Source organism: Paraglaciecola sp. QJM3NY_14 (assembly GCF_056173245.1).
Window position 1 is genome coordinate 634384 of record NZ_CM149664.1, and the last position, 115343, is coordinate 749726.

105 protein-coding genes and 1 tRNA gene (2 of these 106 only partly in view) are annotated in these 115343 nt (G+C 43.8%); 65 read left to right on the forward strand and 41 right to left on the reverse strand.

Annotated elements, in window-relative coordinates; translation table 11 throughout:
• The 5 genes from AC0VYA_RS02745 to AC0VYA_RS02765 form a co-directional block, all read left to right on the forward strand.
• Positions 1–989, forward strand: the 3' portion of a protein-coding gene (locus AC0VYA_RS02745) for a chloride channel protein (protein ID WP_473478003.1). 691 nt of this gene lie to the left of the window's left edge; the window shows 989 of its 1680 coding nt (coding positions 692–1680); its start codon lies off the left edge, out of view; its stop codon occupies positions 987–989.
• A gap of 39 nt (positions 990–1028) precedes the next feature.
• Complete coding sequence (locus AC0VYA_RS02750; protein WP_011573456.1) at positions 1029–1457, forward strand: CopD family protein; 429 nt, start codon at positions 1029–1031, stop codon at positions 1455–1457.
• A gap of 263 nt (positions 1458–1720) precedes the next feature.
• A complete protein-coding gene (locus tag AC0VYA_RS02755) occupies positions 1721–1864 on the forward strand; it encodes a hypothetical protein (RefSeq protein WP_198136305.1) in 144 nt (47 codons plus the stop codon).
• 196 nt (positions 1865–2060) lie between these two features.
• Positions 2061–2615 carry a GTP cyclohydrolase I FolE gene (folE, locus tag AC0VYA_RS02760; protein ID WP_011573457.1) on the forward strand — a complete coding sequence of 185 codons (555 nt, stop codon included), beginning with the start codon at positions 2061–2063 and terminating at the stop codon, positions 2613–2615.
• Between the two features lie 230 nt (positions 2616–2845).
• The gene (locus tag AC0VYA_RS02765) at positions 2846–3835 is read left to right on the forward strand and encodes a 5'-methylthioadenosine/S-adenosylhomocysteine nucleosidase family protein (RefSeq protein WP_011573458.1); all 990 of its coding nucleotides are present in this window, start codon (positions 2846–2848) and stop codon (positions 3833–3835) included.
• Between the two features lie 225 nt (positions 3836–4060).
• Here AC0VYA_RS02765 and AC0VYA_RS02770 read toward each other — a convergent pair whose 3' ends face one another.
• Positions 4061–5971: a hypothetical protein gene (locus AC0VYA_RS02770; protein WP_475489975.1), complete on the reverse strand. Its 1911-nt coding sequence runs from the start codon at positions 5969–5971 to the stop codon at positions 4061–4063.
• A 217-nt stretch (positions 5972–6188) separates the two neighbouring features.
• Between AC0VYA_RS02770 and AC0VYA_RS02775 the strand changes: the two genes are divergently transcribed.
• A complete protein-coding gene (locus tag AC0VYA_RS02775) occupies positions 6189–6275 on the forward strand; it encodes an ATP-binding protein (protein ID WP_475491023.1) in 87 nt (28 codons plus the stop codon).
• 83 nt (positions 6276–6358) lie between these two features.
• Here AC0VYA_RS02775 and AC0VYA_RS02780 read toward each other — a convergent pair whose 3' ends face one another.
• The 6 genes from AC0VYA_RS02780 to AC0VYA_RS02805 form a co-directional block, all read right to left on the reverse strand.
• Positions 6359–6652, reverse strand: a complete 294-nt coding sequence (locus AC0VYA_RS02780; RefSeq protein WP_475489976.1) for a hypothetical protein — start codon at positions 6650–6652, stop codon at positions 6359–6361.
• Positions 6653–7159: 507 nt separating this feature from the next.
• Entirely contained in the window at positions 7160–8770 is a 1611-nt protein-coding gene (locus AC0VYA_RS02785; RefSeq protein ID WP_475489977.1) for a TnsD family Tn7-like transposition protein, read from the reverse strand.
• On the reverse strand, positions 8767–9681 hold the full coding sequence (locus tag AC0VYA_RS02790) for a hypothetical protein (protein ID WP_475489978.1): 915 nt from the start codon (positions 9679–9681) through the stop codon (positions 8767–8769). The genes AC0VYA_RS02785 and AC0VYA_RS02790 overlap by 4 nt, the downstream gene beginning before the upstream one ends.
• 4 nt (positions 9682–9685) lie before the next feature.
• A complete protein-coding gene (locus AC0VYA_RS02795) occupies positions 9686–10981 on the reverse strand; it encodes an AAA family ATPase (RefSeq protein WP_475489979.1) in 1296 nt (431 codons plus the stop codon).
• Positions 10974–13181, reverse strand: coding sequence for an integrase catalytic domain-containing protein (locus tag AC0VYA_RS02800; protein WP_475489980.1), 2208 nt, complete (start codon positions 13179–13181; stop codon positions 10974–10976). The genes AC0VYA_RS02795 and AC0VYA_RS02800 overlap by 8 nt, the downstream gene beginning before the upstream one ends.
• The gene (locus AC0VYA_RS02805) at positions 13169–14071 is read right to left on the reverse strand and encodes a TnsA endonuclease N-terminal domain-containing protein (RefSeq protein ID WP_475489981.1); all 903 of its coding nucleotides are present in this window, start codon (positions 14069–14071) and stop codon (positions 13169–13171) included. The genes AC0VYA_RS02800 and AC0VYA_RS02805 overlap by 13 nt, the downstream gene beginning before the upstream one ends.
• 1468 nt (positions 14072–15539) lie before the next feature.
• Between AC0VYA_RS02805 and AC0VYA_RS02810 the strand changes: the two genes are divergently transcribed.
• Genes AC0VYA_RS02810 through AC0VYA_RS02820 form a run of 3 tightly spaced genes read left to right on the forward strand, consistent with a single transcriptional unit; the run spans position 15540 to position 17980 of the window.
• Positions 15540–16433, forward strand: a complete 894-nt coding sequence (locus AC0VYA_RS02810) for a type IV toxin-antitoxin system AbiEi family antitoxin domain-containing protein (RefSeq protein WP_475489982.1) — start codon at positions 15540–15542, stop codon at positions 16431–16433.
• A 13-nt stretch (positions 16434–16446) separates the two neighbouring features.
• Complete coding sequence (locus AC0VYA_RS02815; RefSeq protein WP_159528851.1) at positions 16447–17322, forward strand: nucleotidyl transferase AbiEii/AbiGii toxin family protein; 876 nt, start codon at positions 16447–16449, stop codon at positions 17320–17322.
• On the forward strand, positions 17309–17980 hold the full coding sequence (locus tag AC0VYA_RS02820; RefSeq protein ID WP_475489983.1) for a PP2C family protein-serine/threonine phosphatase: 672 nt from the start codon (positions 17309–17311) through the stop codon (positions 17978–17980). Before AC0VYA_RS02815 ends, AC0VYA_RS02820 begins: the two co-directional genes overlap by 14 nt.
• 201 nt (positions 17981–18181) lie before the next feature.
• Here the strand turns inward: AC0VYA_RS02820 and AC0VYA_RS02825 are convergent, their stop codons facing one another.
• Together AC0VYA_RS02825 and zapE are read right to left on the reverse strand one after the other, a co-directional pair.
• The gene (locus tag AC0VYA_RS02825; RefSeq protein WP_475489984.1) at positions 18182–18913 is read right to left on the reverse strand and encodes a YebC/PmpR family DNA-binding transcriptional regulator; all 732 of its coding nucleotides are present in this window, start codon (positions 18911–18913) and stop codon (positions 18182–18184) included.
• A 107-nt stretch (positions 18914–19020) separates the two neighbouring features.
• Positions 19021–20127, reverse strand: coding sequence for a cell division protein ZapE (zapE, locus tag AC0VYA_RS02830; RefSeq protein ID WP_475489985.1), 1107 nt, complete (start codon positions 20125–20127; stop codon positions 19021–19023).
• 243 nt (positions 20128–20370) lie between these two features.
• Here zapE and AC0VYA_RS02835 point away from each other — a divergent pair, with 243 nt between their 5' ends.
• From AC0VYA_RS02835 to AC0VYA_RS02845, 3 genes are all read left to right on the forward strand, one after another.
• Complete coding sequence (locus AC0VYA_RS02835; protein WP_473478011.1) at positions 20371–20811, forward strand: ZapG family protein; 441 nt, start codon at positions 20371–20373, stop codon at positions 20809–20811.
• 93 nt (positions 20812–20904) lie between these two features.
• Complete coding sequence (locus AC0VYA_RS02840) at positions 20905–22275, forward strand: DegQ family serine endoprotease (RefSeq protein WP_011573462.1); 1371 nt, start codon at positions 20905–20907, stop codon at positions 22273–22275.
• A 102-nt stretch (positions 22276–22377) separates the two neighbouring features.
• The gene (locus AC0VYA_RS02845) at positions 22378–23439 is read left to right on the forward strand and encodes a trypsin-like peptidase domain-containing protein (RefSeq protein WP_041713236.1); all 1062 of its coding nucleotides are present in this window, start codon (positions 22378–22380) and stop codon (positions 23437–23439) included.
• Positions 23440–23547: 108 nt separating this feature from the next.
• Here AC0VYA_RS02845 and murA read toward each other — a convergent pair whose 3' ends face one another.
• From murA to AC0VYA_RS02880, 7 genes are all read right to left on the reverse strand, one after another.
• Positions 23548–24807, reverse strand: coding sequence for a UDP-N-acetylglucosamine 1-carboxyvinyltransferase (murA, locus tag AC0VYA_RS02850; protein WP_011573464.1), 1260 nt, complete (start codon positions 24805–24807; stop codon positions 23548–23550).
• A 69-nt stretch (positions 24808–24876) separates the two neighbouring features.
• The gene (locus tag AC0VYA_RS02855; RefSeq protein ID WP_011573465.1) at positions 24877–25134 is read right to left on the reverse strand and encodes a BolA family protein; all 258 of its coding nucleotides are present in this window, start codon (positions 25132–25134) and stop codon (positions 24877–24879) included.
• 27 nt (positions 25135–25161) lie between these two features.
• A complete protein-coding gene (locus AC0VYA_RS02860; RefSeq protein ID WP_011573466.1) occupies positions 25162–25494 on the reverse strand; it encodes an STAS domain-containing protein in 333 nt (110 codons plus the stop codon).
• Positions 25495–26136: an MlaC/ttg2D family ABC transporter substrate-binding protein gene (locus tag AC0VYA_RS02865; protein WP_011573467.1), complete on the reverse strand. Its 642-nt coding sequence runs from the start codon at positions 26134–26136 to the stop codon at positions 25495–25497. It abuts the gene before it with no gap.
• Positions 26137–26167: 31 nt separating this feature from the next.
• Complete coding sequence (mlaD, locus tag AC0VYA_RS02870; protein ID WP_006992764.1) at positions 26168–26632, reverse strand: outer membrane lipid asymmetry maintenance protein MlaD; 465 nt, start codon at positions 26630–26632, stop codon at positions 26168–26170.
• 13 nt (positions 26633–26645) lie between these two features.
• Positions 26646–27425, reverse strand: a complete 780-nt coding sequence (gene mlaE, locus AC0VYA_RS02875) for a lipid asymmetry maintenance ABC transporter permease subunit MlaE (RefSeq protein ID WP_011573469.1) — start codon at positions 27423–27425, stop codon at positions 26646–26648.
• A complete protein-coding gene (locus AC0VYA_RS02880; protein WP_011573470.1) occupies positions 27426–28223 on the reverse strand; it encodes an ATP-binding cassette domain-containing protein in 798 nt (265 codons plus the stop codon).
• 331 nt (positions 28224–28554) lie between these two features.
• Here AC0VYA_RS02880 and AC0VYA_RS02885 point away from each other — a divergent pair, with 331 nt between their 5' ends.
• The 11 genes from AC0VYA_RS02885 to AC0VYA_RS02935 all read left to right on the forward strand — a co-directional run bounded on the left by AC0VYA_RS02885 (position 28555) and on the right by AC0VYA_RS02935 (position 36407).
• Positions 28555–29517 carry a calcium/sodium antiporter gene (locus tag AC0VYA_RS02885; protein WP_033186546.1) on the forward strand — a complete coding sequence of 321 codons (963 nt, stop codon included), beginning with the start codon at positions 28555–28557 and terminating at the stop codon, positions 29515–29517.
• Between the two features lie 6 nt (positions 29518–29523).
• Positions 29524–30495, forward strand: coding sequence for a KpsF/GutQ family sugar-phosphate isomerase (locus AC0VYA_RS02890; RefSeq protein ID WP_475489986.1), 972 nt, complete (start codon positions 29524–29526; stop codon positions 30493–30495).
• Complete coding sequence (kdsC, locus tag AC0VYA_RS02895; RefSeq protein ID WP_475489987.1) at positions 30495–31049, forward strand: 3-deoxy-manno-octulosonate-8-phosphatase KdsC; 555 nt, start codon at positions 30495–30497, stop codon at positions 31047–31049. The genes AC0VYA_RS02890 and kdsC overlap by 1 nt, the downstream gene beginning before the upstream one ends.
• Positions 31046–31609 (forward strand): LPS export ABC transporter periplasmic protein LptC, encoded by a 564-nt coding sequence (lptC, locus tag AC0VYA_RS02900; protein WP_473478022.1) that lies wholly within the window; start codon positions 31046–31048, stop codon positions 31607–31609. The genes kdsC and lptC overlap by 4 nt, the downstream gene beginning before the upstream one ends.
• A 40-nt stretch (positions 31610–31649) precedes the next feature.
• Positions 31650–32171, forward strand: coding sequence for a lipopolysaccharide transport periplasmic protein LptA (lptA, locus tag AC0VYA_RS02905; RefSeq protein WP_475491024.1), 522 nt, complete (start codon positions 31650–31652; stop codon positions 32169–32171).
• Entirely contained in the window at positions 32171–32896 is a 726-nt protein-coding gene (gene lptB / locus AC0VYA_RS02910) for an LPS export ABC transporter ATP-binding protein (RefSeq protein WP_006992773.1), read from the forward strand. The genes lptA and lptB overlap by 1 nt, the downstream gene beginning before the upstream one ends.
• A 122-nt stretch (positions 32897–33018) precedes the next feature.
• Positions 33019–34512 carry an RNA polymerase factor sigma-54 gene (locus tag AC0VYA_RS02915; RefSeq protein ID WP_011573477.1) on the forward strand — a complete coding sequence of 498 codons (1494 nt, stop codon included), beginning with the start codon at positions 33019–33021 and terminating at the stop codon, positions 34510–34512.
• 25 nt (positions 34513–34537) lie between these two features.
• A complete protein-coding gene (gene hpf, locus AC0VYA_RS02920) occupies positions 34538–34825 on the forward strand; it encodes a ribosome hibernation promoting factor (protein ID WP_006992775.1) in 288 nt (95 codons plus the stop codon).
• A 15-nt stretch (positions 34826–34840) separates the two neighbouring features.
• A complete protein-coding gene (gene ptsN, locus AC0VYA_RS02925; protein WP_006992776.1) occupies positions 34841–35284 on the forward strand; it encodes a PTS IIA-like nitrogen regulatory protein PtsN in 444 nt (147 codons plus the stop codon).
• A gap of 2 nt (positions 35285–35286) precedes the next feature.
• Positions 35287–36132: an RNase adapter RapZ gene (rapZ, locus tag AC0VYA_RS02930; protein WP_006992777.1), complete on the forward strand. Its 846-nt coding sequence runs from the start codon at positions 35287–35289 to the stop codon at positions 36130–36132.
• Positions 36129–36407, forward strand: coding sequence for an HPr family phosphocarrier protein (locus AC0VYA_RS02935; RefSeq protein ID WP_011573478.1), 279 nt, complete (start codon positions 36129–36131; stop codon positions 36405–36407). Before rapZ ends, AC0VYA_RS02935 begins: the two co-directional genes overlap by 4 nt.
• Positions 36408–36507: 100 nt before the next feature.
• Here the strand turns inward: AC0VYA_RS02935 and AC0VYA_RS02940 are convergent, their stop codons facing one another.
• The 5 genes from AC0VYA_RS02940 to AC0VYA_RS02960 form a co-directional block, all read right to left on the reverse strand.
• On the reverse strand, positions 36508–37278 hold the full coding sequence (locus AC0VYA_RS02940) for a DNA/RNA non-specific endonuclease (RefSeq protein WP_475489988.1): 771 nt from the start codon (positions 37276–37278) through the stop codon (positions 36508–36510).
• Positions 37279–37413: 135 nt separating this feature from the next.
• Complete coding sequence (locus AC0VYA_RS02945; RefSeq protein ID WP_475491025.1) at positions 37414–38253, reverse strand: FAD:protein FMN transferase; 840 nt, start codon at positions 38251–38253, stop codon at positions 37414–37416.
• 145 nt (positions 38254–38398) lie between these two features.
• On the reverse strand, positions 38399–39697 hold the full coding sequence (locus tag AC0VYA_RS02950) for a DUF3570 domain-containing protein (RefSeq protein WP_475489989.1): 1299 nt from the start codon (positions 39695–39697) through the stop codon (positions 38399–38401).
• Positions 39688–39927 carry a DUF4266 domain-containing protein gene (locus AC0VYA_RS02955; protein WP_475489990.1) on the reverse strand — a complete coding sequence of 80 codons (240 nt, stop codon included), beginning with the start codon at positions 39925–39927 and terminating at the stop codon, positions 39688–39690. Before AC0VYA_RS02955 ends, AC0VYA_RS02950 begins: the two co-directional genes overlap by 10 nt.
• Positions 39928–39931: 4 nt before the next feature.
• The gene (locus AC0VYA_RS02960) at positions 39932–40414 is read right to left on the reverse strand and encodes a TlpA disulfide reductase family protein (RefSeq protein WP_475489991.1); all 483 of its coding nucleotides are present in this window, start codon (positions 40412–40414) and stop codon (positions 39932–39934) included.
• Positions 40415–40638: 224 nt separating this feature from the next.
• Here AC0VYA_RS02960 and AC0VYA_RS02965 point away from each other — a divergent pair, with 224 nt between their 5' ends.
• On the forward strand, positions 40639–41760 hold the full coding sequence (locus AC0VYA_RS02965) for a M28 family metallopeptidase (protein WP_475489992.1): 1122 nt from the start codon (positions 40639–40641) through the stop codon (positions 41758–41760).
• Between the two features lie 90 nt (positions 41761–41850).
• Here AC0VYA_RS02965 and AC0VYA_RS02970 read toward each other — a convergent pair whose 3' ends face one another.
• The gene (locus tag AC0VYA_RS02970; protein WP_011573484.1) at positions 41851–42426 is read right to left on the reverse strand and encodes a GbsR/MarR family transcriptional regulator; all 576 of its coding nucleotides are present in this window, start codon (positions 42424–42426) and stop codon (positions 41851–41853) included.
• 502 nt (positions 42427–42928) lie between these two features.
• Between AC0VYA_RS02970 and AC0VYA_RS02975 the strand changes: the two genes are divergently transcribed.
• The 3 genes from AC0VYA_RS02975 to AC0VYA_RS02985 all read left to right on the forward strand — a co-directional run bounded on the left by AC0VYA_RS02975 (position 42929) and on the right by AC0VYA_RS02985 (position 44568).
• Positions 42929–43492, forward strand: coding sequence for a lipocalin family protein (locus AC0VYA_RS02975; RefSeq protein ID WP_011573485.1), 564 nt, complete (start codon positions 42929–42931; stop codon positions 43490–43492).
• A gap of 90 nt (positions 43493–43582) precedes the next feature.
• Entirely contained in the window at positions 43583–44104 is a 522-nt protein-coding gene (locus AC0VYA_RS02980) for a hypothetical protein (protein WP_475489993.1), read from the forward strand.
• Positions 44105–44229: 125 nt separating this feature from the next.
• Complete coding sequence (locus tag AC0VYA_RS02985; protein WP_475489994.1) at positions 44230–44568, forward strand: zinc ribbon domain-containing protein YjdM; 339 nt, start codon at positions 44230–44232, stop codon at positions 44566–44568.
• Between the two features lie 96 nt (positions 44569–44664).
• Here the strand turns inward: AC0VYA_RS02985 and AC0VYA_RS02990 are convergent, their stop codons facing one another.
• Positions 44665–46419: a lysophospholipid acyltransferase family protein gene (locus AC0VYA_RS02990; protein ID WP_475489995.1), complete on the reverse strand. Its 1755-nt coding sequence runs from the start codon at positions 46417–46419 to the stop codon at positions 44665–44667.
• A gap of 188 nt (positions 46420–46607) precedes the next feature.
• Between AC0VYA_RS02990 and pyrC the strand changes: the two genes are divergently transcribed.
• From pyrC to dbpA, 5 genes are all read left to right on the forward strand, one after another.
• Positions 46608–47642 (forward strand): dihydroorotase, encoded by a 1035-nt coding sequence (gene pyrC / locus AC0VYA_RS02995; protein WP_011573488.1) that lies wholly within the window; start codon positions 46608–46610, stop codon positions 47640–47642.
• 41 nt (positions 47643–47683) lie between these two features.
• Positions 47684–48466 (forward strand): substrate-binding periplasmic protein, encoded by a 783-nt coding sequence (locus AC0VYA_RS03000; RefSeq protein ID WP_475489996.1) that lies wholly within the window; start codon positions 47684–47686, stop codon positions 48464–48466.
• A gap of 147 nt (positions 48467–48613) precedes the next feature.
• On the forward strand, positions 48614–49369 hold the full coding sequence (locus tag AC0VYA_RS03005) for a substrate-binding periplasmic protein (protein WP_475489997.1): 756 nt from the start codon (positions 48614–48616) through the stop codon (positions 49367–49369).
• A gap of 76 nt (positions 49370–49445) precedes the next feature.
• The gene (locus tag AC0VYA_RS03010) at positions 49446–50135 is read left to right on the forward strand and encodes a crotonase/enoyl-CoA hydratase family protein (RefSeq protein WP_473478048.1); all 690 of its coding nucleotides are present in this window, start codon (positions 49446–49448) and stop codon (positions 50133–50135) included.
• Between the two features lie 28 nt (positions 50136–50163).
• Positions 50164–51543, forward strand: a complete 1380-nt coding sequence (dbpA, locus tag AC0VYA_RS03015; protein WP_011573492.1) for an ATP-dependent RNA helicase DbpA — start codon at positions 50164–50166, stop codon at positions 51541–51543.
• An 82-nt stretch (positions 51544–51625) separates the two neighbouring features.
• On the opposite strand, the gene AC0VYA_RS03020 is transcribed toward dbpA, so the two are convergent.
• Complete coding sequence (locus AC0VYA_RS03020) at positions 51626–51964, reverse strand: PilZ domain-containing protein (RefSeq protein ID WP_475489998.1); 339 nt, start codon at positions 51962–51964, stop codon at positions 51626–51628.
• Between the two features lie 482 nt (positions 51965–52446).
• Between AC0VYA_RS03020 and AC0VYA_RS03025 the strand changes: the two genes are divergently transcribed.
• The 16 genes from AC0VYA_RS03025 (at position 52447) to AC0VYA_RS03100 (ending at position 75146) form a co-directional block, all read left to right on the forward strand.
• Positions 52447–53067, forward strand: coding sequence for an RraA family protein (locus AC0VYA_RS03025; protein ID WP_011573494.1), 621 nt, complete (start codon positions 52447–52449; stop codon positions 53065–53067).
• Between the two features lie 22 nt (positions 53068–53089).
• Positions 53090–54931: an ATP-binding cassette domain-containing protein gene (locus AC0VYA_RS03030; protein ID WP_473478051.1), complete on the forward strand. Its 1842-nt coding sequence runs from the start codon at positions 53090–53092 to the stop codon at positions 54929–54931.
• Positions 54932–55131: 200 nt separating this feature from the next.
• Positions 55132–55208 (forward strand) — tRNA-Trp (locus AC0VYA_RS03035).
• A gap of 255 nt (positions 55209–55463) precedes the next feature.
• Entirely contained in the window at positions 55464–55841 is a 378-nt protein-coding gene (gene secE, locus AC0VYA_RS03040; RefSeq protein WP_006992801.1) for a preprotein translocase subunit SecE, read from the forward strand.
• Positions 55842–55843: 2 nt separating this feature from the next.
• Positions 55844–56416, forward strand: coding sequence for a transcription termination/antitermination protein NusG (gene nusG / locus AC0VYA_RS03045; RefSeq protein WP_006992802.1), 573 nt, complete (start codon positions 55844–55846; stop codon positions 56414–56416).
• Between the two features lie 402 nt (positions 56417–56818).
• Entirely contained in the window at positions 56819–57247 is a 429-nt protein-coding gene (gene rplK / locus AC0VYA_RS03050) for a 50S ribosomal protein L11 (protein WP_006992803.1), read from the forward strand.
• Between the two features lie 3 nt (positions 57248–57250).
• Positions 57251–57952 carry a 50S ribosomal protein L1 gene (gene rplA, locus AC0VYA_RS03055; RefSeq protein WP_006992804.1) on the forward strand — a complete coding sequence of 234 codons (702 nt, stop codon included), beginning with the start codon at positions 57251–57253 and terminating at the stop codon, positions 57950–57952.
• A 364-nt stretch (positions 57953–58316) separates the two neighbouring features.
• Positions 58317–58835 (forward strand): 50S ribosomal protein L10, encoded by a 519-nt coding sequence (rplJ, locus tag AC0VYA_RS03060; RefSeq protein ID WP_011573496.1) that lies wholly within the window; start codon positions 58317–58319, stop codon positions 58833–58835.
• Between the two features lie 55 nt (positions 58836–58890).
• Complete coding sequence (rplL, locus tag AC0VYA_RS03065) at positions 58891–59262, forward strand: 50S ribosomal protein L7/L12 (RefSeq protein ID WP_006992806.1); 372 nt, start codon at positions 58891–58893, stop codon at positions 59260–59262.
• A gap of 277 nt (positions 59263–59539) precedes the next feature.
• Positions 59540–63568, forward strand: a complete 4029-nt coding sequence (rpoB, locus tag AC0VYA_RS03070; protein WP_473478056.1) for a DNA-directed RNA polymerase subunit beta — start codon at positions 59540–59542, stop codon at positions 63566–63568.
• A 90-nt stretch (positions 63569–63658) separates the two neighbouring features.
• Positions 63659–67846 carry a DNA-directed RNA polymerase subunit beta' gene (rpoC, locus tag AC0VYA_RS03075; protein ID WP_011573498.1) on the forward strand — a complete coding sequence of 1396 codons (4188 nt, stop codon included), beginning with the start codon at positions 63659–63661 and terminating at the stop codon, positions 67844–67846.
• A gap of 209 nt (positions 67847–68055) precedes the next feature.
• A complete protein-coding gene (rpsL, locus tag AC0VYA_RS03080; protein ID WP_006992809.1) occupies positions 68056–68430 on the forward strand; it encodes a 30S ribosomal protein S12 in 375 nt (124 codons plus the stop codon).
• A 76-nt stretch (positions 68431–68506) separates the two neighbouring features.
• The gene (rpsG, locus tag AC0VYA_RS03085; protein ID WP_011573499.1) at positions 68507–68977 is read left to right on the forward strand and encodes a 30S ribosomal protein S7; all 471 of its coding nucleotides are present in this window, start codon (positions 68507–68509) and stop codon (positions 68975–68977) included.
• Positions 68978–68989: 12 nt separating this feature from the next.
• Positions 68990–71095, forward strand: a complete 2106-nt coding sequence (gene fusA, locus AC0VYA_RS03090; RefSeq protein ID WP_475489999.1) for an elongation factor G — start codon at positions 68990–68992, stop codon at positions 71093–71095.
• A gap of 63 nt (positions 71096–71158) precedes the next feature.
• On the forward strand, positions 71159–72343 hold the full coding sequence (gene tuf / locus AC0VYA_RS03095) for an elongation factor Tu (protein WP_011573501.1): 1185 nt from the start codon (positions 71159–71161) through the stop codon (positions 72341–72343).
• A gap of 877 nt (positions 72344–73220) precedes the next feature.
• Entirely contained in the window at positions 73221–75146 is a 1926-nt protein-coding gene (locus tag AC0VYA_RS03100; RefSeq protein ID WP_475490000.1) for a methyl-accepting chemotaxis protein, read from the forward strand.
• Positions 75147–75167: 21 nt separating this feature from the next.
• On the opposite strand, the gene AC0VYA_RS03105 is transcribed toward AC0VYA_RS03100, so the two are convergent.
• A complete protein-coding gene (locus AC0VYA_RS03105; protein ID WP_475490001.1) occupies positions 75168–75797 on the reverse strand; it encodes a YigZ family protein in 630 nt (209 codons plus the stop codon).
• 187 nt (positions 75798–75984) lie between these two features.
• Positions 75985–78603 (reverse strand): phosphoenolpyruvate carboxylase, encoded by a 2619-nt coding sequence (gene ppc / locus AC0VYA_RS03110; RefSeq protein WP_011573504.1) that lies wholly within the window; start codon positions 78601–78603, stop codon positions 75985–75987.
• Between the two features lie 303 nt (positions 78604–78906).
• On the opposite strand from ppc, the gene AC0VYA_RS03115 reads away from it, so the two are divergent.
• Both AC0VYA_RS03115 and AC0VYA_RS03120 read left to right on the forward strand, forming a co-directional pair.
• Complete coding sequence (locus tag AC0VYA_RS03115; RefSeq protein WP_006994029.1) at positions 78907–79527, forward strand: FKBP-type peptidyl-prolyl cis-trans isomerase; 621 nt, start codon at positions 78907–78909, stop codon at positions 79525–79527.
• A gap of 197 nt (positions 79528–79724) precedes the next feature.
• On the forward strand, positions 79725–81290 hold the full coding sequence (locus AC0VYA_RS03120; protein ID WP_475490002.1) for a SulP family inorganic anion transporter: 1566 nt from the start codon (positions 79725–79727) through the stop codon (positions 81288–81290).
• Positions 81291–81364: 74 nt separating this feature from the next.
• Here the strand turns inward: AC0VYA_RS03120 and AC0VYA_RS03125 are convergent, their stop codons facing one another.
• Complete coding sequence (locus tag AC0VYA_RS03125; protein WP_006994027.1) at positions 81365–81535, reverse strand: DUF3545 family protein; 171 nt, start codon at positions 81533–81535, stop codon at positions 81365–81367.
• Positions 81536–81949: 414 nt separating this feature from the next.
• On the opposite strand from AC0VYA_RS03125, the gene AC0VYA_RS03130 reads away from it, so the two are divergent.
• A complete protein-coding gene (locus tag AC0VYA_RS03130) occupies positions 81950–83542 on the forward strand; it encodes a cation:proton antiporter domain-containing protein (RefSeq protein ID WP_475490003.1) in 1593 nt (530 codons plus the stop codon).
• Between the two features lie 157 nt (positions 83543–83699).
• On the forward strand, positions 83700–84740 hold the full coding sequence (locus AC0VYA_RS03135; protein WP_475490004.1) for an alpha/beta fold hydrolase: 1041 nt from the start codon (positions 83700–83702) through the stop codon (positions 84738–84740).
• A 57-nt stretch (positions 84741–84797) separates the two neighbouring features.
• On the opposite strand, the gene AC0VYA_RS03140 is transcribed toward AC0VYA_RS03135, so the two are convergent.
• A complete protein-coding gene (locus AC0VYA_RS03140) occupies positions 84798–85424 on the reverse strand; it encodes a MarC family protein (protein ID WP_475490005.1) in 627 nt (208 codons plus the stop codon).
• Positions 85425–85639: 215 nt separating this feature from the next.
• Here AC0VYA_RS03140 and AC0VYA_RS03145 point away from each other — a divergent pair, with 215 nt between their 5' ends.
• Positions 85640–86305, forward strand: coding sequence for a UPF0149 family protein (locus AC0VYA_RS03145; RefSeq protein ID WP_475490006.1), 666 nt, complete (start codon positions 85640–85642; stop codon positions 86303–86305).
• A gap of 10 nt (positions 86306–86315) precedes the next feature.
• On the opposite strand, the gene AC0VYA_RS03150 is transcribed toward AC0VYA_RS03145, so the two are convergent.
• Positions 86316–86702 carry a DUF2750 domain-containing protein gene (locus AC0VYA_RS03150; RefSeq protein ID WP_473478077.1) on the reverse strand — a complete coding sequence of 129 codons (387 nt, stop codon included), beginning with the start codon at positions 86700–86702 and terminating at the stop codon, positions 86316–86318.
• Between the two features lie 102 nt (positions 86703–86804).
• Positions 86805–87782: a GGDEF domain-containing protein gene (locus AC0VYA_RS03155; protein WP_011573510.1), complete on the reverse strand. Its 978-nt coding sequence runs from the start codon at positions 87780–87782 to the stop codon at positions 86805–86807.
• Positions 87783–88053: 271 nt separating this feature from the next.
• On the opposite strand from AC0VYA_RS03155, the gene AC0VYA_RS03160 reads away from it, so the two are divergent.
• From AC0VYA_RS03160 to ilvN, 10 genes are all read left to right on the forward strand, one after another.
• Positions 88054–89841 (forward strand): trans-sulfuration enzyme family protein, encoded by a 1788-nt coding sequence (locus tag AC0VYA_RS03160; RefSeq protein ID WP_475490007.1) that lies wholly within the window; start codon positions 88054–88056, stop codon positions 89839–89841.
• A gap of 206 nt (positions 89842–90047) precedes the next feature.
• The gene (locus tag AC0VYA_RS03165) at positions 90048–92093 is read left to right on the forward strand and encodes a RecQ family ATP-dependent DNA helicase (protein WP_475490008.1); all 2046 of its coding nucleotides are present in this window, start codon (positions 90048–90050) and stop codon (positions 92091–92093) included.
• A gap of 411 nt (positions 92094–92504) precedes the next feature.
• Entirely contained in the window at positions 92505–93668 is a 1164-nt protein-coding gene (locus AC0VYA_RS03170; protein ID WP_475490009.1) for an efflux RND transporter periplasmic adaptor subunit, read from the forward strand.
• Positions 93668–96805 (forward strand): efflux RND transporter permease subunit, encoded by a 3138-nt coding sequence (locus AC0VYA_RS03175; RefSeq protein ID WP_475490010.1) that lies wholly within the window; start codon positions 93668–93670, stop codon positions 96803–96805. The genes AC0VYA_RS03170 and AC0VYA_RS03175 overlap by 1 nt, the downstream gene beginning before the upstream one ends.
• 149 nt (positions 96806–96954) lie before the next feature.
• The gene (locus AC0VYA_RS03180) at positions 96955–97542 is read left to right on the forward strand and encodes a glutathione S-transferase family protein (protein ID WP_011573515.1); all 588 of its coding nucleotides are present in this window, start codon (positions 96955–96957) and stop codon (positions 97540–97542) included.
• 32 nt (positions 97543–97574) lie between these two features.
• Positions 97575–97874 carry a DUF1244 domain-containing protein gene (locus AC0VYA_RS03185; RefSeq protein ID WP_006994014.1) on the forward strand — a complete coding sequence of 100 codons (300 nt, stop codon included), beginning with the start codon at positions 97575–97577 and terminating at the stop codon, positions 97872–97874.
• Between the two features lie 358 nt (positions 97875–98232).
• Positions 98233–98721 (forward strand): DUF4442 domain-containing protein, encoded by a 489-nt coding sequence (locus AC0VYA_RS03190; RefSeq protein WP_475490011.1) that lies wholly within the window; start codon positions 98233–98235, stop codon positions 98719–98721.
• A 203-nt stretch (positions 98722–98924) separates the two neighbouring features.
• Positions 98925–99293, forward strand: a complete 369-nt coding sequence (locus AC0VYA_RS03195; RefSeq protein ID WP_006994011.1) for a MaoP family protein — start codon at positions 98925–98927, stop codon at positions 99291–99293.
• 220 nt (positions 99294–99513) lie between these two features.
• On the forward strand, positions 99514–101232 hold the full coding sequence (locus tag AC0VYA_RS03200; protein ID WP_011573517.1) for an acetolactate synthase 3 large subunit: 1719 nt from the start codon (positions 99514–99516) through the stop codon (positions 101230–101232).
• Positions 101232–101729, forward strand: a complete 498-nt coding sequence (ilvN, locus tag AC0VYA_RS03205) for an acetolactate synthase small subunit (RefSeq protein ID WP_006994009.1) — start codon at positions 101232–101234, stop codon at positions 101727–101729. Before AC0VYA_RS03200 ends, ilvN begins: the two co-directional genes overlap by 1 nt.
• A 95-nt stretch (positions 101730–101824) precedes the next feature.
• Here ilvN and AC0VYA_RS03210 read toward each other — a convergent pair whose 3' ends face one another.
• The 10 genes from AC0VYA_RS03210 to AC0VYA_RS03255 form a co-directional block, all read right to left on the reverse strand.
• A complete protein-coding gene (locus tag AC0VYA_RS03210) occupies positions 101825–102409 on the reverse strand; it encodes a thymidine kinase (protein WP_473478090.1) in 585 nt (194 codons plus the stop codon).
• A 110-nt stretch (positions 102410–102519) separates the two neighbouring features.
• Positions 102520–104550: a putative bifunctional diguanylate cyclase/phosphodiesterase gene (locus AC0VYA_RS03215; protein ID WP_475490012.1), complete on the reverse strand. Its 2031-nt coding sequence runs from the start codon at positions 104548–104550 to the stop codon at positions 102520–102522.
• Positions 104551–104683: 133 nt separating this feature from the next.
• Positions 104684–105325, reverse strand: coding sequence for a GntR family transcriptional regulator (locus AC0VYA_RS03220; RefSeq protein WP_011573520.1), 642 nt, complete (start codon positions 105323–105325; stop codon positions 104684–104686).
• A gap of 9 nt (positions 105326–105334) precedes the next feature.
• Positions 105335–106531 (reverse strand): benzoate/H(+) symporter BenE family transporter, encoded by a 1197-nt coding sequence (locus AC0VYA_RS03225; RefSeq protein ID WP_475490013.1) that lies wholly within the window; start codon positions 106529–106531, stop codon positions 105335–105337.
• A gap of 105 nt (positions 106532–106636) precedes the next feature.
• On the reverse strand, positions 106637–107491 hold the full coding sequence (locus AC0VYA_RS03230; protein WP_473478099.1) for a bile acid:sodium symporter: 855 nt from the start codon (positions 107489–107491) through the stop codon (positions 106637–106639).
• Positions 107492–107615: 124 nt separating this feature from the next.
• Positions 107616–108359, reverse strand: coding sequence for a hypothetical protein (locus AC0VYA_RS03235; RefSeq protein WP_475490014.1), 744 nt, complete (start codon positions 108357–108359; stop codon positions 107616–107618).
• A gap of 99 nt (positions 108360–108458) precedes the next feature.
• Positions 108459–109208 carry an SDR family oxidoreductase gene (locus AC0VYA_RS03240; protein ID WP_473478101.1) on the reverse strand — a complete coding sequence of 250 codons (750 nt, stop codon included), beginning with the start codon at positions 109206–109208 and terminating at the stop codon, positions 108459–108461.
• A 77-nt stretch (positions 109209–109285) separates the two neighbouring features.
• Complete coding sequence (locus AC0VYA_RS03245) at positions 109286–109990, reverse strand: histidine phosphatase family protein (RefSeq protein ID WP_475490015.1); 705 nt, start codon at positions 109988–109990, stop codon at positions 109286–109288.
• Positions 109991–111103, reverse strand: a complete 1113-nt coding sequence (locus AC0VYA_RS03250; protein WP_475490016.1) for a phosphotransferase family protein — start codon at positions 111101–111103, stop codon at positions 109991–109993. It lies immediately after the preceding gene.
• A gap of 1 nt (position 111104) precedes the next feature.
• Positions 111105–112325: an acyl-CoA dehydrogenase family protein gene (locus tag AC0VYA_RS03255; protein WP_475490017.1), complete on the reverse strand. Its 1221-nt coding sequence runs from the start codon at positions 112323–112325 to the stop codon at positions 111105–111107.
• 128 nt (positions 112326–112453) lie between these two features.
• Here AC0VYA_RS03255 and AC0VYA_RS03260 point away from each other — a divergent pair, with 128 nt between their 5' ends.
• Complete coding sequence (locus tag AC0VYA_RS03260; RefSeq protein WP_475490018.1) at positions 112454–113362, forward strand: LysR family transcriptional regulator; 909 nt, start codon at positions 112454–112456, stop codon at positions 113360–113362.
• 58 nt (positions 113363–113420) lie between these two features.
• On the opposite strand, the gene AC0VYA_RS03265 is transcribed toward AC0VYA_RS03260, so the two are convergent.
• Complete coding sequence (locus AC0VYA_RS03265; protein ID WP_475490019.1) at positions 113421–114629, reverse strand: ammonium transporter; 1209 nt, start codon at positions 114627–114629, stop codon at positions 113421–113423.
• A 399-nt stretch (positions 114630–115028) separates the two neighbouring features.
• On the opposite strand from AC0VYA_RS03265, the gene AC0VYA_RS03270 reads away from it, so the two are divergent.
• A protein-coding gene (locus AC0VYA_RS03270) for a S8 family serine peptidase (protein WP_475490020.1) crosses the window boundary here: on the forward strand, positions 115029–115343 show its start. It continues 2322 nt past the right edge of the window; the window shows 315 of its 2637 coding nt (coding positions 1–315); the start codon lies at positions 115029–115031; its stop codon lies beyond the right edge, outside the window.

Genomic DNA, 115343 nt, shown 5'->3' on the forward strand with positions numbered 1-115343 from the left:
TGTATTTGATTTTGTTTGGAATATTGCTCGGTGCGTTAGCGACTCTGTTCAACAATGCCTTGATGAAAGTTATGCATATTTTTCAGCGTTTTAACATGATAAAGCGCTTGCTTATTGCCGCCTTGATTACCGGCGCAGTGGGTTACATACTGCCCCAAGCGTTAGGCGCGCATTTCTTTTCTGTACATGACATGGTGCTACAGCAGCAAGATGTTGTTTTACTGGTAGCGGTGCTTTGCGCTAAGTTTTTTATCACTATTATTGCCATTGGGCTAGGGGTTCCAGGTGGGATCATGGGGCCGGTATTCGTACTGGGTATGTTAAGTGGAGCCTTATTGGCTGCCCCGTTGGGACTGGCTGTAGATAATATGGAACAACTCAGCGGTAGCTTTGCTCTGCTTGGCATGGCCGGTTTGATGACGTCTGTAGTGCATGCTCCGCTAGCCGCTCTGTCAGCCGTGATGGAGTTATCCTATAGCCCTGAACTTATCTTGCCCGCTATCTTAGTTATTGTGCCTGCCTATGTAACTTCGACTCAGTTTCTTGGAAACAGCTCTATCTTCATCCGCCAGTTGGATTATCAAAAGTTGCCTTACAGTACGTCATCTGTATTGGAAGCTCTGCAAAGAACTGGCGTGCTAGCGGTGATGGACAAAGAATTTAAGTTGTTCAATAACGCCCAACAACACCATATTTTACAATTTTTAGAGACATCACCAACACACCCAGTGGTGCAGCGAAACAGTGTTGAAATTGACGTGCAGTATTCGTTAGTTCAATACGATATTAGTCTTAGCAGAGAAGAATCATCCTTGGCTTTTTATGCCATGCAAGGGGTGTCGTTTCAGTCAACCCTGGGCGAAGTCTATGAATTGCTGCAAAGCAGTCGTGAGGGCGCGGTGTATGTTTATGAAAATGAACCAAGTAATATCACAGGTGTGATTACTTGGAACATGTTGCGTAGCTATTTACACAAAGCACAATATTAATATGATGTGCTTTGCCCTCAGTATTTGGAGAGTTATCCCATGAGCATTTTATGGCTCAAAGCGTTACACATTTTCTTCATGATCGCTTGGATGGCGGGGATCTTTTATCTGCCTAGAATATTTGTTTACCATGCCCAGACAGATAATCAAGCGGTGCGTGACCAATTCAAGACAATGGAGCGAAAATTGTGGTTTTTTATCACGCCTTTTGCATTATTGACTTTGATTTTCGGTTTAAGCTTAATTTATCAATATGGCGCGTCGTGGCTGGCTCATTCAGGTTGGCTGCATGCGAAATTATTATTGGTGGCGCTTTTGTACGGGTATCACTTTTATCTTTATCATCTGGTCAAAGTGTTCGCCCGAGATGAAAATAAGCATTCCTCACGCTTTTATCGATTTTTAAACGAAGCGCCAGTGCTGATATTGCTAGCCATAGTGTGCTTAGCTGTGGTGAAGTTTATCTAGGGGGGGGAGCAAAACCATTACGAGTGCGGGACTTTTTTGAAAATAAAATGCTTCCAAGGTTAAGATGTTTTCAAACAACCCGGCGCTCCAAACCAAAAGAAGCTGCGCTCATTGGTCACGTCAGAATTGATTTAATGTAAAGATTTGTAATTAGACATATATCTAGTTTGCGTTAGTCAACTGATTTGCTAATCTGAAGAAGGAAAATTTGAATCAGAGAATGTCATAATATGGATGTTGTGCAGGTAAAATTACGAACCCTTTTGCGCCAGTCTGATCTCGCCTTTGAAGAGTACAAAAAGCACCCCAATTCTGCCGATAGCGCAAAAGCATATGAAACGGCAAAAATGGCGTTAGATATGTACATCGCGAATATGCGAGTATCAGTCGAACAACGCTTAAAGTAACGCCTTTCAAAAACCATTATTGCACATCGATATATTCGGCATAAGGAATATGACATTGATGTGACATCAAGCATTTAACCCCCCGCTAAGAAAATGCTATCATCTGGCGATTATATGGCGCCCAAGTATAGCCCTAACCTCAAGTTAACTGCTCTTCAACGTCGCCCGTCTATTTTTAATTACAGAGTCAGATTTAATGTCAGATGATTTAACCCAGCATTACTCGCAAATTCTTTCGATCTTAGGTGAAGATACTCAGCGAGGTGGTTTAGTAGATACGCCTAAACGTGCCGCCAAAGCGATGCAGTTCTTGACCGATGGTTACGAGAAAAACCTTAATGACGTAGTGAATGGCGCTATTTTTGAAGCCGACACTGACGAAATGGTCGTTATTCAAAATATTGAATACTATTCACTGTGCGAGCATCATATTTTGCCGTTTATTGGACAGTGCCATATTGCTTATCTACCTCAGGGGAAAGTGCTAGGACTATCTAAGTTTGCTCGCATCGTTGACATGTACGCGCGTCGCCTGCAGATCCAAGAGGGTTTAACCAAGCAAATAGCGGATGCCATTCAAGAAGTCACTGGGGCGGCTGGTGTTGGCGTGATCATGGAAGGCAAACATATGTGCATGATGATGCGTGGCGTTCAAAAGCAAAACTCGTCTATGGTGACATCAGTAATGCTAGGTGCGATGCGTAAGTCAGATGCAACACGTAATGAATTTCTTCGTTTAATTGGTAAGTAACGCGTTAACAACCTCAAAAAAGCACGCCAACCGTTAAATCATTAAGTGTTGGCATGCTTTTGTCATACTCACCTCCTTAGCGCATATAAAGCTGCGTAAAATCGTTAAATGCACAGACCGTGTGCTCCAATATGGTGCGTCTGCATCTTTTTTGTATGGAAAATGAAATGACATTGAAAACTCTCTCCTCCTTTTACCGGCTAATGGGCAATATCAAAGCCGTGAAAGTGATGTGTATTATGCTTATCTCCTTCACTGCTGCTGCAAAGAGCACAGATCCTTCTAGCGAATATGGCCCTCGAACATTTGACGTTGATAACAAATGGACCGCTATCGTTGCTGCATATGAGCCTGAAATTAAAGCGATTGATGCTGCGATAGCCAAGTTACCTGACGCTAACATCACCAAAACCGTCACTTTTCAGGGCGTAAAGTATCAGCTAGGAACGTATAAGGGTGAGCCGATAGTTATCTTTACCACTGGCATAAGCGTGCCGAATGCGGCAATGACTATGCAAATGGCGCTCGACTATTTCCCCATCGACAGAGTCATAATGATGGGCATTGCTGGTGCTATTAGCAGTGAGTTTACCCCTGGGGATATTGCTGTACCGGCCAGGTGGTATTTTCATGATGAGTCTGTGTACATCAACCCCGACAAGGAACATGAAGGGGAGTTCGTTTTACCTGATTATTATGAGAAGTCATTGGCATCATTTTTAGAGCGCCGTAAACAAGACCCTCATTCGCCTGCCTACGAAAATTTTGGCTTTATACACCCTGAAGAAATGGCGGTTATAAAAGAGGGCTGGGATAGTCCTCGACAAATGCCATATTTTACCGCCTCAAGTGAACTACTTGACTTAACCAAGAAGGCGCTTAAGAAGGTCAGCCCTATTGCTATGCCATCGGGTAAAGCAATAAAGGTTAAGGTCGGCGGCAACGGTGTGACCGGCTCAGTATTCTTGGATAATGCAGATTACCGAAACTGGATACGCCGAGTGTTTAACGCTGACGTGTCTGAAATGGAATCCGCTGCTGTTGCACAAGTTTGCTTTGTGAACGACGTTGACTGGGTGGTTATTCGCTCAATTAGCGATTTAGCCGGTGGTCAGCAAGGCAAAAATGTTGAGAACGTATTTGACGGTATCGCATCAGGTACTGGGGCTAAATTGCTGCTAGGCGTCTTGGATGAAGTGGTTGCTTTGCCTGTTCAGTAACTGAAATAAACGTATTCATGTAGATATAAAAACACCGTCGTTTCGACGGTGTTTTTATATAATATTTTAGATCAGCTGCGAGTTATTATTCGCCTTCGTGTTTACAGTAAATAAGTTGTTTAATGCTTCCCTGATTTAAAGGGGCTTTGGGGCCTCTTTCATTGTAAGTAAAATGTTTAAAATTACATCCAATTTCTAAGAAGCTTAACAACTGTTATGTCAGGCTTAATTTAAGGCTGCCAGTATATTTTTAATAGTATCATCAATTTTACTTGGTGCTAAAGAAGCTGCCAGAGTTACATCAGATGTAGTGTCCAATATATTACCATTTAACCCGAGTCTACTACCATATCGGTTGAAAACAGTAGCCACCTCCATCGCATCAGTTGACATCAAGTATAGATAACATGATTTGTCAGTTACGCTTGTGCATGAAAGTTGAGTTCTAAGCGCATTACTAGAGGCAAACTTGTTTAAAAAACTTCTAACTTGTGACGAAAGCAATTCTTTACGCTGTTCAATATATTCGGTATGTGAATTTGATGATATCAACTTGACGATATTATCACTAAGATTATTAATAGTTATTAATTCAGCACCGTACTGTTCAAGTATCGTTTTATTAAAAAACTGCTTATATCCGTTTTCAAACTCTGTGATAGTTTCATCAAATGAAGCCAATTTTGAAACTCCAGTAGGGATCATTGTACCGATTGTTTTAGGTGGATTTGGATTTATACTTTTAAGAAGAGAACGCACCTCCATTTGCAAGCTAGTTAACTGTTCTTTCGTTAATAGATTTTTACATACAGCAGTTGCGGTATTTGTAAAGCACTTTTCATCAACAAGTCTTTGTACCTCAGTGTCATACAAGTCAAGCAATTCAAAAACTTGAATGGCAAATAAATCAAACTGGTCATTCGGCACTTTGCTCAGCGTATTTCTTAAGTTATCTAGCTTTTCCAATAATTTATTGTCGATAGCTTTACTACTGATTTTTGACTTCAGAGAAGAGATTGCATCTATTGCTTCTAATGCACTTTCATCTGAAGCTTCATTAATATCCTTCATCAACATCTCGAACGTCTGGATATTATCCAACGTCTTTGCCACGAACCCAGACTTAATTTGAAAAGTTAAATATGTGTTCGTTCTATAATCTTTGTACATTTCACCAGTGTTAAGATCTAATGTACAAGGGCCAAAATCAAATTCCTTTGGATTACCATCTTTGTCATATTTGATAATCGGCTTATTCTCTTTATCTGTACACTTTTCCACTAACCTTCCAGACGGGTTATCAAACATCAGATGGTCAAAAATTTCTTTTTCTAACGGGCCTTTCTCTGTCCTTTTACGCACAAAAGCATAATTTCCTTCCGCGATAATAGGACTGTGATAATTTTCTGAATTTGACTCCGGAACCAAAGTCATTGAATACCTGAATAATATGTCGTCTGACGAATTCGATAGTATTGCAGAGCCTATAGAGTCCAAAACTGATAAAGCATCACTCGCGGGCGGATACATTTGCTGCCCAGCTGTAGCTAAAGTTTTTAGCATAGCTTTCTGCTGCTCAGAAGGGTCATCTAATTCAACTATAGAAATTTGCATTATCAGCGGCCCACCTTCATATTTTATTGGCCCATAAACAGGCAAGTATGAGAAGTTTAAATACTGCTTCGCCTTCACTCCATTCGAATAAAAAATAACCCTTCCACTCTTATCACTTTTAGGGCCAAAGGCCATAGAGCACCCACCCTTTCCTTGCTCACAAACATTAGCGATAATAACCATTTCCGCATTAGCTCCTCTCGAACCAAAAGTTTCACTAATATTTCGGCTTTCGATAGCGAACCCATTGAAAGCTTGCATCAGGTGTACAGATATTGTGTCTCCAGAATTGATTTGCGGAACTGTTGTGTATTTACGATACAAGGTTTCGTAACATTCGCGGGTTACACCAGCTCGGTTAAATTCTGAATGGTCGTACAGCTCTTTGTTACATTGTGCTAAGTTTTTAGCACTTAAACCTTGGTTCGATATTGTTCTAACATAATCCACCTCACCTTCTTCAATAACTTGGCAGCCATATAAAAATAAAAGTGAAATAAATATATAAAATACTCTAGCCATATCCCTTGCCTCGTTTTCTTATTTTCAGTTACTTTGATTTTAGATTTTAACGATAGCACAAAATTTAAACAGCTATTGTGGGCTTATGACTAAAAGTAATTCTAGAGGTAAACGTTATCAAGAACTAAGTTTAGTCATCTACTTCACTTTTCATTTGCCGTATTAACTAAAGTTATTTCAAACTCACCAGATAGCAACTGCAATTGCAATTGCAGCTATAGACCGGCTCGTTCATCACTCACATATCATTCAATTACAGGGAGAAAGCTATCGAAGAAAAACAGCAATAAAACAGGAAGAATAACTCAGCGACAACCGGTCAAGATAATTGACGCCGGGCCGGTCAAGACAGTTGACGTTCTATATTCGCAAAATTTCAGTAGAAAACTAACAGCGATCTGAGTTCAAACCAAACTTTTCGTCAGGGAGGTTATTTTCATCATCATCAAACATGAATAAAGATCTTTTGTGGTCTTTTAGAGCGAGAAGGGCAACTTTGAAACATCTTTCGCACAAATCGAGATGATATGTGTTTCCGTCTTCTTTCGATTTCGACCCGTAGCCCCATTTTGCTTTCAACTCACCAAATTCTTCAACTCGGCCTTCACCAACGTCTGTCATCACGCTTTCTTTGCAAACGTCACAGACACGATCAACTATTCTTTCTTCGAAAATTTTCATTCGTACACCTTACATTCTCATTGATACCGCAATAAATGACTCATGGGTTCCTCAACGGGCTGTGTTGACCATATGTTCCATTTTGGAACCCATGAGTCATTTGTGAAGACGTGTTTGCTCAACGTCTCTTGCTCGCTCGTTGCTGATTATCAGATTTGGGCCAACCCTTCGAGAAAATATGTCAGATAGGATATGACCCACTATATATCAGGATTCGGAAAGTTCTAGGCGCTAGTGACATGGACTGGTTAACGGTTTCAGTCTCTGACTCTTTCCTTTTCATTTTCCTTATCAACTAAAGTTATTTCAAACTCACCGGACATCAATTGCAGTTGCTCTAGCCCTGTTAATTTTTTTTCAGCTGCACTGCCAAGGTATGCCCATTGCTCAATCTGCTCGGTAACAGTTTTAGGGTATCTTTCTAAAGCTGCTTCAGCTTGCGTAATTAGAAAGTTGTCGATATGTATATCAACAGTACCTTCATCAGTTGACGCCTCTGCTTTTTCATTATTTTTTGAAATTATCTATTCTCCTAGCATTGTGATTAATTTTAAATTTAAGCTTGTCGTACATACGCTTACATTTGGTCAATTTGTCGAATTTGCATGTAAACCAACGATGATTACCAAATGCTTTGTCTAACGCATATTTACTAGGCAATTTATTGGTTGTTTCTAGTTGTTGTTTAAGGAAATATTTGAATTTTGGAAAAAGGGATGTGTCTCGCTTCTCCCAAATTTTTGTACTGTGATTAGCATGGTTGCCTTGGATGGGAAACGTAGCATCAAGCCACGTTCTGTCGTATTGATATGCCCAGTTCAAAGCATTTCCTTGATGCTCTTTTAACTCTGCTCGATTAAGTAGGCCACTGCGTTTTCTCTCCTCGATTAAAGTCGCTCTTACGGCATCCCGCTTTTCATACATTCTTAAATATTGACGCCATAGGCTTAGCCCATCAACAGACTGAACTACTCCAGTAATCGATGGTTCTGACACACCAAGTTTGGCTGCAATATCTTTACAACTCATATTTTCGATTGCCATTTTAGTTGCTTGTCGCTCTATATCAGCGGTGACAACTTGTTTTCGCTCAGTTGTTTTGACTCCAGTTCGGTTGGCTAATTGTTTTACATAGCCATGACTTACCTTAAGTCGTCTGCTTATCTCCGCAACGTTAAATTGATAACTTTGTAATAGCGCTATTGCTTGTGACTCAATGGTCTCAGAAATTTTCAGGGGTTTAGGAGCAGGTATTGGGGGAGGCGCTGATTCTTCGCGCAGTCCTTTTACTGCAAATTCGAGCAAAATAGGTTTCAATGGATGGATACTTAAATCTTGGTCGAAAACTATTCGGCGAATAATTCTGGTATTCAACACATTGGAAACACAAAGCGCTTCAGCTACCTCATTACAGCGTTCTAACACTACAGACTTCCGAATATGCATTTGCGATGTCAGCAGCCCACGGGCGTGAAATAGACTTTTGAAGTGTTGCTGGCCAGCATTTTCAATAGTGTTGCTACGTAGCAATTGCACAATATGCTTTGCAAACTCTATCTGGAGGGTATTAGCGCCTGAAGGAACAACAGATTGTATTGACTCAAAATAAAGCGGGAGGCGGTATTTTCTGGGGTTAAAAGGCACACTGGTTAATTCACTGCCATGTTTGTAGCATGCCCTAACACCCCACAATTGGTGTGAAAAATGCCAAAACGCGATACCTATTTTAGACACGTCTTCTTTAGCACACTCAGGACAGTAATTACTTTTCGTTAATGAACCAAATGCCAACTGTGGTGAGCATGAAAGGTTTGCTATATTCATATCACCAGCGCCACACATTGACGCCTTCAGTGCGTCATGGCGGGCGTTATAAAGAATATGCAAAGGGTAAGCTGTATGGTTATGTAGAAGATGGTCTATGCCGTATTCTGAATGACGAGAGATATCCTGAATATGGCTAGGCAAAAGCTGATTTAAACACACCCCTTCATAGCCAAACCAATCCAACGAAGTATTTGTGTATGAAACATCCCCCCATAGCCAGTGACACCGAGCAACATACGAAAACAAAGTTTCATCAGGTTGAATTCGAGGTGTGTACAAGATTCTACTCATGGTTGATATTCATGCATGTAGAAAAACTTAAATAACAAAAACATTAAAGGATGAATACTGCCATTTTCAGACATCATAGCGCTGGCTTTGAATGCAATATTGTTAGCAGTGGTTTCAGCAGAACTTTGTAAATTTGGAAACAAAATAGTGAAGTACCGTTGGAGCGCACTTTGCCATTGCTTATTAAGAGCAACGCTCACTTTACTTGGAGAATGGGAATAGAAGCTACTCTCCATAAACACACGCTTGTGAAGTTCGACTTGCTCCCGCTGATAATCAACACCTCCTCTCATCAGCAGCTTAGTTTCCCAATCAAGCCAACGGTGAAAAAGTGTAATATGAGGGGTGCTAAAAGAAGATTTATCAAAAAAATCGCCTGAGCATTCAAACCCATTAAACTCGCTCACTAAACGTTGACTCAGCGCTGTATTATGCTGATGACAAATAAAAGCTGACATTGCTTGATGATCTGCTTTCCAGATAACAAAGCCCTTGGCTCTTACATCTTCATCATGGCACTTTGAGCAGTATTTAAGAGAGTGGTAAGGCATTAGTAGCTTTTCAGCATTAAACAGTACGCGTCCTGTTGCCTTGTCATTCAATTGATTTTTCACATATACATTTAATACATCACGAGAGACGAATCCTTGCCAATATTTGCCCACCATATTATCAGTCAATACATCCTCGAATCTTTTTCTTCCATAGGCTTGTACGGCAAACTTCACTGCCCACCTTGGCATGGTCTCTCCTATCAAACGAGGACTTGATATTTGAAAAAGACTTAAAAATTCCTTTGGAGCAAAAAAGTCTGCATACTCCATGAGTCGATAGAAATAGGTTGGAAAATACTCACCGGGTTTGATGTTAATATTCTCTAGCAGTATGGATGAAAGACTGGTGTTCAACATGAGATCACTCGTCCCCCATATCTAGGGCTTGAAGTCGTTTTATCCGCTCAATGCGTTCTTGGTTTTTTGAGTCCTTCTTCTGCGTATTTTTATCATCTATTTGTGCTGTTTTTTCCGCAGAAACGACTGGCGTGATATCAACTGTAGGTAACTTTGGTTTCATCGATTCTTTGCGTATGTGAGTGGCCACATGCGCTGTATACAAAGAATTAAATCGATTACTATTGGTCATACTCAAATTCGCAATTAGTATATGATTTACTAGACGCTTCAACTTGCTTATGTTCCCCTCGCAATAATAAAAAATTGCATGTTCAAACTCCTTATCAACTAACTTCTCGCTCATACCTAAAAAGTTCATGCTTAAGGCTTTAACCATTGTATTCCATGTTATGTGTTCAATAGAGTGGTCACTTAGAACAAACTTGCCATCACTGATTAAACGCCGTTCAGACTGCTCGCTCTGTTCAGGAGCACTGAAAAGGTCTCCAGCTTCAGGTGTACCAATGAATATCATTGGCACGCCTAAGTCGTTGAAAAATTCTTCTAAAAAAACATTAGTAACAACCTTGTTATCCTTCGTCGTTTTAGAGTTTAAAACCCATTGGACATCATCTATTACAAGTAAACCAAGGCCAACCATTCGACATATTTTAATGACATAAATAACCTGCTCACCAACAGTGTCTCTGCTTGGAAGCTTTGCAGTGAAATGACTATTGAGCTTTTTATCGATGGCATTAAGAATCGAAACTAAGAAAGCTTTTTTACTGGTCGCACTTTTAATATAAGTTTTTACGAACATGACTTGCGGTAGTCGTCTAAATCCAGTGCTTTCAGAAGGAGGATGAAAGTTATCAAAAGGATTAAGGGTTTCTAATATTTTATCATGAACGGTAGTTTTGCCATGCCCAGAGCGCCCCATACAAAGCATGGCAGTTCCTGCGTCTAGTAGAGTATTTGGTGCAGGCAAGTCTTTTACCGAAACCTCGCCGTTTTCAACTAAATTGAGATACTTATCGTAATCGTCTGTCTTAGGGTGGCGATTGAGATAACCAATAAGGATCATGTGATGAATTTGATTATACAAATCAAATGCATACTCTGGCGGAACATAAAATCGTTTAGCCAAACCAATACGTTTGGTACTGTTTGGTAATGTAGAATAATTGGGAGTAATATCGTCCCTTGCCGATAGTCGAGATATCAATTCAGATTCAGTCAGTTTTAGCATCTGAAGCGATGTAATAAATGGATTATCATCAATCCATTGTTCAAGCAGAAGGGTCGCTTCAGTCATTACTGCCTCCTTCGCCTTTTGACGATGGAGAATCAAGGTCATCTGCGGATGAATCAATTGCACTAGAGCCAAATACACGGCGAGTTTCGATAACATCTCTGGCGTTTTCTGATTTCTGTGCTTGTTTGAAGTTGTCCTGTATTCCGGCGACTATGCCTTTACGATCTGGAGGTCTGGTAGAAGTGTTTTCGTTTGATAACTCACGTTCTTCAGCGATCGATGCTTGCAAGGCAACGTTTGACATTCTTCGGTCTTTGCGATTGATAGACATCCTTTTCTTTTCGATTTGTTTTTGCTGCTTAATTTCTTCAGCAGTTAAGTCTTCAAACCTCTCATCATGTGACGCCAATGTAAATTCGATGACTTCCGTACCAAACTGCTTTGATAAGTACCATGCGTAACGCGGGTCATTCTTGTTTACACGCACTTTTATTGAAGGCTTCGCCTGACCACGAAAGCCGATCTCTTGTTGCCATTCTTGGAAGCCTTTATGAGATGTTCTATATAAAAGCTCACTTGATAAAATGAATATACCGTCGAGGGATACTTTTGCTTCCTCTTGTTCCAACATCGCGTACATCACTAGTTTTTTTGGTCGGCGATTCCCACCTGCCATTCTTTTAGAAATGTGCTTATTCCATAGCGCTAAAGGCGTCGGCTTAACTCCTTCAAACACATCAAAAGATTGTAACCGTGTGTGATTCATTCTTTGACGATTAAAGGACAAAATCGATTCAATAATTAGTCGATTTAGCGAGTCAATATCATGTATAGCGAAGTTTGAAGGGTGAACGGCATCTTTTGCTGGATTCGGCTTTACACTCCCGTCCAGTCGCTGAAACAGAATTTTGTCTTGAGAATCAAAGTTCACCTCTACAGTTCCCTTTCTCTTACTCAAGTAGGAAGTCGCAAAGGTAATGGTTTCTAATTTTAAGTCTGCTGCCAGCATGTCATCATAAAGAGTAGTGGTATATTCTCCCCCTCTATCGCAGAACAACCGTACGCAAACGTGTTGGCAAGGCCAATCTTCTTCATCGATTTGAATTCCGTACCTTGCACAAAAATCCACTTTATTTGTAAAAGCATTGTAAAGTGCTTTTTTAACCGCAGAAACGCCGCGCTGAAACGTAATGCAATAGCCTACGATAACCCCCGAAAAGGTATCAACTACAAAGTACAAGTACGGGCGACCAATCACCTCTTTATCTGTATATTCTCCCCTGCTGTAGATTCTCGATACCACGTAAATATTTAGTGTCGTGGCGTCAATTTCATATGTGTCACTTGGCCCAATAGAGTTTTCTTGTGCTTTACCGCGTGTAATGTCTTGGTTATTTTGAACTGCCTTTGCACTCGTCTTAAGCTCTTCCCACTTCTTCCAATCAACATGTTTTTCAAAATGATGAATAAATTGATCAATAGAAATATACTTACGAAAGTCAAGATAGCGCTCTTTATGTCCATATACGACAGACCATGAATAACAAAGGCGTTGGCAAAACTCGCTATGTAACGAAGTATATTTGTGGTCAGAAACTTTAGATAAGTATTTTTTTATAAATTCTTTAATTCGCTTTATGTCTTCTTGCGTAGCATCTCGTCTTAAATATTCGTCTGAATCGCCTTTTGCGCCAATAAAATTTCCACCTCGTTTAGCTCTTTTCGCCTCAGCCTCTTCAATATTTAAAGGTAACTTTCGATTAGTTCCACAAAGATACTTTAGTGGTAATAGCGCTAAAGGATGAGAACCAAATGCTAAGTATTGATTGAGGTAGTTATATAACGACTGAGGAGCTATATTGGCTTGCTTTGCGTGAGCATCGAAAGATTTTCTGGATAAATCGCCTTTTATATATAATTCTATGTCGTTAGATTCAATTAGTGGTCTTATTTTTGAATATCTCTCATACGCCGTGGCTACACGACTTTCTGTGGCAGACAAATAATGTTTAGACGAACTAAACGTATTAGGCGTTCTTTCAAACAAGTCCCATGCACGCCCTTCGATATCATCGCCAACTTTAACCAGAATAGGCTTAATAGGTTTTTTACGTTGTAGAGATAGCGCAACTACATTTGATTCAGGAAAAGTATACGTAACGGTATATTCGAGTTCTTTCTCATCTGTATTTTTAGCTTTTATGATTTCGTTAATTGAATAATCAAATGCCTTTTCTGTCGGAAGACCTACCATTCCCATGCGTAGTCCTCCTTAGCATTAAAGACAAAACTTGCATCAGCAAGCGGACGAAATAGATCTACCTGTAAGACTTTATGCCAGATGAGATACCAAAATACGCCGTATGTTTTTTCAAACGAGATAGTCATTTTTTTGGATACCAGAAAAACCAAATCTGCCAATCGATGACGCTTTCTACCAGTAAGGAGTTCTAAAAAATGAACTTGAAAAGACTTAAGAATAATATGGGGAATATCAAGGTCACGATGCCTTCTAGCTATTACAATATTTTTTACTAAATTCGGACTTAATGTCCAATGTGAAGATGTGATTAACCTATACTCTTGCTGCTTTTTATATTCCCAATAAACTTGTTCGATTTTTAACTTATCTATTGTTCGGCCAATAACCCTATCACCACCATCTACAATTAATATTTCATCATTGTATTTTAACGAGACAGCAATCTTTTTTATTTCACCTGTCATAATATCGACATATTGAAAATAAAAATCTGTAGTCATGATAGACGCTTGATACCCTTGATTAGCATCTTTTACCAATCCACGTTTTGGTGCAAAACGGGGATGGGCGATATTAAGACGAGTCGCAACCGCTAATGTTGTATCAACATCTATTAAAGGATATTGCGTCTTTACCTTAGAGACATTTTTTAAATAACTGAGTGTCAATCCAAAATGCCGTTCCATGTCTGAAAAGTATTCATGACGTTGTGTTTCTTGGCCTAGTTGCTCAGTTGAGGCATTTCCCATGCTTGAGAACTGACGAGCGGTTTTATACGGAATGTACTTCCTTTCGAATTCTCTCCGGGTTACATAATCGTCAATTTTATTTTCAGTTAACTCAGTGACAGTTGGCTGTTTAATTTTAGGTGAATTTGCATTTTTCATAACTTATTTTCCAGTGGCTACAAATCGGAAAATAGTCTCGAATGTCGAGAATGACAAGGAAAAGCATAAAAACCACGAGAAGTAATTGGTAAAGCCAATAAATTCGTTGAAAACAACAGAAAACACTAACTACAAACAACTAAAATATGTAATTATTTAAGGTTTTTATTAATAAAAATGAGAGGTTGAACTGAATTTAACTTCGAAGTGCAATTTATCGTAACAAATAAATTGATTTTGTCAACACACGTCATATTTGACGAGGGGTTAATGCATTACTACAATTTTAAAACTCACAATTTACCTAACATTGGCGCAATGAGAATAACAGAAGAAAAATTGATTAAATTTGATAACTTTTTAGATCAATTCCAGAAGCCTAATAGACAAGCATTCATAGCGTTTGTAGAATTGATCAAAAAGCATGGTATTGATATTTTAGATTTCCCTTAGCCTAAAAAGATCAGCAAAAAATTAATAATTAATCCACTACACTCGGCTAACGTTTTGGAGACAATAATTTACAGAACTAGAGTATCGTCTGATGGATACAACGTTCATTCTCAATTTTTTAATAACTAGCCAGAAATCTAGTTAGTTTCAAGCTTGCAAAAATTATCATTATCTAATTTTAGCTTCTAATTAATATTAATACTTTCACAAAAAAATATTCAAAGCTGGAGATGGTGCTTTGACAAATGGATAGGGACGCTGTGGGGGGTTTTCAAGTTATATAAATAGTGCTAAGAATGTAAAATTAGTCTGTGTAACTTTAGTAACTCATATCTGAGCTTACAATTTATGAGAATAGGCTAAAACTTCATCTGAAAGGCAGCTATGAGCGAAAAGCAGATCCTGATGATTTTAAATATACATCCACAAAACAGGCACTGTGGAGACTCATGACTTTTAAAAAGGACTGAAACTTCGGAGTATAGATTTGTAACGCAACACCTAGGATGTTGCGTTTTCGCTTCCCTGCTTACGAAAAGCTCGGAGAATTAAAATAAATCCCTGTCGAGGTATACTTGCGTCCTCAGGACGCAAGTATACCTCGATTGAGCTTTCTTTGAAACTTGTTTTTATTAACCTTTTAGAAGAAATTGAAATTAAAAAACTTGACTAACCATGATTTTTGATGTATAAGTCCTAAGGACTTATACATCAACACTATTTAATGATTTACTTCAAAACAATTTATTAGTTTCCCTCAGTCTAATAAAATAAATCCCCCTTTCTAAGAGCGTGCGTTATAAGCTAATTTTTAATTTCAACAGAATGCTAAGCTAACGTCCTAAGGACGTTAGCTTAGCATTCCTGAGTGAAGTTGTCAAAAAATGAAAAAATTCAGATATAACAAAGTATTAATAAACTCATGGCTTAAACTATTCTAAGATAAAAATTTGACAAAGCAACAAAGCAAAGGTATAAGTCCTAAGGACTTATACCTTTGTTATTGATGGTGACTATGGAAACAATTTCTTTAAAGGAAGCTTTAAGACTTTCTATTATTAATACTCACAATAAACCGGTTATTACAGAAGTCGAAGTCACGAAGTACCTATACCGACTGTATAAAGAAAAAAAATATAATGACATCAAAATAGGAAAGATTACTAAAAGCGAACCTGATTACTTCGTAATCCGCAATAATCTTGCAGATCTCATATCTTTGGGGGTCATTCAACAAGTTCAGACTCTCCCTTTATATAGCTTAACGAGCTACTCTTCACCCTCAGCTCAACAAATTGCTTGTTCCGCTAACCCGTTTAGTTATGTTGCCTATCTAAATGCAATGGAAATACATGGCTTAACAGATAGAATCCCTAAATCTCTTGAAATGATAACCTGCTCAAGTACTAAATTTAAAGAATTAGCAAATGAGCAAGTAAATAGTGAGTTTCCTGAAGCACTTGAAAAAGGCCCTATTACACCTAAAAGGGTCATAAACTTGCCCAAAATTGATGGAAAGCGAATTGAGTTTCATCAAAAGAAAAATTTTAATCTGCCTAAGGAGAAGCAAAATTCGAACGGCATAAGGGTGCCTTCAATAGGAGATACTTTCTTAAGTATGTTACAAGATCCTGAATTATGTGGCGGCTTTAGCCATGTGTTGGAAGTCTTTGAAGAATACGCTGAAGATTACTTGGCATTAATAGTTCGATCTATTACGAAAAATGGAACTTCTATGGATAAAGCTAGAGGAGGATATATTTTAGAAGAGCTTTTGGGGATCTCGCATAAATCCATAGATGAATGGAAAAAAAGCGTAAAAAGAGGCGGTTCAAGAAAGTTAATCGCATCGAAACCTTACGTTAATGTATTCTCTGAAACTTGGTGTATATCTTTAAATAATAAGTAGGGAAGTTAATCAAATGGAATATGATATTGAGCTTTGGGTAGCTGACGCTCCTCAAGACCGAAAAGAGTTTAGGCAAGCTATTCATACAATATTGCATGCAATATCAGAAAGCGAATACCTCAAGCCAAAAATGATAATTAAAGGAGGTATGTTAATAGCCATTAGGTATAAGAGCGATCGATTTACAGAAGATATTGATTTCTCTACTTCTGAAAAGTATCAAGATCTTAATACTCAAGAGTTTCAAGAAGAACTAAAAGATGCCTTACTGATTGCATATGATGAACTTCAATATGGGGTTAAATGTTCATTACAATCCTTGAAAGTGCAACCAAAAAATCTACTAGAAAAAGCAACTTTCCCTTCACTTAAGCTCAAAATCGGATATGCAAGTAACTCTAATGCTGCGGCAATGAAGCGATTAACAGCTGGTAACAGCGCCAATACCGTAAAAATAGATTACAGTTTTAATGAAATCACACACAAAATTGATGACTTAGTTCTAGATGATGGTTCTGTTCAAGCGTATGGGTTTGAAGATCTAATAGCTGAGAAGCTCCGATCAATGCATCAACAAGTTACTAGAAACAGAAGTCGTCGACAAGATGTATATGACTTGCACTATTTACTCAGCAACTCATCAACCGTTACCGAAGAAGAAAAATTAAACATACTTCTTTTTCTGTTTGAAAAGTCTGAAAAAAGACTTCCTGATGGCTTTATTAACCAAAATTCACTAAATAACGTAGAAATAAAGACTCGTTCACAAGAAGAATATCAGTTGTTGGCTAAAGAAATTGAGGGTGACCTTCCCGACTTTGAAAGCATATTTACTCACGTAAAAACCTTTTATGAATCCTTGCCATGGGATCAGTATGTTAAAAAATAACTTCCAATTCTCAGTCAGAGGAACAAGAAATACCCAACTGGATCGGGTTGGTTATCATCAAGGGGAAAATTGGACTTTCGCTTATATCTTAGATGGGCTAGTCGAAACAACTCCTCATTTTGTTGACTGTGTTGATAGAAATTTTAAAAGAGCTTTTAACACTATAGAACGACGCCAATCCCTGAATTCAATACGAGATCTAGCTATAAACGCAATTATTAAAAATGTAGTGAATGAAGGGAAAGCTAGTATTGCTTTGCTAATCTGTGTCGATGGAAAGGTTTTAACACTTACTGTTGGAGATACACGAGTGTACTTCTTGAATGAAAGAACTCGCACTATTGATCATTCAAGAGCACAAGAATTGATTTCATCAGGAAAGTTAAATGAATCACTTTTAAACCAGAACAGTTTTAGAAAATATCTTACTAAAAGTGTATGTAAAGATATGGCAGAAGTTGAATTAGACGAACGAATTCACAATCAAGTACCAGAAGGTAGCAAATTTATAATATGCTCTGATGGCTTTTGGAGTAGCTTTGACGATGACGAAGAAATTTATAATTTTAATAGTAAAACTTTAGAGGCCTACTTAAGTGCTTTATCCATTGAGAACCTTTCAGATAACACGAGCGTAATGCTATTAAAGAAAGAATAAAAAGTTTGATTACCAACGGATACTGACGGTGTAGGTACCAAGAGATTTTTTTCGTACCTTGATATGTATTAATTTAAAACCAAGAAACTTTAAATTAGACAAAAAATAAGAACAGCCCACTTTAAAGTGGGCTTTGGATATCTATTAAACGCTTTATTTACTGTAAACGACTTATTTAATCCCAGTAAACGTTTTATTTACTCAAATCACTTCGCGCTCAACCACAGCGTTGTGATATACGTCTTGCACGTCATCACAATCTTCCAGCATATCCATAAACTTATCAAACGTGGCGACATCTTCGCCTGTTACCACTGTTTCTGTTTGCGGCACAAAGGTGATTTCATCTGCATCGAATTCAAGTTCTGGGTTGTTATCGGTTAGTGCTGTGCGGGTTTTAAAGTATTCGGTATGAGGGGCAAAAACTGTGATCACGCCCTCTTCACATTCTACTTCCGTTACATCCACGTCCGCTTCCATTAAGACTTCTAAAACAGCGTCTTCGTCATCGCCAGGGAAAGAGAACACAGCTTGATGGTCAAACATGTGACTTACTGTACCTGTCACACCTATTTTTGAGTTTGTTTTGGTGAAACAGTTACGTACATCTGTGATAGTTCGGTTGTTATTATCGGTTAGGCAATCAACGATAACCATGCAGCCGCCTGGGCCAAAGCCTTCATAGCGTGCTGGGGTGAAGTCTTCACCTGCACCGCCAGCGGCTTTATCAATTGCTTTGTCGATAACGTGGCTGGGTACCTGGTCTTTTTTTGCTTTATCGATAAGGCGGCGCAATGACAAATTTGCTTGAGGGTCTGTGCCGCCGTTCTTAGCAACCATGTAAATTTCTTTACCGTATTTCGAGTAAACTTTGGTTTTTGCGCCAGCAGTTTTTGCCATCGCTACCTTACGTACTTCAAACTTTCTGCCCATTAATGTTCTCTTTTTGCTACAAATAAAAGGATATGACTAAGATTTTACCGATAAATACACGCTTTGTACAAACGCCTTACGTTGGCAGTTTGTGCCTTGATGCTTATTTATGGTAAATGCTCAGTCGCTAAATAATCATGTGATTGCATTTCTTTCAATCGACTAAGGCATCGATGAAATTCGAAATTTAATGCGCCTTCTGTGTAAAGTTCTTCAAGGGGAACCTCTGCTGACATGATCAACTTCACGTTACGCTCATAAAACTCATCGACCATGGCGATAAAGCGCCTAGCAATATCATCCACCGATTTGCCCATTTGCTCCACATTTGCCAGTAAAATTGAGTGATAACAGCGACTCAGCTCCATGTAATCTGTTTGGCTACGAGGGCCGTCACATAAGGCGCGAAACTCAAACATGGCTACGCCTTCAGCGTGATGCACCGTGGGAATTTTTCGGCCCTTTATGGTAATAGCATCATCGTGTTGGCACTCTTCAGGGGCAAGCTGCGCAAAATAGACTGAAAGGTTATCGTTGGCCGTTTGATCCAGAGGGAAGTGATAAATCTCAGCTTGTTTAAGAGTACGCAAACGGTAGTCAATGCCGCTATCGACATTAACCACTTGGGTATGTTGGTTTATCAGTGCAATCGCTGGCAAAAAGCGCGCTCGCTGTAATCCGTTTCGATAAAGCTCGTCAGGGATGATATTAGACGTTGCTACTAAGACTATTCCCCGTGCGAACATCTCTTCCATCAGCGTACCGAGGATCATGGCATCTGTAATATCAGACACAAAAAACTCGTCAAAGCAGATGACTTTGGCTTCGCTTGCAAACTTCGCGGCAATTATTTTAAGTGGATCAGATTGACCGCCGAGAGATTTCAACTCCTCGTGAACGCGGTGCATAAACCGGTGAAAATGCACCCGCATCTTCTTCTCAAATGGCAAGCAGTCGTAAAACGTATCTACCAAGTAGGTTTTACCTCGACCTACACCCCCCCAAAAATATAAGCCTTTTATGGACTGGGCTTTTTCATCTTTACCTAGTACAAATTTAACTTTGGTCCACAGGCTAGGTTCTTTGTCTGGCGCTACAAGGTCATCGTAAAGGCGTTGCAACTGTTTGACTGCGTTGGCTTGGGCTGGGTCAGAAAGAAAGTCGTCGCGCTGTAAATCTGATTGATATTTTTGCCAAGGGGTTGAAGCTGACATAAGGCGTGTCTTTTCCTTTTACTGAATGACCTTAAAAATCACCAAGCTAATCTTGTTGAGGTATTGAATCGAAATTTAATGACCGCATAAATGCGTGACAGGGGTATAATATCAAAACATGGTGTTTTTTTCGCTGTAAGCGGTGCAAAGTTTGTTAAATATTGCTGCTGGCGACTGTAGAGTTAAGTGATATTGTGCTTTTCAGGTGTATGTCGTTTTTACAACCTTATGATTGGAGTAAGTATGGATTGGTTAATAGGTGTGGTTTTGGTGCTGGTAGGCGCGGTGATTGGTTTCTTTGTTGCAAAATATGTCTATTTTGATAAAGAAAAGACATCAAAAGACGGCCAGAAAGAGCAAACATTGAAAGATGTGATGGTTCAGCAGTCTCTGAATCATGTGACTGAAAGCCGTAAAATTGCAGAACAACTTCAAAAGCAATGCCAAACATTGAGCCAAAATTTGGACAACTATGAAAGTTCTCTGTCACTGTTAAACACTGATGTACAGAGCAGCAATGTGAGCTTCTTTGGGGAGCATGCATCGCCATTTTTGCAGAATAAAGAACAAAAAGTGACTCGTGAAAAAGACAGTGCTGATGTGCAGCCGTTAGATTTTTCTAATCAAAGCTCTGGCTTGTTCAGTGGCAGCGAAAATGTGCGCCCTGAAAAGCAATCAAAATAACCTGGCAAGACAAGATAGGGAACTTTTTAAAGTGCCACACAGTCTTTGTTGTGTTTATTTAAGCTATTAAGTCATCCATGGAGTTATCGTTAAATGAGTAAAGTTATTAACCGCACTGCCATTACCAGTTGTGTTTTTGCGGCAAGCTTAATGATTGCCGGTTCAGCAAGCGCAGCCTTGCCTTTCTTTTCTAGTGATAATGAGCCTGTCACAAGCTTGGCTCCGATGCTGGAAAAGACCACCCCAGGGATCGTGACGATTTCGGTGGAAGGTACGCAGGTTTCGCGTCAGCAAGTGCCTGAAATGTTTCGTCGCTTCTTTGGTGGTAACGGCGAACAGGTACAAGAGCGGCCATTTAAAGGTCTGGGGTCGGGGGTTATTATTGACGCCGACAAAGGGTATGTCGTAACCAATAATCATGTTGTTGAAAATGCAGATGAAATTACGGTTAAGCTAAACGACGGCCGCGAAGTCAAAGCGAAGAAACTTGGCGCTGATGAGCAAAGCGATATTGCGTTACTTAAAATTGAAACAGATAACCTCAACCTTACTGCGGTGCCACTAGCAGATTCAGACAAGGTGCGTGTAGGTGATTTTGTTGTGGCCATTGGTAATCCCTTTGGTTTAAGTCAAACCGTTACCTCAGGTATTGTAAGCGCGCTAGGCCGTTCAGGATTAAACATCGGCGGTTACGAGAACTTCATCCAAACCGATGCAGCCATCAACAGAGGTAACTCTGGTGGTGCCTTGGTTAGTCTTAATGGCGAACTTGTTGGCATTAATACCGCTATTTTTGGCCCTAATGGCGGTAACGTAGGTATCGGTTTTGCTATCCCTGCCAACATGATGAAAAGCTTGGTTGATCAGATCATCGAGTTTGGCGAAGTCCGTCGGGGCTTGCTAGGCATCTTAGGTCAAGATGTTGACTCAGGTTTAGCTGAAGCCATGAACCTAGATGTGAGCCGCGGTGCGTTCGTCAGTGAAGTAAGCGAAGGTTCTGCTGCTGATAAAGGGGGTATTCAAGCGGGTGATATCATCATCGAGATTGAAGGTCGCCCTGTGACAAGCTTCTTAGAGTTGCGCGCTAAAATAGGCAGTAAAGGCGCGGGTACTAAGGTCAACCTTACGTTGCTGCGTAAAGGTAAAGAGAAAGACGTTCAAGTGACGTTAGGGGATGCAACACAGAGCACTGTGGCTGCTAAAGAAATACACCCAGCCTTAGAAGGCGCGACACTTACCAACGGTAAAACTAAGCAAGGTGTTGACGGTGTGGTTATTTCAGAACTTGTCGCACGTTCACCATCATCCTTGATTGGTTTACAGGACGGCGATGTGATTATCGGCGTGAATCGTCACAAAATTGATAATGTAGTTGATCTACGTAACGCGCTAGATGAAGCTAAGGGCGTGATTGCGCTTAATGTTAAGCGCGGTGTATCAACACTTTACTTGGTAATTCGCTAGTTTTACCAAATTAATGGCAGCCCAAACACTGGGCTGCTATTAACTTTTTCCTTACAGTGTTATTCTTAACCTCTGATAAGTAAGCTTTTATTAGCAGGTCCCTTGAAAGATTCATTCACTTTTTTGCTTAAATCGGCTTTTGTCGGTGCCATCATCTCTGGGGTGATACTCCTTTTGGTGCCTGATCTGCGTCACGGTAGTAGTTTGAACTTGTCGATGTTCAACCCCACACGCCAGACATCAGACAAGCTTAGTTTTAATCATGCTGTTAATGTTTCTGGCCCCGCGGTAGTTAACATTTATAGTCAATCCATTGAAAGTGGCAGTATTTATAATCGCAGTCAGGCTGTTGAGCGCACAAGCTTAGGTTCAGGCGTTATCATGAGCGAAGACGGGTTGATATTGACGTGTTTGCACGTAATCGCTAATGCCAATAGTATCTTAGTGGGTTTGCAAGATGGTCGTCGGGCAGAAGCGCAAATCATCGGATATGACCCTTATACTGATTTAGCCGTGCTAAAAGTTGCCGAAGATAATCTGCATGTTATTCCCCAATTAGATGATCCTGGTACCCGAGTAGGTGATTTAGTGCTGGCGATTGGAAACCCTTATAATTTAGGACAAACCATCACTCAGGGAGTGGTGAGCCGAGTTGGGCGTAATGGTTTAGCCGCTTATTTCGATTTTATTCAGATGGATGCAGTGCTCAATGAAGGTAATTCAGGTGGCGCGTTAATTGATAGCAACGGCTATTTGATTGGCATTAACAATGCTAATTTTAAAACACTGGATAGTCAGCGCCGAGTAAAGGAAGTTGACGGTGTTTCGTTTGCCATTCCTTATGGATTAGCCAAAAAAGTCATGGACGAAATAGTAGCAAATGGCCGTGTCACCCGAGGTCAGCTCGGTGTTGGTGCTGCAGAGGTGTATGGCCGATCTGGTATCCTCATCACCAGTGTCTCTCCTGGTAGTTCTGCCGATAAAGGCGGTATTCGCACCGATGATGTGATGCTTGCTATCAATGGTCAGCCAACGGACAGCGTCACTCAAACATTAGACTTTATTGCTGAGACAAAACCAGGGACTGAACTGCAAGTCGAGGTGAGTCGTGGTGGACAATTAATTACGTTAACGGTAGTCGTTGCTGAACTGGGTGCCCAATAGAGTGCATGCTTAATAGAGTGCGTGCTTAATAGAAAGCAGGGGCGGGCAGCGATAAAAAGCTTGGTTTTCGAAGAAATAACCGTGGAAACCAAGCCTGCATGACTTTTTCTACTTAATGCGCTGAATGTTTGCGCCGAGTCCATTTAATTTGGTTTCAATATGTTCGTAGCCGCGGTCTAAATGATAAATACGATCGACTACAGTTTCACCTTCAGCCACTAGACCTGCAATGACTAAACTGGCTGATGCACGCAAATCAGTTGCCATGACCTGCGCGCCCTTAAGGCTAGATACCCCATGACACACTGCACTATTGGTCTCTAAATCAATTTTAGCCCCCATACGCTGTAGTTCAGGAACATGCATGAATCGATTCTCAAAGATGTTCTCAGTCACCACGCCAGTTCCTTGTGCCACGCAGTTTAGGGCGACAAACTGCGCCTGCATGTCAGTGGGAAAACCAGGGTGTGGAGCGGTCTTTATATTGACGCTTGTAAGTGGATGGCCTTGCATATCAAGTTCTATCCAATCATCACCTGTGGTAATCACTGCGCCCGCCATAACGAGTTTATCAAGCACGGCATCGAGTGTTTCCGGGGCCGCGTTTTCACAGCGGATTTTCCCGCCGGTTACGGCTGCCGCAATAAGAAATGTGCCGGTTTCAATGCGATCAGGTAATACTGCATAACGACAACCTTGTAAGCGCTCAACCCCTTGGATGCGGATTTTGTCACTGCCTGCATGTGTTACCTTTGCACCCATTGCATTTAAACAGTTAGCGAGGTCAACAATTTCGGGCTCTCTAGCCGCATTCTCTAACACCGTCTCACCGTCGGCTAAGCAAGCGGCCATCATGAGGTTTTCGGTCGCACCAACACTGACCATATCCATGAATATATTTGCACCTTTAAGACGGCCATCCACTTTGGCGCGAATATATCCGGCCTCTACATCGATTTTTGCGCCCATTTTCTCTAAACCTTGCAGGTGCAAATTGACCGGTCTAGCACCTATCGCACAGCCGCCAGGCAACGACACATTAGCTTCACCGTATTTGGCGAGCAAAGGGCCTAATACTAAAATGGACGCGCGCATGGTTTTGACTAAGTCATAAGATGCGTTGCAATTGTTAATGCTGCTCGGGTCTATTTCTACAGCGTGACCAGAAACACGTTTAGCGTCAGCGCCTAACTCAGCCAGCAAGGCGAGGCTGGTGTTGATGTCTCTTAGCTCGGGGACGTTATCAAAGTAGCAGGTGGTATCGGCTAAAATACTCGACATTAAAATAGGAAGTGCAGCGTTCTTAGCGCCTGAAATGCGTACTGAGCCCTGTAACGGCTTTGACGCTTTAATGAGTAGTTTGTCCATGGAAATGCTCTTTTGAATAGTACGCGAGGATGAATTTAGTGCTTAAAAACGTGAGTACTGCCTAGCCATTTATTGAGGCATGTTAAGCAGGCGTTCTCTCTTCCATTGTTTTTCTGAGAAAGTCTTAATCGAAATTGCATGCATAGTACCCTGAGCGATAATCTCACTTAACGGCGCATATACAAATTGCTGTTTCTTAACACGACTCATGTCGTCAAATTGATCGCTGACAGCAATAATCTGAAAGTGTGAACCATCACCCGTTACATGGGCTTCTGCTAAGCCAAGCTTCTCAATAAGTAATTGTTCTATTTCTGAATTTTGCATAGCTTTCCTAAAATTTAAATCAAGCGGTTATTGTAACGGTAAAAAGCCGTCTACGTCGCTTATTTTAGCCAAATTTAATAATGTATCTGGAGGATTGAGCAAACTAAACTCGATATCCTGCTTCTTGGCGTCTCGGATTAGATTGATTAACCACGCTAAACCAGCGGTATCAATTTGCGTTATTTTTTCTAAATTCAACACCAATGGTTTGTTCGTGCGTTTCGCATTCGTAAGTTGCTGTAGGCTATCGGGCCAAAAGTTAGGGATGGTATCTCGATTCAAATTCCCCGAGAGTAAGAAACTCTCAGGGGAAGATGAGTCGTTCACAATCGTCAACTTTGGTGAAGTTGCATTGCTCACTTAGCTTTCCTCTTCTGGATGCTCGAGCGTAATTGGTTGCTTGATTTTTTCTTTCATGATGTCGATCACTTTTTGAATACCGTCTTGACGTAATATTGATTCGTACTCGCTTTGCTTGCTGGATAACAGGCTAATACCCTCAGCAACCATGTCGTACGCCTTCCACTCATTGGTCTTGGTATTTTTACGTAGTTTGAATGAAATCTTGATGTCTGGACGACCGTCTTCTTTAACCACTGCTCGCACTGTTGCTGTCTTGTCTTCAGGTGCATCGCGCAGCGGCTGGAAGACCACTTCTTGGCCATTGTAATAGGTTAACGCCAGTGCATAAGTGGTAATCAGGTATTGGCGAAATACTTGAATAAACTCAGGTATTTTGTCTTTAGGGACAGTTCTAAAGTGCTTACCTAAAACCTTAAGTGCGGCAAAGTTGTAGTCGATATAGGGCAGAAGGTCCTGCTCGATGATGTCCCTTAGAATTTCTGGGTTTTTCTGTATCTCAGCGTGCTGATCTTTGATTCTGGCAAAGGTTTCTGAGGCAACGTCTTCTAGTAATTTATAAGGGTTAGCCTCTTCTGCAGTGGCAACACTACTAAAAATTAAAATAAGTGCTGCACTAAATATTCGTGTTAGGTGTTTCATGAGGTATTTAAAGTCCAAAGTTATCAATCAATTAGTCATTTTTACTGAATAGGAATTGGCCAATTAAGTCTTCTAAGACAAGGGCTGACTTGGTATCTGAAATGTAGTCGCCTTCAGCGAGGTCTGCTATTCCATCAATACTAAATCCTGGCTGAAAGCCCACGTATTGCTCACCTAACAAACCCGAGGTCAGGATCGAAACCGAGCTTGTTTCTGGAAACTTGTTGTATTCCTGATAAATTTTTAATTCAACAACCGGTGTGTAACCGTCTGGATCGAGACTGATGCTGTCTACTCTGCCGACCGTAACGCCACCGACTTTAACCGCTGAGCGAGCCTTAAGGCCGCCAATATTGTCAAATTTGGCATACAGGGTATATGTGTCAGTACCGCTTGACATGCCCTGGTTAACCACCTTAAGCGCAAGCAATAACCCCGCTGCTAAGGTCAATACCACAAACAGTCCAACCATGATTTCTGCTTTGCGTGACGACATTACTTTTCCACTCCTACTCTATACCAAACATTAATGCAGTCAGGATAAAGTCGAGTCCTAACACTGCTAAAGATGAAAATACCACGGTTTCTGTGGTGGCTTTGCTTATCCCTTCCGATGTAGGGACTGCATCATAACCCTTAAAAATAGCTATCCAAGTAATTACAAAGGCGAATACGAGGGTTTTAATGATGCCGTTCACGACATCTTCGTTCCAGTCGACACTCGATTGCATGATAGACCAATAACTACCTACATCGACGCCTAACCAGTCAACGCCAACTAAATGACCTCCGAGTATACCTACCGCGCTGAAAATAAGAGCCAACATTGGCATTGAAATAATGCCTGCCCATAAACGCGGTGCAACTACGCGACGAAGTGGGTCTACCGCCATCATTTCTAAACTACTGAGTTGTTCGGTGGCTTTCATCAGTCCAATTTCTGCTGTCAAAGCTGAGCCAGCGCGACCAGCAAATAGCAATGCAGTTACAACAGGGCCTAATTCACGCAGTAAAGAAAGTGCGACCATCGGACCTAAGCTGCCTTCGGCGCCATAGTCTACTAATATGGTATAGCCTTGTAGCGCCATAACCATGCCAATGAACAATCCTGATACCACAATGATTAACAGTGACTGAACACCAACCACGTAAATTTGTTTTATTGTTAATGGCGTGTTTTTGATAAATTGAGGTTTGGCGATAATAGCCCCCATCAACATCAAAAAAGCACGTCCAAACGAACCGACTGTGTCGATTGTATTGCGTCCGATACTTGCCAACCACTGCATCTATTTGGCTCCTAGAAACGTTTGTTCAATATCGTCAGCAGGATAATGAAAAGGCACGGGGCCGTCTGCTTGTCCTTTTAAAAACTGTTGTACTAGTGGCGAGTCGCTCTGTTTTATTTGTTCGGGAGTACCACTACCGATCACTTTTTTCTCTGCCAATATGTAGATGTAATCCGCTATCGTGAGTACTTCGGTCACATCATGGGTCACAACCACGCTAGTAAGTTGCAATGAGTCGTTTAACGCTTTTATTAATTTGACTAGCACACCCATCGAAATAGGATCCTGCCCAGCAAAAGGCTCATCGTACATAATGAGCTCTGGGTCTAGAGCGATAGCGCGGGCCAACGCCGCCCTGCGCGCCATACCGCCAGACAGCTCAGCAGGCATTAAGTCTGCCGCGCCGCGCAGTCCCACCGCTTGCAGCTTCAATAGCACCAACGTCTTAATCACTGACTCAGACAACTTAGTATGTTCACGAAGCGGAAATGCAATGTTATCGAAAACTGACATATCGGTGAACAACGCACCGCTTTGAAATAACATGCTCATTTGGCGCCTAACAGTGAACAAGCGATTTCGCTTCATGCTTTGAATAGACTCGCCTTTAAAACGAATATCACCGCTGTCGGGTTTTAGTTGCCCACCCATAAGGCGCAACATAGTGGTTTTGCCAATACCACTTGGACCCATAATGGCGGTGGTTTTCCCTTTCACGATACGCAAGGAGATATCATCATAGATAATACGACCGCTTCGCGAGAAGGTCAGGTTGTCTATTTCTAGCAAATTTTCCATTAAGCCTGTTGTCTTCCTATCAGATGAACCAAATACTAATAATATAGGGTTGTGGTAATTGGCGACATTATATGTTTTTTCAAGGGCAAACCTCAAAACCTAAAAGTAACAAGTTATATTCGTATTTTTAGAACGTTACTTAGCCCGCCAAACGCTTGCTCAAACGATTAAACATAATAGTGTCAACTAACGTATTAGTTAGATGACCAGATGAATGGTTTTTTCGTTCATTTTTAATTAGGTAGCACTGGTTTATTTGTCACACAATGAATAGGCAAAGGCAGTGCTTTTTGCGACAATTAGATATTGGTATAAAAACAAGTGAGTTTTCGTGATAGTTGAAGCGTTATTATTTTTGTTGTGGTTAGTCGTATTAAGTTGGGGCGCGGATAGATTCGTATTCGGCTCATCTGCGTTAGCAAGAAATATGGGCATTTCACCCATGATTATCGGCTTAACCATAGTCGCAATGGGGTCTTCAGCGCCAGAAATTATGGTTTCTGCCACTGCATCGCTTAATGGCAACACAGATACGGCCATCGGCAATGCGATAGGCTCCAATATCACCAACATCGCCTTAGTGCTGGGCTTAACCGCTTTACTGAAACCCTTGACGGTAGCATCGACGACGTTAAAACGTGAAATGCCAGTGATGCTAGGCGTGTCTCTGCTTGCGACTTACTTCTTGGCTGATTTATATTTGTCGCTAAACGAAGGCATAGTGCTGTTTATCCTATTCTTTTTCACTATAGGCGGTTTGGCGTGGATGTCATACCACATGGAAAAGGGCGATCCTTTAGAGCAAGAGACTCACGACGAAGTACCAGACGGTGTGCCGACAAAAAGTGCGGTGATTTGGTTGTTAGTGGGCTTGGTATTATTGCCCCTCAGTGCACATTTCATGGTTGAATCAGCGGTGGAAATAGCTCGCCACTTTGGCCTAAGTGACTTGGTGATTGGTTTGACCATTATTGCCATTGGTACCAGTCTGCCCGAATTGGCTGCCAGCATTGCTGGTGTGCTGAAAGGGGAAGATGATCTCGCCTTAGGTAACATCATTGGATCGAATATATTCAACATATTAGCCGTCATGGCCATGCCTGGTTTGATATCTCCTGGGGCTGTCGACCCAGATGCAGCAAGTCGAGATATTTACACTATGTTGGGCTTAAGCATTTTGCTGGTGCTGTTTTGTTTCAATATAAGAGGTTCTCGCCGAATCAATCGTTATGAAGCTGTCGCTTTTCTAGGCTGCTTTGTCGCTTATCAATACTTTGTTTTTAACCAAGGTTAGTGCGGCATGAGTCAGCAAGAGTACATTCAGTCAGCCCTGCGAGTGCTTGAAATCGAAGGTCAGGCAATTAAGCAGTTATCGCAATACATTGACGACAATTTTATTGCAGCATGCGAGCTCATGAAAAACTGCAAAGGCAAAGTGGTTGTTTGCGGTATGGGTAAATCTGGCCACATAGGGCATAAGATATCTGCGACATTAGCGAGTACAGGAACGCCTGCATTTTTCATGCACCCAGGGGAGGCAAATCACGGTGACCTAGGCATGCTTACAGAACAAGATGTTCTGCTGGCGATTTCTAATTCAGGTGAAACATCTGAGCTATTGGCACTATTGCCTGTGGTGAAACGTCGTGGTATTGCCATTATTGCCATGTCGAATAACCCTGCTAGTTCGTTAGGTAAGCACGCCGACGTCAATTTGTGTATTAAAGTTGAAAAAGAAGCTTGTTCTCTAGGCTTGGCGCCCACGGCGAGCACCACGGCAACTTTAGTCATGGGAGATGCGCTGGCGGTGGCACTGTTAGATGCAAGAGGTTTCACGCCGGATGACTTTGCACTTTCTCATCCTGGAGGTGCGCTTGGGCGCAAGCTTTTACTTAAGCTTGATGACATCATGTGCCAGGGGGATCTGATGCCTTTGGTTGGCACGACACAAACGATTAGCCAGGCACTACTTGAAATTTCGCGCAAAGGGCTAGGAATGGCGGGTATCGTCGGCGATGACGGGCGTTTGCTGGGTATTTTTACTGACGGTGATTTACGACGGGTACTGGATGCCAGAGTCGACATTCACACAGTCAGTATTGAAAGTGTTATGACTGCTAATTGTGTTACCGCATCTCAAGAAACCTTAGCTGCTGAGGTGTTAAACGTCATGCAGAAACGCAAAATCAGTTCACTGTTTATTGTTGATGACAATCACCATCCGGTTGGTGCGATCAACATGCAAACCTTGTTATCAGCAGGAGTGATATAATGGGCGACGTTAATACGTTATATGGTACTAAGTCATCTTCGTTAATGGACAAGCTTTCCCGCATTAAATTACTGGCTTGTGATGTAGATGGGGTGTTCTCTGACGGGCGCATATACATGGGCAATGACGGCGAAGAATTGAAAGCGTTTCATACTCGTGACGGTTTTGGAGTCAAAGCCTTATTAAACATAGGTGTGCACGTTGCGGTTATTACCGGACGTGAATCAAAAATAGTGCACAAACGCATGTCAGCGTTAGGGGTCGAGCATATTATTCAAGGTTGTGAACAGAAAAACGATGCGCTTTTGGCGTTGCAGCGCCAGTTAAAGATAGGCAAAGACGCTACCGCATCCATTGGTGATGATATGCCCGACGTGGGAATGTTTACCTTGAGTAACGTCGCCGTAGCGACACACGATGCCCATCCATTTGTACAGAAACAAGCTCTGTATATTACCCAAATCAATGGGGGCTTTGGTGCTGTACGCGAAGTTTGCGACCTAATTTTGCATGCCAAAGGCAAGTTAAACAAAGTCAGTGGTAGTAGCGTATGAATCGAGTCACCCTCAGTATTGGGTTATTGTTTTTATTGGTCATCGCCATCAACTTACCCGACTGGCTAGCTGATGAGGACTTGATACCGCAAACTGAAACCGAATCTGCTTGGCAACCAAACTACCAAGCAAGTGAAATGCTAAGCACTCTATTTGATAAAGACGGCCGTTTGAGCCATCAGGTCTTTGCTACTAAAATGGAACACTTTGATTTGCTCGGTTTTACTTTATTCAAAGAGCCTCAATACACGATATTTGTTGCGTCACAGACTGCGCCTTGGCAGGTATCAGCCAAAGACGGTACTTTGTATGAAGACAATCGGATCCAATTAGAGAATAATGTCGAGATACGTAATCAAGATGAGCAAGGATTTGCTCGTAGCATTCGCACGGACTTCATCGAGATAAACTTGATCGATAAAACCATGGTGTCTGACCAACCAGTAAAAATATTTGGCCAGCACTATGTCATCAACAGTAACGGTTTTAAAGCCAATTTAACGACCCAACAATATGAGCTACTTGATCATGTGCAAACCATTTATCAACCTCAGCCTTAGCTTAGTTGCCTTAGCAACATTAGCATTTTCCCCATTAAGCATGGCTGGCAAAGAAGATTTCACGCAAGCGATAAAAGTGGACTCGAAGTTTCAGTTCGGGGACGGTAAAACTAAAAAATCTATCTTTCGAGAAGACGTGCACATCAATCAAGGTAGTTTGAATGTGTATGCCGATGAAGTAGAAGTCGACGCGAGTAAAGGCGAAGGTAACGAAGTTTTCATCGCGACGGGTAGCCCGGCTAAATACTCTCAACAACAAGAGCAAGGGGGCAGTATTGAGGCATCAGCCAATCGCATTGAATATCGCAGAGATTTACGCACACTAACCTTAGAAGGCAATGCACAGCTGAAGCAGAACAATAGCAGTGTAAAGGGTGAGTCGATAGTGTTTAACATGGAACTTGAACAAATTGTCGCGCAAGGAGAGAGCGAGAGTGAAAATAGCGGCCGAGTCACGACTATTTTTCAACCAGCCAAGAAATCAGCGAGCAGTAAAAAGCAAACTGACGCGAAAAAGTCCAGTGATGCTGAAGTCAAACCAAAACAGGATGAAACTCCATAATGGCGACGTTAAAAGCCTCGCATTTGGCTAAATCCTATAAATCACGTCAAGTTGTGCGTGATGTCAGTCTAGAAGTGTCCACTGGCCAAATTGTCGGTTTACTTGGTCCAAACGGTGCAGGTAAAACAACCACGTTTTATATGATTGTCGGTTTGGTTCCCTTAGATAAGGGAGAAATCAGTATTGATCAGCAAGATCTTACCCTACAGCCCATGCACATGCGCGCTCGTTTAGGGATTGGTTACTTACCCCAAGAAGCCTCTATTTTTCGAAAACTGACAGTCCATCAAAACTTGATGGCTATCTTGCAGACACGCAAAGAGCTCAGTGCAGAACAAAGAGAACAGCAAGCGGATTCATTACTCGATGAGTTCAATATAAATCATATTCGTAACAGTGCTGGTATGAGTTTGTCTGGAGGTGAACGCCGCCGGGTAGAAATAGCGCGGGCACTGGCAGCCGATCCAGAATTTATTCTGCTCGATGAGCCGTTTGCCGGTGTTGATCCTATTTCAGTTAATGATATTAAAAAAATTATTCAACATTTACGTGACCGTGGTATTGGTGTTTTGATAACCGACCACAATGTAAGAGAGACACTCGATGTGTGTGAGAAAGCTTACATTGTTAGTCATGGTGAACTCATCGCTTCTGGCACGGCAGAAGAAGTATTAAGTGATCAACGTGTAAGAGATGTATACCTAGGCGAACAATTCAGGCTATAGTTAAGCTGAAAAAGCCGCTCATTTTATCGAGATTATACTCAGGCGCTTGGTGAGACATTTACAGTCAATCGAATCAACCACAGCATATTTTTTAGTTTGCAACGGACAGAATAAAGAAGTAAATGAAACCCTCTTTACAATTAAAATTTAGTCAATCACTCACTATGACGCCACAGTTACAGCAAGCTATTCGTTTGTTGCAATTGTCTACGTTAGATTTACAGCAAGAAATTCAAGAAGCCTTGGATTCCAACCCGCTGTTGGAAGTTGAAGAGCCTACGGATCAGGAATCCGGCGATAGTGCGTTAAATGACAATTCCCTCGACCCGTCTTCTAAAGATACCAATGAAATAGTTGATACTAGCAGTGACAACTTAGACTCAAGTGAAGCGTTCGAGAAAAACGAAATCCCAGAAGACTTACCTACGGATACCACTTGGGATGAGTACATCAGTGCTTCTTCCGCACCTGCCTCTAGCATATCCAGTGGTGCCGGCGGTGATGACGAACAAATCTTTCAAGGCGAAACCACAGATAACATTCAAGATCATTTGCTGTGGCAAATGCGTTTAACCCATTTTAGTGATACCGATGTCGCGATTGCGACAGCGATCATTGATTCTATCGATGAGTCTGGTTATTTAACCATGAGCGCTGAAGACGTTCTGGCCAGCATGGATGATGAAGAAATAGAGCTCGATGAAGTGGAATGCGTACTTAAGCGTATTCAAATGTTCGACCCAATTGGGTCTGGCTCTCGTACACCACAAGAATGCTTGCTAGTGCAATTGCGTCAGTTTGCTCCTGATACACCCTGGTTAGAAGAAGCGAAGACCTTGATTGGAGACTATGCCGACCTTTTGGCAAGCAAGGATTACCGTACTTTGATGCGTAAATCTCGCCTTAAAGAGGATGATTTGCGTGAGGTCATGCGTTTACTAAAAACGCTCAATCCGCGTCCAGGCAGCGCCTTGATCAAAGGTGAAGCAGAATACGTTATACCTGATGTGTCAGTGAGTAAGAAAAATGGCCGTTGGACAGTAGAGCTTAACCCAGACAGCCTACCCAAATTGAACGTTAATCAACAGTATGCTGCAATGAGTCGTAGCGCGAAAAACACCAGTGATAGTCAATTTATTCGCTCACACATGCAAGAAGCCAAATGGTTTATTAAAAGTGTTGAGAGCCGAAACGATACCTTATTGAAAGTGTCAAACTGTATAGTACAGCAGCAAATGGGCTTCTTTGAACATGGGCCTGAGATGATGAAGCCTATGGTACTAAATGACGTAGCCGAAATGGTGGATATGCATGAATCTACAATTTCTCGTGTTACCACCCAAAAATATATGCATACCCCTAGAGGTATATTTGAGCTGAAATATTTCTTCTCGAGCCATGTTGCAACTGAGACAGGCGGAGAGTGCTCGTCAACGGCGATACGCGCATTGATTAAAAAGCTGGTCGCAGCTGAAAAACCAAGCAAGCCGTTAAGTGACAGCAAGATTGCTCAATTGTTGGCCGATCAAGGCATCATGGTCGCTCGGCGAACAATAGCAAAGTACCGGGAATCTCTGATGATACCCCCGTCGAACCAACGAAAAAGCCTATTGTAGGCTGATTAAAGAAGGAAGAGGCGATATGCAAATTAATATTACTGGTCACCATGTGGATGTAACCGATTCACTAAAAGATTATGTCGATACTAAATTTACCAAGCTCGAGCGACACTTCGATCAGATCAACAATGTTCACGTCATTCTCAATGTAGAAAAGCTCAACCAAAAAGCGGAAGCGACAATACATTTGAATGGGGCAGATGTATTTGCCACCATGGAACACAACGACATGTATGCGGCAATAGATGGCCTAATCGATAAACTCGATCGGCAAGTTATCAAGCATAAAGAAAAAGCTAAACGCCATTAACCCATCAGGTAAATAATGGAAATATCAAATATTCTTCACCCTGACTGCGTCGTATGCGCAGTTCAGGGGTCTAGCAAAAAGCGCATTTTAGAGCTTATTAGTCAATTGGCATCTGAGCACCTTGTTGAAGTAGACCAAGCGACCATTTTATCCAGTTTAGCGGGGCGCGAGAAAATGGGGTGTACGGGCATTGGTGGTGGTATAGCACTGCCACATGGCCGTATAAAAGGGCTAGAGTCCGCCCTAGGCGTGCTTGTAACGTGCCAACCTCCGGTCCAGTATGACGCCATCGATAACATGCCAGTGGATATCTTCTTTGCTATTTTAGTACCAGAGGAAAAGGCCCAAGAGCACCTACAAACCTTGTCGGCGATAGCCAAAAAATTCGTTGATAAAGACATTTTAAATCGTTTGCGCAGTGCAACCACAGACCAAGAATTATTTCAGGTACTCAGTTAATTATGAAGCTTATTATCATCAGTGGGCGTTCAGGCTCAGGGAAGTCCATCGTTTTACGTTCACTGGAAGATTTAGGCTATTACTGCGTTGATAATATCCCCGTCAATTTATTGCCTACTTTGACCCATACCGTCGCTGACGAGTACGATCAGGTCGCGGTCAGCATTGACGTGCGAAATTTACCCAAAGATCCCAACGAATTGGTGGAAATACTCGACTACTTGCCGTCAACGTGGGAAATGACCATATTGTATTTGGATGCCAGCGATGACGTACTGATTAAGCGTTTCAGTGAAACCCGCCGCTTGCACCCGTTGTCTAAGCAAAACAAATCCTTGTCTGGTGCTATTCAAGCAGAAAGCCAGTTATTGGCGCCGATAGCCGAACGTGCAGATTTATATATAGACACAGATCAATTATCAATTCACCAGCTGGCCGAATTGGTGCGCGAGCGAATATTAGGTAAAAAAAGCTCGCGCTTAGTTTTGGTTTTTGAAAGCTTTGGTTTTAAACACGGTATTCCTAAAGATGCGGATTATGTATTTGATGCGCGTTTCTTACCCAACCCGCACTGGGAGCCAGATTTAAAACCCCTTACTGGACTTGATTCCCCCGTCGAGATTTTTCTTGGCTCACAACCTATAGTCACTAAATTTATTTGGCAAATTCAGAATCTGATTTCTACTTGGTTACCACATTTAGAACGTAATAATCGTAGTTATGTGACAATCGCCATCGGGTGTACTGGCGGTCAGCACCGCTCTGTGTACGTAGTGGAAATGTTAGCCAAAACATTTAGTACCTCGCACCCTGATGTGCAAATACGTCATCGCGAGTTAAACCGATGAGTGAGCGATTAGAAAAAACCCTACTCATAGTGAACAAGTTAGGGCTGCATGCCAGAGCGGCGACTCAATTGGTTAAGCTTGCGAATCAATTTGAAGCTGAAGTCACTATTGTTCAGGATGATAAAAGTGCCTCAGCAAGCAGTGTGCTGGGCCTAATGATGTTAGAGAGTTGCCAAGGCAAAGAAATTCAAGTGATATCTGAAGGGAAAGACGCGCGCCAAGCGATGGATGCTGTTGAAGAGCTTATTGTCGGAAAATTCAACGAAAGCGAGTAATCAGCCAGATTCCATGCAACGTGCACTTCAATTTAGACTTTTTCCACTCATCTCGACTTTCTACTCATTCACTATTTTTTTGAAACGCGCGGTTGGGTTATCAGCAACCCAATTGGCTGCTTAATCCACCTAAACGCGCTTCAACCGCATATTCTTTGCTGCCCTTCATTTCTGGGAATATATTCAGACCGCTGCGACTTTCTACGTTATCAATCGTGACTTCTTTACTGCAGTAGTCATCGGCTCTCGCGCTATTTTGCTCCATGACATAGGCGGACGCTCTAACATAACCCGCTTGGTTTGTTGTCGCGACAATTTTGAAGTAGCCAGAAGGAATAGTGTGGCTTTCATCTGCACCTGGAAGCGTAGCAAAAAAGCTTTCATATAGCGGGCCTGTTACTACATACACGGACTCTCCGCTGCGCGCTAAAACGCGCACTGCAGACTCTAATCGGACCCATGGGCCTTGATTCAAATTAGAGCTTTGGGGGGTAATGTTTGATAGATAGTTTGTACTGCGCCAATCTGCGGTATTGCTCACACTTGCCAATGGAACTTGGTGTCCTCGATCGGTACGGATGAGAGCGTGAGCATCTTTATAATCAGCGGCTTCTAGCGTGTTCTCGCGCTTTAAGTCTGGATCAGAGCGCCAACTGCGTGAACGACTAGGACCATCTATCGTTTGCGTGGTCACTTTATATGCGGCCCAATCGGCAAACTTCGTTTGCTGATTATTGCTTATGGTGTAAATGGCGCGCTCAAGTAAGTCGTTGCTGTCAGGAGCACCTGTCGGGCAGCCTAAAGAGCTACACACATTGGCGTCCCCGGCATTACAGACAAATGCCAGTATTAATACAAGGTAGGACTTCATTAACGTTACTCGGGTTAAACTCTACACGTACATCAGTGCGTAGATCATACCTCAAGAGCGCAATAAAACCGTTACACTTATATGAAATTATTCAGTGAATTTAATGGCTTAATAATATTGATGGCAGGAGTCAGTTCACCAATAACACCAATGCTTTTGCTGCTGATCTTGTAAGAAGTGTTCGGCCTCTGTGCCTTGCAATAATGCCATGGTTGCTAACATGCCGGATTGAATACAAAAGTCAGTGGCTACGGTCACAGAGCGGGGGGCCCCAGAAACAGGATAACCGGTTTTGGGGCTCAATATATGACTATAGCGAACACCGTTGTGGACAATAAAGCGCCGTGTATCTCCGCTGGTGGCTAACCCACCGGACGCTATCTTCACTAACGCGCTTTTAGCTGAATCACCCTTGACGTGAGGGCGTTCAATACCTACTTGCCAATACGCCTCATGGTGCCTTGGTTGGGTAACTTGAATATCCCCGCCAAAATTAACCAACACAGAGGTATCCGGTGCCAATTGCATACACAATTTGGCCGCTGAATCCACAGCATATTCTTTACCAATGCCGCCAAAATCTAACTCGAACCCTCTGGGTAGGCGAATCTGTTGCTGAGTAAATTGCACATTTTGCCAGCCAATGTATTGCAATACTTCGCTGACGTGCTCCGAACGTGGAAATTGACCTTTCCCGGTGAAATCCCATATCTTTCGTAGTACGCCAGACGTTAAATCAAACATGCCATCGCTTAGTTCGAAACACGTTTGCCCGAAGGCGAGCAATCGATGTGTTTCTTGATCTATATCGACCCATTTTCCATGGCTATTGTTTATCTGATGAACTAGGTTGCCAACAATATAGCGACTGTACTTTTGCTCGATCCGTTTCGTTTGCAAGACAACTTCTTGTAGTAAGCGATTGGCGAGCAATTGATTCGGGGTTTCAATAAGCAATTCACATGGACTGGCCATGCAAAAGAAGTGACCATGGTAATAGTCACTTTTAGCTATTAGGGCGGGAGCTTGACTCAAGGTTGTCCTACTTAGTTATGCGTTGATTTTTGGTGGGTGAATTCGCTATACATCCTACGCCAATATACCTTGAGCCAATCTCATATCAAAAGCTATAGCTAACCTGAGCAATAATGGCATCGATACTTGGGTAAAGATCTAGGCCTTGCAAAGCGCCTGGTTCATCGAACCCCGCATCTTTTGGACTCTGCTGATAATATTCCAGCCGAACCGCCCACTCGCGACCATTATCTAAGGTTTGTCCATACTTAAGGCCAATGGTGTACGCGGTCATTTCACCTAAACGATAATCTGCGCTGGCCACTGACGGTAGCAGTGAGCCTGCAAGCAAAAATGGCTGATAGAAATCTGCGGCGCTCTGCTGATAATAACGAAAGTGCGGTTGGATATAGCTGTTATCGGTTAGCTTCACTCTGAACCTGGAGTCCAGTGTATGCGAGTCAATATCCCAGTCATCGGTCGCATAACGATAAGAGACATCGGCAATACCGTAATCTGAGGCGTATTTGGTTTGCCAGTAGACACTTTGTTTAGTGCGCTTATCTGGTCGATTCTCGTGCAAAATATCCTGAGTAACACCTTCAGTGTTGACCACACTTAATAGTTTGTACGGGTCAGTGAGGTAACCATCAGCAACAGAATAACTGTAGTTAAATTGCATTAACATACGGCGATTGATTACCTGAGTCACACTCAAAAGTAAATCTACCGTATTTTTATCTTTGCTATCAGTGGTTCTGGTAGCATTAAATGCCGTTTCAAATGCGCTTTCATCGCTGAATTGACCGTTGTTGACCACCATTGTGGAAAGTCCGATCGGCGCTTCGCCAACAGGATCAATGCTGTCGTATTGGTAAGACACACCGGCAGAAAGGGTGGTGTTTTTTTGATTAAAGTCACGGGCCAGTGAGCCATTAACACCCAAGGATAAATAATCGTACTCTTTTGAGAGATGCACGCCTGTGCTACCTGTTATGTTCTCCCATAGGGGTTGGGTCCACTGTGCACTGAGCTGAACGCGGGTATCTTTAAAGGTATCATCTAACGGCGTTTCACCAGCATTGACCACGTACTGACCGTTGCCAGATGGGCGAGTAAAGGTTTGTACGTCTTGTTGGGCGACAGCGCCTGACGCTGAGGCGCCTGTGAGAGTATCGATGGCTATTTTGCCATTGAATATGTGTTCGTCGCCAAAATCTTTATTAGCGTTAAACACTCCCTCACCTAACTGCACTCTGTCGGTTTCACCGTAATAGAGTATGGCGGTGTCGAACTGCCATTCGTTAGCTTGTGTGTTTTCTTGGGCTTGTACACCTGAATTGAGCAGCGCGCAGGCGGCGGCAGCCAGAGACACGCTGATGTTATTATTTTTAGTTAGTTGCATCCGCAGCCTCCACCAGCAAAGGAGCGACCACCGCTTGTGGCTTCCTTACTGAAGTAAATATGATCGTCTAACCCGATATCTATACCCTCAGCATCCAAGGCCATTTCATCTTTTGCCAATAGGTCTCGTTGCCATGGTTTAACCCCTAGATCTGCGCAGCCATTTAAGCTGCAAAGTGCCACCAGAGTCGCGGCCAAAATCAGGCGCTTTTTAGTCAATTGAACTAGCATGTTATTACTCCGTTTCTTGTAATAGGGTGACGAGCTGCTGCTCGTAAGCAGATGCTTTTGCGTTGAAAAAACCTTTGTGGCTAAAGCGAATGCTGCCGTCTCTGGCGACTAAGTAACTGCTAGGCATACCGATGAGGTCGTAGCGCTGCGCAATTTCAGCGTCTGGGTCGAGTACGATGGGGAAATTAGCCGGAATTTTCTGTAAAAATGCTGTGACTAGTTGAGGTTCCGTATCTAGATTCACCGCGACAACCACTAAACCCTGTTCAGCATATTTGTGCTGCATGTCGTTCATCCATGGAAAAGATTGGCGGCAGGGTTTACACCATGACGCCCAAAAATCCACATAAACCACTTTGCCTTTAAGATCGCTCAGATGCACTGCGCCAGAGCGCGTCATATAGCTAAAATCTGGAGCGACGGTTGCATAGCCACTGCTGGAATAGCAGGTAAGGTACAAAACGAAAATAGATATGAAATTACGCATATTAAGCCGATAAAATAGAGAGAGAGCGTTAACCATAAAGCGTGAAACTTAAGAAACTCTTAATACGGGGAATTAATCCAGCCTAAGCGGTTTGTCATATGGTGAGTTAGCGCGACATCGCCGTTGGCTAGCGCCGACAACTAGTAAAGCGCCGACAGCTAGTAAAGTGCAGAAGGCATAGTTATTATGCAGGTTGTTGAAACCTAAAGTGAAAATAACATCCAATGAAACCGTTATTGTATCTTGCGCTTTGCGCCTTGTTTGCAAGCTCGTCCTCCCTGCTAGTGCACGCTGTCCCTCTATCGACTGAAGATTCAGCGCCTAATACGTTAATTGGCACAGGGGCATTGACTCACATTATTGCTCTGGCAGATGACAAGAAGGGTATTGGGGCAAGGCCAGCAGGCTCGAAACAAGAACACCAAGCTGCGCAGTATATTTTTCAGCAATTACAAAGAGTGGGGCTTAAAGCCGAGCAACAAACATTTGCCATTAAGGTAAACGAGAAACAGGCTACGTCGATAAATATCAGTGCCGTGATCCCTGGGAAGTCGAAAAAAAGAATAGTAATAGGCGCGCATTTTGATTCCACAGGTGTTGAACAAGGTAGTTTAGGCGCAACGGATAACGCCAGTGGCGTAGCGGTATTGTTGGCAGTAAGCGAACAGTTAGTGCAAATGAAAGCGCTTCCTTATAGCGTTCAAGTGGTATTTTTCGGTAGTGAGGAGATCGGTAAGTTAGGCTCTAACTATTTTGTTCGCGCTATGCCCCAAGCTGAGCTGAACAATATTATTGCGATGCTAAATTTAGACACCGTCATAGGTGGCGATGTGTTGTATGTGCATAGTAGTTCACCCACCGATTTTAGTTGTAAGAAAATCGAAAACGCTAAGCTAAACACCAGTGGTGTATTTAGAGATGCACTTTTGGCTTATGGCGCATCGCAGCCCTCATTACCTGCTCGATTTGAATTACATGAAGATTCAGAAGTCTTTGCAGCAGGTCAGACCGGCGATTGGTCAGATCATCAAGCATTCGCCTGTAACAATATCCCTATTGCGTACATCGAAGCGACGAATATGGACATTAATGGGCGAGGGGGAAAAGATGGTTACTCTCAATCCATTGAAGCGCAGTTCTGGACATGTTACTCAGGGAAAAAGATAGGCAGCTGTGACCCGGATAACGAAAAGAAATGGGGAGAAATTTGGCATACCCAATTTGACCGCTTAGACCGACTTTCTCCCGTTTTGAATACGCGTATGATGGATCAGCTTAAAGCCAACATCACTCTGATCGTGGGAGCGCTTAACGATCCTAACACCATGGCGAAGTTGGGTAAATGAGCCGGCGCTGCCACGAAGGGATTGCTTTCAAATTCGGGCTAATTCCGAATGTAATAGAATGAAGTGTTTGAGGAAAATACAAGTGTAAATCTATTCTTTATTGGGCTTTTTCTCGGGGGTCTTATTAGTTTTCATTAGCTTGTTCTTCATGTCGATGACTTTGCCTACGCCTGAACCTAATTTCATTAACGTGCCTAAGGTATCTGGGTTCATTTGCTGTAACTCGCTGGTCCATTTACTGATGGTTTCAAGTAAATCGTGTATTTCCTGTAACCGCTGTTGCGCGTATATCTCTTCTTTATTTTCAGGCGTTTCAAGCATAATACCGCGCAGCAAAGTCAGTGTTGGGTCCATTTCTCGTTTACGTCGTTCTTCAAACACCCGATTGGCCATTTCCCAAATAGTACCTGCACCTTGGTAATATTCTTTGCGGTCCCCAGGGATGTGATGTTGCTTAATTAACTGCCATGATTGTAATTCTTTTAAGCCCATACTGACATTTCCGCGGGATACGCTGAGCGCTTCTGCGATTTGGTTTGCACTTAAGGGCGTTTCACTGATGACCAACAACGCATACATTTGCCCAACGGTACGATTGAAACCCCAGCGGCTGCCCATTTCGCCAAAGTGCATGACGAAGGATTCGATCATAGGTGTCATTTGCATAAAGTATCTTATATATAGAAGTTTCAGTAATTATTGAAATTTAAACCTGCGCTGATGCTTTGTCAAACACCTTTGTCGCTGGATAAGGGGCTCATCACAAACGCTATTTTCTACTATTGGGACTGATTTAGTGCATCTATCCCCTATTTTTTTGCCGTAAATTAAATCGAATTAGTTGTTAGTTCAGTATGATACCTAGGGCCTGTTGAGCATTTAGAATCGAAATTTGTTCAATCTATCCTTGAAAGGATCCTTCGAGCAGCACATGTTTAGCATTTATGCTGCGTTGTCGTCTATTTATTGGGGATAGTCGAACTACTTAACCTGAGTTCTGGATAAGACGTGTCAGTCCAATGGGATTTAAACCTATAATTTAATGGCTTATCCAGTATTCAGGTTACTTAAACTCTGGTGTGTATGAAAACATTGAGCGGCAACGTTAAGCTGGAAAGATAAACAGACCCTTGTTGAGCCATAAACTAATTTTATAAGGACACCATTTATGCAATTAAAATCGTCATTACTCACTTTCTTCAGGGGGTTGCCAAAGTCTGGGTACAGGCTAGCGATTCTCTTGTTTGTCGTGCTTTTAAATGCTTGTACTTCTTTACCTGAAGGTATTAAACCGGTGAAAGATTTTGAGTTGCAACGTTATCTGGGCAAGTGGTACGAAATCGCACGCCATGATCACTCATTTGAACGAGGCTTGGAACAAGTAACAGCACAATACAGTATGCGAGATGATGGCGGTGTGAAAGTCATTAATCGTGGTTTCAACCCAGAAGAGCAGGAGTGGGACGAAGCCATTGGCAAAGCTTATTTTGTTGGCGAGCAAAACACCGGTCATTTGAAGGTGTCTTTTTTTGGACCTTTTTATGCAAGTTATGTGATCTTTTCGTTAGACATTGATGACTACGGTTATGCGATGATCACTGGACCCAACAGAGATTACTTTTGGATCTTGGCCCGTCAACCTGAGCTTGAGGATGATGTGCTGCAACGCTTGCTGACTAAGGCACGTGATGCAGGCTTTGATACTGAAAAGTTAATTTTCGTCAACCAGTGAAAGCAATGGCTAAGTGATTAATGTTTTTTGAAATGTTCGCCTCTTAGGCAGGGTCTTTTACCAATAGATACATGAAGTAACAGGAACCCTATGTTTAGCGACAATCAGGCACTTAATAGTCACTTAGAGACAGTAGAGCAAGCAAAAACGTTTTTAAAACATATCTCACATCATGCCTATCAAGACGTCATGACGCCCCATGTGGTCAGCAGTGCAGGTGCTCATATGCGGCATGTGATTGACCACTACTTGGCGCTCAAACAAGGAATAGAAAAAGGGGTTGTGGATTATAACTTACGCCATCGTGAGTCTGATGTCGCCCATTCAACTGCTTCGGCCTTACAAGCGTGGAATAGAATTGAGCATTGGTTATTAGATGTCTATCAATCTGATATGCATGCAAAGCTCACGGTGTTGAGTGAAACGTCAGTCAAGCAAACGTATGTGAATGAGGTTAACTCTACCCTTGGGCGTGAATTAGCTTTTGTGTCAAGCCATGCTATTCATCATTTTTCTTTGCTGGCGATAATTGCATCGCTGCAAGGGCAAATTACTCATGCGCTTTTTGGGGTGGCTCCCTCAACGGCAACCTACCAAAGAGCACAAGCTTAAGTCGTCAGTAAATTTGGTGTTTTTATATTTTTTGTGGATAATAGCGCCAAATTTAGCTTGGTTATCTATGAAACGTATATTGTTTTTAGGTTCAAGCATGGCATTAGTTAATAAAGGAACGCACCATGAGTGGCTTACCAAATTGTACGGCGTGTAACTCTGAATACACCTATGAAGATGGAAATATGTATGTTTGCCCTGAGTGCGGACATGAGTGGGCGCAGGGTGAAGACGGGACTGAAGACGATACGCCAGTTATCCGTGACTCAAACGGTAATACACTCGTGGACGGTGATACCGTAACGGTCATCAAGGATCTGAAAGTAAAAGGCTCATCGCTGGTGGTGAAAGTGGGCACTAAAGTGAAAAATATTCGTTTGGTTGATGGCGATCACGACATCGACTGCAAAATTGACGGTGTTGGTGCTATGAAACTCAAGTCTGAGTTTGTGAAAAAAGTTTAAGTCATTTTAATCACAAGTGTGTGATCGCGTAAAATAGCTGATCGCACGGTGACGAATAGCGCTCTATTTCTAACTGGGCGCTATCACTTCATCGTTTCATTGATTTTCTTGATGGCATTTATACGCCTTCCAGCCATCCCCTAAATACAGCCTGCCTAATTTTTCTGGGGCTTTAGCAAGCTCAACGCTGAGTAACAAACCTGGGGTGTGGTTAAAGTTGCAGTCTATCCCCAAACAATGAAATTTAGCGCCAAGCTTTTGATAATGCTTGAGCAGAATGGGTATGTCTTTACCATCACTTTCAATACCTGCTAACAGACTGGTTAGGTGTTTTTTCAATGGATACTGCTTAGCAAAGTCTGCTATTTCAGGTGGTACAGAGAAGCCCAATTGAGTGCGGGCTGTTGCGTTACGCGTCGGTGTGACCAAAGCATGCTCAATGAGACTGACACTGCGTGGGTCGTACAACTTACTTAATGAGACGGTGCCGTACAAAGTACGATATTGAGGGAATTGACAAACAAAGCGTCCTATTCCTCGCCAAAGTAGTAACAAACCCTGAAAGCTGTTTTGGTATTCTGGGATTAAAAAAGAGCGCCCCATTTCTAAACAAGGCGCCTGGCGGTTAATGAAATCAGCTGAGAAATTAAACATCGCGCTCAAATAGAAAGGGTCAATATTCAACGAAGCATTTGCTAATAAACGGTCCGACTGGCCCATTCGATAGGCGCCGATGATTCGGCCTAAATCGCGCTCAACGATGAACAAATGGGTGTAGGTTTTGTCAAAATCATCTGTGTCTAACGAGTTTCCGCTACCTTCATCATGTTCACGAAAAACCAGTTCGCGCAATCTGGCTATTTCTTTGACGGTTTGCGGTATTTGCTCATAGTAGGCGTAGTACACGTCTAAATTGCGATAACTCAGTAACGTTTGACTTTCATCAAGCTGGGCGAGCTCAGTATTGATGACTGAGCCCGGCACTTGGGATATTAAAGGTTGCATTGCTACCACGTTAGAAGCGGGCCAAGTGTGTCGCCAAGTCGGATCTTGGGTGTAACTTTGAATACGTTGCAGCGCTGACAATTCGATATCATCTGTATTTGCGGCAAAAGCGTTAGCGGGGACGCAAGTCGCCGCAGATATTTTAATGCTCGTATCGCGTTTATTTAATAACTCTCTGGGAAGCATAAGCATTCTCAGGCGGTAGTACACTCTTCCAAGACGGTAAAACAGTGGGCTATTTTCACCGCTTACAAACAGCGCTAAGTACTGGGCTCCAGTGCGAGTCACTAAGTTGGCAACAATGCGATTCCATTGGTGCTCACTAATGCGTTTTTTGTCCGCTTGATAGTAAGACACTCGCCCTGCGGGGAAAATCAGTAATGCGCCGCCTTGCTTCACGTGGCGCAAGCTCTCACGCAAGGAGGGTGCGTTTTTAGGATCGCGTTCAGAAAGCGGGTTAGTGAAAATAAAGTAATCTTTTAATTCAGTGAAAAGGGCGAGACCTTGATTGGCTAATACTTTCAGATCAGGCCGAACCTGGCCTATAACGTAAGCTAAAATCACCCCCTCAATTCCGCCAAAGGGGTGATTGCTGGCGATAACAAGTGGGCCGTTTTGAGGAACTTTTTTTTGTAAAACGTCAGTGCCTTCTACTGTTACATTGAGCGCCTCAAGTAGTGCTTTGGCGAACGCTTCTTTGTTTAAGCCAGTTAAGTGATGTTCGCGATATAAATGATCCAAACGATGAATGGCCAGTAGTTTGTCCAACAAACCCATTACACCGGTTAAAATGGCAGTTTGTTTTTCTTGGGGAACAAGATTCAGTAAGGTGATGGCTGTGGTCATAGGCGGTCCGAGGTCAATAGCTTAGGGCTGCGACACGTTTTACGTGCACTGGTTTTACTACTAGACCGTTATCAAGAGGTTTATTATTCAGCGACGTTAGGAATATCTTGGCTATTATATCCAAGCGCAAATTGCGGCATACTATGTAAGAACAATGACCTAACAAAATATGACTTAAGGCTATAATAATGCAGCAAATCACTTTGACCCAGCCAGACGATTGGCATTTACATTTTCGCGATAATGATATGTTGCTAGAAACCGTGCCTGCCACAGCAAGGACTTTCAAACGCGCTATCGTCATGCCTAATTTAGTTCCGCCGGTGGTGAATGCTGAGCTGGCAAGTGCCTATCGAGACCGAATTCTAGCGGCGCGCCCCCAGGGCAGTGAATTTGAACCCTTGATGACGCTTTTTTTAACCAATACCACCTCTATTGACGATATTCGAGCAGCGAAAAAAGCCGGTGTGGTTGCGGCTAAGTTATATCCAGCAGGCGCGACGACCAATTCTGATGCAGCAGTGAAGGGCATTGAAGCCTTGTTCCCCGTTTTTGCAGAAATGGCCGAGCAGGGTATGTTGTTACTTATCCACGGTGAAGTCACTGAAAGCCACGTCGATATTTTTGACCGTGAAAAATTGTTCATTGAGCAATTCTTGGTGAAAATTGTGAACCAATTTCCACAATTGAAAGTGGTGCTTGAGCATATCACGACCAGTGATGCAGTGGACTTCGTAAGTGCCAGTTCGCACAATGTCGCGGCAACTATAACCCCTCAGCATTTGCTGCTTAATCGTAATGACTTGCTGGTGGGCGGGGTGAGACCACATAATTTCTGTTTACCTGTGCTAAAGCGCAGTACCCATCAACAAGCGTTGCGAAAAGCAGTTGCGACAGGTTCAAGTAAATTCTTTTTAGGAACGGATTCAGCGCCTCACGAAAAAAGCGCGAAAGAATCAGCATGTGGTTGCGCGGGCTGCTACAGTGCGTGGAGCGCGTTGGAATTGTATGCTCAGGTATTCGAAGAATTAGACGCCTTGGATAAGCTAGAAGGCTTCGCGAGTCACCATGGAGCCGATTTTTATGGTTTACCGCGTAATACCAAGCAAGTAACTTTGGTAAAAGAGGAGTGGACTATTCCTGAAGTGATTACTTTGCCCAATGGCGAGCCTATCGTGCCATTTTTTGCAGGGCAAACAGTTAATTGGGCGCTCAAAGCGTAATGCACATACGCCGGGCGCTCATCACTGCTTGGTTAGGATTCATGTTGATTCCTGCTCTTTGCGGTAAAGCGCTCGCTCAAGAAAGTACGTCAGAACCCGCGTTTTGGGTTTTGACATCTTTGGAGCCACCTTTTAGCTTACGTAACGACAAGGGGCAGCTTGAAGGATATTTGATTGAGGTGGTTAGCGGTATTTTAGCCGAAGCAAACATTGAGCAAGAGATCCTCGCTGCGCCTTGGGGGCGCTTAATACAGGAAGCGCAAAGTAAACCTAATGTGCTGATGTTTCCACTGGCGCGCACCCCTGATAGAGAAAATGACTATCACTGGATTTTACCACTGACTTCAAATATTTACGGAGTCCTTGGTGCTACTGAAGATAAAAAGTTTGTAAAACGAAAAGAAGACTTGAATAAGGTATCGCCAATTGGCGTGCTCAAAAACGATTTTCGCCATAAAGTGCTGCTAGATCAGAATATTAAAGGTGTCATGCCTTTTGATGATTACGACGCAGCCGTTTCTGAGCTCTTATCGGGAAAGCTTAGCTCTTTGTTTTTCTCTGACGCTGGCTTACGTTACTTTTGTTTTAAACAAGGTGCGGATTGCTCACACTTTACTTTGCTCTATGAATACCAAACTCTCACCAGTTATATTGCCTTGTCAAAAGGTACTGATGCCCAACATATTGGTAAGTTAAAGACAGCCGCAGCACATTTCTTACGGGGTGCTAAATTTAAGGAAATACAACAACGTTGGTTAATGAAGCTACGCTCTCAAGGTCCATTTAAATTGCATATCGATCATGGGGTGCTCAACCTCTGGTAGTAGTCAAGCGGAGCCTTCATATTTCGAATTGATTAGGTGCGATTCATTAAAGTGATAGCTCTGACTCCTACATATTATTACACTAATAACATAATGATTTTTCAGCCAACGAATCGGGGTTTTTTATTATGCACTGGAGCGTATGCCGTGTTTCGTAATTTAACCTTAATCCTTTCCCTATGTTGCTTATTCCATCAAAAGGTCAGTGCCCAATCTAATCACGAAGAGTTAGCTTTAGCAGTTATTTATGCTGAAGGGCCGCCGTTTTACGTCTTTGATGAAAACACCCAGCGTTCAAGCGGCTTATTTATAGATATACTGCAACACTTAGCTCAGTCACTTGACCGTGATTTACGTTATTTACCCACCGCACGAAATAAAATAGAGCAGGACGTTTTGGAACAGAAAGCGGATGTGGCCTTTTTAGCGCCTAAGTGGTTAGATTCGCCTGAAAAACTGCTGTTCAGCGATCCCGTCTTTAGTTATCAACACGCCTTTTATGGGCTCAACGCGCCACAAGAGGGTGATAAACTTGCAGATACCGTCCATGGTAAAAGTGTCTGCTTGCGTGAAAATTACCGCTACCCAGAGTTGGATCCTTGGCTTAAAAGTGGGGTGTTGTCTCCCGTATATGTGTCTAGTCATTCTCGCTTATTTGACATGCTACAACTCGCGCGCTGCGACCTGATATACACCAATACATATAGAGCACGTTGGACGCTGAACGCAAATCACTATGATAAGGCCGTGTTCCAGTTGGGCACGATGGGGTTAACCGATGAGATAATGTTGGCTTTTTCACCTCGTTGGACAGACAAGATCCCGCAAGTTAATGCCATCATTGAGCAAATGCGTCAATCCGGTGAAATACAAGACGTTATAGATAAGAACTTGAATCAATAGCGTGCTGAATAAATTTAAGTAACTAAATTAATGTGTTAACAAATAAAAACACTAACGAATATATGAAAGGACAACTATGACTGAATTAGTGCAATACCAATGTGAAAACAATGTAGCAACCATAACGTTAAATAACGGCAAGGTGAATGCGTTTTCTCACGCTATGATCGATCAGCTCAATGGCGCGCTTGATAAAGCATCAGCGGATGAGGCTGTAGTGGTCATCAAAGGTCAACCAGGCATGTTCTCTGCAGGGTACGATTTAAGCGTGATGCAGGAAAGTATGGAAGCCGCAATGAAATTAGTTGAGAAAGGTTCGACATTGACGCGTAGAATGCTGTCCTTTGAATATCCTATCATTGCTGCCTGTACAGGGCACGCTGTTGCTAAAGGCGCGTTTGTGCTGTTAGCCTCTGATTATCGAATTGGGATTCAAGGTAAGTTTAAAATTGGTTTGAACGAAGTTGCCATTGGCATGACCATGCATCAAGCGGGTTTAGAATTAGCGCGTGGACGATTAGCCCCAGTGTTTTTCAATCGTTCCGTGATATTAGCTGAAATGGTATCAGTTGATGATGCTGTCACCGCTGGTTTCCTAGACGTAGCGGTAGCACCGGACGCATTTGAGCAAACCGTCGCCGCCACCGCGCAAGCGATGACCAAATTAAATATGAAAGCCCATAAACAAACTAAGTTAAAAGCCCGAGCCGGACTGTTAGACGCGCTAGACAAAGCGATTGAAGTTGACCGTGGTTCGAGTCTTTAACGATTAAAGACATAAATGAGAGAATGTTGTGAGTAAGGAATTTTCCTCCCTGGGGCTAGAAGCAGCCTTGTTAGATAATTTGCAAAGTATGGGGTTCAGTCAAATGACTGAAATTCAAGCCGGAACGCTACCTGCTATTTTAGAGGGGCGTGATGTAGTGGCGAAAGCCAAAACCGGAAGTGGTAAAACCGCTGCTTTTGGCTTGGCTCTATTGCACAATTTAGACGTGAAGCGCTTTCGTGTTCAAGCTCTAGTGATGTGTCCTACCCGAGAGTTAGCGGAGCAAGTTGCTCTCGAAATCCGCCGTTTAGGGCGCGGTATTCACAATATTAAAGTGTTGACGTTGTGTGGTGGTACGCCTATGGGGCCACAAATTGGCTCACTGGAACACGGTGCTCATATTATCGTTGGCACACCTGGACGTATAATGGATCATCTTTACAAGCGCCGTTTGGATTTATCGGAAGTTAATACGCTGGTATTGGATGAAGCAGACCGTATGCTTGATATGGGCTTTGAAGATGAAATGGATGCCGTTATTAAAAGTGTGCCCGAGCAGCGTCAAACCTTGCTGTTTTCTGCGACCTACCCAGATTCAATCGCCGCGATCAGTGGCCAAGTGCAAAAAAGCCCATTAGAAGTCACTGTTGAATCCACCCACGATACCGACACCATAGAGCAAGTATTTTTCGAAGTAGAAGATGCACATCGTACAAAAGCTGTAGCAGCGCTATTAAGTCATTATCAACCTGAATCAGCAATTGTGTTTTGTAATACAAAAATAGCCTGTCAGGAAGTGGCTGATGAGCTGCAGTCCATGGGGGTATCAGTACTAGCTCTGCATGGTGATTTAGAGCAGCGTGAGCGTAACCAAGTGCTAGTGCGTTTCGCAAACAAGAGTGCCTCTGTGCTGGTGGCAACGGATGTGGCCTCACGGGGCTTAGACATTAAAGAAGTAAACGCTGTGATTAGTTATCACATTACGCCCGACCCAGAAGTACATATTCATCGTATAGGTCGCACGGGCCGAGCGGAATCAAAAGGGGTTGCACTAACACTTGTTGCGCCAGATGAAATGGCCAGGGCAAACGCCATTGAAGATTACCAAAAAGCGAAACTGAAATGGACAGGCATTCAAGCCATGCGTTTTCATGCTAATCGCTTGATCCAACCACAATACAGTACGTTATGTGTTGATGGCGGTAAGAAAGCCAAACTTAGGCCAGGAGACCTACTTGGCGCTTTGACCAAAGAAGCGGAGATCCCTGGGGATGATATCGGTAAGATCCATATCACTGAATTCCACGCCTATGTAGCAGTAAAAACGCGCAGTGTTAAGCGGGCCATGCGTCAATTAGGTGAAGGTAAAATCAAAGGGAAAAAGTTTAAAGTGCGTAAGTTTAACTGAAACGCCCAGTAAAATGTTTTGAATATAAAAAAGGCGATGAGTGACTCACTCATCGCCTTTTTCGAATCAGTTTACCCGTGCTCTAACTCGAAAACACTCTACTCCTATGCTTATTAGGCATCTTTTTATGCAGCATTTGTCTGAACTCATTAGAATCATAAGCAAACAACACTCCAATCCCTTGTTGACTGCAATGGGTTATCAAGCCTTTTTGCAGTAACAGCGCGTCATTTTGTTGCGCGTCGGTAAAATATAACTCTATAAAGTCATCTGGACGGAGTTCAGGATGTGGCATTTCAATAAACGCGCCGAAAGGGCTTATATTGCGGGTACAGGTTTCGCCCATTTCTTTTCCCATATGGCGAACTTTCACTTCAAGGGCTAAGGGGGCTCGGTTACTCGTGCGGTGATTCAAGGACATTAAAACCTCTCTTTTTGACGTTGTGTAACAAGCCTTGTAAGTATACAAAATATATATCAGACGTCATGTTTTTTCGGGATTAAAATTGACCTTGAACAATATGGTGAACATTCAACTGATTTATGTATACCTAAGGGCATACCTATTACATGGCGAGCTTATATACGAAACGATCTGTTTAACGGCGCACACTGGGATCAAAAACCACTTTACGCATTCTGAGGAGGCACTTATAAATGTGGATTGGTATTATCAATTAGCGGATGCCAGCATTGGGTAAACGAGATACTATTTAATATAGAAAAGAATACAGTTGAAAGAATTTCGACCTCTGTCATTTTACACTGCCGGGAATTGAACCGCTCTACACTTAGCCTATACGTGTATCTTGAGGGGGATTTCCAGGCGGCGCCTTGAATAGAGAGAGTTTTTACGTAGTACATTTTTAGGTGCCTTGCGCACGTCAAATTATAGGGTGATATATGTTAACCATGGCTGATTTTGTAAAAGTGTCTCCCTGTGAATATTCAGAAGGGTTAGGGCGTGAACAATTTGTAGATGGCGCTATTAGAGAGTTATGGCCGCAAATGCCTAGAATTGCAGGACCAGCATTTACGGTTAAATGTGCGAAGGGTGATCATCTTAGCCTACATGCCGCTATATACCGTGCAGCCCCAGGAGACATCATAGTCGTTGAAGCGGACCCTGAGTTTGCCAGCGCAGGGGGAAATGTATGCGCTGTCGCTCAGCAACGGGGGATTGCGGGCTTTGTCATAGATGGCGTCATCCGTGATTTAGGCGAGGTACGAGATCTGCAATTTCCTGTCTATGCCCGTGGTGTTATTCCAGTGCCAGCTAAAAAAGAGCAAATTTTGCCTTTTAATCAACCAATTAACTGCGGCGGTGTACGCGTCTGTGCTGGGGATATAGTCGTGGCTGACGAAGAGGGTATTGTGGTTATTCCGAAAGCGTTGGCCGAAGAAGCTTATCGTTTGGGGAAAGAAAGAACAGACAAAGACGCAGCAATGTCATTAAGTGAATGGCGTGAAGCTCATGAAGCCAAAATTGAAGCGACCCTCAAGGCTTTAGGCTTCCAAGATTAATTTAAGTAAATAAGTAGTTGATATGTTTTCATTTTTTGAACGGTTAGTAGAGCCGTTCCCACAGGATATGCCTGGGCAACCTCCAGAAGGCTTGGTGGCGTTTTGTCGTTATTATTCCAAAGGAATGTGGCCCGCTATTTTTGCAGTATCGATACTTGCAGCAGCTATCGCCATGTTAGAAGTGTCGTTATTTGGATTTGTTGGGCAGTTAGTCGATTGGCTGGCGTCCAAAGATCCTGACACCTTTTTAGCCGAAGAAAAAAGTAGCTTGATATGGATGGGAGCCGTGGTACTGGTGATTTTGCCTAGCTGCGTAGCGCTGCAATCATTGATTAACCATCAAACACTCATGGGTAATTATCCCATGCGCATTCGTTGGCAAGCGCACCGGTATTTGATTGGCCAAAGTATCAGCTTTTTCCAGAATGAATTTGCCGGCCGCATCGCCACCAAAGTCATGCAAACCGCACTGTCGGTTCGTCAGTCGGTCATGCAGCTACTTAATTTATTGGTATACATCAGTGTCTATTTTCTCAGTATCGTGGTCATGGTGTTTAGCATTGATTGGCGATTGAGTTTGCCTTTAATCTTGTGGCTGTGCATATACATAGGTGTTCTACGCTACTTTGTGCCGCGATTGAAACGAGTTGCTCAGCGCCAAGCTGATGCACGTAGTGTGATGACCGGTAGAATAGTCGATAGTTACAGCAATATTGCTACGGTTAAGCTTTTCTCGCACACCAGCCGTGAAGCCGATTATGCCTATGAAGGTATGAATGGGTTCTTGCAAACGGTTCATCCGCAAATGCGTTTGGTTACCTTGCTTAATACCTGTGTGTGGTTCAGTAATGCACTGTTAGTATTCTCTATCAGTGCTTTATCCATCTACCTTTGGTTAGAAAAAGTGGTGACGCCGGGGGATATCGCTATTGCTATTACGTTGTGCCTTCGTTTAAACGGCATGTCTCAGTGGATCATGTGGGAAGTGTCATCCCTTTTTGAAAATATAGGTACAGTACAAGACGGGATCAATACCTTGTCTAAACCGACGGCGGTTAAAGATATTGACAATGCGCCGCCTCTTAGCGTCAGTGGTGGGGCGATTACCTTTTCTGATGTGACATTTAATTACCCTGGGCCTGAAAATAAGCAGATAGAGGTGTTTAACAACCTTAATATCGATATAAAACCGGGTGAAAAGGTTGGGTTAGTTGGTCGTTCGGGGGCGGGTAAATCGACACTGGTTAACTTGTTACTGCGCTTCTTTGATGTGCAAAGCGGTAAGATATTAGTCGATGGGCAAGACGTGAGCGAAATTAGTCAGGAAAGCTTACGTTCTCATATCAGTATGGTTACCCAAGATACATCGCTGTTACATCGTTCTGTGCGCGACAATATTTTATATGGTCGATTAGGTGCCAGTGAAGAAGAAATGCTGGCCGCTGCGAAACAGGCCGAGTCCCATGAATTTATTCAAAACCTATCCGATTTACATGGGCATACAGGGTATGACGCACAAGTCGGCGAGCGTGGTGTTAAGTTATCTGGGGGCCAGCGCCAACGTATCGCCATTGCGCGGGTCATGCTTAAAGATGCACCTATTCTTATTCTGGATGAGGCTACATCAGCTTTAGATTCTGAAGTAGAAGCCGCTATACAAGAGTGCCTCAACAAGGTGATGGAAAATAAAACGGTTTTAGCCATTGCTCACAGGTTGTCCACTATTGCCCAAATGGATCGGTTATTAGTGCTGGACGATGGTCGTATAGTTGAGTCGGGTACACATAATGAGCTGTTGGCGCACAATGGTATTTACGCCAAGTTATGGGCCCATCAAACCGGTGGTTTTATCGGTGTTGAGTAAAGACCAGGGTAAAGCATACATTCACGGTACGCTTTATCCTCGTTTTCATCTTGTATAACACCGACTAATAAGTATAATACGCCTCCCTCCTTATTAGTGATTCTGAATTTTTCCACAAAAATCTAAGACGTCATAAGGATGGTGTAAGTAAATTTAATCACTCAATTACGTGATAAGTGAGTGATTAAGAGCAGTATTTTAGGGGTGTAGTTCCAATTGGTAGAACAGCGGTCTCCAAAACCGATGGCTGGGGGTTCGAATCCCTCCACCCCTGCCAAATTAGGTCAAAGTTCAGAGGCGTTATACTGCAGCTGAATAGTAAAAATGTAGAAGGTTGAGGGATGAGAACGCCCGCGGGTTCGACAAATTGTCTGGAACGATTTGAACCGCGTCAGCGCCGCTTGCGGTCAGTTACAGGGAGGTAACTGAGATCATCCCTCCACCCCTGCCACTTTTGACATTGAAACTAAGTGTATAGGCAGACGTTTGCACCATTGATGACGTCGCGATTAAGTTAGTATTAGGTAATAGCATGAGCGAAAAAGCGGAAAATAGTTCAAATCCATTAGACTTAGTTAAATGGCTAGTTGTTTTGGTTTTGTTAGGTGGTGCGGTTGCAGCAAATTCCATCTATGAAGATATATCAGTACTTTATCGCGCACTTGGTGTCGTCGCAGCTGTCCTTGTTGCCGGTTTTATTGCCGCTTCAACGGAAAAAGGTAGCAGCTTTTTGACCTTCGCTAAAGATGCTCGCACGGAAGTACGAAAAGTTGTTTGGCCCACCCGCCAAGAAGCAACACAGACGACAATTATTGTTTTAGTTGCTACAGCCTTCATGTCACTAGTACTGTGGGGCCTTGACCTCATTATCGTACAGTTAGTTTCTTTTATCACCGGCTTAGGAATTTAATCATGTCAGAAATTACAGAAAATGCGGACGTGCCAGAGAAGTCAGATAAAAAGTGGTATGTCGTTCAGGCGTTCTCTCAATATGAAGGGCGTGTGAAAAAGACACTTCTTGAATATATTAAAATGCACGAAATGGAAGATTCTTTCGGAGAGATACTCGTTCCTACCGAAGAAGTCATTGAAATGCGCTCTGGCCAACAACGTAAGAGTGAGCGTAAGTTCTTCCCAGGTTACGTATTAGTACAAATGGATATGAACGAAGATTCATGGCATTTAGTCAAAAGTGTTCCTCGTGTGCTTGGTTTTATCGGTGGTACATCTGACCGCCCAGCGCCTATCACCACAAAAGAAGCTAATGCTATTTTGAATCGCCTTGAAGAAGGTGTTGATAAGCCAAAACCAAAAACATTGTTCGAACCAGGCGAAGTGGTACGTGTTACCGATGGTCCTTTTGCTGACTTTAACGGCGTGGTTGAAGAAGTCGATTATGAAAAGAGCCGCTTAAAAGTATCGGTGCTTATTTTCGGTCGCTCAACACCTGTAGAATTAGAATTCGGCCAAGTCGAGAAGGGGTAAAAGCGGGGCTTTCGGAAGCTTAGCTTTCGCCGCTTGCACGACCGGCAGGGATGTCGGGCTGGAACCTGTCACAGGAAGTGTACGAAGAGACAGCGCTAGGCTGTCTTTTTTGTTAATACATCGATGTTTCGAAAATTCGGATGGTTTGACTGGCAATTGGCGCCAAAGATGGCGTCGCAGAAATTAAAATAAAGATGTCCAAACGACATCTTTTTTTGATTTTAAATCGAACATTATACAGCTTATGGTTTCGACATGAACTGGATAAAGTTCGTACATAATGGTTGCGAAGGCTTTATAGTTAGTCTATACTTCGCGGCCCTTTTTGTTGAACGGGAAGCCAATTAAGCAAGCATTCTCAGTGTTTGCGAGGCGTTTGACCCATTAATTGAGAGTATTATCATGGCTAAAAAAGTCACAGGCATTATCAAATTACAGGTTGCGGCTGGTGCTGCTAACCCAAGTCCGCCAGTTGGTCCAGCATTGGGTCAAAAAGGCGTTAACATCATGGAATTCTGTAAAGCATTCAACGCTAAAACAGGTGACATGGAAAAAGGTTCTCCCGTTCCAGTAGAAATTACTGTTTACGAAGACCGTTCTTTCACATTCGAAACCAAGACATCACCTGCTTCTTACATGCTTAAGAAAGCCGCTGGTATCAAAAGTGGTTCTGGTCGTCCTAACACTGAAAAAGTGGGTAAAGTGACTCTTGCGCAACTAGAAGAAATTGCTAAAGCGAAAGAACCAGATCTAACTGCAGCTGATTTAGAAGCAGCTGTTCGCACCATCGCTGGCTCTGCACGCAGCATGGGCTTGGTAGTAGAGGGATAAGAAATGGCTAAATTAACTAAACGCGCTCGTCTTGTACGTGACAAAGTAGAAGCGACGAAAGAATACGATTTCAATGAAGCGGTTGCTTTGTTGAAAGAACTTGCTACCGCAAAATTCGCTGAAAGTGTTGATGTTGCTGTAAATCTTGGCATTGATGCACGTAAATCTGATCAAAACGTTCGTGGCGCAACTGTGCTTCCTAACGGTACTGGTAAAGAAGTACGTGTTGCTGTTTTCACTCAAGGTGCAAACGCTGAAGCTGCTAAAGAAGCTGGTGCTGACATCGTTGGTATGGAAGACCTAGCTGAGCAAGTTAAGAAAGGCGAAATGAACTTTGACGTAGTTGTTGCATCTCCTGACGCAATGCGCGTTGTAGGTATGTTAGGCCAAATCTTAGGCCCACGTGGTTTAATGCCTAACCCTAAAACGGGTACAGTAACGCCAGACGTAGCGACAGCGGTTAAGAACGCTAAAGCTGGTCAGGTTCGTTACCGCAATGACAAGAATGGTATCATTCATGCCAGCATCGGTAAGATTGCTTTTGAAAGCAACCAAATCGAAGAAAACTTAGCTGCTTTGATTGAAGCTGTTAAGAAAGCCAAGCCTTCATCGGCTAAAGGCGTATACATTAAGAAAATCAGCTTAAGCACTACTATGGGCGCGGGTATTACCATCGACCAAGCTAGTTTAACAGCAGCAAGCTAATTTTAGCCTTAGTTTAGCTAAGGCACTTGTAAGTAGTTGGATTTTTGACTACTTATTCTCTCTAGAAAGGTATGGGTTGGAGTCATTGTTTTCATTAACACATGACTCCCGTCCAAGACCGCAGGCGTAAAGCAGTAACTGAAGTAAGAGAGCAGTTACACAGATTGCAAAGTCATAAATGCTTTACTTAAAACAATAGCCTGCGCAGACGGTGATTTCGACTCAGACTCTCTGGGATTAACGAACACCGTAGAGCGGTAGAATACTTAGCCTGAGTTAATCAAGATAAGCGTTCTATCAATCTGTGAATCCTGAAAAGTGTTATTTAATAATAGGCTTTTCAGACTTAAAGAAGGTGAACACAGTGGCACTAGGCTTAGCAGCAAAGAAAGAGATCGTCGCAGAAGTTAGCGAAGTTGCATCTCAAGCTCTATCCGTTGCCGTTGCTGAATACCGTGGTATGGAAGTATCAGAACTAACTGAACTTCGCGTTAAAGCTCGTGAGCAAGGCGTATATCTAAAAGTTGTTAGAAATACTCTAGCTAAGCGCGCATTATCCGAAACTAAGTTCTCTGATTTGGAAAGTGCCTTAACTGGTCCGTTAATTTACGGATTTTCGATTGAAGCACCAGGCGGTGCGGCGCGTCTTTTTAAAGACTTCGCTAAAACGAATGCCAAGTTAAACGTAACTGCCCTTTCTATTGGTAGTGGTCTATTGGGTCCTGAGAAATTGGACGCAGTGGCAGCATTGCCTACCCGCGACGAAGCGCTTGCGAGATTGCTTGCAACCTTCAAAGCACCTGTTGGGAAATTCGTTCAAACTGTTAACGAAATTCCTTCCAAGTTTGTGCGCGTATTGGCAGCAATCAAAGAAACCAAATAATTTGGTTCCTTTGTACATATAATTTTTTAATCATTAAACCCAGGAGTTTAGAGAAATGGCTCTAACCAAAGAAGATATTTTAAACGCAATTGCTGAAATGCCAGTAATGGACCTTGTTGAGCTTATCGAAGCTGCAGAAGAAAAATTCGGTGTAACAGCGACTGCTGCTGTTGCTGCCGCTGCTCCTGCTGCTGGCGGTGAAGCTGCTGCAGAACAAACTGAATTCGATGTTGTTTTGACATCTTTCGGTGGTAACAAAGTTGCTGTAATCAAAGCGGTACGTGGCGCAACTGGTCTTGGCTTGAAAGAAGCTAAAGAAGTAGTTGAAGCTGCACCGAAAGCGATTAAAGAAGGCGTTGCTAAAGAAGAAGCTGAAGAACTTAAGAAGACGCTTGAAGAAGCTGGCGCTGAAGTTGAGCTTAAGTAATCTGTCTAACGACAGGTTACTAGCCTGAAAAGGCTTAGGCTGGTGATTTTATAATCACCAGCCTTTTTGCGCTGTAGGATAAAGTATTTTCATCCTTTAAAATTTATTCTATTTGTTAGCGCAAATTACATTTAAACCTAAATAAAACCAATAAGTTAAGTAAGCCTCTTAATGACTTTGGTAAACGGTTAAAGTGTAAAATAAAGGGTGCTGGAAGTTTGCTTTATAGAAAATCTATTTAGCAAGTTGGGTCAAAAATCGGCAGGCTGAGGAACCCATGGTTTACTCTTATAGCGAAAAGAAACGTATCCGTAAGGATTTTGGCAAACGCCCACAGGTATTGGAAATACCGTATCTACTTTCAATCCAGCTAGATTCTTTTAAAAAGTTTATTGACCTTGACGTCGATGGTCAGCATGGACTGGAAGCAGCATTTCGATCAGTTTTCCCAATAAAAAGTTACTCTGGTAACGCAGAATTACAGTACGTAAGTTACCGTTTAGGTGAGCCCGTATTTGACGTAAAAGAATGTCAAATCCGTGGTGTAACCTTTTCAGCGCCTTTGCGTGTTAAATTACGTTTAGTGTTGTTCGATCGTGAAGCAGCACCAGGCACAGTAAAAGACATCAAAGAGCAAGAAGTTTACATGGGCGAAATTCCGCTCATGACTGAAAATGGAACTTTCGTCATTAACGGTACTGAGCGAGTCATCGTATCTCAGTTACACCGTTCGCCAGGCGTATTCTTTGATCACGATAAAGGTAAAACTCACTCATCAGGTAAAGTGTTATATAACGCGCGCGTTATACCTTACCGTGGTTCGTGGTTAGACTTTGAATTTGACCCTAAAGATAACCTTTATGTTCGTATCGATAGACGCCGCAAATTGCCTGCGACTATCATGCTACGTGCATTAGAAATTCCTACCGAAGAAATTCTTGGTATGTTCTTTGAGAAGAACCAAGTACGTATCGACGGTAATCGTTTCATGTCTGATATCGTGCCAGATCGCCTTCGTGGTGAAACTGCACAATTCGATATTTTAGACTCGGATGGCAATGTGCTTGTAGAAGCAGGCCGTCGTATTTCAGCTCGTCATACCCGTGCGCTTGAAAAAGCCGGTATCGTTGAACTTGAAGTACCAGCTGAATACTTAGTTGGCCGTGTATTCGCGTGTGATTACGTGGATCAAGAAACCGGTGAACTTGTTGTTGCTGCAAACGATCTATTAACACTTGAAAATGTTCTGGCACTTAAAGAAGCCGGATATACAACGTTTGAAACTTTGTATATTAACGAACTTGATCACGGTGCTTATATCTCTGACACCTTGCGCATTGATAGCTCAACTAACCGCCTAGAAGCGTTGGTTGAAATTTATCGCATGATGCGCCCTGGTGAGCCACCAACGAAAGACGCAGCAGAAACGTTATTTACTAACTTGTTCTTCTCCGAGGATCGTTACGATTTATCGTCTGTTGGACGTATGAAGTTCAACCGTCGTTTAGGTCGTGAAACATCTATCGGTGCAGGCACATTAGACAAAGACGACATCGTTGACGTAATGAAGCAACTGATCACTATTCGTGACGGTAAAGACGACGTTGATGATATCGATCACTTGGGTAACCGTCGTATTCGTTCTGTTGGCGAAATGGCCGAGAACCAATTCCGTGTTGGTCTAGTTCGTGTCGAACGTGCCGTTAAGGAACGTTTGAGCTTAGGTGATTTAGACGCTGTTATGCCTCAAGACCTTATTAATGCGAAGCCTATTTCGGCTGCGGTTAAAGAGTTCTTTGGCTCAAGCCAGTTGTCTCAGTTTATGGATCAGAACAACCCGTTGTCTGAAGTAACCCATAAGCGTCGTATTTCAGCCTTAGGCCCGGGCGGTCTTACACGTGAGCGTGCAGGCTTCGAAGTACGAGATGTACACCCGACTCACTATGGTCGTGTATGTCCTATCGAAACACCTGAGGGACCAAACATCGGTTTGATCAACTCGCTGGCGAGTTTCGCTCGTACCAATGATTTTGGTTTCCTTGAAACACCATATCGTAAGATTGTTGACGGTGTCGTGACTGACGAAATCGATTACTTATCAGCAATCGAAGAAGGTCAATTCTCAATCGCACAGGCTAACGTTGTGCTTGATGAATCTGGTCGTCTTGCTGATGACTTGATCCCTTGTCGTCACCGCGGTGAAACAACATTGAAAGAAAGCTCTGAGATCACCTACATGGATGTATCTCCGCAGCAAATCGTTTCAATCGCAGCCAGTATCATTCCGTTCCTAGAACACGATGATGCTAACCGAGCTTTGATGGGTGCGAACATGCAACGTCAAGCAGTACCAACGCTTATCGCAGATAAGCCACTTGTTGGTACCGGTATGGAAAAAACAGTTGCAGTTGATTCTGGTGTAACAGTGGTAGCTAAACGCGGTGGTCGTGTCGACTACGTTGATGCAAGCCGTATTGTTATTAAAGTTAATGAAGAAGAAACGGTTGCCGGCGAAGCGGGCATCGATATCTACAACTTAACTAAGTACACCCGTTCTAACCAGAACACCTGTATTAATCAGCGTCCTACTTGTAATGTTGGTGAGCCAATTGTTGCGGGTGACGTATTAGCCGATGGTCCATCTACTGATTTAGGTGAATTAGCGCTAGGGCAAAACATGCGTATCGCATTCATGCCTTGGAACGGTTATAACTTCGAAGATTCAATCTTGATCTCTGAGCGCGTTGCTATGGAAGATCGTTTCACCACAATTCATATTCAAGAATTGAGCTGTGTGGCACGGGATACCAAGTTAGGGCCAGAGGAAATCAGTTCTGATATTCCAAACGTGGGTGAATCTGCGCTGGGTAAATTGGACGAATCTGGTGTTGTGTACATCGGTGCTGAAGTCAAAGGTGGCGACATCTTAGTGGGTAAAGTTACCCCTAAAGGTGAAACACAGTTAACACCTGAAGAGAAACTTTTACGAGCTATCTTCGGTGAGAAAGCATCTGACGTTAAAGATACTTCATTGCGCGTGCCTAACAGCGTTCGCGGTACTGTCATTGATGTACAGGTATTTACTCGTGATGGCGTAGAAAAAGATAAGCGTGCACTTGAAATTGAAGGCATGCAGTTACGTCAAGTGAAGAAAGATTTATCAGACGAATTCAATATTCTTGCTGATGGCATCTTCGCTCGTGCTAAAAACTTGTTGATTAAATCCGGTATCGAAGAGTCTCGTTTAGAGTCTGCTCAACGTGAAAAATGGTTCGACCTAACGCTAACAGATGAAGACGCGCAAACTGAGCTTGATCAAATTGCTGAGCAGTTTGTTGAAATCAAAGCTGACTTTGATAAGAAGTTCGAAATCAAGCGACGCAAGATCACTCAAGGTGATGATCTTCAACCAGGCGTTCTTAAAATCGTTAAGGTTTACTTGGCTGTTAAACGTCAAATTCAACCTGGTGATAAGATGGCTGGTCGTCACGGTAACAAAGGTGTTATTTCAACAATTAAACCAGTTGAAGACATGCCTTACGATGTTAACGGTACGCCGGTAGACATCGTATTGAACCCATTGGGTGTACCGTCACGTATGAACATCGGTCAGATCCTTGAGACTCACTTAGGTATGGCTGCTCATGGCATAGGCGTGAAAATCGACCGCATGTTAAAAGAGCACGAAGAGATGGCCAAGTTACGTAGCTTCCTTAAAGAGGTTTACGGTGCTGGCACAACTCACCAAGAAGTGGATCTTGATAACTTCAGTGATGACGAAATTACCCGTCTAGCAGATAACTTGCGTAAAGGTGTGCCTATGGCAACACCAGTGTTTGATGGTGCTACTGAGGCAGAAATCAAACATATGCTTACGCTTGCTGATCTTCCTGAAAGTGGACAAATCGCTTTGTTTGACGGTCGTACTGGACGTGAATTTGAACGTCCAGTAACAGTTGGCTACATGTACATGTTGAAACTTAACCACTTGGTTGATGACAAAATGCATGCTCGTTCAACTGGCTCATACAGCTTGGTTACACAGCAGCCGTTGGGTGGTAAAGCTCAATTCGGTGGTCAGCGCTTCGGAGAGATGGAAGTATGGGCACTGGAAGCATACGGTGCCGCTTACACCTTGCAAGAAATGTTGACAGTTAAATCTGATGATGTGAATGGTCGTACTAAGATGTATAAAAACATCGTTGATGGTGATCATCGCATGGAACCTGGTATGCCAGAATCTTTCAACGTATTGTTGAAAGAGATTCGCTCACTAGGTATCAACATCGAGCTGGAAGAGCAATAAGCCGCGTCTGCAGAGCTTATAGACAGGATAGTCTGATGGGTGTTAATCCATCCATCAGGCTTTTTCAACTGACTCCGCTGGGAGAGTAATGTGAAAGACTTATTAAAGTTTCTTAAACAACAACACAAGTCCGAAGAATTCGATAATATTCGAATTGGTCTTGCGTCACCTGACATGATCCGTTCATGGTCTTTCGGTGAAGTTAAGAAGCCAGAAACCATTAACTACCGTACTTTCAAGCCTGAGCGTGATGGCTTGTTCTGTGCGCGTATTTTTGGACCGGTTAAAGACTACGAGTGTTTGTGTGGCAAATATAAGCGCCTTAAACACCGTGGTGTTATATGTGAAAAATGTGGCGTTGAAGTAACTTTAACCAAAGTACGCCGTGAGCGTATGGGCCACATTGAATTGGCAAGTCCAGTTGCACATATTTGGTTCCTTAAATCATTACCGTCACGTATCGGTTTGATGCTTGATATGACACTTCGTGATATCGAACGTGTGCTTTATTTCGAGTCATATGTTGTTGCCGAGCCTGGCATGACAACGCTTGAGCGCAGCCAACTTCTTTCTGAAGAAGAATATCTTGATGCGCTAGAAGAGCACGGTGACGAGTTTGAAGCGAAAATGGGTGCCGAAGCGGTTTTCGAATTGCTTAAAGCCCTAGACGTTGATGCTGATGTTGCTGCTATGCGCGAAGAGTTGCCTAGCATTAACTCTGAGACTCGTCGTAAGAAAATCACTAAGCGCTTGAAGCTACTTGAATCGTTCCAATTGTCTGGTAACAAGCCAGAGTGGATGATCCTTACTGTTCTTCCGGTATTACCACCTGACTTACGTCCTCTGGTACCGCTAGATGGTGGTCGTTTTGCAACATCTGATTTGAACGATCTGTATCGTCGAGTGATTAACCGTAACAACCGTTTGAAGCGTCTTCTAGACCTTGCTGCACCTGACATTATCGTGCGCAACGAAAAACGTATGTTACAAGAAGCGGTTGATGCCTTGTTAGATAACGGCCGTCGTGGTCGTGCTATCACAGGCTCAAATAAGCGTCCTCTTAAATCTTTGGCCGACATGATCAAAGGTAAGCAAGGTCGTTTCCGTCAAAACTTATTGGGTAAACGTGTAGATTACTCTGGTCGTTCAGTTATCACTGTTGGTCCTACTCTACGTTTACATCAGTGTGGTCTTCCTAAGAAGATGGCACTTGAGCTATTCAAACCGTTCATCTATGGAAAATTAGAAGGGCGTGGTTTAGCGACAACCATTAAAGCAGCCAAAAAATTAGTTGAACGTGAAGATCCGGAAGTATGGGATGTGTTAGACGAAGTTATTCGTGAACACCCAGTATTACTTAACCGTGCGCCTACACTTCACCGATTGGGTATCCAGGCGTTTGAGCCAACCCTAATTGAAGGTAAAGCGATCCAATTGCACCCATTAGTATGTGCGGCGTATAACGCTGACTTCGATGGTGACCAAATGGCGGTTCACGTTCCGTTGACTATCGAAGCACAGCTAGAAGCACGTGCGTTAATGATGTCAACCAACAACATTCTATCACCAGCCAATGGTGAGCCTATCATCGTTCCTTCACAGGATGTTGTAATGGGCTTGTACTATATGACACGTGACCGTGTTAATGGTTTAGGTGAAGGCATGATGTTCACTAGCCCAGACGAAGCTGAAAAAGCGTATCGTACGGGTAATGCGGAACTTCACGCTCGCGTTAAGGTACGTATCACTGAGTATGACGTAGCAGAAGACGGTTCTAAGACAGAGAAAGTAACATTGACAGATACTACTGTTGGTCGTGCAATCTTGTCTTTGGTATTACCAAAAGGCTTGCCTTTTGAGTTAATCAACCAAGCCATGGGCAAGAAGATGATTTCTCGCCTACTGAACGCTTGTTACCGTACTCTAGGTCTGAAAGATACTGTTATCGCGGCTGACCAAATTATGTATACCGGTTTCCACTACGCAATGATTGCGGGTGCGTCTGTTGGTATCGATGACATGGTTATCCCTGATGCGAAAAAAGACATCATTGAAGGTGCTGAAGCTGAAGTACGTGAAATCCAAGAGCAATTCCAGTCTGGTCTTGTTACTGCGGGTGAGCGTTACAACAAGGTTATCGATATCTGGTCTAACGCTAACGAAAAAGTAGCGAAAGCCATGATGGAAAATCTATCAATCGAAACGGTTAAGAACCGTGACGGTGAGATGGAAGACCAAGCATCATTCAACTCAGTATTTATGATGGCCGACTCTGGTGCTCGTGGTAGTGCCGCACAGATTCGTCAGTTGGCGGGTATGCGTGGTCTGATGGCGAAACCAGATGGTTCAATCATCGAAACGCCAATCACCGCTAACTTCCGTGAAGGTCTAAACGTACTTCAGTACTTTATATCTACTCACGGTGCGCGTAAAGGTTTGGCCGATACGGCATTGAAAACAGCTAACTCAGGTTACTTGACTCGTCGTTTGGTTGATGTTGCACAAGATTTGGTTATCAATAACGAAGATTGTGGCACATTCGAAGGTGTGAAAATGACACCGCTAATCGAAGGTGGTGACGTTGTTGAGCCGCTTCGTGAACGTGTACTAGGTCGTACCGTTGCTGAAGACGTGTTGAAGCCTGGTACTAATGAAATTCTAGTAGAACGTAACGTGCTACTGGATGAAGCATTGGTTGATATGCTTGAGTCTAACTCGGTTGATCAAATCCAAGTTCGCTCGGTTATTACCTGTGAAAATGACTTTGGTGTATGTGCTAAGTGTTACGGTCGTGACCTTGCACGTGGTCACATGGTTGGTCACGGTGAAGCGGTTGGTGTTATTGCAGCACAATCAATCGGTGAGCCAGGTACACAGTTAACCATGCGTACGTTCCACATCGGTGGTGCGGCATCACGAGCGTCAGCTGAGAACAGCGTACAGGTCAAAACAACAGGTACACTGAAGCTACAAAATGCTAAGTTCGTTCGCAACACAGACGACAAAGTGGTTATCGTTTCTCGTTCAACTGAAATCACCATTATTGATGATCAAGGTCGTGAGAAAGAGCGTTATAAGGTGCCTTACGGTGCTATCTTAACCACAGATGACAATGCGACAGTCACTAGCGGTGAAGTCGTTGCTAACTGGGACCCGCATTCGCATCCAATCGTTACTGAGCGTCAAGCTAAGATCAGCTTTGCCGACATCGATGACAGTAACACCGAAATGCAGCAGGATGAGTTGACAGGTCTTACACGTATCGTCGTAAATGATCTATCTAAGGCGAATGCTAAAGAGCCTAAGCTAATCCTTGAAAGTGATGAGCATGGCTTACAAGAAATTCGTTTGCCGAGTTTCACCACGATTGAAGCCACTGACGGTATGCAGGCTAAGCCTGGTGATGTGTTAGCGCGTATTCCTCAGGAAAGCTCGAAAACACGTGATATTACCGGTGGTCTTCCAAGGGTTGCTGACTTGTTCGAAGCACGTAAACCTAAAGAGCCAGCTATTTTAGCGGAAGTCTCAGGTACCATTGGTTGGGGTAAAGAAACCAAAGGTAAGAAACGTCTTGTTATCACGCCGAAAGACGCTGATGCATACGAAGAGATGATCCCTAAATGGCGTCAACTTAACGTGTTCGAAGGTGAAAACGTTGAGAAAGGTGAAGTTATTGCGGATGGCCCAGAGTCACCTCATGACATCCTACGCTTACGTGGTATCAGTGCTGTTTCTAACTATATCGTTAATGAAGTACAAGAAGTTTACCGCCTCCAAGGGGTAAAAATTAACGATAAGCACATCGAAGTGGTTATTCGTCAAATGCTACGTAAGTGTATGATCACTTATGCAGGCGACAGTAACTTCCTTGAAGGTGAGCAAGTAGAAGTATCTAACGTGAAAATCGCTAACCGTGAATTGGAAAAGCAAGGCAAAATTCCTGCTCAGTACGAAACACAGTTATTGGGTATCACAAAAGCATCGTTGTCCACTGAGTCATTTATCTCAGCGGCATCTTTCCAAGAAACCACTCGTGTACTTACCGAAGCTGCTGTGCAAGGTAAAGAAGATGAGTTACGTGGCTTGAAAGAGAACGTTATTGTAGGTCGTTTGATACCAGCCGGAACCGGTTTTGCGTATCACCAGAAACGTACTGCAAGAAAACTAGCAGAGCGTCAGGCAGTTGAAGAGCTATCTGTCTCTGCAGCAGATGCGGAGCAAGCCTTAACTGAAGCACTTAATGCTGAAGTAATGGACACGCCATCATCTGATGAGTAAAAAATAAGATCATTTGTTAACCCAGATGGTATGGACGCCAATTTAGACCTTAATCGGTCTTTATTGGCGTTCTCGCTTGACAGGTCAAACTTTGGTCATTAGACTTCCGCGACCCGAAATTTGGTAACAGATATTGGGCCGCGGATTTTTCGCGTTTTATATCCTATGTAAGGATATTCTCAGTCGTAATTTTAACCAGGAGCTAGTTAATGGCAACAGTTAACCAGTTAGTGCGCAAGCCACGCCAAAAGCCCGATGCGAAGAGCAACGTAGCGGCATTGCAGGCCTGTCCACAACGCCGTGGTGTATGTACTCGTGTATATACCACCACTCCAAAGAAGCCAAACTCTGCATTGCGTAAAGTTTGTCGTGTTCGTTTAACCAACGGTTTTGAAGTTTCTTCATACATCGGTGGTGAAGGCCATAACCTACAAGAGCACAGTGTTGTTCTTATCCGTGGTGGTCGTGTTAAAGATTTACCAGGTGTTCGTTACCACACTGTTCGCGGTACATTAGACTGCGCAGGCGTAAGTTCACGTAAACAAGCCCGTTCTAAGTACGGTGCAAAAAGGCCTAAGTCTTAACGGTTCTCCGTTAGTAAGGCCAAACTAAAGTATTAATTGAGTTTTGGGATATTCCTGAATTCTACGGAGAATTAAGATGCCAAGAAGAAGAGTTGTAGGTCAACGCAAAATCCTACCGGATCCTAAGTTCGGATCGCAGTTACTTGCAAAATTTATGAACGTTGTCATGTTAGATGGCAAAAAATCGACTGCTGAAAAAATCGTTTACGGTGCACTCGACATTGTTGCTGATAAAGCTGGCAAGTCTCACCTAGAAATTTTCGAAGACGCTTTGGACAACATCCGTCCTACGGTAGAAGTTAAATCTCGCCGTGTGGGTGGTTCTACGTACCAAGTACCAGTAGAAGTTCGTCCTGTTCGTCGTAATGCCCTAGGTATGCGCTGGTTAGTTGACGCTGCTCGTAAACGTGGTGAAAAATCAATGGCTCAACGCCTTGCAGCTGAAATGCTCGACGCTGCTGAAAACAAAGGTTCTGCGGTTAAGAAACGTGAAGACGTTCACCGTATGGCTGAAGCCAACAAAGCATTCGCTCACTACCGTTGGTAATAAGAGAAAGCTATGGCTCGTAAAACGCCTATCAATCGCTACCGTAACATCGGTATCGTGGCTCACGTCGATGCAGGTAAAACCACGACGACGGAACGTGTTCTCTTCTACACCGGTTTGTCGCATAAAATCGGTGAAGTCCATGATGGCGCTGCCACTATGGACTGGATGGAACAGGAACAAGAGCGCGGTATCACTATTACCTCGGCGGCTACGACCTGCTTTTGGGCAGGTATGGATAAGCAATACGACCAACATCGCATCAACATCATAGACACGCCTGGACACGTTGACTTCACGATTGAAGTTGAGCGGTCTTTGCGGGTCCTTGATGGTGCCGTTGTCGTATTTTGTGGTTCTTCCGGTGTAGAACCTCAATCAGAAACGGTCTGGCGTCAAGCTGACAAATATCACGTCCCCCGGGTCGTGTTTGTCAACAAGATGGACAGAGCCGGTGCAGATTTTGAACGAGTGGTTGGGCAAATTCGCAAACGACTCGGTGCTACCTGTGTTCCTATTCACCTCAATATCGGTTCAGAAGAGAACTTCAGAGGTGTTATCGATTTGATTAAGATGAAAGCCATCAATTGGAATGAATCTGATCAAGGCATGACATTTACCTATGAAGGTATCCCTGCTGAATTGCAAGACAGAGCAGAAGCGCTACGTACTGAACTTGTAGAAGCCGCCGCAGAAGCCAGTGACGAATTGATGGACAAGTATTTGGAAGGCGAAGAGCTAACCGAAGAAGAGATCAAACTCGCATTGCGCCAGCGTACAATTAATAATGAAATTGTACTCGCTACTTGTGGTTCTGCTTTCAAGAATAAAGGCGTACAAGCGGTTTTGGATGCAGTAATTGAATTCTTACCTGCACCCGCAGACGTACCAGCTATCACTGGTGTGTTAGATGATAAAGATGAAACTGAAGCGACTCGTCCAGCAGATGACGATGCTCCGTTTGCAGCTTTAGCATTTAAAATCGCTACTGACCCATTTGTGGGTACTTTAACATTTTTCCGTTGTTACTCTGGTGTGGTTAACACTGGTGATAGCGTATATAACCCTGTTAAAGCTAAGCGTGAGCGATTTGGTCGTATAGTGCAAATGCACGCGAAAGATCGCGAGGAACTCAAAGAAGTTCGAGCAGGCGATATTGCTGCGGCAATAGGTCTCAAAGATGTGACGACAGGTGACACCTTGTGTGACCCTAACCATATCATTACGCTCGAGCGGATGGACTTCCCTGAGCCCGTTATTTCTATTGCAGTTGAGCCACGCTCACAAGCCGATCAAGAAAAAATGGCCTTAGCGTTAGGTAAACTAGCGGCTGAAGATCCATCATTTAAAGTTAATACTGACGAAGAGTCAGGACAAACAATCATATCTGGGATGGGTGAACTTCATCTTGATATCATTGTAGATCGCATGAGGCGTGAATTTAGCGTCGAATGCAATGTAGGTAAACCTCAAGTTGCTTACCGCGAAACTATTCGTGGCAAAGTCGACGTTGAAGGTAAGTTTGTTCGTCAATCAGGTGGCCGTGGTCAATTTGGTCATGTTTGGCTGACAATCGAGCCTAATGAAGAAGGGGCTGGGTACGAATTTATTAACAATATAGTCGGTGGTGCAATTCCAAAAGAATTCATTCCTTCCGTTGATAAAGGTATCCACGAACAGATGCAAAATGGTGTGCTTGCAGGTTATCCGGTACTTGATGTAAAGGTAACTTTGTTCGACGGTTCATATCATGATGTTGACTCTTCTGAAATGGCGTTTAAAATCGCTGGTTCAATGGGTTTTAGAAAGGGCGCTGCTGAGGCAAAACCTGTATTGCTTGAACCCACAATGAAAGTTGAAGTTACCACCCCAGAAGACTGGATGGGTGATGTTGTTGGTGATTTGAATCGCCGACGCGGTGTGATAGAAGGCATGGAAGACGGTGTCGCTGGGATCAAGATTGTTCTTGCGAAAGTGCCATTATCAGAAATGTTTGGATATTCCACTGACTTGCGTTCAGCTACGCAAGGAAGAGCATCATATTCAATGGAATTTTTTAATTATTCAGAAGCGCCTAATAATGTTGCGAAAGCCATTATTGACGCTCGTCAATCTTAATAAAGGTCTGGTCCGGTTTACTACATTAGTAGGGCCGGGTTTTTAACTTAGGAAATTTGTAAAATGGCAAAAGCAAAGTTTGAACGTACTAAACCCCATGTAAACGTTGGCACAATCGGCCACGTTGACCACGGTAAAACTACACTTACAGCAGCAATTACTACTGTACTAGCAAAAACGTACGGTGGTGCAGCATCTGCATTCGATCAAATCGATAACGCTCCTGAAGAGCGCGAGCGTGGTATCACAATTTCAACGTCTCACGTTGAATACGATACGCCTACTCGTCACTACGCACACGTTGACTGTCCTGGACACGCCGATTATGTAAAAAACATGATCACTGGTGCTGCTCAAATGGATGGCGCGATTCTAGTAGTTGCAGCGACCGATGGTCCTATGCCACAAACACGTGAGCACATCTTGTTAGGCCGTCAGGTTGGCGTACCTTTCATGGTTGTTTTCATGAACAAATGTGACATGGTTGACGACGAAGAATTGTTAGAGTTGGTAGAGATGGAAGTACGTGAATTGCTTTCAGAATACGAATTCCCTGGCGACGACTTACCAGTAATCCAAGGTTCAGCGCTTAAAGCCCTAGAAGGCGAAGAGCAATGGGAAGCAAAAATCATTGAGCTTGCAGAAGCCCTTGATAGCTACATCCCAGAGCCAGAGCGTGACATCGACAAGCCTTTCCTACTTCCAATTGAAGATGTATTCTCAATTTCAGGTCGTGGTACGGTTGTAACAGGTCGTGTTGAGCGTGGTATCGTAAACACAGGTGATGCAGTAGAAATCGTTGGTATGAAAGATACAACGACTTCAACGGTAACTGGTGTTGAAATGTTCCGTAAATTGCTTGACGAAGGTCGTGCTGGTGAGAACATCGGTGCATTGCTTCGTGGTACTAAGCGTGAAGATGTTGAGCGTGGTCAAGTACTAGCTAAGCCTGGTTCAATCAACCCACACACTCAATTCGAAGCTGAAGTATACGTACTAAGCAAAGACGAAGGTGGCCGTCATACTCCATTCTTCAAAGGTTACCGTCCACAGTTCTACTTCCGTACAACTGACGTAACAGGTGCTGTAGAGCTTCCTGAAGGCGTAGAAATGGTAATGCCTGGTGACAACTTGAAATTCGTAGTTGAATTGATTGCTCCTATCGCGATGGACGAAGGTTTACGCTTCGCAATCCGTGAAGGTGGCCGCACAGTAGGTGCAGGCGTTGTTGCAAAAATCATTGCTTAATAGCTAGCAAATTGATTTGAAAGAAAGGTCACTTCGGTGGCCTTTTTTTATGTCCAGACAAAACGGGGTTTAACCCGTCCCTGGTGATGCGGCCAGCCCGATATCCGTATCGGTCGTTCAACCGGCTGGCGCAGTGCGCCAGAAAACCTCCGGTTTCACCCTTTTTTGTGCCTGCACGTATTGTGTGGCTTCAAGCGGATTATTCCGTGACAAAATCGTCGGGAACGATTTTGAACATGCGAAGCATGGCCCGTAGGGCGTAGGGCAGGATGCCCGGAGTAACGTGGCCGCACAGTAGGTGCAGGCGTTGTTGCAAAAATCATTGCTTAATTACTAGCAAATTGATTTGAAAGAAAGGTCACTTCGGTGGCCTTTTTTTATGTCTATACAAAACGAGGTTTAACCCGTCCCTGGTGATGCAACTAGATGTCACTGTACACAAAGCGGGGGTAATCACTTTCTAAGTGATGGGCCCGCTTTTAGAGTGATGTAGCTGTGTACAAAATGCGGTCTAACCCTTCCCTGGTAGCTCGGTCCAGTGCACACAATCCTGTGTGCCCGTTCAGTCAGGCGGCGCAATGCGCCTAAACAAATTGACTTTCACCCATGCCAGTCGTTCAACCAGCTGGTGCGGTGCACCAGAAAGACTCCGGTTTCCTCCTTTGTTAAGTCTGCCAGAAAGCCTATTGTTGCTATCCTGTATGGTAAGTCAGTCTAAGCGCTAAAGCGGAAGCACTTCACTTTCGAAGTTATAGGGCTGGTAAAATTACTAGCCTTTATTTGTTTGTAGTTGTGTAGAATGGTGTTATGCAATGCGTATCGCTGCCGATACAAATATTAATTCCGCCACACTCTTCAAAGTCCTAAAAGAGCACCGATGAAACAGTTGTCCATAAAGCAAAAAATTATTTTCACTCTGAGTATCTTCGTATTGTTAACCTCTACATTAGTAGGCGGTATCAGCATGATGACCGCTCGCACCACGATCGAGGATCGTGTACTTGGCACAGAGTTACCCAACGTTGTTAAGCGGATCGCAAGTGAAATTGACGGCAAAATAACAGCCATGCAAATTGTCGCTACTCAAATTGCGACAGATCCCTTTATTCTGCAATGGAACGAGCAAGGGCAATCAGCAGAAGGTGAGAAACTCCTTGTTCAGTTATTGCAAAATACCGTGAGTCAGCACAACTTGAGTGCCGCTTCGTTTGCGGACAAACAGACGAATCGTTACTGGAATCAAGAGGGTTTTCTGCGTACTTTAAAAGACGATACGGCTGATGGTTGGTTTTTTAAATACATCCAAAGTAAACGAGCCGATATGGTCAGCGTTTATCGAGATCCAAATACGGGTAAAACAGATTTGTTCGTAAACTATCAGCAAGCCAATGGAAGGGGGTTATCTGGTACCGCTAAGTCCTTTAAAGACGTTGTCGATTTGCTCGCAAGTTTTAAGTTAGAAGCATCGGGTTTCGTTTATTTGGTTGATGATCAAGGGCTGGTTCGACTTCATACTGAAACAGGACTGATTAATAACGCCAACCTAGATGCCTTATATGGTAATGGGAGTGGGACCAGCTTATTAGAAAAGAGCGACTTCAATCTAGCCATTGTAGAGATGAACAATACCAAAATGTTCGTCGTAAGCAGTTATATACCCAGCATGAATTGGTATGTCGTGGCCCAAGTACCGTACAACGAAATATTCGCCACCTTAGACAACGCAGTATGGAATATTACGCTCTGGTCAATTCTAATTGCAGCAATAGCCTGTTTGGCCGCGTGGTTCGTCGCTACCAGTATTACGCGGCCCATCAATGAACTTGCAGGCGTCTTTAAAAAATTAGGAACAGGGAACGCGGATCTTGCTTATCGCTTACCTGAAACGGGTCAAAAGGAATTAGCAGATGTTGCAAAGGGCTACAACGATTTCGTTAATCAATTAGATATGACGTTTAGTGACGTAATGCGAAACAGTATAGCGCTTAAAGATGTCGCGCGTTCATTACAAAATATCGCCGGCCAAACCTTAGAAAGTGCGCAACAAAGCGATGAGCACACTCAAGATATATCGATGAATCTAAGTCAGGTGAGCAGTGCAGTAAGTGAAGTGGCAAAAAGTGCTGAATCTGCAACGGTGGTGGCGGTGCAAATCAATTCTGAAGGAGATCAAATATCTCAGGTTATCACTAACACCCAGCAAGATATTAATGGATTAGTGACTAAGATAAACGATGTGGCCGAGGTCATTCGTTCACTGAGCAATAACACGGACACCATTGCTAAAGTACTGGAGAATATTCAAGCTATTTCCGATCAAACGAATCTACTCGCGTTGAATGCCGCCATTGAGGCGGCGCGAGCGGGAGAGCAAGGTAGAGGCTTTGCTGTGGTAGCAGATGAAGTTCGCACATTAGCGAAACGAACGGCAGACTCTACTCATGAAGTGCAAGCGATTATGCAAGAGCTCAAGGTGACCTCGGCATCAGCAACTAAAGAAATCACCTCGATAATTGAGCAATCTCAAGTTACTGCTAGCTCCATAGGAACCGCCCATCAGGTTCTAGAGGCAAATAGTTCACATTTTAATGACATAACTCAAGCCAATCGGTCTGTAGCTGCGGCGACAGAAGAGCAGTCCGTTAGTATCGAGTTGATAAATCGTAATATGCAAGACATCAGAAAGCGCTCTGGGGTGAATATGCAAAAGATTGCTCAGATGGCAGATGAGTCAGGTGGATTAAATGCATTGGCGCAACAGTTGGACGCGTTAACGCATCAGTTCAGCAAAGGTAAACGCTAGTTAAGTTGGCTGGAGACTCAGTTATTCTTTGGGCTCTAGGTGACGTGCTCTGAGCTTTGTGTTCTCAAACAAAGAGGCTTTTTTCAATAAGCTTGTAACCTGAATAGCCTCTACTGAAACCACGATAGAGGCTACTTCTGTAAACCTCGAAGACGTAATACAAAGGTCATATTCACGCGTTAAATCGTCTATAACGCCCTGTAAGGCGTAATCGTATTCAATGGCAATATGAGCTGTTGCTACACGTGTTTTGGTGGTCAACAGCGACAGAGCTTGTTTAACACCGCCGCCATAAGCTTTCACTAAGCCTCCTGTACCCAACTTTGTTCCACCAGAGTAACGGATCACCACTGCGGTTATCTCACCTATATGGCTGCCCTGTAATTGAGCGAGTATCGGCTTACCAGCGGTGCCGCTTGGTTCACCATCATCACTAAAACCTAGCTGCATCGAGTCCGCGGGTGGGCCAGCCACAAAGCCCCAACAATGGTGCCCAGCTTGTGGGTGCGCGTTTTTTATTCGTTGGATAAACGCTTTGGCCTCTGCAGCGCTAGGTGTATGGGAGAGTAGGGTGATAAACCGGCTACGTTTTATTTCTTCTTCAAAGGTGACTGGTGCGCTGGGGATCAAATAAGGGGATGTTATTGCCATAAGCTCAATCTGTGGGGCGTGTAAAGTGGAATGATAGGAATTATACGTAAAATGAAAAAAACTGTCTCAAGTGATTACCTGAGACAGTTTTTATTGCATCAAACCAACGATTTAAGAAGGTGTTGCGTGTTCGTCCTTAAGCGCTACTTCGCAGAGTGCTACCCTGAAGACGCTACCGGGTAGAGTACTACCCCGTATTCCTCATACCTACTGCAATACCGGCGATGGTCACCATCATGGCGCGCTCCAACGTTGGGTCCGCTTCTTCACCTTTTGCACGAATACGCTCTAGCAATTCAATTTGTAAAAAATGCAATGGTTGTAAGTAACCTGCACGGATGTTCATAGATTCATTACCTTTCGGGTCTGACTCCATGACTTCTTTTTGTTGAAGCACATCGAGTAACAAGCTCATGCTCATATTGAGTTCATCACGCAAGGCATCACCTAAATGCCGCAGTTCTTCAGGGACCAAACGCTTGTCATATTCAGCGCTAATACGTGGGTCGGCTTTACCGAACACCATATCTAGCATGGAGAAGCGCGAGTGAAAGAACGGCCAGTTTTGAAGCATGTCGTCGATCAGTGGGCGATGACCTGCGTCAATAGCGGTTTGAACCGCTTTCATTGCACCTAACCACGACGGTAAAACCAAACGTGTTTGCGCCCATGCGAATATCCAAGGTATAGCACGTAGGCTTTCGATCCCGCCGCTAGGTTTACGCTTGGCTGGGCGGCTACCCAGTGGCAATTTGCCTAGTTCTTGTTCCGGCGTGGCGACTCTGAAATAAGGCACGAAATTCTCATCGTGACGTACTGTATTGCGGTAGTTGTCGCGCGCGTTTGCAGCCACTTCGGTGATTAAATCACGCCATTCTTGTTTCGGCGCTGGCGGCGGCGAAATTAGGGCTTCTAATATCGCGCTGGCGTACAAAGCTAAACTGCGCTGAGCAAGTTGCGGCATGCCAAATTTATAACGAATGGTTTCACCTTGCTCGGTAACACGGAAACCGCCAGATAAAGAGCCTGGAGGCTGAGACAGGATCGCTGCATGAGCGGGTAAACCACCACGCCCAATTGTACCGCCGCGACCATGAAACAGCGTTAGCTCAACGCCGTACTTTTCAGCAATCCCAACAAGGGCTTCTTGCGACTCGTACTGAGCCCAACCTGCAGCCATAGCGCCGGCGTCTTTCGCTGAGTCAGAATAACCTATCATTACGTACTGATGACCTTGAATATAACCACGATACCAGTCGATATTCATTAAGGCATCAATAACAGTGGCAGCAGCATTCAGATCGTCAAGCGTTTCGAATAACGGGGCAACAGGCATAGGCCATGTCACGCCGAATTCGCGCAACAATAGGTGCACGCTAAGCACGTCTGAAGGTAAACTCGCCATTGATATAATGTAAATACCGAAGCCTTCTTCACTGTGCTGTGCGACCACTTTACAAGTATCAATCACTTCTTGAACGTCGGCAGAGGGCTGCCATTTGGCTGGAAATAAAGGTCGCTTCGAGCTCAATTCTTTTAACAAGAATGCTTGCTTGTCTTCTTCGCTCCAATTGCCGTAGTCGCCCATGCCTAAGTGGCGGGTAAGCTCACTGAATACGTCAGCGTGACGCTCAGAGTCCTGGCGAATATCCAACTTAAGTAGATGCACTCCAAAACAATGTACTCGGCGAATGGTGTCTAACAAGCGCCCATCGGCAATGACGCTCATGCCGCAAGCTTGCAACGAGTTGTAACATAGCATTAGCGGAGTCAGCAGCTCATCCTTGCTGGCAATCCATTTACTGTCGTCTACTGACGCACCGCTTAGAAATTCAGCAATACCATTTTTGGTATTGGTTAGCGTGTCCAGCAAAGGGCGTAATAGTGCACGATACGGTTCAAGTTCATCGCCTACCATTGAACGAATTGTGTCGTCACAATCACTCATCGACAGCTCTACTTGCAACATATCCACGTCTTGAGCGAACAGTTTCGCTGCGCGTTTACGGGCGAGTAACAGAACTTGCTGAGTCACCTTCGATGTTACGAATGGGTTACCGTCTCGGTCACCGCCCATCCACGAGCTTAATTTCACTGGGGCTGCATCTAGGGGGAGCGCAAGATTGTATTTCGCTTCAAATTTTGCGCTTAGCTCACGCACGAAATCGGGTACTGCTTCCCACAACGAGTTTTCGATAACCGAAAAACCCCAACGAGCTTCATCTACAGGGGTAGGGCGCACGGTGCGAATTTCTTCTGTGTGCCATGCTTGTGCCACCAAATCCGCTATTCTGGTGCGAATTTTATCTCGTTCAATGTCAGATAAGCTCGTTTGATGTATTTGACGCAAACATTGCGCTAATTCGCTGTGTTTGTGGATCAATGTGCGGCGAGTGACCTCGGTAGGATGTGCAGTTAATACCAATTCAATACTGAGTTGGTTTACCGCTTTTTCGAAGGTCTCTGCAGATACGTTATCTTTGTCCAAATGATTGAACAATTCTTGAATAGAGTCTTGATCATGGTTGGCGCTGTTAAATTCTTGCTCGGCGATATTCGCTAAATTTAGAAATTGAGAAAATGCACGACCTACGACTAACAGTTGCTCATCTTCGAGCTCACTAAATAGTGCTTTAAGTTTGTCAGAACATTCACTGTCGCCTTTATATGATTCGCGACCATCTAGTCTGATGGTTTCTATTCGTTGCAGCCACTCATCCCCCAATTGGGCTCGGATCATGTCACCTAACGTTGAACCTAGATTACGTACGGTTTCTTTGAGTTGTGAGTCTAGAATTTTTGGCACTGGTGCCTCCGCTGGAATAATAGAAGATTAAAGAATAATGCTAAAAACAGCCCGTTACCATACTGTTAAAATGGTGAATTGTCTAAAAACCAACTGTGGTTACTTAGCAACAAGATGCATACTTTTACCCTAAAGTTCGTAGCAGCGATAGATGTATTTAAATCTGAAAACTTTCAACGTTGGTTACTGATCAAGCGAAGGTGGACGCTTTTTTAAATCATCGAGCGCTTTGTGATACCCTATCGGCCATTTTTTATAAAGTGGCGTGATTTTACGCCCTTGTTCTAATTTCTAGGAGTGATTGTGTCAGATAAATTTTCAACTATTGAGCTACAAGCAAGCTACGGTATCGGTCTTCAAATGGGTGAGCAATTGCGCGCTAACCCTTTCGACGGATTAGACATCTCTGCCGTGCAAGAAGGCCTAGCTGACGCGTTTAACTTGCAACCCGCGCAAGTGACTAACGACGCGCTGCGTGAAGCATTCAATCAAATCCACGAGCGTATGCAAGCTGCTAAAAATGCTCAGTTTGCTGAAGCGCAAGAAGCAGGTGAAGCGTTCTTGTCAGACAATGCTAAGCGTGATGAAGTAACGGTAACTGAAAGCGGATTACAGTATGAAGTAGTGAATGCGGGTGACGGTGAAACTCCTACTGCTGCATCTACCGTGCGTGTTCATTACCACGGTACCTTGCTAGATGGCACTGTGTTCGACAGCTCTTACGATCGTGGACAACCGGCTGAATTCCCTGTTGGCGGTGTGATCAAAGGGTGGACTGAAGCTCTTCAGCTTATGCAAGTTGGTGCTAAGTTACGTTTATTTGTTCCACATGATCTTGCTTATGGCGAGCAAGGCGCTGGCGGTGCAATTGCTCCATTTAGCACACTTGTGTTTGATGTTGAGCTACTTGATATCATTGCGTAACACGCATTTTATGCTTTAAAAGCCGGTTCGCCGGCTTTTTTTATGCCTGATTACCGCACAGCGATAGAAAGCGTGGCACAAGTGGCACAAAGAGCACGAAAAAATGAGTGTTTAACAAACTGTTAAAACACCTAGCTGGTTTTTGCTGGTAAAATAGCCGGATATTAAGGGTGTTCTTAGATAATAGAGGAAAATGAATGATTGATATAACTGGCGATCGTGGCAGCAATGTCAAAAACGATGTGCTGTCGGGTATCACGGTTGCATTAGCGCTAGTGCCAGAAGCGGTTGCGTTTGCATTCGTAGCAGGTGTTGAGCCAATGGTCGGCTTGTATGCTGCTTTTATGATGGGCTTGATTACGTCTGCAATTGGCGGGCGACCAGGTATGATTTCTGGTGCCACAGGCGCTATGGCTGTAGTCATGGTAGCGTTGGTTGCTCAGCATGGCGTGCAATATTTGTTTGCTGCTGTGTTATTGGCCGGCCTACTGCAAATCTTGGCCGGGGTGTTTAAACTGGGTAAGTTTATACGACTGGTCCCTTACCCCGTTATGCTCGGGTTTGTAAATGGCTTGGCTATCGTGATCTTCTTGGCACAGCTTGGTCAATTTAAGATCACCAACGCATTGGGTGAATTGGAATGGATGCAGGGTAGTGCGCTGTATTACATGCTGGGTCTAGTTGGCTTAACCATGGCAATTATTTTCCTGTTACCTAAGTTAACCAAAGCAGTTCCTGCATCTTTAGTCGCTATTGTCACCGTAACGCTTTTAGTGCATGGCTTAGATTTAGAAGCACGCACTGTTATCGATTTTGTGCGCGATATGTTGCCTGAAGAGCAAAAAGCCACCGCGACGTTAGCAGGTGAGCTACCTAGTTTTGCTATTCCTATGGTGCCTTTTAACCTTCAAACTTTATATATCATTTTACCTACATCCGTGATTCTGGCGTTAGTTGGTTTGATTGAATCGTTGTTAACGTTGTCACTCATCGATGAAATGACCGATACCCGTGGAAGCGGCAATCGTGAATGTGTTGGCCAAGGTGTGGCAAACACAGTTAACGGTGTCTTCGGTGGTATGGGCGGGTGCGCCATGATTGGCCAAAGTATGATTAATATCAACTCTGGCGGTCGCGGTCGTTTATCTGGCATCACAGCGGCGTTAGTACTTCTTGGCTTCATTCTTTTCGCTGCTCCTTTGATTGAAATGATCCCGCTAGCAGCCCTTGTCGGTGTTATGTTTATCGTGGTTATCGGTACGTTTGAGTGGGCCTCTTTCCGTATTATTCGCGGTGTAAATAAAGAAGATGCATTTGTACTATTTCTGGTGACGGCAGTTACTGTTATCGCTGATTTGGCTATTGCGGTAGTGGTTGGCGTAATAGTGTCGGCACTGGTGTTTGCATGGAAACACGCTAAGCACATTTCTGCCAAGACGCATACTGACGAAGATGGATGGAAAGTATATGAGCTACAAGGGCCGCTGTTCTTTGGCTCTGTTTCTTACTTTAAAGACTTGTTCGACCCACAAAATGACCCGCAAGATGTGGTGATTGATTTTAATGACTCTCGTGTTTGGGATTCCTCAGGAGTAGATGCAATTGACTCTTTGGCTGACAAATATCAGCTACAGGGTAAGAAGCTTCATATTAGGCACATCTCAGCAGAATGCCGCGCTTTAATGAGCAAGGCTCAAGGCTATGTTGAAATGAACCTGAATGAAGACCCACGTTATAAAATTGCTACTGACAAATTAGGTTAATCCTAGTCAATATTTGCCAAGCATAAAATTAAAAAAAACGCTGAAGGGTCACTTCAGCGGTTTTTTTTAAGAGATTAGAACATCTCTAATTCGTCGGCTTGGGTCATACCTAGCTCACGCAATTCTTGCCGTAGTTTATAGCGGTCGTGAATTGCTTCAATCTCTCTCCACTTTCTTTTTGTTGTTTTCGTTTTATTCGGGCGGGATTCGGTATCAATTACAGTTAATAATTCAGATGTATCCATTGAGATCTCCATTATTACATAATGTATAGCATTGAAATCTTTGAGCTTTCCATTCGAACTCAAATGAAAATTTCAAATAATATTTACCATAGGAGTGGGTAAAATAGAATACATTTCTTAACTTTATATTAACGTTTGGTGAAGTTTTTTTGACACTGATAGCCCTAAGAGCGAGCAAAATGGCGGCGTTTAGGCTATTTCTGTCTATTTTTTAAGCGCGAGACGATAAATGCGCTAAAAGCCAAGAACGCTCAATTATCGACCTTATTGTGGCTTTTGTGCATTCTAGGCGTACATTTTTTATCCTTACCTTCATTGTTCTAAAGTAATTGCATAATTAAGCGGATCTTACCTCTTGATTAATAATCCAAAGTTGCCATGCTACGGGCAAAAGAACCTATCGTAGTAGTGCATATGGAATTAATGTGGCTTTTGTTCGCCTTTGTGGGCGGTTTGAGTATGAAACAATTGGGCTTACCGCCATTGATTGGTTTTCTTAGCGCGGGTTTTTTGCTTAATTACTTTGGCTTCGAAAGCTCTGAAAATCTGCAGGCTTTGGCGGATTTAGGCATTACACTGATGTTGTTCACCATCGGTCTCAAATTAAATGTGCGCGATTTACTTAAACCCGAGGTATGGGTTGCCAGTGCCCAGCACATGGTGATTTGGGTACTGTTGGTCACTGGTGTCATATATGGCGTGACATATTTAGGGTTATCGTATTTCGCTGACATGACGCTCCAACAAGCGGCTCTTCTTGCTTTTGCTCTGAGCTTTTCAAGCACAGTTTGCGTGGTCAAGATTCTCGAAGAAAGCGGGGAAATAAAAACGCGTCACGGCAAAATCGCTATCGGTGTTTTGGTTATGCAAGACATCTTCGCTGTGCTGTTTTTGGTATTCGCAGCAGGAAAAGCACCAACACTGTGGGCGTTCGCGTTATTTGCTTTGTGGTTCGCTCGTCCTTTACTGTACCGCTTAATTAATAGCGCTGGGCATGGTGAATTACTCCCACTCACCGGTTTTCTGTTTGCACTTGGCGGCTATTACATATTCGATTTAGTCGGTGTGAAAGGGGATTTAGGAGCGTTGATTTTAGGCATGTTAATCGCTCCCCATGCAAAAGCGGCAGAATTAAATAAATCGCTACTCAGTTTTAAAGACTTGTTTCTTGTGGGATTTTTCTTATCTATAGGGTTGATAGCATTGCCCGATCTTGAAATGGTGATGATTGCATTGCTTTTATGTGTGCTGGTGCCGCTTAAGTTTTTACTCTTCTTTGTGACATTTGTGCAATTCAAGCTACGTGCTCGCACGGCTTATCTGTCCGGTTTGGTGCTCAGTAACTTTAGCGAATTTGGCTTAATTGTAGCCGCGTTGGCCGTTAGTTCTGGTTGGCTTACTCCCCAGTGGTTAGTCATTGTGGCGCTTGCTGTATCGTTCTCTTTCGTATTCACCAGCTTGCGTTATAAGTCTGCCCACAGTCAGTACCTAAAATTGAAAGATACCCTGCGCCAATACGAAAGTAACATTCGCCTGAGAGAAGATATTTATCAGCAACCTGAAGGTGCAAGCGTATTACTGATTGGTATGGGACGAGTAGGCAAAGGAGCGTATGGCGCTTTGCGGCCTTCATTGGGAGATGAGCTGTGCGGCGTAGATGCAGATCCACAGCGCGTACGAAAACTCCAAGAAGATGGTTTAAAAGTGATTGTAGGTGACGGCGAAGATGCCGATATGTGGGAGAACGTCGATACCACTGATATCAAACTTATTTTACTGGCATTACCGTCTGTTGATGACACCACTCATATCACGCAACAATTACGTGTGGCGAAGTACCAAGGGAAGATAGCTGCTATTGCCCGATACGACGATGAAGTAGAAAAACTGATGTCTACGGGAACGGATTATGTATTCAACATGTTTACCGAAGCTGGGGCTGGTTTAGCTGAAGAAAGCTTACGTATGCTAAGCGCTGAAGGTGAATATCAAATAGCCGAGACATAAGCCTAATATTACAGCGCAGTAGAGAGCTGCATTCGTGCAAGGGACGAAGATCAGCACAAATATGCACTTTATTTGGTGATTGAAAGGTAAGTGTGTACTTACTATTGCTAGCATTTGTTGCCTTTAAAATCGGCACAAAATAAAATGAGGAAGCTCAATGAGATTACTAGGATTATTGATAGCGTTGGTTGTGACGTCTGTATCGGCAATGCCCTCTAATAGTGGGGCGGTGAAGCCAAGTGCCAATGGTGCTGATAAAACAGTGGATGTTGCTTCCTTGGAATACGACGCCACCTTAAGTGAGTTTCCTTACCCGTATGCCGTTAAGCACTTCGCGGTTGAGTCTCAAGGGCAATCGTTAGATATGGGCTACATGTATTTACCGAGTGCGGCAAATAAACCTGTGGTGGTATTGATGCATGGTAAAAATTTTAACGGCGCCTATTGGCAATCTACTGCGGACCATTTGCGCGCGCAAGGGTATGGCGTGTTGATCCCAGATCAAATAGGTTTTGGTAAATCTTCAAAGCCGGTTGATTATCAATATTCGTTTGCGGTATTGGCTAGTCACACAAAAGCGCTAATGGCATCACTGAATATCGAAAAAGGCATCATTCTTGGTCATTCTATGGGCGGTATGTTGGCCAGCCGCTTCGCATTACTCTACCCAGAAAGCACCTCAAGGTTGCTGTTAGTCAATCCAATTGGGTTAGAGAATTACTTGTTGTATAGCCAATACAAAGATGTCGACTTTTTCTATCAGCAAGAGCAAAAGAAAAGCGCTAAGTCTATTCAGGCATACCAGCAGAAAAACTACTACGCGGGGCAGTGGGATCAGCAGTACGCCAACTTGACCCATTTTATGATTGGTCAAGTGCAAGGGCCTGATAGCGATAGCATTGCAAAGGTTAACGCACTAACCTACGACATGATATTTACCCAGCCTGTCATCGAAGAGTTTAAATATATCTCAGTGCCTACTCGCTTGATTATTGGCACACGAGACAGAACGGCTCCCGGGCGAAACTGGCAAAAAATAGGCAATACTCATGAGTTAGGGCGTTATGATTTGCTGGGTAAGCAGGTGATAAAGCAATTCAAAGACGCTAAGTTGTATGAGTTAGCTGACTTGGGGCATTTGCCACAAATAGAAGATTTTTCGCGTTTTAAAATCGCACTGGATAAAGCGTTACACTAATACCATTCTCGCTAATCACATCAACCCCACTGGCTTTAACGTCGGCCAGTGTCAAGGTCAGCCTGAGATAGCTGAAAACGTGATGGCTGCATTTAATCCTGCAACTAACATCTGTACACCAATTACCGCTAATATGAGCCCCATTAAACGAGTGATAATATCCACACCGCTTTCACCAACAGCATTGAGTATCTTTGAACTGTAAATAAAGCAAAAGAAGGTAATAAGACTCAGTGCAGAAAAAGCGAGCAGGGTAATGATAATTTCCATCCATCCGCCTGCAGCAGAATAATTCATTGCAGTAGCAATAGTCCCCGGACCTGCTAGAAGTGGCACCGCAAGAGGCGACACGGTTATATCCGTATCGGTAGTTTCCTCGGCAGTGTGTAATTTCGAATTAGATCCCTGAAGCATTTGATAGCCTATCAAAAACACCAGTATGCTCCCTGTAATGCGAAGTGCCGAAAGCGTAATACCGAATAAATGAAAAATAGATTTTCCTAACACGGCGAACATGACAATAACAAAAAAGGAGATGAGTAAGGATTTTGCGGCAATTCTTCTTTGTTCGACTTTGTTTTTGTCCCCGGCTAAGCCAAAGAACACCGCTGTGTTGGCGATTGGATTCATAATGGCGAAAAAGGCCATAAAAACGGACAGCGCATGCTCTATTAATGGATTCATTGTGTCTTAATTGTCCTTAATTTTTAGTTCAGGGGATTATATCTTCATTCCGTGAAAGACACTAATAATGGCCCTTTCGCCGCTGGTTGCGTTTATTCGTTGAGTGATTTAGCGAAACAAAATACAGGGCTAAGCTACCACGAGCAAAGTGGCGCATTGCGCCAGGTAAGCGAATTACGGATAATCCAATTAATTAATCAAGTGGCAGTGCAACCATGACTATTACTTTTGTAAGAGAACAAGAACTCAAGGCACTCTGTCAAGGCGATGCTTTATCGCATGCCTTGTTTTCAGTAGATTATTTAAATGGGCTAGTTTTTGCGGTGGCGTCAGCACCTGAAATCCCGATGCCAGAGGTGTGGTTACCGTGGATTTTCAAAGAGCACGGGCAATTGCCTGATACTGAAACGGCAGATAAATTGACTGATATCTTAATGGGTTTGCTACAGCATCAATTGAGATTGATGCGTGATGACCAAGTGTGCCTAGACGACCGGTTTGAATTGCCGCCAGACGCGCAAAAAATTAACTCCGAGCGGTTGGCGTTATCTCGTTGGTGTAATGGAGTGCTAGCGGGTCACACTCGACTTGAAAAAGTATGGAATAACGCATGGCAAAAAATGCACAACAAAAACCCCAATGCCATGCCTTCAGCCACTAAGGATTTGTCTCATTGCTTAACCATGTTTAGCACCTTCGCTGATTTGCCTCTGGCGTTTGAACAAGCGAAGGTTCGCGATAATGACCAACAATTTGTTGCTCAACTACCGAGGCTATTTTTATCATTGCCCTCAGCGTTACAGACTTATGTGAAATTGTCAGGAACGCTGGTGGAATACCTACCTAACCAGTTTGAAACCTTCAGCCCACCTAGCAACTAGCTTTGCTACTTTATTTTCTGGCCTGTTGCTTTAGTTCATAATCCAACTCTTGAGGTGAAATAATTAAACCTTCTTCATCTTGATTGGGAAACACCGCAATAAATACATCGTCTTCTTCTAAACCTGAGGTCCAACTGGCGTACCATTTTTCTAAGCTTATGGCTTTAGCTTCGCAGTCTTGCCATTCTCCAGTCGCCCAAGACTGAGCAAACTCTTTATTTGGCCACACAGGTGCACAGTCTTCATCTTCGGTGTTGAGCATGACGCAACCATCTTCATCCGTGAGGATCCAAATCTGTTTTTGCTTTACGACTTCTTTTACCAAATACCTTAGGCGCTCCTCTGGCGTGAATCGTTCAATATTGGCTATGCTGTCTTGGTCGAGGGCTTGAGTCATAAGGGGATACCTTTTTATTGAAAATAATGCGTGATCTTAACCGATGGCTAGCACGAGACCAAAGGCTTTCTAACACAAGTCGTTTTGGGGCCGTAATTCATATTAGGAGGCAGCCAAACAACACAAATCCCGCCCTGCAGATTTAGCTTGGTACATAGCAGTATCTGCTCTGCCAAGCCATTCAAACTCTGTCTCATCAAACTGATACTCAGCAATACCGGTAGATACAGTAATGTGCAGGCCTTGTTCAAACGGAAAGTCATTGACGGCTTGACGGATACTTTCCCCAAGGGTAATGGCTTGCTCTAAGCTACCGTCAGTGAGTACGACGAACTCTTCGCCCCCGAAGCGGTACAAGTGCTGTTCGCTGGTGAGCATGTGTTCTATCAGCGCTGATGTCTGTGCCAGCACCCCATCACCGCATGCATGGCCCAATTGATCATTTATTTTTTTAAACTCGTCTAAGTCGATTAATAGCAAGCAGGCTTTAATCTTTTGGGGCTGCTGGCGTTGTTCTTTAACGATGTCAATTAGCTTCTCTTCCATTGCTCTACGGTTGCCTGCTCCTGTAAGGGGGTCCTTATAGGACAATATCTGTAATTGGGCTTGCTGAAAACGCATACGATCTGAAAAGGCATAGCTGAAGAAAAAGGTCACTAAGGTAGAAAAGTAATAGCGCACATTGTCTAGCAAGGTCATATCTGCGTGTAACAAATAGCCAATGAAGCCAACGTTTACCGCACACAAAACCGCTGCTAGTTGGGGGGGCAGAATAAAGAACAAGCAAATAATAGCGGGGTAAACCCAGACAATTTGCTCCGCACCTTTGAGCCAAATAGTACCCGAGGCGATCGCAAGGCAGATAATAGACAACACCCATCTAGCAAATAGTGTGCGCCGAGTAAAATACACGTAAGCTAACAGTCCAGTCGTTGAGGCAACAGCTATAAAATCTAATAATGCAATGTACCAATCTTGGTTGATAATACGAATAACGAGAAAGGGGAGAATACACAGCGCTGCAGCGGCACTAATTGACATAATAATCTGCTCTTCAAAGGAGCGCTTTTGGTATTTCATTGCGTTCTAGACTTCCTTCAAAGCGATTTATTCAACGTAACGCTATAGACCTATACTAATGGCGTTCCTGTTTTTTACCACTAAAAGTGCGTTAATTTTCAATCGTTTCAATACTGAGCGTGAGCGAAATATGGCTTATTTAACAATTTAGTAACGTTTTCGTGCCGTTTAGGCCTGCCTGTTGAAATTATATTTGGTTCAAGCGTTTTATTTTCGACTTAAGTTTGGAGTATGATTTTTTTTTGAAATATAAACTGGCTAAGGCAATGTTATGCAACGCACCCATAGTATCGAGCATGCGAAACTTCTTTCTCCGAAACGTAATACCACTCAGGCCACGAGCATAGATGAGCTAACACAAGAGCAGTTAGCGCATTTTGGTATTGATATTGGAACTGACTATGGCCAAGCATTATTTCAGGCGGCGAGCCATTTATATCACGCCCAAGCCGATGTTAATCAATTATGGCAGGTCACTAGCGACACACTGGCAGGATTGGAGCATAAAGACAAAGTCGCTTATTTTAATGCCAAAAAATTCCTTTCATTTCAGATAGCCAAAGTGCTGGATACCTTGCAAAACCCGTTTAGAGCGACCTATCAAAGCATGACAAATCAAGGTGGTGCTGGATTATCCAAACACCACTATCCGTTGTTCGATAATGTGACTGCGTTGTTTTCAGCTACGCCGGTGGTTGTGCGCACCGCCACCTATGTGTATGCCTGCACAGAATGGGTAGACGATGCCTTTCAAGGGAAGGAGTCAACTCATCAAATTTATTCACGCTTGTTAAACCCGACTAATATTTCCCTGGCTAACGCCATCGTTGATTTAGAAGCGGGTCCCTATGCACAAGACTACTTAGCGTGGAATTTTAACTCGGGGATGGCCGCGATCGATGCATTGTTGTCTAACGTGTTGAGTCATGGTGATGTATTGATTGTGTCGCGCAATGTGTATGGCGGTGTGTACCAGTTATTACATGACTTTTTTGCTCGTGAAAATCGTCTCAATATTCAGTTGGAGTGGTTTGATGGGTACTCAAGCGCAGAATTTTCCGCGTTTTTAGCTCACGTGAAAAACAAGCATGCACAGCGCTTAGTTAACCAATCATTGCATGTGTATCTTGAATCGCCCTGTAACCCCCATGGATATGTGCTCGACGTTGCCGCTATCAGCAAAATCAGTCACGGCGAAGGGCATTTGGTGATGCTTGATTCAACCCTGGCAACTCCGGTATTGCACCGACCGCTGCAGCGTGAAGACGAGCAAGAACGCCCAGATTATGTGGTGCACAGCTACACCAAGGATATTTGCGGCAGCGGTGCTACAACGGCAGGTGTGGTAATAGGGCAAAGTTATCGTATGTTTCAAGCCAAAGGGGACAGTGTTAACGGTTATGATTGGTCTAAAACCATGTTTTGGGATGTGTATTATATCAAAGGCGCGTTTCTTGATTCTGAGAAAGCATTTGATGTCTTAACCGGCATGAAGACCCTCGAAATGCGAATGCTACAAAAGGTGATTAACGCATCCGTGTTTAGTCACTTTATGGCATCTCACCCCGATGTAAACGTTAACTGTCACGCGATAGAAGGTCACGCTAATAGTCAGCTAAGGGCAAATCAAATGCGCAATGGCTGGTCTTGCCCATTGTTTACCATGGATATGCAAAGGGCTGAAATAGACCGAGATACGTTTGTGCGCTTTTTTGATGCGCTTGAACCAGCATTTAGTCATCAGGTCAGCATAGGCCAAAGCAACACCATTATACTGTGTCCAGCGTTAACCTCACATTCTGAGTTAGATACAGATACTCAACACAAAGGCGGCATTTATCTTACAACAATGCGCGTGGCTATGGGCACGGATAATGTGAAAGCATTGATCGGACACTTAATAAACAGTACTCGCTTACACATTGACCCAGCCTACCCAGGGTTCAGCGAATGCTTTATGTCGCCAGAGCAAGTTGACAGCTTATACGCAGATGTGGCGACGCGCGTGATGCAACAGCAGCAAAGATCGTTAGGAGACACTCAAGACTGGATCGGCTAATACAACAGGGCTTTGCTTTTCAGCAAATGTAGGCTGAAATCTATCATAGCTTTGCCTATACTGAGCGACTACTGTCATTACCACATTGTCGCTCGTTTTCTTTTTCAACTCTCGGTGTAAGCTCGCTCTAACGCATTTCTAACGTCTAAGCCAGAGCATTAGTTACCCCATGCATGGAAGTTCTCGAAGGCTAAAAGGACCGCCCCATGCAAAACACCACTGTCGATATCGCTAATGATCAGGGGGCACAAAATGCCAGCCTGGCTAACACTTTTGGTTTTGATCAATTTCGTGGCGGCCAGCAGCAGGTTGTTAGTCAGCTACTTAACGGCCAATCTTCCTTAGCTATTTTCCCCACAGGGTCGGGTAAATCTTTGTGCTATCAATTTTGTGCACTGCACTTGCCCCATTTGACCCTAGTGGTATCACCACTATTAGCGTTGATGAAAGACCAGTTAGCATTTTTACAATCCAAAGGCATTGCGGCAGGCAGCATTGATTCAACCTTGAGTCCTGATGAGCAGCGCAGCACTATGGAGCGCGTGCGAAGCGGCGAGATAAAAATATTGATGGTCTCAGTTGAGCGTTTTAAGAATGAGCGCTTTCGTCAGTTTATCGACAGTGTTGCTGTATCCATGCTGGTTGTCGATGAGGCTCACTGCATTTCTGAGTGGGGGCATAACTTTCGACCAGATTATCTGAAACTGCCGGATTATCGAGCCCAGTTAAATATCCCTTTGGTATTACTGCTAACAGCAACGGCTACCAAAAAAGTTAAATTAGACATGGCCAAACGGTTTGCCATTGAGCCGCAGCACGTAGTGCAAACCGGCTTCTACCGCAAAAACTTAGACCTGCACGTTAGCGCCACTCCTGAGCGAGAAAAAAATCAGACACTTATACAGATTATCCAAGCGCATCAAGGCTGCGGGATTGTGTATGTCACCTTGCAGCATAGCGCCGAACAAGTGGCGCAGCGTTTAGCGGCCGACGGGGTGTCCGCGAAAGCCTATCACGCTGGGTTAGGTGATGAGGTTCGCCAGCAGGTACAGCAAGACTTTATGGAGGGGCGTATTCAAGTCGTTGTGGCCACCATTGCATTTGGCATGGGGATCGACAAGTCAGATATTCGATTTGTCGTGCATTACGATTTACCCAAGTCTATTGAGAATTACAGCCAGGAAATCGGCCGAGCAGGGCGCGACGGCCAACTTTCTCACTGTATTACACTGGGAAATTTGGATGGTCTACACACAGTGGAAAATTTTGTCTATGGCGATACGCCTGAATTGCAGGGGATCCAAATTTTACTGGACGATATTCGTCAAGGGACACAAAATCACATTGCTAAACCCATAGGGCAACACGCGACTCAACACGAAAATAATGGGGCTACTGAATTTGCCCATGCTAGCCAGTGGGAGCTGCAAATAAACGGCCTTTCTACCCTTAGTAATATTCGCCAACTCCCATTAAAAACCCTACTGGTGCAGCTTGAACTAATGGGGATTGTGCGCCCGCAGTATGCATATTTTGCCGACGTGCGTTTTAAATTTCTGCAGGACAAAGCAGATGTACTGGCGCGCTTTGACGAAAACCGCCAAGCTTTTTTAACCAGTGTGTTCGCCAATACCGACTTTAAAAAGATATGGGGTAGTTTGAATTTTGATAGCTTATTTGAACAAACCGGGGCCGAGCGCGCTCGAGTCGTAGCGGCGTTGGAGTATTTAGCACAAAACCAACTCATTGAATTGCAAACTAAGCAAATCACTGAAGTGTTTCAAGTGGATACGGATAAGCTAAACCAGCCTGAATTAGCGCAAACATTGCACGCCTATTTTACTGATAAAGAACAGAAAGAGTTGCAACGTATTGCGATGCTGGTGCGCTTTTTTCAGTTAGATAAATGCCTTAGCCATAACTTGTCACGTTACTTTGACGATCTCAATACCCCAGAAAAATGTGGTCATTGCAGTGTATGTCGTGGGGAAGTGGCTCACCTGTACGTCACCAGTGAAGTACCTGAGATAGATGAACTTGCCGTGGCTGAAGCCATGCAGGCGTTGGCAAAGCACATAGAAGGAAAAGTGGAGTATCGCCTAAGTGAAGATACCTATTGCCGATTTTTAACCGGTATGACGATGCCGTTATTTACCCGTTTAAAGATACGCCAAGTGCGGGGTTACGCTATGTGTGAAAAGAGTCGCTACCCAGCGATAAAAGAGGTCGTACGTCGCTTTATAGTAGAATAATGTAAATAAATAAGTGTTCGCTACAGGGTAAAATATTGACGTGCAGTAACGAGAGCGCAACCACAGGTTTATTACAAAAAGCCATTCTAACAACCCGTTTTAAAAGCTAATTGAAAGTAGGTCACACCGCTTCTGACTAAAGGGTTGGCATCATGCTGTTTTTCAGGCTGTTTATTAGTGCTAGGGTAATGGCATTTCGTGGGACATAATAATTTCGCCCTGTGATGAGAAAAATTCGTTATTGGTCGATAAATGTGATTAAAATCATTAAAAATACATAACTTGTTACCGAATAATAGTTATTTGGTGATAATTTACACCTTAGTAACATTTAAACTGCTTCTTTAATCACGCCTTAGCAGTAAGCTTAATAAAACACACAACTCAAGCGCTCGTCTTATAGGAAATTTCATGTCAAAGTTGATGCACACCCTTCGTTTACAGCCTTATTGGATAGCGCTCGTTATTCTAATATTACTTACGCTCTGGGTCGCATCCGGTATGTTATTCGCAGAACAAACCGACAATGCCCAAGCGCGCAAAGAAGCAAAACACAGAGACGCCGGACTTGTTAGTGTTCGTGCTGAGCGAGTGCACGCCAAACCTATCACCCGAGAAATTAACTTATACGGTCGCACTGAACCTAATCGTAGGGTAACGCTGCGCAGTGAAGTCAATGGTCTAGTAGTGAAAATCTATGTGACTGAAGGGCAAAGCGTGAAAGTAGGTGAACCTCTAATTGATATTGAAACCAGCGATCTGCTTAACCGCCTTAAATCAGCAAAGTCGACGTTAGCGCAACGCAAAATCGAGTTAGAAGGTGCAGAGTCACTTGGCCAAAAAGGCTATCAATCCAAAGTAAACTTAGCGCAAGCGCAAGCAAACTTAGAAACAGCGGTGTCTGAGGTCAGTACGCTGGAATTGGCGTTATCCAAATCTACGTTGCGAGCTCCCTTTGACGGCATAGTCAACGAACGTCACGTAGAGCTTGGTGATTTACTCAAGGATGGCGATGAAGTAGCCATGCTGGTGGATTTAGACCCACTGATTATCACAGCAGATGTCACAGAAAGTGATGTGCAAGCTCTGACGTTGGGCCAGAAAGCCTCAGGGCGTATGATTTCAAATGACACCGTTACCGGCACTATCCGTTATATTTCAAGCGTGTCAGACATGGGTACCAATACGTTCAATGTCGAGGTTGCCATTGATAACCCTGAGACTAAATACCTAGCAGGTATGAGCACCGAGTTATCTGTTCCCCTGAAAACCACTTTGGCGGTGCGTATTACCCCTTCGGTAATGGCGTTAGACGAAGCGGGTAATTTAGGTGTAAAAACCGTGGTAGATGAACATGTAAAGTTTATCCCCATTGATATTGTTAAAAGCGATAGCCAAGGGGTGTGGCTAGGCGGCATGGGCGAGATCACCGATGTTATCACCTTAGGTCATGGTTTTGTCCGAGACGGTGACAAAGTCAAGGTTACTTATGTTGAGGGCGATATGGGCCATCAGCAAGCCGCAGTTGGCACGTCAAATAACACACAACCAAACGCCGATCTGCAGGCTCAGTAATGAATAATCTTATTGCCGCGGCGCTTACCCATAGCCGTACTGTATTGATGATGTTTGTTTTGTTGATAGTGGCAGGCGCAGTGACATATGCCACCATTCCCAAAGAGGCAAATCCCGACGTTCCCATTCCGTTTATTTATGTATCAATTGTGCACGACGGTATATCCCCAGAAGATGCTGAGCGCATGTTGGTCAAGCCCATGGAGCGAGAGCTGCGCTCTATTGATGGCGTCAAAGAAATGAAAGCTACCGCAGGTGAAGGTTTCGCCAATATCACCCTTGAGTTTATCGCAGGCCTAGATTCAAAAGACGCCCTAGCCGATGTGCGTGACAAGGTCACCGTAGCGCGCGCCAAGTTGCCCTCAGAAACAGAAGAACCGACCATTCATGAAGTGACGATGGCGGGTCAACAAGCGGCGATAACCGTGGTGTTGTCTGGCCCTGTGGCCGAACGTGCTTTGGTCACCGTGGCCAGAGAGCTACAAAATCGCTTAGAAAGCCTCAGTGAAGTACTAGAAGTGGATATTGGCGGTGATCGAGAAGACATCGTTGAAATTGTCGTTGATCCCTTGTTGATGGAATCTTACGGGCTTGATCAAAACGATATTCTCAACTTGCTATCGCGCAATAATCGCTTAGTTCCCGCAGGCACAATGGATAACGGAAAGGGCAGCTTTGCAGTAAAAGTGCCATCGGTATTCGAGTCCGTTAAAGACGTCATGGAGCAACCTGTAAAAGTGCAAGGTGAGCGTGTTATTACCTTTCAAGATGTTGCACAGGTTCGCCGCTCTTATAAAGACCCATCAAGTTTTGCGCGTCTAAATGGCGACAATTCTGTTTCCTTAGAAGTTAAAAAACGACCTGGAGAAAACCTGCTTGAAACCGTGGCTCATGTGAAAGAGCTGATAGAAGGCGCTCAACAAACTTCGATGTGGCCTAGCAGTGTGTATGTGAGCTACACGGGGGATCAAAGCGTTGATGTAAACATGATGCTTGGGGATCTGCAAAATAACGTTTCGAGCGCCGTTATACTCGTCGCCGTGGTGATTGTGGCTATCTTAGGCTTGCGAACCGCCATCTTAGTGGGGGTGTCGATACCGGGTTCGTTCCTCACCGGCATTCTTATCATCGCTATGTTCGGCTATACCCTAAATACGGTGGTCTTGTTCTCTCTGATTATGGCGGTAGGTATGCTGGTAGATGGCGCTATAGTCGTCACCGAATATGCTGACAGGTGTATGGGTGAAGGAGCATCCAAGCAGCAAGCTTATCTAAAGGCAGCACAACGCATGGCTTGGCCGATTATCGCATCCACCGCAACCACATTGGCCGCCTTTGCACCGCTGATGTTTTGGCCGGGCATGATGGGTGAGTTTATGAAGTACTTGCCGTTTACCTTGATTGCCGTGCTATCCGCTTCTTTGCTTATGGCCTTGGTGTTCGTTCCCACGCTCGGGGCCGTGTTTGGTAAACCGCAAACCATCTCAGCCCAAGCTAAAGAACAAATGTTGCTCGCAGAGAATGGCGATTTAACCAAATTAAGGGGCTTTACCGGCCGCTATGTGCGTTTATTAGCAAAAGCGATAAGCAATCCGTGGAAGGTACTAATGATTGCCTTCGTGGTGGCTGGATTATCCTTCTTCGCGTATTTTTCATCGGGTCTTGGGCTGGAGTTCTTTCCTAAGGTCGACAGCAGTGGCATTAATGTAACTGTGCGCTCTTCAGGTGAGATGTCCATTTACGAGAAAGACAGCATAGTGCAAGAGGTAGAAGAAAAACTCATTGATATGGACGCCATCGAGACCTTATATGCACGCACTGGTGGGCAAGATCAGATTGGATATTTACGTTTGAATTTGGTCGATTGGCACTTGCGACCTCATTCAGACGATGTTCTTAAAGAAACCCAAGAGCGCCTAGCAGATATGCCGGGTTTGGACATTGAAATTACCCCTGACCAGAACGGTCCTCAATCGGGTAAAGACTTGCAGATCCAGTTATCGTCTCGCTTTCCTGAGCTTTTGAACGAAGCCGCATTAAAAGTGCGCCACGCATTAGATGAAAACGATAAATTTACCTCTATCAGTGATACCGCATCTCAGCCTGGTATTGAGTGGCAACTAAAGGTGAATCGCAGTGACGCTGCGCGCTTTGGTGCAGATGCCACATTAGTGGGCAGCACAGTACAATTCGTTACCAATGGTTTGAAAATTGGTGAATATCGCCCTGATGATGTGGACGATGAGCTCGATATTCGTGTGCGCTATCCCATTGATTCGCGTTTTATCGGAAAGCTTGACGAACTGCGCATGAAAACCGCAACAGGTATGGTGCCCATCGGCAATTTTGTCGAGCGCAAAGCGCAGCCCAAAACTGACTTAATTCGTCACGTTGATAGCGAGCGAGTGATTACCGTTGAAGCGAATATGTCCCCTGGAGAGTTGCTGAGTATTGAGCTGCCTAAACTGCAGGCGCAGTTACCTGAGCTGAACCTAGACCCAAGGGTAAGCTTGTCGGTTAAAGGACAAAATGAAGAGCAAGCCGAATCCCAAGGCTTCTTGATGAATGCATTTTTGGTCGCCCTGTTTGTAATGGCGATTATTCTGGTCACTCAATTTAATAGCTTCTATCAGGCCTTTTTAATTTTAAGCGCAGTGCTGTTTTCGACTGTTGGGGTCTTTTTAGGCCTAGCTATTTTTCAAAAGCCATTCGGCGTGGTCATGTCAGGCATAGGTGTCATCGCACTGGCGGGCATAGTGGTGAACAATAATATCGTGTTGATCGATACCTATAACATATTGCGCAAAGAAGGTTACAGCGCCACCGATGCCATTTTACGTACGGGCGCCCAACGCTTGCGCCCAGTCTTGATGACAACGGTGACGACTATACTCGGCCTGTTGCCTATGGTGGCTGAAATTAACATTGATTTTATTGGTCGCAATGTCGATATTGGCGGTCCGTCTACCCAGTGGTGGTCGCAATTAGCCACAGCGGTTGCCGGTGGCTTAGCATTTGCCACTTTACTGACCTTGGTTCTAACCCCCAGTTTGTTGGCGTTAAAGGCGGGCAGAGATCAGCGTAAAAGCGCTACTATGGCGCAATTGGCGGACGCGCGATTGCTAGCAGATAAGTAATAATCTCCTCAATGTGCACCCAAGAAAGCGACGTCTTCTCTTGGGGGCTCAGTGAACTTTTTCACTACGTATCAACCTAAAACGTGCATCATGCAACAGCTTTCGCTATTATTTTTCTTCGCCTCTACGTGTAATTTAAAGGATCGCATATGTACAAATTGTATGGCTCTACGACTTCTCCTTATGTGCGCCGCTTGCGAATTTGGTTAGCCAATATAGAGCATGAGTTTATCAACATGCAGATATACGAAAAAGCGGGCCGTGAAATATTAATCACTAAAAACCCGGCCATGAAAGTGCCCGCACTGGAGCACGTGCAAGACGATAAAAGTCTGTTTATTTACGACTCTCGGGTGATATTTCGTTACTTGAGCGAACGCCATGGCTTCCCAGCCTTAAGCTGGCCACAAGAAAACCAGCTAACCTTAATCGACGCCGTTAACGATAGTCTGGTGCAAATGTTTCAATTGTCACAATCAGATGTGGTCGCCGATACCGATAAATTGTTTTTTAAATTGCAAAAAGAACGAGTAAACAATGTGTTGGCTGAATTGGACGGCCAAGTGCAAGACGGCGAATTTGCTAACTGGAATTACCCCGCTATATGCTTGTTTAGCCTTATCGACTGGGTCGAGTTTAGAAGTTTGCATAATTTAAAAGGGTTAAATGCATTACTCGAATTTCACCAAGAAAATGCTCAGCGCATTGAAGTTACCGCAACTGACCCCAGAATGTAGTCTGAATTTAGGTAACGAACAAAGGGAAAACCATGACCCCAGAACAACAAACTGAAGCCCAAGCGGCGGCATTTCGTCAGCTTGTTAAACATTTGGATGAAAACAAAGACGTGCAAAACATCGATTTGATGATTCTGGCTGATTTTTGCCGTAATTGTCTGTCTAAATGGTACATGGCGGGCGCTAAAGAGCAGGGCGTTGACATGGACTACGACCAAGCACGTGAAGCAATTTACGGTATGCCATTTGCCGACTGGAAGGCAAAATATCAGACGCCAGCCACACCAGAGCAGCTCGAGGCTTTTGAAAAGCGCCAAAACCCCTGCGGCTAACTACCCAGAGTACGTGACTGCCATATAACCACTCCCTAGGCTGCGCTTAGGGAGTGAATAACTGCACACGCGACAACGTTCTGTTATTACACAGGTTTCTCATCACGCTGGTTAGCATGGCACTGCACGAGAATACCTTCATAGGCACTGTTAAAGCACAGCATTTTGTAGCTACAGCACTCTCACCGCTGTAGTACTTTCATCATTGAACCACTACACACCGCTGTTGTACTCTCACACCGCTGTAGCACTTTCATAGCCGCAGTGCTCATTTGGCGAATGCAATTATTAATTGTTTGTAACTGAGCGTTCTTGTTGGCACACTGGCATCTGGTCAAACCAGATGAAAGGTCACAGCATGCCTGTTTCTAACCCCCTTAGAAAATTCGTAGATAAAGTTAATCAATACCCCGCGCCTATTAGTGCCTTTTTAATGACGAAGGTGTTTCGCCATAAGGTTAAATTGGCGGGTACCACTAGTATCGATGTTGTCGCTACAAATGGGCGTCAGGTGGAATATCGTATGAAAAACCGTAAAAAGGTGCAGAACCACATTGGCAGTGTGCATGCCGCGGCCATGGCGTTGCTTGCAGAGTCGGCCACTGGTTTTATTGTGGGCATCAATTTACCTGGCGATAAGCTACCGCTGATTAAGTGCATGAACCTCAATTATGTCAAACGTGCGACAGGCGACATGAAAGCGATAGCGACTCTGACAGATGAGCAGATCGCCCTATTAGAAGAGCGAGAGAGAGGTGAAATTAACGTACAAGTCAAAGTAACAGATGCAACAGGGATTGAGCCTGTTGAATGCGAAATGATATGGGCTTGGGTGCCTAAACGTTAAGAATTTTTCCCTCTTGAAATGAGCAGACGAACTGTCATAAAAATTCCATAGAAACGATAGTGCAAAAATCACTATTTATCGGAAAAAAATCGTATATAAAATGCCGTGAAAACTATTGACAGATTTCGGATTTAAATTATAAAGCAGGTTGGCAGTAGCCAAATTATAACGTCTTTCATTTAATTTAAATCGGGGATGCCATCATGGCACAACTTTCTAGAGAATCATTGTTTCAACGTGTTTTTAGCGACCCTAAAAACTATCCTTATGGTTTTTCACGTTCAGGTGACTTTTCAATTTCTGAAAGCAAAGCACTGAGCCAATATGGTTGTTTAATTGCTGCCTTACTCGATGGCCGAATTGAACCGGAATGTGATGAAGATAACTCACTGTTAGCTGTGGCTAAAGGTGAGAAAGACCCGAGTAATGTTGCTGAAAAAGCATGGTCTAAGTATGACAAACGTATACATCGACCTAAACTTGGCAATATTTACGGTAGTAGACCGTCATCTCAGAGCAATGATGATGACTTGACTGAAGATAGTGACTTAGAAATTGAGCTGGATGATTAACCTTATTTTAGTTGTAAATTCGTAATATCATCCTATTAACGTGGTTGTAATCTTACAAATCGAAAGATATATCCTAATATATTGCTATATTGGGATATATATCTCACTTTTATCACATTTCCTGTTTAATCTTACTCTTCCCTCAAGTATAGTTTTCGTTCGTTTGGTAGCGATATTGTGCCGAAACCTTTTTTTTAACAACTTTTTAGGAGAGTAGCCGATGGAAATGATGTCAGGCGCCGCAATGGTTGTGCGAACCCTAAAAGATCTTGGGGTTAAGCACGTATTCGGGTATCCCGGTGGAGCCGTATTAGATATATATGATGCATTGTACGCGCAAGAAGATGTAGAACACATTTTGGTTCGCCACGAGCAAGGTGCTGCGCACATGGCTGATGGTTATGCCCGTTCTACTGGTATTACAGGAACCGTGCTGGTCACGTCTGGTCCTGGTGCCACAAATACCCTAACCGGTATTGCCACTGCTTATATGGATTCAATTCCAATGGTTATCTTGTCTGGTCAAGTGCCTTCAATGCATATTGGCGAAGACGCTTTCCAAGAAACCGATATGGTCGGTTGTTCGCGCCCTGTGGTTAAACACAGTTTCCTCGTTAAGCGCGCTGTTGATATTCCTGAAGCTATCGCTAAAGCTTATTATATTGCCAACACTGGGCGTCCTGGTCCTGTGGTGGTCGATTTACCAAAAGACATAGTTAACGTACTTGAAGAGCATCCGTATCAGTTCCCTGAAGATGTCACTATGCGCTCTTATAATCCAACACTTAAGGGACACAGCAAACAAATCAAAAAAGCATCGAAAGTGTTGCTTGAAGCGAAGCGTCCTATTTTATATGTGGGCGGTGGCGCAATCGCTGCAGAAGCAAGTGAGCTGGTGACTGAAATTGCAGAAAAACTAAACTTGCCTGTTACATCTACTTTGATGGGGCTGGGTGCATTTTCTGGCGTGCACGAGCAGAGCCTAGGTATGTTGGGTATGCATGGCACGTTAGAGTCAAACAAAGCAATGCACAATGCGGATTGTATATTGGCACTAGGTGCCCGTTTTGATGATCGCGTAACGAATAACGTTGAAAAATTCTGCCCCCACGCAACCATTATTCACGTAGATATCGACCCTGCTTCTATTTCTAAAACGGTTGCTGTGCACGTGCCGGTTGTAGGCAGTGTGGACCAAGTGGCAAAGCAGCTTCTAAGCCAAATGGGCGACATCGATACCACTAAGCAAAAGGCTAAGTTGGCTGATTGGTGGGAGCAAATTGAGCAGTGGCGCGGCCGTACCTGCTTGAGCTACAAAAAAGATGACAACCTGATTAAACCGCAAGAAGTGATTCAGTCGGTGTATAAACATACAAATGGTGATGCCTATTTAAGTTCAGATGTAGGTCAGCATCAAATGTTTGCAGCTCTGTATTACCCGTTTGCCAAACCTCGTCGCTGGATAAACTCTGGTGGTTTGGGCACCATGGGCTTTGGTTTGCCTGCTGCAATGGGCGTACAAAAGGCCCATCCTGATGCAACATCGGTGGTTATCACTGGTGATGGCAGTATTCAGATGAATATCCAAGAGTTGTCTACGTGTTTGCAATACAAGCTACCGATTAAAATCATTTCTTTGAATAACCGCGCCTTAGGTATGGTTCGTCAATGGCAAGATATGAACTACAAGAGCCGTTATTCAAGCTCTTATATGGATTCTATGCCTGACTTCGTGAAGCTTGCCGAAGCCTATGGTCACATTGGTATTCGTGTTGAGCATCCAGACGATTTAGATGCCGCCATGGAGCGTTGTTTCGCAGAGAAGGAACGCTTGGTGTTTATGGACATCGCAATCGATCAAAACGAACACGTATACCCCATGCAGATTAAATTTGGCGCAATGGACGACATGAGATTAAGCAAAACGGAGCGCACATAATGAAACGTATTATTTCAGTTTTAATGGAAAACGCCCCAGGTGCTTTATCCCGTATCGTGGGTGTTTTTTCCCAGCGTGGCTATAACGTTGATTCTTTGTGTGTGGCAGCGACAGACGACAAGAGTTTGTCTCGTTTGACTATTACCACCCAAGCAGACGATAAGGTTATCGAGCAAATCACTAAGCAAGTTAATAAGCTGATTGACGTGCTTAAAGTGACCGACTTGACTAACGGCAGCCATGTTGAGCGTGAGCTTATGTTGATTAAAGTCGCTACGCGCAGTGAGCTAGTGCGTTCTGAGGTGAACCGAAATGTGGATATCTTCCGCGCACAAATCATCGATGTGGACTTGAACAACTATACTATTCAAGTCACTGGCACGAGCGACAAACTAGATGCTTTTGCCAATGTACTGGCACAAAGCACTGAGATCATCGAAGCATCTCGCACCGGGATCTGTGGTTTGGCACGGGGTGACAAAGCACTGCGCCCATAAGGGTTATGTTCGATATCTAAGATTCAAACCTAAAATCTAAAAAGGCTCAAATATGAGCCTTTTTTGTTACTTGAATTTACTTTGATGACTAAAAGCTAAACTTGATCCCATACCAGCTCTTTGAAGTGTTTACGACACATAGACTCGTATCTATCGTTGCCGCCGACTTCAACTTGCGCACCTTCTTTTGCCGCATTCCCATGCTCATCCAAGCGCACTACAAAGGTGGCTTTTCGCCCGCAATGGCAAATAGTTTTAAGCTCAATCAGCTTGTCAGCCCAAGCCATTAAATAGCGACTGCCTTCAAATGTTTCACCAACAAAGTCAGTTCTAAGCCCATAAGCGAGAACGGGAATGTCTAAGTCATCCACCACAGATACGAGTTGTTGCACCTGTTGTTTATTTAAAAATTGGGCTTCATCGATAAATACGCAATCTAGCTTTTTATCGCTATTTAACTCTGATATTTGCTGATGTAAGTTGCTGGAGCCATTGAAAAGGTGTGCACTGGCTTCTAGGCCAATCCGCGATGCGACTTTACCAATACCAAAGCGGTCGTCCAAAGCGGCAGTGAATATTTCGGCGCGCATGCCTCGCTCTTTGTAGTTATACGCAGATTGTAATAAAGATGTGGATTTACCTGCATTCATTGCAGAGTAGTAAAAGTAAAGCTGGGCCATGAAGAGCGGGATCCTGAAGTGCACCAAAATAATTTGGCGTTCGTTATTATTTTCAAGGTATGTTAGCGGATATCGCTATCAAAGTAAGCTATTGAAAGGCTATTTTGTCGTTACTCGGTGACGGTTACATCCGTGACTGGGTTTTGCCATTCGATAAGCTGTTCATTAGGCATAGGTCTAGCAAAATAGTAGCCTTGTAAATAATCTACTCCCATGGCTTTCAGTGCTTTGGCCTGCTCTAGTGTTTCGACACCCTCAGCGACTGTTTTACAGTTCAGCTCACTGGCGATAAATAAGGTCGCGCGAATAATGGCTTCGCCGTTGTTCTCCATGTTATCAACAAATGATTTATCAATTTTCACTTGGTTCACAGCCAAGGATTGTAGTTGTGATAATGAAGAATAGCCGGTCCCAAAATCATCAATTGACACCAGTACTTTGCGTTTTTGAATAGCTTCAAGCTGCTGCTTTATCTTCACTTTGTTATCCACAAATACAGATTCTGTGATCTCTAAATGTAATCGTTCTGGGCTGAGTCCGCTGCTACGCAGTGCGTTATCTAAAGCTCGGATAAAACTGTCATCCATGAGTTGAATAACCGATACATTGACTGATACCGCAGCGTTGTGGGCATGCTGCCATTGACTGGCATCCATGCATGCTCTGTTGAGTACCCAAGCCCCGATCTCTTTAATCAATCCTGACTTCTCAGCTAATGGGATAAATTCATCCGGCCCAATAAATCGACCAGCAAAATCCCACCTTAACAGAGCTTCAAATGAACAAAAGGTGCTGTCTTTTGCTGACATGATAGGTTGGTAGCACAAATACAGTTGGCGTCGCTCTGTGGCCTGTTGCAGGCCTTCTAGGATAACCTGTGTGTCGAGCACTTTTTGCTGAAGTTCATTGCTAAACAATGCGGGCGTGCGATTTGTACTGGCCTTTTGCTCACACATCACTAAATCTGCGAATTGGATAAGTTCAGCAGCCTCAGTGCTGTGCTCGGGGCACATGGCAATACCCACAGTTGCTCCTAAATGCACGCTGTTATTGTTAACCGTAATCACCTGCGAAATACTGGTAATGATCGCGCTGGCGATGGCTTGTGCGGTTTGCGCATCACTATAAGGTAGTGCGACTAAAAACTCGTCGCCGTTCCAACGTCCGAGCTTATTTTGATCGGCAAATGCGCCTATCCGTTTTGTGACTTCCTGCAACACACTGTCACCCATTTGGTGACCCATGGTGTCGTTAATTTTTTTGAACCCATCAAGGTCAATAAACAACAAAGCCAACTCACTATTACTCTGCGATGCCCTAGCGGTTAATTTACTCAAAGTTTGGGTAAAGGATTTGCGGTTCATCAATTGCGTAAGTGGGTCGAGATAAGACAACTGGGCGATTTTCTCGGTGCGCTTACTGACTTGCTCCTCTAGGGTACTATTTACAGCGTTAAGTTTATCGTAGGCTTCGCTGAGCTCACGGTTCACTTTGTCCAGTTGGTATTTTTCTTGGCGAAGTTGCTCACTCATCGCCATATTCATGTTTTTAATATTGATGGAATCAAGGGTAAATTTTACAGCTTTAGTGTAGGAAAAAACTAAGCCGATGCTGAACGTTAATCCTAATGCGCCAAGAATGACGCGATAGTCTTGGTCTGAGATAACCCCAAGAATAGAAATAGGCACTAACAGTATCAGTGCATAGGAAATAGAAATACGTGCATTAGCAGCTAATACGGATTGCCCACCGGCCGCCATGGAAGACAACACAATGATCATGGTCGCAAACTCAAGCAAATTAACCTGATCGAACGTTAAGATTGGTAAGCAGGCCCACACGATTGCGGTGGATATACAGCCAATGCCAAAACGCCGTTGCGCTGTTTCGCCATCAAAATCATTTCGTGGTTTGATTTTGCGTTGCCAGTAAATACCGTCAATTAAGCGGAGCGTTAACACCACTAACATGTATCCCCACCAATCTTGCTTGATTTCGCTCACTTCTGTGCCCAAAAAACCAAATGCAAGTACGCTACTGGCTGCAAAAGTGATGGCGCAGGCCGCCCCCGTATTACTATACAGTAACTTGGCGGCATCCTGACTATTTAGCGCATGTAATTCTGCAGATGTATTGCTCACTCTCATCCTAAGTATGTTGGCTAGTATTGAAGATATAGAGTGCACAGCGTAGATTAACCGGAAGCTGCCATGCACGTGTGCTGCTTTTAGGCTAATAATCTACCGTAATTTTATTGAAATAGTAACAATTACGTCACGGCCTCGTAGATAAGTACTGGACTAATTTTTCACCGGCACTACGAATATGCTCCTTAAGAATTGTATCGGCCATTTCGTACTGTTTTTCACTAATCGCATTTAGTAACGACTCGTGTTCTTGTTGACTATGGGAAAAATGATCCAGCGTGGTTTCTTGAAAGCCAATGTATCTGGCACATAGCAAGTGCATTTGTGCCACCGTATCAAACAGCACAGGGCGACTAGCAGGTAAATACAAACAGCGATGAAACTGCCAGTTTAACTCTCCGTTTAACAATATATCGTCGGGGGAGGTCATTTGTAATTGCTGCAATATATCCCGCGCTTTACCCAGCGTTTCGAAGTTAATATTCATGAGAGCGTGTGCGAATAACATCGGTTCGAGCTGCAAACGCATTAGATACAGGTCCTCTGCGTCGTGGGCGTTAAGCGGTCGCAACATCACACTGGATTTGCCATGTGCCACTAACCAACCTTCATTTTTCAAGCGTTGCAGTGCATCACGTATGGGAATACGACTCACCCCATATTGCTCAGCAAGCTTGACCTGCTTAAGCGCGGTTTTTTCAGGCAACTTGCCGCAAACAATATCCTGCTTCAACTGCTGATATAGATTTTGTGTCTTTACGTTATGCATAAGTACTCATTATTTTTGCTGCTTAGCGTGTGTGTCAGATTTAGTTTTTACGCTAAAGAGCAATGTCAGCATACCCACCACTAGTCCCCAAAATGCAGATGCGATATCGAAAAATGATACGCCCGAAGCGGTCACCAAAAAGGTCAATACGGCCGCGTCGCGATACTTAGGATCGTATACTGAGTTAACGAGGCTTGCGCCTATTGTTCCCAGCAAAGCAAGGCCAGCTAAGGTTGATATTAGCGCAACTGGAAATGCCGCAAATAAACTGACCACCACGGTGGCACCTAATCCTGCAATTATATTAAAGACCCCTGCCGATATACCTGCAATGTAGCGCTTGGCAGGATCGGCATGGGCTTCCTCACTGGTACAAATAGCGGCGGTAATTGCCGCTAGGTTAAAGCTGAAACCACCAAAGGGGGCTAGTACTAAATTAAGCGCCCCGCTGGTGGTGATAATAGGGGATATTGGTTGCTCGGTGTAGCCACTGGCCTTTAAAACGGCCATGCCGGGCAAATTTTGCGAGGTCATAGTGACAATAAACAAGGGCAAGCCCACGCCGATCAAGAGTGATAAGTCGAATGTTGGCGATACCCAAACAGGCCTGGCTGCGGATACATCTATCGCACTCATATCAAACATATCAGCGTATTGGGCATACAACACGCCAGTGACTAAAACCAGCAAAATACTAAAACGAGGGGCCACTCTTTTAGCCATAAAGTAACTGAGTATCATAAGGCCAACGAGCATAGGCTCGAGAGTAAAAGAGCTAAAAATGGCGAGGCCAAATTGCAATAGAATACCCGCTAACATAGCGCTGGCTAACGGCATAGGAATGCGTTTCGTCAGATTGTCGAACCATCCTGAAATACCCGTTACTAAGGTTAAAAGCGCGACAAAAAGAAAGATCCCAATGGCATTTTCGATACTCACTCCTGCAAGGCTCGTCGCCAGTAATGCAGCGCCAGGTGTCGACCACACTATTATGATCGGCCGACGGTAATACCATGATAACCCCAAGCAGCCAACGCCCATACCTACACCTAGCGCCCACACCCAACTCACTATCATGTTGTGAGAGGCGCCAGCGGCTTGGGCGGCCTGAAACACTATGGCCACAGCACTGGCAAATCCCACTAACACGGCAATAAAGCCAGCGCTAATGGCGGAAAAACTCAGATCGCGAAATAAATCTTTCATTTTGTATACTTTAATAAATTTGTATACAAATTTAGCATGAGCGAAATGCAAATGAATAGAAAAATTTCTACCACATCGTAAATAAGCGCAGCGCCTAACGCACCGTTAGCGGTATTTCTTAGCCAACAGAACCAGTAAAAATGCTCCGATATACATAGTCACGCCATATACCCCAGGGGCAACAGCATAATCAGCTCGTTGCAAAAAAGTAATCGCGATAAGGATTGCCATGGCCGAATTTTGCACGCCCACTTCAATACCCAGCGTGATGCTATCTTTAGGTGTAAATTTGAACAATAAACCTAAACCGATGCCCGTCATGATTGCCAGCAGGTTTAAGGTCAGTGCACTTGAAAATACCGCTGCGAAAGAAGAGGTCAGGGTATCTCTTTCTTGAATAACAATGGCAACAATCATGAGGAGCAAAAAGGCACTGGCCAAGTGACGAAAGAACGGCTCGCAACGAAGGGCTTTTTGAGCAAAATAATGACGAATAATAATACCGATGAACACGGGTAATAAGGTAATCAATATTAGCCCTAGAGTGGTAGTAAGAAGAGAGAAAGATTGTTCTTCTTGCTGGCCAAATTGCATAACAGCGAATTGGATAATAAGCGGGGTAGTGAGCACGCATATGAGTGAGCTAATGGCCGTCAGGCTAACCGACAACGCTAGGTTTGCTCTGGCCAGCTGACTAATTATATTTGAACTCGTGCCGCCTGGACAGGCAGCTAGGATCATAATGCCAATGGCTAAATTAGGGGCCAAATCAAACGTGATTGCCAGTGCATAAGCCAGTGCGGGTAACAGCATCATTTGGCCGAACAAGCCAACCACTATCGGCAACGGAGCGCGCCATAACTGCTGAAAGTCATTTCTAGTTAAGCTGAGCCCCATGCCAAACATGATAAACGCCAAAACAAGGGGAGCTATGTATTGTGTTAAGTAGGATTCAGTCATTATTTATGTATTTCGCTATTTTAATTAGACTTTACGTATCAATGCTATTTATGCATCGACGAGAATTAGAGGTCAGTGGCAACGCTTGACCGTAAATGGCTGGGTCTTTGTTATTCAAGGCTCCCTATAGCTGATATTCAATACGAAGCCGTGTCATCAGCGCTTGGTTTGACGCAATAAAGGCATTTAACTGCTCAATAACGTCTCGCCGCTCGATGGTAGACAAATGAAAGGTTACTGGGCCATGGGGCAAGTTTTTGGCAAGTTTTGCCTTGTTCTGTTGCCCAGACTGGGTCAGTAAATAGCGGGCAACATGATATTCAATATCCGCGCCGTCTACTCGGTCTTTGAGCACTAAATTGAGTGCTGCAATTGGTGTATCAACTTCTAATAAATTTAGGCGCTTTTGAGCTATGACTTCAAGCCAGTGCTCAGGTGTAAACCCATGGGGAACGGCGAGTGAGCTGAATTTTTCGATTGGGTTAAACTCGCGCTTTTCTAGCACGATAGTACCGCTGCTTGCGGCTATTAATGGCTCGCTTAATAGCTTATGAGAGTCAATCTTTTGGTGCAAAGATTGCCAACCGGCGTTATCAGGATAAACGAATGCTATATTTCCATCTGCAAGTTCACGCTGCAAACGTTTAATGGGATAAGCGCGATACTCAAATTGATGGCCGCTGCTTTCAGAGAAGGCTTCTAAAACAGCCCATGCGTAGCCTTTGTCATCCGCTAAGTTAAAATTATAATGTGGATAATAGTCGATATCTTGGCAACCGACTATTAAGGTTTCTTGCTCTGAAGCGTGACTGAAACCAATCCAAAAAAGGCAGAGTAACATCCAAGGGCTTTTGGTGTTTGGCATCATGCGTATCACCCCATTACTACACAACAGCACGCTTTTAGCATAGTAGAAAAAAGCGATAGTACGGGCGAAAACTAACGTTTACTAAATGTGGCACCTGTTCTAACTCATTTTTGCCAATACGCTGAGCGGTGCAATACGAGCAATGTAGCGAAATAGTGCCCAAGGCCACGTTGGCACAAAGCTGCTATCGACTTCTTTTTCAATGGCCTTAACCATGGCTTTACAGCCGGTCTCAGTATCGACGATAAACGGCACCGTTTTCACTTTCTCGTTTATCTCACTTTGAATAAACCCAGGGTGAATTGTCGTGACTTTAATGGGGGTGTTCATAACATCGATGCGAATACCTTCGGTCATGGAGGTAAGCGCGGCTTTAGTCGCCGCGTACACCGTCATCGCTCGGCGCGCACCGCGAACGGCACTGACCGATGAAATGGTAACTAAGTGACCCGCATTTTGTTCACGGAAAATCTCCATGCTGACTTCGCACTGTGCCAGTGCGGAAACAAAGTTAGTTACCGCGGTTTGTTTATTGGCATGAAAATACCCCGTACCTACCGAGGCACCTTTGCCCATGCCAGCGTTAACTATTACTCTGTCTAAGGAGCCCATATCTGCGGCAAACCCTTTAATGACTTCAAACACTTGTGCATGATCGTCCACGTCTAAAGGGCGAATGAAGACATTGATATCAGGGTTAATCGCCAGTAATTCGGCTTTTAGTTCGTCTAGACGTTCTACGCGGCGGGCACACAGACCTAAGTTTCGGCCCATTTTAGCAAATTCGATGGCCATGCCTTTTCCTAGGCCAGAACTAGCACCGGTAATAACGATATTCTTTCTTGTCATGTTGAATCTATCTCTTCTTAGTTTTTGTTAGCTGTTATTGGTTATCGCTAGTAATTGTTAGTAATCGCTATTAATCGTTATTTGTACGTGATGAGATGGCGGTTGTGGCCCTCAAACGCGGAATGATCATTTAAACTTGATAATACCAGCCCATGCTTGCTGGCAATGATTTTAGTGACCCCCGCATTGACCAATGTCCAGTTCAAGTCCATCAAATTATTTGCAGGCACCTTGAGGAGCATTTGGCTTAAAAGTGCAATGGGGCCGCCTGAGCTGAATACGGCAATGTGTTTCGAATCTTGGGCTTGTGCAACTGTACTTTGCAAGGCTTGCTGAATACGTTTCTGATAAGCGGGCCATGACTCAGTGTATTGCTCGGCAAAATCATTACTTATCCATCTGGAAAACGCGCTATTAACGAGGCTTTGCAATGCGTGGTTAGGCTTTTCCTGTTGAGACAGATAGCGCTTTACACCATTTGGCGTAGCAAAGTCTGGATCCAGTTGCGCCAAGATATCTTGGTGATCATATTCGTTCCAGCCTGAATTAACTGTCATATTCGCGACAATTGGCGCCGGCGCGTGCATGGCGTGCAAACAGGCTTCAGCCGTTTGTTGATGGCGCAACATGTCGCCACGAAAGACGTTATCGAAAGAGATACCTTTTCGGGCTAAATCTGCCCCCAAATGAGTCGCTTGTTGATGACCAACGTCAGATAAACAATCGTAGTCATCTTTGCCAAATGAGGCTTGCCCATGACGGATCAAATAAATACTGGCCATCTAACGTTTTCCCTTTATCGCTTTGCGGCATTGCCACATCAAATAATGTACAAAAATCCATATGTTTTTAAAGGCTGGATTATTGGTTTGTTTGTGATGGTAACGATAATAAATTTGCTGGGCGATGGCGGCCAATCTAAACAATCCGTATACCTCATAAAATGCGAAGTTATCAGCCTTCAAACCGGTTTTATCTAAATAGTACTCGATGACTTCTTGGCGAGAATACATACCGGGCAGGTGAGTAGGTTGACGGCGGGTTGATTTGGCGAGTTTGTCATCATCTGCTTGTACCCAATAGGCTAAACTGTTGCCCAAATCCATCAGAGGGTCACCCAGGGTGGCGAGTTCCCAATCGAGTACACCAATGATACGTGTGGGCTCTTGTGCATCGAGTACTAAGTTGTCGAAACGAAAGTCATTATGGGTCAGGCATATATGCTCGTTACTAGGGATGTTTGCCTTTAGCCAATCACAGATATAGTTCGCTTTAGGGACGTTCCACGTGCGCGCTTTTTGGTAACGGCCAATCCAGCCATCAATTTGGCGTTGGGTATAACCTTCGCCCTTCGCAATATGGCTTAGCTCTGCCGCCTTATAATCAACCTGATGCAATTCAATTAGGCTGTCTAAGGCATTTTCGCATAACTTTCGCGTGTTACTGGCGGATAGGTGTAAATCTTTAGGCATATTTTTGCGCGGAATGATGCCGTTAAGCTTTTCCATTACATAAAATTCAGCTCCTATGATGGATTCATCTGCACAGTGGGCGAGCATTTCTGGCACATATTGGTACACCGGTTTTAAGGCGGCTTGCAGTTTGTGTTCGCGGCCCATATCGTGAGCACCTTTAGCTTTGGTGCCGGCAGGACCACGGCGCAAGATAACTTCTGTGTCCACGCCTGCTGGATTGCTATAGGCCAAGCAGTATGTCCAGTTCGATGCACCACCTGCATACTGAGTCACCTTTGGCACGCCATTTAGCCCTACAATTTGCTTGGCTATCCAAGGGGAGAGGGACTCAAGATTGAGCTCCTCGCCTTGGCGCACTGTGCCTGCTTGATCATTTTGAGGCTGGGCATTAGCGACGTTGTTGCTTGTTATATCGCTCATACTAGGTGTATTTCTTCAGTTCTAAGCGAGTTACCATGCCCATATGCACTTCATCAGGACCATCGGCTAAACGCAGTGCTCGGGCGCCTGCAGCAAAACGTGCCAGTGGGAAATCACTGCTCATGCCTGCACCGCCGTGCAGTTGTACTGACATATCAACCACGTCCTGCAACATTTTAGGCACAGCCACTTTAATTGCAGAAATCTCAGTCATGGCATTTTTAACGCCGACTTCGTCGATTTTCCATGCGGCATGCAGTGTCATTAAGCGCGCTTGATGAATAGCGATACGGGCTTGAGCGATACGTTCGCCGTTACCACCAAGTTTAAGTAGAGGCTTACCAAATGCACTGCGGCTAATACTGCGTTTCATAGCAAGTTCTAACGCTTTTTCAGCCGCGCCGATGGAACGCATACAATGGTGAATACGGCCCGGTCCTAAGCGGCCCTGTGCGATTGCAAAACCTTGACCTAACCCCACCAGCAAGTTTTCTTTTGGTACGCGTACGTTGGTAAAGTGCATTTCACCGTGACCTGAAGGCGCATCAAAATCACCATAGGCACTGAGCATGCGTTTAATTTCAATGCCTGGGGTATCAAGCGGCACAATCACCATACTGTGTTGGCTGTGCTTGTTATTCTCAGGGTTTGATAACGCCATAAAAATAGTCACTTTGGCATTCGGGTGGCCTAAACCTGTTGACCACCACTTTTTACCGTTTAGTACCAATTCATCGCCATCCACTTCTACTGTGGCTTGCATGTTCGTGGCATCTGAAGAAGCAACATCTGGCTCAGTCATACCAAACACTGAGCGAATTTCACCTGCCAGTAATGGCTTAAGCCATTGGTCTTTTTGCTGCTCGTTGCCAAAATGGTAAAGCACTTCCATATTGCCGGTATCAGGGGCATTACAGTTAAATATTTCAGAGGCGAATAACACGCGGCCCATTTCTTCAGCTAACGGTGCGTATTCTAAGGTAGTCAGGCCTTGGCCTAACTCATCGTCTGGTAAAAAAAGATTCCATAAACCGGCTTGTTGCGCTTTCTTTTTAAGTGGTTCGATAAAAGGATGCATCTGCCACTTCGTCCAGTCGCCGGTGGGGTTTAATTCTTCCGTTTCACGATAAATCTGCTCTTCTACTGGGTAAACATGTTGATCCATAAATGCTTTTACGCGGGCAATATAATCTTGAGTTTTTTCACTATGAGCAAAATCCATGATTTATCCTTACTGTTCGTTAATGGCTTACATTGTATGAAGGGAGCATAACGGTATTTTTAAATTGAATGAAATGAAAAATAGTACAGGTATACTATGAATATTATTCATTATGTATTGGTGCGATTATGGCTGACATTCACGCTCTTAAAAAGCTCGATTTGAACTTGTTAAAAGTTTTTGAAAGTTTGTATGTAGAACAGAATATGACCCGTACCGCAGAAGCTTTGCACATTACACCCTCTGCGGTAAGCCACTCCATTAAGCGTTTACGCGAATGTCTGGGAGACCCGCTATTTCAGCGTAGTAACAATCGTATGCTGCCCACGCCAGCCTGCCAACGAATGGCCCCGCTGATCATTGATAATCTGACCCGGTTACGCCAAATAATGCAGCACTGGGGAGAGTTTCAGCCGTTAACCAGTGAGCACCATTTTAGAATTGGTATGCATTACGCGTTAGAGCCTAGCATCTTGCCAGCACTGACTGAGCGACTCGCTTTGCTGGCACCGAAAGTGACGTTTTCTAGCGTCAGGGTCGATCGCATTACCTTAACGCGGGATCTGGGCGCTGGCCATATCGACTTAGCATTAGACGTTGCTTTGCCGATTAAGTCCCCTGTATTGCACCAAAAACTGATAGACGATGAATTTTGTGTCTTAGTGCGTAAAGACCATCCTTTGGCAGATCGCTTAACCAAGGACGCTTACTTTAATGCCGAACACATAGGGGTATCGAATCGTTCAAGTGGCGCATCAGTCGAAGATTTACTCTTTCAACAACAAGGATTGTCACGCAAAGTCGTGATCCGCTGTCAGAATTATTATTCTGCGAAGGGCATGGTCGCCTGCTCTAATCATTTACTGACGGTACCGCGCAGAATTGCTGAGCATCTTATGCAGGATGATGTGCAACTGGTCAGTTTGCCCGTCAACATAGCTGATATTTCCACGCACCTTTACTGGCATAAAAACACTGAGCAGGATTCTGCTCTCTCATGGCTAAGAGCATTATTTGACGGAATTTTTATAAATTAGGTGGGGTAAATAAGCCGCCGCTATTGCAGCGGCGGGTAGGTTAAATTTAATAAAGTAGTTAGTCGTCGTTGGTTGAGCCAATACGGTGAATGGTTAAATCGGCGCCGTTGTACTCTTCTTCTTCTGTTAAACGCAGCCCTGTGATGGCGTTAATTACGCCGTAAACAATCACCCCGCCTATGAGGGCGACAAGAATCCCCCCTATGATGCCGATCGCTTGAGCCGCTATACTAACGCCGCCTAATCCGCCTAGACTTTCGCTGCCAAAAATCCCAGCTGCGATACCGCCCCATGCACCACACAGACCGTGTAATGGCCAAACACCCAGCACATCATCTAATTTCTTACTTTTTTGAATAAAGGTAAACAAGGTGACAAATAGCCATCCTGCTACTATACCAATGGCCAGTGCACCAATCGGATGCACAATATCCGAGCCCGCGCAGATAGCCACTAGGCCAGCAAGGGGGCCATTGTGAACAAAACCAGGATCATTTTTGCCAAATAACCAAGCGGCAATAATACCACCGGCCATGGCCATAAGAGAGTTCATGGCCACTAAGCCGCTGATGCCATCAAGGGTTTGTGCTGACATGACATTAAAGCCAAACCAACCAATACATAAAATCCATGTTCCGAGGGCTAGAAAAGGAATGTTAGACGGGGCAAAAGCGATAAGCTTTTTGTCTTTAACACGTCCATTACGCAAACCTAAGAAGAATACCGCCACCAGGGCTAACCAACCGCCGATCCCATGCACAACCACTGAGCCTGCAAAGTCATGGAATTGGGCGCCGGTTGTTTGCTCTATCCAATCTTGCACGCCGTAATTGCCGTTCCACACTATGCCTTCAAAGAAGGGATACACTAAGGCAACGATGACCGCAGATGCCAGTAAGAATGGGTTAAACTTGGCACGCTCAGCAATACCGCCTGAAATAATGGCCGGAATGGCAGCGGCAAACGTCATCAAGAAGAAAAACTTAACGAGGTCGTAACCGTTGTTGGTGGTTAGCTCGCTCGCGCTGCTGTAAAAAGTGGTGTCGTAAGCGACCCAATAACCAATGAAAAAATAAGCAACACAAGACACACCAAAATCCGTGATGATCTTAACTAATGCATTGACCTGATTTTTATGACGTACGGTACCCACTTCTAAAAAAGCAAAGCCCGCGTGCATGGCAAAAACCATGATAGCGCCTATGAGTAAAAAGTAAGTATTAGAACTTTGCACCAATAACTCAGTGGCGCTTGTGACATCTTGCATGTGAAATATCTCTGTGTGTCGAATAAATGTTACAGCGAGGTAAATTGCGAGCTCTACCTAGTGTTTGCAACGGCTATTTTTTATGTGTTTGTGGTTGCCAAGCTTAGCCTTTATATCCATTTAGGCCTTGCTGTGGCAGAATCATACCTTGCGTAACCTAAAGTTTGCATTCGCTATATAGAATTAAAGTACATAGCTCATGAAAATTTAACATTGTGTTTAAAACTAAAGGCTAGTTGTTATTCAAAGCGACTATGTATTACTTGGTTACATACGAAATTATGTTTCGAACCGCCTTGAAAGGAGGGTATTCGATAGCCTGAATTTCGATACCTTACTTCCGGAACTTAACAACACTTATAGAGTAAGATAAGTGTTTACTGCTTTGCGAGAGAAATCATGAAAAATGATCTTTTAGACCGATTCACAGGCTACTTTGTGGGTTGTTTGTGTGTGTTTTTTGCTGCAAACAGCGCGGCAATCGAGCTGACAGAAGTTGAGGCCCAGCCTAATGTTCTAAACGCTAAGCAGCATGAATTGCTTGTTACCCAGCTACAAAAAGAGGACACGATTCGGGTAATAGTCGAACTTAATCTAGAGACCAACAACGCAGCATCGGCGCTACAATTAGATTCTGAACAGCCTATCACAGAAAAGTCCACCACAGAAAAGTCCGCTGAGTCGCAAGAGCAGGCGAGTGAGCAATTTGCCTTG

Excerpts from the sequence above, each read along its gene's own strand:
- AC0VYA_RS02750 (WP_011573456.1), top strand. The coding sequence starts at position 1,029 with ATGAGCATTTTATGGCTCAAAGCGTTACACATTTTCTTCATGATCGCT.
- folE (WP_011573457.1), top strand. The coding sequence starts at position 2,061 with ATGTCAGATGATTTAACCCAGCATTACTCGCAAATTCTTTCGATCTTA.
- AC0VYA_RS02765 (WP_011573458.1), top strand. The coding sequence starts at position 2,846 with ATGTGTATTATGCTTATCTCCTTCACTGCTGCTGCAAAGAGCACAGAT.
- AC0VYA_RS02770 (WP_475489975.1), bottom strand. The coding sequence starts at position 5,971 with ATGGCTAGAGTATTTTATATATTTATTTCACTTTTATTTTTATATGGC.
- AC0VYA_RS02780 (WP_475489976.1), bottom strand. The coding sequence starts at position 6,652 with ATGAAAATTTTCGAAGAAAGAATAGTTGATCGTGTCTGTGACGTTTGC.
- AC0VYA_RS02785 (WP_475489977.1), bottom strand. The coding sequence starts at position 8,770 with ATGAGTAGAATCTTGTACACACCTCGAATTCAACCTGATGAAACTTTG.
- AC0VYA_RS02790 (WP_475489978.1), bottom strand. The coding sequence starts at position 9,681 with ATGTTGAACACCAGTCTTTCATCCATACTGCTAGAGAATATTAACATC.
- AC0VYA_RS02795 (WP_475489979.1), bottom strand. The coding sequence starts at position 10,981 with ATGACTGAAGCGACCCTTCTGCTTGAACAATGGATTGATGATAATCCA.
- AC0VYA_RS02800 (WP_475489980.1), bottom strand. The coding sequence starts at position 13,181 with ATGGGAATGGTAGGTCTTCCGACAGAAAAGGCATTTGATTATTCAATT.
- AC0VYA_RS02805 (WP_475489981.1), bottom strand. The coding sequence starts at position 14,071 with ATGAAAAATGCAAATTCACCTAAAATTAAACAGCCAACTGTCACTGAG.
- AC0VYA_RS02810 (WP_475489982.1), top strand. The coding sequence starts at position 15,540 with ATGGAAACAATTTCTTTAAAGGAAGCTTTAAGACTTTCTATTATTAAT.
- AC0VYA_RS02815 (WP_159528851.1), top strand. The coding sequence starts at position 16,447 with ATGGAATATGATATTGAGCTTTGGGTAGCTGACGCTCCTCAAGACCGA.
- AC0VYA_RS02820 (WP_475489983.1), top strand. The coding sequence starts at position 17,309 with ATGTTAAAAAATAACTTCCAATTCTCAGTCAGAGGAACAAGAAATACC.
- AC0VYA_RS02825 (WP_475489984.1), bottom strand. The coding sequence starts at position 18,913 with ATGGGCAGAAAGTTTGAAGTACGTAAGGTAGCGATGGCAAAAACTGCT.
- zapE (WP_475489985.1), bottom strand. The coding sequence starts at position 20,127 with ATGTCAGCTTCAACCCCTTGGCAAAAATATCAATCAGATTTACAGCGC.
- AC0VYA_RS02835 (WP_473478011.1), top strand. The coding sequence starts at position 20,371 with ATGGATTGGTTAATAGGTGTGGTTTTGGTGCTGGTAGGCGCGGTGATT.
- AC0VYA_RS02840 (WP_011573462.1), top strand. The coding sequence starts at position 20,905 with ATGAGTAAAGTTATTAACCGCACTGCCATTACCAGTTGTGTTTTTGCG.
- murA (WP_011573464.1), bottom strand. The coding sequence starts at position 24,807 with ATGGACAAACTACTCATTAAAGCGTCAAAGCCGTTACAGGGCTCAGTA.
- AC0VYA_RS02855 (WP_011573465.1), bottom strand. The coding sequence starts at position 25,134 with ATGCAAAATTCAGAAATAGAACAATTACTTATTGAGAAGCTTGGCTTA.
- AC0VYA_RS02865 (WP_011573467.1), bottom strand. The coding sequence starts at position 26,136 with ATGAAACACCTAACACGAATATTTAGTGCAGCACTTATTTTAATTTTT.
- mlaD (WP_006992764.1), bottom strand. The coding sequence starts at position 26,632 with ATGTCGTCACGCAAAGCAGAAATCATGGTTGGACTGTTTGTGGTATTG.
- mlaE (WP_011573469.1), bottom strand. The coding sequence starts at position 27,425 with ATGCAGTGGTTGGCAAGTATCGGACGCAATACAATCGACACAGTCGGT.
- AC0VYA_RS02880 (WP_011573470.1), bottom strand. The coding sequence starts at position 28,223 with ATGGAAAATTTGCTAGAAATAGACAACCTGACCTTCTCGCGAAGCGGT.
- AC0VYA_RS02890 (WP_475489986.1), top strand. The coding sequence starts at position 29,524 with ATGAGTCAGCAAGAGTACATTCAGTCAGCCCTGCGAGTGCTTGAAATC.
- kdsC (WP_475489987.1), top strand. The coding sequence starts at position 30,495 with ATGGGCGACGTTAATACGTTATATGGTACTAAGTCATCTTCGTTAATG.
- lptC (WP_473478022.1), top strand. The coding sequence starts at position 31,046 with ATGAATCGAGTCACCCTCAGTATTGGGTTATTGTTTTTATTGGTCATC.
- lptA (WP_475491024.1), top strand. The coding sequence starts at position 31,650 with ATGGCTGGCAAAGAAGATTTCACGCAAGCGATAAAAGTGGACTCGAAG.
- lptB (WP_006992773.1), top strand. The coding sequence starts at position 32,171 with ATGGCGACGTTAAAAGCCTCGCATTTGGCTAAATCCTATAAATCACGT.
- AC0VYA_RS02915 (WP_011573477.1), top strand. The coding sequence starts at position 33,019 with ATGAAACCCTCTTTACAATTAAAATTTAGTCAATCACTCACTATGACG.
- hpf (WP_006992775.1), top strand. The coding sequence starts at position 34,538 with ATGCAAATTAATATTACTGGTCACCATGTGGATGTAACCGATTCACTA.
- ptsN (WP_006992776.1), top strand. The coding sequence starts at position 34,841 with ATGGAAATATCAAATATTCTTCACCCTGACTGCGTCGTATGCGCAGTT.
- rapZ (WP_006992777.1), top strand. The coding sequence starts at position 35,287 with ATGAAGCTTATTATCATCAGTGGGCGTTCAGGCTCAGGGAAGTCCATC.
- AC0VYA_RS02935 (WP_011573478.1), top strand. The coding sequence starts at position 36,129 with ATGAGTGAGCGATTAGAAAAAACCCTACTCATAGTGAACAAGTTAGGG.
- AC0VYA_RS02940 (WP_475489988.1), bottom strand. The coding sequence starts at position 37,278 with ATGAAGTCCTACCTTGTATTAATACTGGCATTTGTCTGTAATGCCGGG.
- AC0VYA_RS02945 (WP_475491025.1), bottom strand. The coding sequence starts at position 38,253 with ATGGCCAGTCCATGTGAATTGCTTATTGAAACCCCGAATCAATTGCTC.
- AC0VYA_RS02950 (WP_475489989.1), bottom strand. The coding sequence starts at position 39,697 with ATGCAACTAACTAAAAATAATAACATCAGCGTGTCTCTGGCTGCCGCC.
- AC0VYA_RS02955 (WP_475489990.1), bottom strand. The coding sequence starts at position 39,927 with ATGCTAGTTCAATTGACTAAAAAGCGCCTGATTTTGGCCGCGACTCTG.
- AC0VYA_RS02960 (WP_475489991.1), bottom strand. The coding sequence starts at position 40,414 with ATGCGTAATTTCATATCTATTTTCGTTTTGTACCTTACCTGCTATTCC.
- AC0VYA_RS02965 (WP_475489992.1), top strand. The coding sequence starts at position 40,639 with ATGAAACCGTTATTGTATCTTGCGCTTTGCGCCTTGTTTGCAAGCTCG.
- AC0VYA_RS02970 (WP_011573484.1), bottom strand. The coding sequence starts at position 42,426 with ATGCAAATGACACCTATGATCGAATCCTTCGTCATGCACTTTGGCGAA.
- AC0VYA_RS02975 (WP_011573485.1), top strand. The coding sequence starts at position 42,929 with ATGCAATTAAAATCGTCATTACTCACTTTCTTCAGGGGGTTGCCAAAG.
- AC0VYA_RS02980 (WP_475489993.1), top strand. The coding sequence starts at position 43,583 with ATGTTTAGCGACAATCAGGCACTTAATAGTCACTTAGAGACAGTAGAG.
- AC0VYA_RS02985 (WP_475489994.1), top strand. The coding sequence starts at position 44,230 with ATGAGTGGCTTACCAAATTGTACGGCGTGTAACTCTGAATACACCTAT.
- AC0VYA_RS02990 (WP_475489995.1), bottom strand. The coding sequence starts at position 46,419 with ATGACCACAGCCATCACCTTACTGAATCTTGTTCCCCAAGAAAAACAA.
- pyrC (WP_011573488.1), top strand. The coding sequence starts at position 46,608 with ATGCAGCAAATCACTTTGACCCAGCCAGACGATTGGCATTTACATTTT.
- AC0VYA_RS03000 (WP_475489996.1), top strand. The coding sequence starts at position 47,684 with ATGTTGATTCCTGCTCTTTGCGGTAAAGCGCTCGCTCAAGAAAGTACG.
- AC0VYA_RS03010 (WP_473478048.1), top strand. The coding sequence starts at position 49,446 with ATGACTGAATTAGTGCAATACCAATGTGAAAACAATGTAGCAACCATA.
- AC0VYA_RS03020 (WP_475489998.1), bottom strand. The coding sequence starts at position 51,964 with ATGTCCTTGAATCACCGCACGAGTAACCGAGCCCCCTTAGCCCTTGAA.
- AC0VYA_RS03025 (WP_011573494.1), top strand. The coding sequence starts at position 52,447 with ATGTTAACCATGGCTGATTTTGTAAAAGTGTCTCCCTGTGAATATTCA.
- AC0VYA_RS03030 (WP_473478051.1), top strand. The coding sequence starts at position 53,090 with ATGTTTTCATTTTTTGAACGGTTAGTAGAGCCGTTCCCACAGGATATG.
- secE (WP_006992801.1), top strand. The coding sequence starts at position 55,464 with ATGAGCGAAAAAGCGGAAAATAGTTCAAATCCATTAGACTTAGTTAAA.
- nusG (WP_006992802.1), top strand. The coding sequence starts at position 55,844 with ATGTCAGAAATTACAGAAAATGCGGACGTGCCAGAGAAGTCAGATAAA.
- rplK (WP_006992803.1), top strand. The coding sequence starts at position 56,819 with ATGGCTAAAAAAGTCACAGGCATTATCAAATTACAGGTTGCGGCTGGT.
- rplA (WP_006992804.1), top strand. The coding sequence starts at position 57,251 with ATGGCTAAATTAACTAAACGCGCTCGTCTTGTACGTGACAAAGTAGAA.
- rplL (WP_006992806.1), top strand. The coding sequence starts at position 58,891 with ATGGCTCTAACCAAAGAAGATATTTTAAACGCAATTGCTGAAATGCCA.
- rpoB (WP_473478056.1), top strand. The coding sequence starts at position 59,540 with ATGGTTTACTCTTATAGCGAAAAGAAACGTATCCGTAAGGATTTTGGC.
- rpsL (WP_006992809.1), top strand. The coding sequence starts at position 68,056 with ATGGCAACAGTTAACCAGTTAGTGCGCAAGCCACGCCAAAAGCCCGAT.
- rpsG (WP_011573499.1), top strand. The coding sequence starts at position 68,507 with ATGCCAAGAAGAAGAGTTGTAGGTCAACGCAAAATCCTACCGGATCCT.
- fusA (WP_475489999.1), top strand. The coding sequence starts at position 68,990 with ATGGCTCGTAAAACGCCTATCAATCGCTACCGTAACATCGGTATCGTG.
- tuf (WP_011573501.1), top strand. The coding sequence starts at position 71,159 with ATGGCAAAAGCAAAGTTTGAACGTACTAAACCCCATGTAAACGTTGGC.
- AC0VYA_RS03100 (WP_475490000.1), top strand. The coding sequence starts at position 73,221 with ATGAAACAGTTGTCCATAAAGCAAAAAATTATTTTCACTCTGAGTATC.
- AC0VYA_RS03105 (WP_475490001.1), bottom strand. The coding sequence starts at position 75,797 with ATGGCAATAACATCCCCTTATTTGATCCCCAGCGCACCAGTCACCTTT.
- AC0VYA_RS03120 (WP_475490002.1), top strand. The coding sequence starts at position 79,725 with ATGATTGATATAACTGGCGATCGTGGCAGCAATGTCAAAAACGATGTG.
- AC0VYA_RS03125 (WP_006994027.1), bottom strand. The coding sequence starts at position 81,535 with ATGGATACATCTGAATTATTAACTGTAATTGATACCGAATCCCGCCCG.
- AC0VYA_RS03130 (WP_475490003.1), top strand. The coding sequence starts at position 81,950 with ATGGAATTAATGTGGCTTTTGTTCGCCTTTGTGGGCGGTTTGAGTATG.
- AC0VYA_RS03135 (WP_475490004.1), top strand. The coding sequence starts at position 83,700 with ATGAGATTACTAGGATTATTGATAGCGTTGGTTGTGACGTCTGTATCG.
- AC0VYA_RS03140 (WP_475490005.1), bottom strand. The coding sequence starts at position 85,424 with ATGAATCCATTAATAGAGCATGCGCTGTCCGTTTTTATGGCCTTTTTC.
- AC0VYA_RS03145 (WP_475490006.1), top strand. The coding sequence starts at position 85,640 with ATGACTATTACTTTTGTAAGAGAACAAGAACTCAAGGCACTCTGTCAA.
- AC0VYA_RS03150 (WP_473478077.1), bottom strand. The coding sequence starts at position 86,702 with ATGACTCAAGCCCTCGACCAAGACAGCATAGCCAATATTGAACGATTC.
- AC0VYA_RS03155 (WP_011573510.1), bottom strand. The coding sequence starts at position 87,782 with ATGAAATACCAAAAGCGCTCCTTTGAAGAGCAGATTATTATGTCAATT.
- AC0VYA_RS03160 (WP_475490007.1), top strand. The coding sequence starts at position 88,054 with ATGCAACGCACCCATAGTATCGAGCATGCGAAACTTCTTTCTCCGAAA.
- AC0VYA_RS03165 (WP_475490008.1), top strand. The coding sequence starts at position 90,048 with ATGCAAAACACCACTGTCGATATCGCTAATGATCAGGGGGCACAAAAT.
- AC0VYA_RS03170 (WP_475490009.1), top strand. The coding sequence starts at position 92,505 with ATGTCAAAGTTGATGCACACCCTTCGTTTACAGCCTTATTGGATAGCG.
- AC0VYA_RS03175 (WP_475490010.1), top strand. The coding sequence starts at position 93,668 with ATGAATAATCTTATTGCCGCGGCGCTTACCCATAGCCGTACTGTATTG.
- AC0VYA_RS03180 (WP_011573515.1), top strand. The coding sequence starts at position 96,955 with ATGTACAAATTGTATGGCTCTACGACTTCTCCTTATGTGCGCCGCTTG.
- AC0VYA_RS03185 (WP_006994014.1), top strand. The coding sequence starts at position 97,575 with ATGACCCCAGAACAACAAACTGAAGCCCAAGCGGCGGCATTTCGTCAG.
- AC0VYA_RS03190 (WP_475490011.1), top strand. The coding sequence starts at position 98,233 with ATGCCTGTTTCTAACCCCCTTAGAAAATTCGTAGATAAAGTTAATCAA.
- AC0VYA_RS03195 (WP_006994011.1), top strand. The coding sequence starts at position 98,925 with ATGGCACAACTTTCTAGAGAATCATTGTTTCAACGTGTTTTTAGCGAC.
- AC0VYA_RS03200 (WP_011573517.1), top strand. The coding sequence starts at position 99,514 with ATGGAAATGATGTCAGGCGCCGCAATGGTTGTGCGAACCCTAAAAGAT.
- ilvN (WP_006994009.1), top strand. The coding sequence starts at position 101,232 with ATGAAACGTATTATTTCAGTTTTAATGGAAAACGCCCCAGGTGCTTTA.
- AC0VYA_RS03210 (WP_473478090.1), bottom strand. The coding sequence starts at position 102,409 with ATGGCCCAGCTTTACTTTTACTACTCTGCAATGAATGCAGGTAAATCC.
- AC0VYA_RS03220 (WP_011573520.1), bottom strand. The coding sequence starts at position 105,325 with ATGCATAACGTAAAGACACAAAATCTATATCAGCAGTTGAAGCAGGAT.
- AC0VYA_RS03225 (WP_475490013.1), bottom strand. The coding sequence starts at position 106,531 with ATGAAAGATTTATTTCGCGATCTGAGTTTTTCCGCCATTAGCGCTGGC.
- AC0VYA_RS03230 (WP_473478099.1), bottom strand. The coding sequence starts at position 107,491 with ATGACTGAATCCTACTTAACACAATACATAGCTCCCCTTGTTTTGGCG.
- AC0VYA_RS03235 (WP_475490014.1), bottom strand. The coding sequence starts at position 108,359 with ATGATGCCAAACACCAAAAGCCCTTGGATGTTACTCTGCCTTTTTTGG.
- AC0VYA_RS03240 (WP_473478101.1), bottom strand. The coding sequence starts at position 109,208 with ATGACAAGAAAGAATATCGTTATTACCGGTGCTAGTTCTGGCCTAGGA.
- AC0VYA_RS03245 (WP_475490015.1), bottom strand. The coding sequence starts at position 109,990 with ATGGCCAGTATTTATTTGATCCGTCATGGGCAAGCCTCATTTGGCAAA.
- AC0VYA_RS03250 (WP_475490016.1), bottom strand. The coding sequence starts at position 111,103 with ATGAGCGATATAACAAGCAACAACGTCGCTAATGCCCAGCCTCAAAAT.
- AC0VYA_RS03255 (WP_475490017.1), bottom strand. The coding sequence starts at position 112,325 with ATGGATTTTGCTCATAGTGAAAAAACTCAAGATTATATTGCCCGCGTA.
- AC0VYA_RS03260 (WP_475490018.1), top strand. The coding sequence starts at position 112,454 with ATGGCTGACATTCACGCTCTTAAAAAGCTCGATTTGAACTTGTTAAAA.
- AC0VYA_RS03265 (WP_475490019.1), bottom strand. The coding sequence starts at position 114,629 with ATGCAAGATGTCACAAGCGCCACTGAGTTATTGGTGCAAAGTTCTAAT.